Source organism: Streptomyces sp. NPDC046977, assembly GCF_040644455.1.
Lineage (GTDB): Bacteria > Actinomycetota > Actinomycetes > Streptomycetales > Streptomycetaceae > Actinacidiphila.
The window spans coordinates 54,694-170,036 of sequence record NZ_JBEYWO010000017.1; the positions used below are offsets into that span (position 1 = coordinate 54,694).

The 115,343-nt window shown below is 72.9% G+C and carries 100 protein-coding genes (1 of these 100 running past the window's edge); 56 read left to right on the forward strand and 44 right to left on the reverse strand.

Annotation, left to right across the window (positions count from 1 at the left end):
• The 3 genes in view from ABZ883_RS24100 to ABZ883_RS24110 are tightly spaced (each overlapping or abutting the next) and all read left to right on the forward strand, a layout consistent with a single transcriptional unit that may run on beyond the window.
• A protein-coding gene (locus ABZ883_RS24100; RefSeq protein WP_360909305.1) for a 2OG-Fe(II) oxygenase crosses the window boundary here: on the forward strand, positions 1-682 show its 3' portion. It extends 53 nt beyond the left edge of the window; 682 of the gene's 735 nt are visible here — the last part of the coding sequence; the start codon falls outside the window, past its left edge; its stop codon occupies positions 680-682.
• Positions 679-1,521 (forward strand): hypothetical protein, encoded by an 843-nt coding sequence (locus tag ABZ883_RS24105; RefSeq protein ID WP_360909307.1) that lies wholly within the window; start codon positions 679-681, stop codon positions 1,519-1,521. The genes ABZ883_RS24100 and ABZ883_RS24105 overlap by 4 nt, the downstream gene beginning before the upstream one ends.
• The gene (locus ABZ883_RS24110; RefSeq protein ID WP_360909309.1) at positions 1,518-2,189 is read left to right on the forward strand and encodes an alpha-ketoglutarate-dependent dioxygenase AlkB; all 672 of its coding nucleotides are present in this window, start codon (positions 1,518-1,520) and stop codon (positions 2,187-2,189) included. Before ABZ883_RS24105 ends, ABZ883_RS24110 begins: the two co-directional genes overlap by 4 nt.
• Here ABZ883_RS24110 and ABZ883_RS24115 read toward each other — a convergent pair.
• The gene (locus ABZ883_RS24115; protein ID WP_360909311.1) at positions 2,183-2,608 is read right to left on the reverse strand and encodes a PaaI family thioesterase; all 426 of its coding nucleotides are present in this window, start codon (positions 2,606-2,608) and stop codon (positions 2,183-2,185) included. The two genes, ABZ883_RS24110 and ABZ883_RS24115, sit on opposite strands and share 7 nt — an antisense overlap.
• A 38-nt stretch (positions 2,609-2,646) precedes the next feature.
• A complete protein-coding gene (locus tag ABZ883_RS24120) occupies positions 2,647-4,215 on the reverse strand; it encodes an MFS transporter (protein ID WP_360909313.1) in 1,569 nt (522 codons plus the stop codon).
• 103 nt (positions 4,216-4,318) lie between these two features.
• Here ABZ883_RS24120 and ABZ883_RS24125 point away from each other — a divergent pair, with 103 nt between their 5' ends.
• A complete protein-coding gene (locus tag ABZ883_RS24125; RefSeq protein ID WP_360909315.1) occupies positions 4,319-4,792 on the forward strand; it encodes a helix-turn-helix domain-containing protein in 474 nt (157 codons plus the stop codon).
• A gap of 504 nt (positions 4,793-5,296) precedes the next feature.
• Here the strand turns inward: ABZ883_RS24125 and ABZ883_RS24130 are convergent.
• Positions 5,297-6,373 (reverse strand): LacI family DNA-binding transcriptional regulator, encoded by a 1,077-nt coding sequence (locus ABZ883_RS24130; protein ID WP_360909318.1) that lies wholly within the window; start codon positions 6,371-6,373, stop codon positions 5,297-5,299.
• A gap of 337 nt (positions 6,374-6,710) precedes the next feature.
• Here ABZ883_RS24130 and ABZ883_RS24135 point away from each other — a divergent pair, with 337 nt between their 5' ends.
• The 3 genes from ABZ883_RS24135 (at position 6,711) to ABZ883_RS24145 (ending at position 10,900) form a co-directional block, all read left to right on the forward strand.
• The gene (locus tag ABZ883_RS24135) at positions 6,711-7,952 is read left to right on the forward strand and encodes a glycosyl hydrolase (protein ID WP_360909319.1); all 1,242 of its coding nucleotides are present in this window, start codon (positions 6,711-6,713) and stop codon (positions 7,950-7,952) included.
• Between the two features lie 59 nt (positions 7,953-8,011).
• Complete coding sequence (gene sthA / locus ABZ883_RS24140) at positions 8,012-9,415, forward strand: Si-specific NAD(P)(+) transhydrogenase (protein ID WP_360909321.1); 1,404 nt, start codon at positions 8,012-8,014, stop codon at positions 9,413-9,415.
• 129 nt (positions 9,416-9,544) lie between these two features.
• Positions 9,545-10,900 carry an FAD-binding oxidoreductase gene (locus ABZ883_RS24145; RefSeq protein ID WP_360909323.1) on the forward strand — a complete coding sequence of 452 codons (1,356 nt, stop codon included), beginning with the start codon at positions 9,545-9,547 and terminating at the stop codon, positions 10,898-10,900.
• A 107-nt stretch (positions 10,901-11,007) separates the two neighbouring features.
• On the opposite strand, the gene ABZ883_RS24150 is transcribed toward ABZ883_RS24145, so the two are convergent.
• From ABZ883_RS24150 to ABZ883_RS24175, 6 genes are all read right to left on the reverse strand, one after another.
• On the reverse strand, positions 11,008-11,313 hold the full coding sequence (locus tag ABZ883_RS24150) for a hypothetical protein (protein WP_360909325.1): 306 nt from the start codon (positions 11,311-11,313) through the stop codon (positions 11,008-11,010).
• Positions 11,314-11,715: 402 nt separating this feature from the next.
• Positions 11,716-11,970 carry a hypothetical protein gene (locus ABZ883_RS24155; protein ID WP_360909327.1) on the reverse strand — a complete coding sequence of 85 codons (255 nt, stop codon included), beginning with the start codon at positions 11,968-11,970 and terminating at the stop codon, positions 11,716-11,718.
• Positions 11,971-12,252: 282 nt separating this feature from the next.
• Positions 12,253-12,888 (reverse strand): hypothetical protein, encoded by a 636-nt coding sequence (locus ABZ883_RS24160; protein WP_360909329.1) that lies wholly within the window; start codon positions 12,886-12,888, stop codon positions 12,253-12,255.
• 187 nt (positions 12,889-13,075) lie between these two features.
• A complete protein-coding gene (locus tag ABZ883_RS24165; RefSeq protein ID WP_360909331.1) occupies positions 13,076-14,077 on the reverse strand; it encodes a helix-turn-helix domain-containing protein in 1,002 nt (333 codons plus the stop codon).
• A 151-nt stretch (positions 14,078-14,228) separates the two neighbouring features.
• Positions 14,229-18,083: a S8 family peptidase gene (locus tag ABZ883_RS24170; RefSeq protein ID WP_360909333.1), complete on the reverse strand. Its 3,855-nt coding sequence runs from the start codon at positions 18,081-18,083 to the stop codon at positions 14,229-14,231.
• 178 nt (positions 18,084-18,261) lie between these two features.
• Complete coding sequence (locus tag ABZ883_RS24175) at positions 18,262-18,810, reverse strand: sigma-70 family RNA polymerase sigma factor (protein ID WP_360909335.1); 549 nt, start codon at positions 18,808-18,810, stop codon at positions 18,262-18,264.
• 231 nt (positions 18,811-19,041) lie between these two features.
• On the opposite strand from ABZ883_RS24175, the gene ABZ883_RS24180 reads away from it, so the two are divergent.
• The 5 genes from ABZ883_RS24180 to ABZ883_RS24200 all read left to right on the forward strand — a co-directional run bounded on the left by ABZ883_RS24180 (position 19,042) and on the right by ABZ883_RS24200 (position 22,867).
• Positions 19,042-20,136, forward strand: coding sequence for an RICIN domain-containing protein (locus tag ABZ883_RS24180; protein ID WP_360909336.1), 1,095 nt, complete (start codon positions 19,042-19,044; stop codon positions 20,134-20,136).
• A 204-nt stretch (positions 20,137-20,340) separates the two neighbouring features.
• Entirely contained in the window at positions 20,341-21,006 is a 666-nt protein-coding gene (locus tag ABZ883_RS24185; RefSeq protein ID WP_360909338.1) for a VanZ family protein, read from the forward strand.
• Positions 21,007-21,148: 142 nt separating this feature from the next.
• Complete coding sequence (locus ABZ883_RS24190) at positions 21,149-21,415, forward strand: DUF6400 family protein (RefSeq protein ID WP_360909340.1); 267 nt, start codon at positions 21,149-21,151, stop codon at positions 21,413-21,415.
• On the forward strand, positions 21,402-21,632 hold the full coding sequence (locus ABZ883_RS24195) for a hypothetical protein (RefSeq protein WP_360909596.1): 231 nt from the start codon (positions 21,402-21,404) through the stop codon (positions 21,630-21,632). Before ABZ883_RS24190 ends, ABZ883_RS24195 begins: the two co-directional genes overlap by 14 nt.
• A 116-nt stretch (positions 21,633-21,748) precedes the next feature.
• Positions 21,749-22,867: a chemotaxis protein gene (locus tag ABZ883_RS24200; protein ID WP_360909342.1), complete on the forward strand. Its 1,119-nt coding sequence runs from the start codon at positions 21,749-21,751 to the stop codon at positions 22,865-22,867.
• Positions 22,868-22,938: 71 nt separating this feature from the next.
• Here ABZ883_RS24200 and ABZ883_RS24205 read toward each other — a convergent pair whose 3' ends face one another.
• Positions 22,939-23,385, reverse strand: a complete 447-nt coding sequence (locus ABZ883_RS24205) for an SRPBCC family protein (protein WP_360909344.1) — start codon at positions 23,383-23,385, stop codon at positions 22,939-22,941.
• A 231-nt stretch (positions 23,386-23,616) separates the two neighbouring features.
• On the opposite strand from ABZ883_RS24205, the gene ABZ883_RS24210 reads away from it, so the two are divergent.
• A complete protein-coding gene (locus tag ABZ883_RS24210) occupies positions 23,617-25,155 on the forward strand; it encodes a S1 family peptidase (protein ID WP_360909346.1) in 1,539 nt (512 codons plus the stop codon).
• A gap of 55 nt (positions 25,156-25,210) precedes the next feature.
• Positions 25,211-25,954 (forward strand): class I SAM-dependent methyltransferase, encoded by a 744-nt coding sequence (locus tag ABZ883_RS24215; RefSeq protein ID WP_360909348.1) that lies wholly within the window; start codon positions 25,211-25,213, stop codon positions 25,952-25,954.
• Here the strand turns inward: ABZ883_RS24215 and ABZ883_RS24220 are convergent.
• Complete coding sequence (locus tag ABZ883_RS24220) at positions 25,921-26,826, reverse strand: DMT family transporter (protein WP_360909350.1); 906 nt, start codon at positions 26,824-26,826, stop codon at positions 25,921-25,923. The genes ABZ883_RS24215 and ABZ883_RS24220 overlap by 34 nt on opposite strands.
• Positions 26,827-26,874: 48 nt before the next feature.
• Here ABZ883_RS24220 and ABZ883_RS24225 point away from each other — a divergent pair, with 48 nt between their 5' ends.
• Both ABZ883_RS24225 and ABZ883_RS24230 read left to right on the forward strand, forming a co-directional pair.
• A complete protein-coding gene (locus tag ABZ883_RS24225) occupies positions 26,875-27,828 on the forward strand; it encodes a LysR family transcriptional regulator (protein WP_360909352.1) in 954 nt (317 codons plus the stop codon).
• Positions 27,829-27,868: 40 nt separating this feature from the next.
• Complete coding sequence (locus ABZ883_RS24230; RefSeq protein ID WP_360909354.1) at positions 27,869-28,384, forward strand: DUF664 domain-containing protein; 516 nt, start codon at positions 27,869-27,871, stop codon at positions 28,382-28,384.
• A 19-nt stretch (positions 28,385-28,403) separates the two neighbouring features.
• Here ABZ883_RS24230 and ABZ883_RS24235 read toward each other — a convergent pair whose 3' ends face one another.
• Positions 28,404-29,894 carry an MFS transporter gene (locus ABZ883_RS24235; protein WP_360909356.1) on the reverse strand — a complete coding sequence of 497 codons (1,491 nt, stop codon included), beginning with the start codon at positions 29,892-29,894 and terminating at the stop codon, positions 28,404-28,406.
• Positions 29,895-30,211: 317 nt separating this feature from the next.
• On the opposite strand from ABZ883_RS24235, the gene ABZ883_RS24240 reads away from it, so the two are divergent.
• From ABZ883_RS24240 to ABZ883_RS24250, 3 genes are all read left to right on the forward strand, one after another.
• Positions 30,212-31,228, forward strand: coding sequence for an AbfB domain-containing protein (locus ABZ883_RS24240; protein WP_360909358.1), 1,017 nt, complete (start codon positions 30,212-30,214; stop codon positions 31,226-31,228).
• 260 nt (positions 31,229-31,488) lie between these two features.
• Positions 31,489-32,070, forward strand: coding sequence for a peptidoglycan-binding domain-containing protein (locus tag ABZ883_RS24245; RefSeq protein WP_360909360.1), 582 nt, complete (start codon positions 31,489-31,491; stop codon positions 32,068-32,070).
• 700 nt (positions 32,071-32,770) lie between these two features.
• Entirely contained in the window at positions 32,771-34,972 is a 2,202-nt protein-coding gene (locus ABZ883_RS24250; protein ID WP_360909362.1) for an FUSC family protein, read from the forward strand.
• Between the two features lie 9 nt (positions 34,973-34,981).
• Here ABZ883_RS24250 and ABZ883_RS24255 read toward each other — a convergent pair whose 3' ends face one another.
• The 5 genes from ABZ883_RS24255 to ABZ883_RS24275 form a co-directional block, all read right to left on the reverse strand.
• On the reverse strand, positions 34,982-35,497 hold the full coding sequence (locus tag ABZ883_RS24255) for an HD domain-containing protein (protein WP_360909598.1): 516 nt from the start codon (positions 35,495-35,497) through the stop codon (positions 34,982-34,984).
• A gap of 95 nt (positions 35,498-35,592) precedes the next feature.
• Complete coding sequence (gene kdpA / locus ABZ883_RS24260) at positions 35,593-37,215, reverse strand: potassium-transporting ATPase subunit KdpA (protein WP_360909364.1); 1,623 nt, start codon at positions 37,213-37,215, stop codon at positions 35,593-35,595.
• 2 nt (positions 37,216-37,217) lie between these two features.
• Entirely contained in the window at positions 37,218-38,057 is an 840-nt protein-coding gene (locus ABZ883_RS24265; protein WP_360909365.1) for a potassium-transporting ATPase subunit C, read from the reverse strand.
• Between the two features lie 2 nt (positions 38,058-38,059).
• The gene (gene kdpB, locus ABZ883_RS24270; RefSeq protein ID WP_360909366.1) at positions 38,060-40,219 is read right to left on the reverse strand and encodes a potassium-transporting ATPase subunit KdpB; all 2,160 of its coding nucleotides are present in this window, start codon (positions 40,217-40,219) and stop codon (positions 38,060-38,062) included.
• Between the two features lie 130 nt (positions 40,220-40,349).
• Entirely contained in the window at positions 40,350-40,757 is a 408-nt protein-coding gene (locus tag ABZ883_RS24275) for an SAV_915 family protein (protein ID WP_360909367.1), read from the reverse strand.
• Between the two features lie 248 nt (positions 40,758-41,005).
• Here ABZ883_RS24275 and ABZ883_RS24280 point away from each other — a divergent pair, with 248 nt between their 5' ends.
• Entirely contained in the window at positions 41,006-41,548 is a 543-nt protein-coding gene (locus ABZ883_RS24280; RefSeq protein ID WP_360909369.1) for a universal stress protein, read from the forward strand.
• Here ABZ883_RS24280 and ABZ883_RS24285 read toward each other — a convergent pair.
• Positions 41,538-43,109 (reverse strand): Na+/H+ antiporter, encoded by a 1,572-nt coding sequence (locus tag ABZ883_RS24285; protein ID WP_360909371.1) that lies wholly within the window; start codon positions 43,107-43,109, stop codon positions 41,538-41,540. The genes ABZ883_RS24280 and ABZ883_RS24285 overlap by 11 nt on opposite strands.
• Positions 43,110-43,595: 486 nt before the next feature.
• On the opposite strand from ABZ883_RS24285, the gene ABZ883_RS24290 reads away from it, so the two are divergent.
• Together ABZ883_RS24290 and ABZ883_RS24295 are read left to right on the forward strand one after the other, a co-directional pair.
• Positions 43,596-45,533, forward strand: coding sequence for an amino acid transporter (locus ABZ883_RS24290; RefSeq protein ID WP_360909373.1), 1,938 nt, complete (start codon positions 43,596-43,598; stop codon positions 45,531-45,533).
• 99 nt (positions 45,534-45,632) lie between these two features.
• Positions 45,633-46,145 (forward strand): hypothetical protein, encoded by a 513-nt coding sequence (locus ABZ883_RS24295; protein ID WP_360909375.1) that lies wholly within the window; start codon positions 45,633-45,635, stop codon positions 46,143-46,145.
• 16 nt (positions 46,146-46,161) lie between these two features.
• Here ABZ883_RS24295 and kdpB (ABZ883_RS24300) read toward each other — a convergent pair whose 3' ends face one another.
• Positions 46,162-48,318 carry a potassium-transporting ATPase subunit KdpB gene (gene kdpB / locus ABZ883_RS24300; protein WP_360909377.1) on the reverse strand — a complete coding sequence of 719 codons (2,157 nt, stop codon included), beginning with the start codon at positions 48,316-48,318 and terminating at the stop codon, positions 46,162-46,164.
• Between the two features lie 414 nt (positions 48,319-48,732).
• Between kdpB (ABZ883_RS24300) and ABZ883_RS24305 the strand changes: the two genes are divergently transcribed.
• Together ABZ883_RS24305 and ABZ883_RS24310 are read left to right on the forward strand one after the other, a co-directional pair.
• Positions 48,733-49,542, forward strand: a complete 810-nt coding sequence (locus ABZ883_RS24305) for an SDR family NAD(P)-dependent oxidoreductase (protein ID WP_360909379.1) — start codon at positions 48,733-48,735, stop codon at positions 49,540-49,542.
• Positions 49,543-49,829: 287 nt separating this feature from the next.
• Positions 49,830-50,546 carry a GNAT family N-acetyltransferase gene (locus tag ABZ883_RS24310; RefSeq protein ID WP_360909381.1) on the forward strand — a complete coding sequence of 239 codons (717 nt, stop codon included), beginning with the start codon at positions 49,830-49,832 and terminating at the stop codon, positions 50,544-50,546.
• A 67-nt stretch (positions 50,547-50,613) separates the two neighbouring features.
• On the opposite strand, the gene ABZ883_RS24315 is transcribed toward ABZ883_RS24310, so the two are convergent.
• The 6 genes from ABZ883_RS24315 to kdpF form a co-directional block, all read right to left on the reverse strand.
• Entirely contained in the window at positions 50,614-51,297 is a 684-nt protein-coding gene (locus tag ABZ883_RS24315; RefSeq protein WP_360909383.1) for a response regulator transcription factor, read from the reverse strand.
• A complete protein-coding gene (locus ABZ883_RS24320; protein WP_360909385.1) occupies positions 51,294-53,903 on the reverse strand; it encodes an ATP-binding protein in 2,610 nt (869 codons plus the stop codon). Before ABZ883_RS24320 ends, ABZ883_RS24315 begins: the two co-directional genes overlap by 4 nt.
• A gap of 98 nt (positions 53,904-54,001) precedes the next feature.
• Positions 54,002-54,625: a K(+)-transporting ATPase subunit C gene (gene kdpC, locus ABZ883_RS24325; protein WP_360909387.1), complete on the reverse strand. Its 624-nt coding sequence runs from the start codon at positions 54,623-54,625 to the stop codon at positions 54,002-54,004.
• Between the two features lie 19 nt (positions 54,626-54,644).
• A complete protein-coding gene (kdpB, locus tag ABZ883_RS24330) occupies positions 54,645-56,678 on the reverse strand; it encodes a potassium-transporting ATPase subunit KdpB (protein WP_360909600.1) in 2,034 nt (677 codons plus the stop codon).
• A gap of 83 nt (positions 56,679-56,761) precedes the next feature.
• Complete coding sequence (gene kdpA, locus ABZ883_RS24335) at positions 56,762-58,426, reverse strand: potassium-transporting ATPase subunit KdpA (RefSeq protein WP_360909389.1); 1,665 nt, start codon at positions 58,424-58,426, stop codon at positions 56,762-56,764.
• The gene (gene kdpF / locus ABZ883_RS24340; RefSeq protein ID WP_360909391.1) at positions 58,426-58,515 is read right to left on the reverse strand and encodes a K(+)-transporting ATPase subunit F; all 90 of its coding nucleotides are present in this window, start codon (positions 58,513-58,515) and stop codon (positions 58,426-58,428) included. Before kdpF ends, kdpA (ABZ883_RS24335) begins: the two co-directional genes overlap by 1 nt.
• A 365-nt stretch (positions 58,516-58,880) precedes the next feature.
• Here kdpF and ABZ883_RS24345 point away from each other — a divergent pair, with 365 nt between their 5' ends.
• The gene (locus tag ABZ883_RS24345) at positions 58,881-59,822 is read left to right on the forward strand and encodes a MerR family transcriptional regulator (protein WP_360909393.1); all 942 of its coding nucleotides are present in this window, start codon (positions 58,881-58,883) and stop codon (positions 59,820-59,822) included.
• Here ABZ883_RS24345 and ABZ883_RS24350 read toward each other — a convergent pair.
• Positions 59,797-60,759 carry an NAD-dependent epimerase/dehydratase family protein gene (locus ABZ883_RS24350; protein WP_360909395.1) on the reverse strand — a complete coding sequence of 321 codons (963 nt, stop codon included), beginning with the start codon at positions 60,757-60,759 and terminating at the stop codon, positions 59,797-59,799. The genes ABZ883_RS24345 and ABZ883_RS24350 overlap by 26 nt on opposite strands.
• A gap of 192 nt (positions 60,760-60,951) precedes the next feature.
• A complete protein-coding gene (locus tag ABZ883_RS24355) occupies positions 60,952-61,938 on the reverse strand; it encodes a lytic polysaccharide monooxygenase (RefSeq protein WP_360909397.1) in 987 nt (328 codons plus the stop codon).
• A gap of 203 nt (positions 61,939-62,141) precedes the next feature.
• Here ABZ883_RS24355 and ABZ883_RS24360 point away from each other — a divergent pair, with 203 nt between their 5' ends.
• From ABZ883_RS24360 to ABZ883_RS24410, 11 genes are all read left to right on the forward strand, one after another.
• A complete protein-coding gene (locus ABZ883_RS24360; protein ID WP_360909399.1) occupies positions 62,142-63,812 on the forward strand; it encodes a serine/threonine-protein kinase in 1,671 nt (556 codons plus the stop codon).
• Positions 63,809-64,570: a hypothetical protein gene (locus ABZ883_RS24365; protein WP_360909401.1), complete on the forward strand. Its 762-nt coding sequence runs from the start codon at positions 63,809-63,811 to the stop codon at positions 64,568-64,570. The genes ABZ883_RS24360 and ABZ883_RS24365 overlap by 4 nt, the downstream gene beginning before the upstream one ends.
• 508 nt (positions 64,571-65,078) lie before the next feature.
• Complete coding sequence (locus tag ABZ883_RS24370) at positions 65,079-67,586, forward strand: Pls/PosA family non-ribosomal peptide synthetase (RefSeq protein WP_360909602.1); 2,508 nt, start codon at positions 65,079-65,081, stop codon at positions 67,584-67,586.
• A 33-nt stretch (positions 67,587-67,619) separates the two neighbouring features.
• Complete coding sequence (locus ABZ883_RS24375) at positions 67,620-70,892, forward strand: amino acid adenylation domain-containing protein (RefSeq protein WP_360909403.1); 3,273 nt, start codon at positions 67,620-67,622, stop codon at positions 70,890-70,892.
• Between the two features lie 23 nt (positions 70,893-70,915).
• Positions 70,916-71,923, forward strand: coding sequence for a TauD/TfdA family dioxygenase (locus ABZ883_RS24380; RefSeq protein WP_360909405.1), 1,008 nt, complete (start codon positions 70,916-70,918; stop codon positions 71,921-71,923).
• Positions 71,920-73,002 (forward strand): 2,3-diaminopropionate biosynthesis protein SbnB, encoded by a 1,083-nt coding sequence (gene sbnB / locus ABZ883_RS24385; RefSeq protein ID WP_360909407.1) that lies wholly within the window; start codon positions 71,920-71,922, stop codon positions 73,000-73,002. The genes ABZ883_RS24380 and sbnB overlap by 4 nt, the downstream gene beginning before the upstream one ends.
• 74 nt (positions 73,003-73,076) lie before the next feature.
• A complete protein-coding gene (gene sbnA / locus ABZ883_RS24390) occupies positions 73,077-74,174 on the forward strand; it encodes a 2,3-diaminopropionate biosynthesis protein SbnA (RefSeq protein WP_360909409.1) in 1,098 nt (365 codons plus the stop codon).
• Positions 74,175-74,623: 449 nt separating this feature from the next.
• The gene (locus tag ABZ883_RS24395) at positions 74,624-76,024 is read left to right on the forward strand and encodes a PI-PLC domain-containing protein (protein ID WP_360909411.1); all 1,401 of its coding nucleotides are present in this window, start codon (positions 74,624-74,626) and stop codon (positions 76,022-76,024) included.
• A gap of 2 nt (positions 76,025-76,026) precedes the next feature.
• Positions 76,027-77,967 carry a cellulase family glycosylhydrolase gene (locus ABZ883_RS24400; RefSeq protein WP_360909413.1) on the forward strand — a complete coding sequence of 647 codons (1,941 nt, stop codon included), beginning with the start codon at positions 76,027-76,029 and terminating at the stop codon, positions 77,965-77,967.
• Between the two features lie 140 nt (positions 77,968-78,107).
• Positions 78,108-78,722, forward strand: a complete 615-nt coding sequence (locus ABZ883_RS24405; protein ID WP_360909415.1) for a DUF4328 domain-containing protein — start codon at positions 78,108-78,110, stop codon at positions 78,720-78,722.
• 3 nt (positions 78,723-78,725) lie between these two features.
• Positions 78,726-79,457, forward strand: coding sequence for a PhzF family phenazine biosynthesis protein (locus tag ABZ883_RS24410; RefSeq protein ID WP_360909417.1), 732 nt, complete (start codon positions 78,726-78,728; stop codon positions 79,455-79,457).
• A gap of 60 nt (positions 79,458-79,517) precedes the next feature.
• Here ABZ883_RS24410 and ABZ883_RS24415 read toward each other — a convergent pair whose 3' ends face one another.
• The 10 genes from ABZ883_RS24415 to ABZ883_RS24460 all read right to left on the reverse strand — a co-directional run bounded on the left by ABZ883_RS24415 (position 79,518) and on the right by ABZ883_RS24460 (position 90,027).
• Complete coding sequence (locus ABZ883_RS24415; RefSeq protein ID WP_360909419.1) at positions 79,518-80,519, reverse strand: hypothetical protein; 1,002 nt, start codon at positions 80,517-80,519, stop codon at positions 79,518-79,520.
• A gap of 29 nt (positions 80,520-80,548) precedes the next feature.
• Positions 80,549-81,004: a hypothetical protein gene (locus tag ABZ883_RS24420; protein WP_360909421.1), complete on the reverse strand. Its 456-nt coding sequence runs from the start codon at positions 81,002-81,004 to the stop codon at positions 80,549-80,551.
• Positions 81,001-81,663, reverse strand: a complete 663-nt coding sequence (locus ABZ883_RS24425) for a lecithin retinol acyltransferase family protein (RefSeq protein WP_360909423.1) — start codon at positions 81,661-81,663, stop codon at positions 81,001-81,003. Before ABZ883_RS24425 ends, ABZ883_RS24420 begins: the two co-directional genes overlap by 4 nt.
• Before the next feature lie 41 nt (positions 81,664-81,704).
• Positions 81,705-82,955 (reverse strand): DUF697 domain-containing protein, encoded by a 1,251-nt coding sequence (locus ABZ883_RS24430; protein WP_360909425.1) that lies wholly within the window; start codon positions 82,953-82,955, stop codon positions 81,705-81,707.
• A 291-nt stretch (positions 82,956-83,246) separates the two neighbouring features.
• Positions 83,247-84,857 (reverse strand): M4 family metallopeptidase, encoded by a 1,611-nt coding sequence (locus ABZ883_RS24435; protein WP_360909428.1) that lies wholly within the window; start codon positions 84,855-84,857, stop codon positions 83,247-83,249.
• A gap of 242 nt (positions 84,858-85,099) precedes the next feature.
• Positions 85,100-85,240, reverse strand: a complete 141-nt coding sequence (locus ABZ883_RS24440; protein WP_360909429.1) for a hypothetical protein — start codon at positions 85,238-85,240, stop codon at positions 85,100-85,102.
• Between the two features lie 142 nt (positions 85,241-85,382).
• Positions 85,383-86,177 carry a crotonase/enoyl-CoA hydratase family protein gene (locus ABZ883_RS24445; protein ID WP_360909431.1) on the reverse strand — a complete coding sequence of 265 codons (795 nt, stop codon included), beginning with the start codon at positions 86,175-86,177 and terminating at the stop codon, positions 85,383-85,385.
• A gap of 37 nt (positions 86,178-86,214) precedes the next feature.
• On the reverse strand, positions 86,215-87,411 hold the full coding sequence (locus ABZ883_RS24450) for an alginate lyase family protein (protein WP_360909432.1): 1,197 nt from the start codon (positions 87,409-87,411) through the stop codon (positions 86,215-86,217).
• Positions 87,412-87,696: 285 nt separating this feature from the next.
• A complete protein-coding gene (locus tag ABZ883_RS24455; protein WP_360909434.1) occupies positions 87,697-88,134 on the reverse strand; it encodes a subtilase-type protease inhibitor in 438 nt (145 codons plus the stop codon).
• A gap of 321 nt (positions 88,135-88,455) precedes the next feature.
• Complete coding sequence (locus ABZ883_RS24460) at positions 88,456-90,027, reverse strand: cellulose binding domain-containing protein (RefSeq protein ID WP_360909436.1); 1,572 nt, start codon at positions 90,025-90,027, stop codon at positions 88,456-88,458.
• Positions 90,028-90,241: 214 nt separating this feature from the next.
• Here ABZ883_RS24460 and ABZ883_RS24465 point away from each other — a divergent pair, with 214 nt between their 5' ends.
• Complete coding sequence (locus ABZ883_RS24465; RefSeq protein WP_360909438.1) at positions 90,242-91,915, forward strand: hydrogenase maturation protein; 1,674 nt, start codon at positions 90,242-90,244, stop codon at positions 91,913-91,915.
• 4 nt (positions 91,916-91,919) lie between these two features.
• On the opposite strand, the gene ABZ883_RS24470 is transcribed toward ABZ883_RS24465, so the two are convergent.
• Positions 91,920-92,108, reverse strand: coding sequence for a hypothetical protein (locus ABZ883_RS24470; protein WP_360909440.1), 189 nt, complete (start codon positions 92,106-92,108; stop codon positions 91,920-91,922).
• 196 nt (positions 92,109-92,304) lie between these two features.
• Here ABZ883_RS24470 and ABZ883_RS24475 point away from each other — a divergent pair, with 196 nt between their 5' ends.
• Together ABZ883_RS24475 and ABZ883_RS24480 are read left to right on the forward strand one after the other, a co-directional pair.
• Entirely contained in the window at positions 92,305-92,790 is a 486-nt protein-coding gene (locus tag ABZ883_RS24475; protein WP_360909443.1) for a hypothetical protein, read from the forward strand.
• Positions 92,791-92,886: 96 nt separating this feature from the next.
• Positions 92,887-93,417 (forward strand): hypothetical protein, encoded by a 531-nt coding sequence (locus ABZ883_RS24480; protein WP_360909445.1) that lies wholly within the window; start codon positions 92,887-92,889, stop codon positions 93,415-93,417.
• Positions 93,418-93,454: 37 nt separating this feature from the next.
• Here the strand turns inward: ABZ883_RS24480 and ABZ883_RS24485 are convergent, their stop codons facing one another.
• Complete coding sequence (locus tag ABZ883_RS24485) at positions 93,455-93,982, reverse strand: GNAT family protein (protein WP_360909446.1); 528 nt, start codon at positions 93,980-93,982, stop codon at positions 93,455-93,457.
• A gap of 37 nt (positions 93,983-94,019) precedes the next feature.
• Positions 94,020-94,277: a hypothetical protein gene (locus ABZ883_RS24490; protein ID WP_360909448.1), complete on the reverse strand. Its 258-nt coding sequence runs from the start codon at positions 94,275-94,277 to the stop codon at positions 94,020-94,022.
• A 90-nt stretch (positions 94,278-94,367) separates the two neighbouring features.
• Between ABZ883_RS24490 and ABZ883_RS24495 the strand changes: the two genes are divergently transcribed.
• The 4 genes from ABZ883_RS24495 (at position 94,368) to ABZ883_RS24510 (ending at position 98,560) form a co-directional block, all read left to right on the forward strand.
• On the forward strand, positions 94,368-95,006 hold the full coding sequence (locus ABZ883_RS24495; protein ID WP_360909449.1) for a DinB family protein: 639 nt from the start codon (positions 94,368-94,370) through the stop codon (positions 95,004-95,006).
• A 244-nt stretch (positions 95,007-95,250) separates the two neighbouring features.
• The gene (locus tag ABZ883_RS24500; protein ID WP_360909451.1) at positions 95,251-95,640 is read left to right on the forward strand and encodes a hypothetical protein; all 390 of its coding nucleotides are present in this window, start codon (positions 95,251-95,253) and stop codon (positions 95,638-95,640) included.
• 681 nt (positions 95,641-96,321) lie between these two features.
• Positions 96,322-97,530 (forward strand): FAD-dependent oxidoreductase, encoded by a 1,209-nt coding sequence (locus ABZ883_RS24505; protein WP_360909453.1) that lies wholly within the window; start codon positions 96,322-96,324, stop codon positions 97,528-97,530.
• 133 nt (positions 97,531-97,663) lie between these two features.
• Positions 97,664-98,560: an RNA polymerase sigma-70 factor gene (locus ABZ883_RS24510; protein WP_360909455.1), complete on the forward strand. Its 897-nt coding sequence runs from the start codon at positions 97,664-97,666 to the stop codon at positions 98,558-98,560.
• A 109-nt stretch (positions 98,561-98,669) separates the two neighbouring features.
• On the opposite strand, the gene ABZ883_RS24515 is transcribed toward ABZ883_RS24510, so the two are convergent.
• The 4 genes from ABZ883_RS24515 to ABZ883_RS24530 form a co-directional block, all read right to left on the reverse strand.
• Positions 98,670-99,437 carry an ATP-binding cassette domain-containing protein gene (locus ABZ883_RS24515; RefSeq protein ID WP_360909457.1) on the reverse strand — a complete coding sequence of 256 codons (768 nt, stop codon included), beginning with the start codon at positions 99,435-99,437 and terminating at the stop codon, positions 98,670-98,672.
• The gene (locus tag ABZ883_RS24520) at positions 99,434-100,030 is read right to left on the reverse strand and encodes a hypothetical protein (protein WP_360909459.1); all 597 of its coding nucleotides are present in this window, start codon (positions 100,028-100,030) and stop codon (positions 99,434-99,436) included. Before ABZ883_RS24520 ends, ABZ883_RS24515 begins: the two co-directional genes overlap by 4 nt.
• On the reverse strand, positions 100,027-101,304 hold the full coding sequence (locus ABZ883_RS24525; RefSeq protein WP_360909461.1) for a hypothetical protein: 1,278 nt from the start codon (positions 101,302-101,304) through the stop codon (positions 100,027-100,029). The genes ABZ883_RS24520 and ABZ883_RS24525 overlap by 4 nt, the downstream gene beginning before the upstream one ends.
• 80 nt (positions 101,305-101,384) lie before the next feature.
• Complete coding sequence (locus ABZ883_RS24530; protein ID WP_360909463.1) at positions 101,385-101,822, reverse strand: hypothetical protein; 438 nt, start codon at positions 101,820-101,822, stop codon at positions 101,385-101,387.
• 483 nt (positions 101,823-102,305) lie between these two features.
• On the opposite strand from ABZ883_RS24530, the gene ABZ883_RS24535 reads away from it, so the two are divergent.
• The 13 genes from ABZ883_RS24535 (at position 102,306) to hypE (ending at position 115,297) form a co-directional block, all read left to right on the forward strand.
• A complete protein-coding gene (locus tag ABZ883_RS24535; protein WP_360909465.1) occupies positions 102,306-103,385 on the forward strand; it encodes a hydrogenase expression protein HypE in 1,080 nt (359 codons plus the stop codon).
• A 90-nt stretch (positions 103,386-103,475) separates the two neighbouring features.
• Complete coding sequence (locus ABZ883_RS24540; protein WP_360909467.1) at positions 103,476-105,260, forward strand: nickel-dependent hydrogenase large subunit; 1,785 nt, start codon at positions 103,476-103,478, stop codon at positions 105,258-105,260.
• On the forward strand, positions 105,257-105,778 hold the full coding sequence (locus ABZ883_RS24545; RefSeq protein ID WP_360909469.1) for a hypothetical protein: 522 nt from the start codon (positions 105,257-105,259) through the stop codon (positions 105,776-105,778). The genes ABZ883_RS24540 and ABZ883_RS24545 overlap by 4 nt, the downstream gene beginning before the upstream one ends.
• The gene (locus ABZ883_RS24550) at positions 105,775-106,416 is read left to right on the forward strand and encodes a DUF5947 family protein (RefSeq protein WP_360909471.1); all 642 of its coding nucleotides are present in this window, start codon (positions 105,775-105,777) and stop codon (positions 106,414-106,416) included. The genes ABZ883_RS24545 and ABZ883_RS24550 overlap by 4 nt, the downstream gene beginning before the upstream one ends.
• Complete coding sequence (locus ABZ883_RS24555) at positions 106,413-107,042, forward strand: DUF6084 family protein (protein WP_360909473.1); 630 nt, start codon at positions 106,413-106,415, stop codon at positions 107,040-107,042. Before ABZ883_RS24550 ends, ABZ883_RS24555 begins: the two co-directional genes overlap by 4 nt.
• Positions 107,039-108,448 carry a hypothetical protein gene (locus tag ABZ883_RS24560; RefSeq protein WP_360909476.1) on the forward strand — a complete coding sequence of 470 codons (1,410 nt, stop codon included), beginning with the start codon at positions 107,039-107,041 and terminating at the stop codon, positions 108,446-108,448. The genes ABZ883_RS24555 and ABZ883_RS24560 overlap by 4 nt, the downstream gene beginning before the upstream one ends.
• Positions 108,445-108,990, forward strand: coding sequence for a hydrogenase maturation protease (locus tag ABZ883_RS24565; protein ID WP_360909478.1), 546 nt, complete (start codon positions 108,445-108,447; stop codon positions 108,988-108,990). The genes ABZ883_RS24560 and ABZ883_RS24565 overlap by 4 nt, the downstream gene beginning before the upstream one ends.
• A 295-nt stretch (positions 108,991-109,285) precedes the next feature.
• Complete coding sequence (locus tag ABZ883_RS24570) at positions 109,286-109,693, forward strand: hydrogenase maturation nickel metallochaperone HypA (protein WP_360909480.1); 408 nt, start codon at positions 109,286-109,288, stop codon at positions 109,691-109,693.
• A 5-nt stretch (positions 109,694-109,698) separates the two neighbouring features.
• On the forward strand, positions 109,699-110,406 hold the full coding sequence (hypB, locus tag ABZ883_RS24575; RefSeq protein WP_360909482.1) for a hydrogenase nickel incorporation protein HypB: 708 nt from the start codon (positions 109,699-109,701) through the stop codon (positions 110,404-110,406).
• A complete protein-coding gene (gene hypF, locus ABZ883_RS24580; protein WP_360909484.1) occupies positions 110,406-112,793 on the forward strand; it encodes a carbamoyltransferase HypF in 2,388 nt (795 codons plus the stop codon). The genes hypB and hypF overlap by 1 nt, the downstream gene beginning before the upstream one ends.
• A complete protein-coding gene (locus ABZ883_RS24585) occupies positions 112,793-113,107 on the forward strand; it encodes a HypC/HybG/HupF family hydrogenase formation chaperone (protein ID WP_360909486.1) in 315 nt (104 codons plus the stop codon). The genes hypF and ABZ883_RS24585 overlap by 1 nt, the downstream gene beginning before the upstream one ends.
• Positions 113,104-114,228 (forward strand): hydrogenase formation protein HypD, encoded by a 1,125-nt coding sequence (hypD, locus tag ABZ883_RS24590; protein WP_360909488.1) that lies wholly within the window; start codon positions 113,104-113,106, stop codon positions 114,226-114,228. Before ABZ883_RS24585 ends, hypD begins: the two co-directional genes overlap by 4 nt.
• Before the next feature lies 1 nt (position 114,229).
• Complete coding sequence (hypE, locus tag ABZ883_RS24595) at positions 114,230-115,297, forward strand: hydrogenase expression/formation protein HypE (RefSeq protein WP_360909605.1); 1,068 nt, start codon at positions 114,230-114,232, stop codon at positions 115,295-115,297.
• The last annotated feature ends 46 nt before the right edge of the window (positions 115,298-115,343 follow it).

The window sequence follows — 115,343 nt, forward strand, 5'->3', positions numbered from 1 at the left end:
CGACTGGCCCGCGCTCGCGGGCGAACTCGACGCGTACGGCAGTGCCCTGACCGCCGACCGCGTCCTCACCCCCGCCGAGTGCCGCGCGGTGGCCTGCCTCTACGACGAGCCGGCGCGCTTCCGCTCGACCGTCGACATGGCGCGACACCGTTTCGGCTCCGGCCAGTACCGCTACTTCGCCCACCCGCTCCCGGAGCTCGTACGGGAGTTGCGCGAGGCGTTCTACCCGCACCTGCTGCCCGTCGCGCGCGACTGGGCGGCGCGACTGGGCCGCCCCGCGCCCTGGCCGGACACCCTTCAGGAGTGGCTGGGGATGTGCCACGCGGCGGGCCAGCGGCGGCCGACGCCGATCCTGCTGCGCTACGGCCCGGGCGACTGGAACGCGCTGCACCAGGACCTCTACGGGGAGCTGGTGTTCCCGCTCCAGGTCGTGATCGGCCTCGACGAGCCCGGCGAGGACTACACCGGCGGCGAGTTCCTGATGACCGAGCAGCGGGCGCGCGCCCAGTCCCGGGGCTCCGCCGTCGCCCTCCCCCAGGGTCACGCGCTGGTGTTCACCACCCGCGACCGCCCCGTCCGCACCGCACGCGGCTGGTCGGCCGGCCCCATGCGGCACGGCGTGAGCACCGTCCGCTCCGGCCGCCGGCACACGCTGGGGCTGGTCCTCCACGACGCGTCGTGACCGGCTTCGGCCCCGCCGGGACGTACACGCTGACCGGACCGGACGGGCTGCCGTACCGCAGCACCGCACCCGGCACCCTCGGCGGGCACCGGCGCGGCCGCCTCTACGGCAGGCTGGACTGCCCGAGCGCGCTGCGGGCACTGGCCCGCGGCGGCTACGTACGGGAGCGGGTGTTCTTCGCCGACGAGGCGACGGCGGTGGCGGCGGGCCACCGGCCCTGCGCGCGCTGCCTGCCGCGGCAGTACGCACAATGGAAGGCGAGCCGAGCGAACCGGGACCCCGACACCATGGCACTGCCGTACCTCCCCGACAGCGGGACACCGCCCTCGCCCCTGCTCGCGGCCGGCGACCTTGCCGCGCTGGCGGGAGCGGCGGCGCCCGCGGCTCACACGGCGGAGGAACTCGCCGCCGTCCTCGGACTGCTGGGGGGCGCGCGGGTCGTGGCGGTGGGGCACAGCCGCGACGCGGCCTCGCGTGATGCCGCGGCGGCCTTCTCGGCCGCGTGGCGCACGGCGGGTCGCGAGATCGCCGCCGTCGTGGACTGGCCCGAGGAGGCGGCCTCCTGGCTGCGGCCGGCCCAGCGGCTGACCGCGGACGCGCCCGACGCCTGGGCGGTCGCCGCGGCCCCCCGCGGCTGGGCCCAGCTCGTCCGCCGGCTGCGGCACAGCACCGGCTGGGACCCCGCCCGCACGGTCGGCTTCGCCGCGCTGGGCGATCCCCGTGTCGCGGCCGCGACCGGCGCGGCGGCACTGCAGGGACTGCGCGGGGCGGCGGCCGACGGCGGCGTCTGGCGCTTCGACCGCGGCTGGGTCGTCCGGGACACCGGAGGCACGACATGAGCGCGCTGATCCCCCGCCCCCGCCTGGAGGTCGCGCCGGGCGCGGTGCACGTACCCGGCTGGCTGGACCTCGACGAGCAGCGCCGGCTCGTGACCGCCTGCCGCGCCTGGGCCACCGGACCGGTCCCCATGCGGCACACGAGACTGCCGCAGGGCGGAGTGATGTCGGTCCTAACGGTCTGTGTCGGCTGGCACTGGCAGCCGTACCGCTACACACGGACGGCGGGCGACGTGAACGGCGCCCGGGTCGCGGAATTCCCCGGCTGGCTGGCCGAGATGGGCCGCCGGGCGCTGGTGGACGCGTACCGGGACCCGGCGGCCGGCGACGGCTACGCGCCGGACACCGCTCTGGTCAACTTCTACGACGCGGACGCCCGGATGGGCATGCACCAGGACAAGGACGAGCGCTCCGCGGCCCCCGTCGTGTCGCTGACCGTCGGCGACAGCTGCGTCTTCCGCTTCGGCAACACCGAGAACCGCAACCGCCCCTGGACCGATCTGGAACTGGCCTCGGGAGACCTGTTCGTCTTCGGCGGGCCGTCGCGTTTCGCGTACCACGGGGTGACGAGGATCCTGCCCGGGACCGGTGACCCGGCCACCGGCCTCACGGCCGGGCGGCTGAACATCACCATGCGGGTCACCGGTCTGACGGACGCCGCCGGTCAGTGACCGGGCAGGTCGCGGTTGAACAGCCGCACCTGTCCGCGGGCGATGGGCCTGCCGGCCTCGTCCGCGATCTCCACGAGCCACAGTTGCAGGCTCCGGCCCTGCTGGAGGGGAGTGGCGACCACGTCGAGGCGCCCGGCGACGTGCGAGCGCAGGAAGTCGGTCTGGTTGCCGACCCCGACCGCGAACTGGCCCCGGGACCGCACCGCGAGCGACGCCCCCACACTGGCCGCGCTCTCGATGACCGTGGTGTACAGCCCGCCGTGGGTGATGCCCCACGGGGTGTGGTGCTCCGCGGTCACGTCCACGTGACCGCGGACCTCGGTCGGGGAGACGGAGTCGAACCGCAGGCCGACGGCGCGGAGGAAGGCCCCCGAGTTCTCCGGGGCGAGGGCGGCGTCGGGCCGGTCTGCTTCGGGCACGGCGGGCTCCTGGTCTGTGCGCGGACGGGGCGACGGGATCAGTGCTGCTGCGGGGTGGGACGGTTGCGTATCAGTGTGGCGGCAGCGACGGCCGCCGCGGCGATGGCGACACCCGGGATGACGACGGCCACGTGCAGCGCGCCGGAGAAGGCGTCGCCGACCGCGGAGTCCACGGTGGCCCTCAGCCCGGCGGGCAGGCCCGCCCCGGAGGAGCCGCCGGCGACCGCCGTGACCACCTGGCCGGTGACCGCGGACGGGGTGCCGCGCTCGGCGAGCGCGTCGGGCAGCCGGGAGGCGAGGCCGCTGGTGAGGACGGTGCCGGTGACGGTCGCACCGAGGGTGCTGCCGACCTGGCGGAAGAGGTTGACCGTTCCGCTGGCCATGCCGCCGTCGGTGTGCGGCACGCTGATGACCGCGACAGCCGTGCCCGGCGGCAGGATGAGCCCGCCACCGACACCGAACAGGGCCAGTTCCACCCCGATGACGGTGATCGACGTGGTGGCGGACTGCGCGGTCATCAGCAGGGCGGCCACCGCGGCGAGCACGGTTCCGGTGACGAGGGTCGTCTTGAAGCCGACACGGCGGGCTATCGCGGCGGCCACGTAACTCACCAGCACGTACGCGATCATCACCGGCAGGAGCAGCAGCCCCGCGTGGAGGATCGTCTCGTGCCGGACGCGCTCGAAGTACAGCACCTGCGCGAGGGCGACGGCCACGAACGAGTACTGGCCGATCATGGCGACGACGTTGGCCGTGGCGAAGGTGCGGTTGCGGAACAGCCGCAGGTTGAGCATCGGCGTGCGGGTACGTGACTCCTGCACGATGAAGGCGGCCACCGCGACGGCGGCGAGCACGAACGCCCCTGTCGCCCGCCAGGCCCCGTATCCGCTGTGACCGCCCTCGACCAGGCCGTAGTTGAGCGCGGCGATGGCGATCACGGCCAGCACCAGGCCCGGCGGGTCGAGGTGCCGACCGGGCTGCCGGCTCTCGGTGACGAAGCGCGGCGTGAGGATCAGCACGACCACCGCGAGCACCACGTTGACCAGGAACACCGCGTTCCAGGAGAAGCGCTCCAGGATCAGCCCGGCCGCCACGGGACCGAAGGCGAGCCCGATGCCGGACACGGCGACCCAGATGCCGACCGCCCGGGTCCGCTCGTGCGGGTCCGGGAACATGTGGGTGACCAGGGACAGGCTGTTGGGCAGGATCGCCGCCCCGCCGATGCCCATCAGCGCCTGGCCCGCGATGACCGTCCCGGCGCCGGAGGCCAGGAACACCACGAGGCTTCCGGCGCCCAGGAGCACCATGCCGAGGGCGAAGACGCGGCGGCGTCCCAGGATGTCGCCGACGGTGCCGGCGGAGAGCACGAAGCTCGCGACCATCATCGAGTAGATACCGGCGATCCAGACGAGCGCGGAACCGGATACGTGCAGATCCTGCTGGAGGGGCGCGAGAACCGCCGCGGTCTGCGTGATGTTCACGAACATCGCCATCTGGCCGAGGCTCGCGACGACGAATCCGATCCATTGCCGCCGGCTCTGCCGGGCGGCGGTGGGCTGTGTGACGGGCGGTACGACAGACGCGCCGGTGGCGGTCGGGGGTGTCATGAGCGTGTTCCCTCCTCAGCTGAGTACGACTCTCGAACCCAGCCGTGGTGTCGCACGCTACCATGTCTGAGTTCTTCTGCAGAACTCAGATAGGATTCACCGCATGGACTACCTCGACCAGGACACCTCCAACTGCTCGGTGGGCCGCGCCGTCGATCTCCTCGGCCAGCCGTGGGTGCTGCTGATCCTGCGCGAGGTCTCTCGCGGGATCCGGCGGTTCAGCGACCTGCAGAACCATCTGGGCGTGTCCCGCTCGGTCCTCAGCGACCGGCTGGGCGGCCTGGTCGAACGGGGCGTGCTGGAACTGCGCGACTACCAGGAACCGGGCACGCGCCGGCGCTCGGAATACGTGCTCACCCCGATGGGGAAGGACCTCTACCCCCTGATCACGGCGCTGCGCAATTGGGGCGACAAGTACCTCGCGGACCCGGAGGGCCCGTCCATGCTGGCGACGCACCACGCGTGTGGGGCGCCAGTGAGGGTGGCGCTGATGTGCGAGGACGGGCATGTGGTCGCCTCCGGCGACGAGGTGGATCGCCGCCCCGGTCCGGGGGCGCGGGCGCGTGCCCGCGCCTGATGTCCCGGGTTTTTCCCCCGCCCTCCCTCCCGATTGCCCGGCGCGGTAAGTGCGGGCCCCGCTAAGCGCGTTGTGGGGTCGGCGCCTGCTCCGGAGTCCGTCCTCGGGGCTCGCGGTCTACGCCAACGTGCCGTGCAGCGCGGTCGCCGCTCGTCCCCTGCGGGCGGACCCCGGCGCACCCCCTCCCGGGTCGGCTGGGGCGACTTACGGCCGGTGGGGGTTCGGATGAGCACTTGCGGTGACCCCGGACCGCCTCTTCACCCACCCACCGGGGATCAGGCGCGGGACGAGACGGAGGGGGCGGGGCTGTAGGGGTGGCGTTCTGGACTGTGGAGCATATTTGGGTGCACAACCCCGGGCACGCAGCCAACAGTGCCTGAGGCACCTAAATGTGCTGTCCAGAATGGCAGCCCCGGAGGCCCCGAACCCGGCCCCCCAACAACGCGCGTCGGGGCGACCGGACTTCCTGGGGCACACGGGCGGGAGGGCGGGGGAGAAACGGGTCTACAGGGGAGGCGGGCCCGTGCTCTCGCGCGGGCAAAGCGTGGGCGTCGGCACCTGCGACCTCCGCGCGCTCCCCCCGTCCAGCAGCGCCAGCAACTCCCCCGCCGCATGCCGCCCCACCCCCGGCGTGTCCCGCACCAGCGCCGTCAGCGGAGGGTGCGTGGCCCGGCACAGCGGGGAGTCGTCGAAGGCGACGAGCGACAGGTCACCCGGTACGGACAGTCCGCGCCGGGCGGCGACGGCCGCCCCCGCGACCGCCATCACGTCGTTGTCGTAGACGATCGCCGTGGGCGGATCGGCCCCGGCCAGCACGCGGTGGGTGACCTCCGCGCCCTGGTCGCCGGAGTAGTCCGTGGTGACCGAGCGGGCCGCGGTCAGCCCGAGGCGTGCGGCCTCGGCCCGCAGTGAGGCGATGCGGCGGGCGGTGTGGGCCAGGTGCGGCATGCCCGCGACGTGGGCGACACGGCGGTGGCCGAGGGCGTGCAGATGGCGGGCGATGGCCGCCATCGCGGCGGTGTCGTCGGCCCACACGGTGGAGATCCCGGGGTACGTGGCGGCGCCGTCCGGCGTGGTGCCGATGACGACCGCGGGCAGGCCCAGGGAGTCCAGGAGTTCGGGGCGGGGGTCGCCGGCGTGCGGGTCGACCACGACGACCCCGTCGACCCGCTGCTCGGCCCACCACCTGCGGTAGACGGCGCACTCCTGCGCGCCGTCCTCCACCACGCGGAAGAGCAGGCCGAGTTGGCGCGCCGACAGCACTTCCTGGAGGCCGGAGACGAGTTGCAGGAAGAACGACTCGAGCCCGAGGGTGTTCGCCGGCCGCGCGAGCACCAGGCCGACCGTGGCGGCACCCTCACCCGACAGTGCGCGGGCGGCGGTGCTGGCCCGCCAGCCCAGTTGCTCGGCGACGGCACGGACGCGGCGGCGTGTGGCGTCGGACACGCCGGGCCGGTCGTTGAGGGCGAAGGAGACCGCGCTCTCGGACACTCCCGCCCGGCGGGCGATGTCCTTCATCGTGGGGCGGCGTGCCGGCGGGCGCCGGTCGGAGCGGCCCGGGGGCACCGGTTCCGCCGCCATCGGGTACCTCCCGCCGTTCTCCGCCGCGTGTTCCCGTTGTGGGGTGCCAGTATCCACCAGGGGAACACCATGCGTTGCTATAGCGCTTGAGCGGATTGCCTCTAAAGCGCATTAGCAGTCCCTGTTCAATTTCTTCACCTGCGGCGTGACCTGGGGTTTTCCCCGACCAAAAAGCCTTTGCCCGGCTTGAGTTGACTTTGCCGGGGCGCGGTGCGAGTTTGGCGTGGGCGCCGGCGGCCGGCTCCCCCGGCCGAAGCCGGTCGAGGCACGGCTCTCCCCCGCCCGCCCGACAGCCCCGGCGTGCCGCCGCGCCCGCCCCTCGCCACCTGGAGCCGCCATGACCCCGCGTCTGGGCGTCAACTACACCCCGAGTCAGGGCTGGTTCCACCACTGGCTGGACTTCGACCTCGACGCGGTCCGCGCCGACCTCGACTCCATCGCCGGCCTGGGCCTGGACCACATCCGGGTGTTCCCGCTGTGGCCACTGTTCCAGCCCAACCGCGCGCTGATCCGGCCGCGGGCGGTCGAGCAGCTGGTCGCGCTCGCCGACGCCGCCGCCGAGCGCGGCCTGGACGTCAACGTCGACGGGCTGCAGGGCCATCTGTCCAGCTTCGACTTCCTGCCCGCCTGGACCGGCACCTGGCACCGGCGGAACATCTTCACCGACCCCGACGTCGTCGCGGCGGAGGCCGAGTACCTGCGCACCCTGGCCGCGGCCCTCGCCGACCGGCCCAACTTCCTCGGCATGACGGTCGGCAACGAGATCAACCAGTTCTCCGGACCGCCGCACCCGGACCCCGACCGGATCGGCCCGGCGCAGGCCGAGGCGTGGCTGCGCCTGATGCTCGACGCGTGCGAGCGCGGCGCCCCCGGCAAGCTGCATCTGCACGCCGAGTACGACGCCGCCTGGTACCAGGACGACCACGCGTTCACCCCTGGCCAGGCCGCCCGCCTCGGCTTCGCCACGGCCGTGCACTCCTGGGTCTTCAACGGCACCGCGCAGCGCCACGGCCACGCGGGCGTCGCCACCGAGCACCATGCCGCCTACCTCGTCGAGCTCTCCAAGGCGTGGGCCACCGACCCGCACCGTCCGGTCTGGCTCCAGGAGGTCGGCGCGCCCGCGCCGCTGATCCCGCCGGACCACGCGGCGGCCTTCGCGTCGGCCACCATCGCCAACGCGCTGGACTGCACCGATCTGTGGGGCATCACCTGGTGGTGCTCCCACGACGTCGCGCGGAGCCTCGCCGACTTCCCGGAGCTGGAGTACACGCTCGGCCTGCTCACCAACGACCGCCAGGTGAAACCGGTCGGCGCCGCCGTCGCCCGCGCGGCCGCCGAGCTGCGTTCGGCTCCGGTCCCGCTCCCGCGCACCACCGCGCTCGTCGTGGACGTCGGCGACCCCGGGACGGCTCCCCGCCGCGCCACCTGCGCCCCGGGGGGCGAGGTGTTCGAGGCGTGGGCGGCCCTCACCGCCCGCGGGGTCCGGCCGGCCCTCGTCCTGGCCGAACACGCCCAGGACCCGGCGCATCTGGCCGCGCGCGGCATCACCGAGGTCGTCACGGCCGCCGAGGCCCGCTGACACCGGCCGGTCCGGGACCTCTCTTTCCCCGGGGCATCGCCCCCTGTCAGACTCGGCCCGTGACCGAATTCGACCTGCTCGTCATCGGATCCGGCCCGGGCGGCCAGAAGGCCGCCATCGCCGCGGCCAAGCTCGGCCGCCGGGTCGCCATCGTCGACCGCCCGGACATGCTGGGCGGCGTCTCCATCCACACCGGCACCATTCCGTCCAAGACCCTGCGCGAGGCGGTGCTCTACCTCACCGGCCTGACCCAGCGCGACATGTACGGGCAGAGCTACCGCCTCAAGGAGGACATCACCGTCGCCGACCTCACCGCGCGCACCCAGCACGTGGTGAGCCGTGAGGTGGACGTGATCCGCAGCCAGCTGGCCCGCAACCGCGTCACGATGCTGGCGGGCACCGGCCGCTTCGTGGACGAGCACACCGTCGCCGTGCGCGACGCCTCCGGCCAGGACTCGCTGGTGACGGCGGGGCACATCGTGATCGCGACGGGCACCCGGCCGGCCCGGCCGGCCAGCGTGGAGTTCGACGACCGCACGATCATGGACTCCGACAGCGTGCTGAACCTGGAGCGGGTCCCCCGCTCGATGGTGATCGTCGGCGCGGGGGTCATCGGCATCGAGTACGCGTCGATGTTCGCCGCGCTCGGCACCAAGGTGACGGTGGTCGAGCAGCGCGACGGCATGCTGGACTTCTGCGACGTCGAGGTCGTGGAGTCCCTCAAGTACCACCTGCGGGACCTGGCGGTGACGTTCCGCTTCGGCGAGACCGTGGCGGCCGTCGAGCGGCACGCCACCGGCGCGCTGACCCTGCTGGCGAGCGGCAAGAAGATCCCCGCGGACACCGTGATGTACTCGGCGGGCCGGCAGGGTCTCACCGAGGAACTCGACCTCGGCAAGGCGGGTCTGACCGCGGACAAGCGCGGCCGGATAGCCGTCGACGAGCACTACCGGACCGCCGTGCCGCACATCTACGCGGTGGGCGACGTGATCGGCTTCCCCGCGCTGGCCGCCACCTCCATGGAGCAGGGCCGGGCCGCCGCGTACCACGCGTGCGAGGAACCGGTGAACGCGATGCGCGGCCTCCAACCGATCGGCATCTACACCATTCCCGAGATCAGCTTCGTCGGCCGCACCGAGGACCAGCTGACCGACGACAACGTGCCGTTCGAGGTGGGGATCTCGCGCTACCGCGAGCTGGCCCGCGGCCAGATCATCGGCGACTCGCACGGCATGCTCAAGCTGCTGGTGTCGCCCGAGGACCGCACGCTGCTCGGCGTGCACTGCTTCGGCTCGGGGGCGACCGAGCTGCTGCACATCGGGCAGGCCGTGATGGGCTGCGGCGGTACGGTCGACTACCTGGTGGACGCCGTGTTCAACTACCCGACGCTCGCCGAGTCCTACAAGGTGGCCGCGCTGGACGCGACCAACAAGATCCGCCAGATCGACCGGCTCACCGGCTGATCCCGCGCCGCGGGCCCCGGCGCTGTCCCGGGGCCCGCGGCCGGTGCGGCCGCGGGCGGCCCGTACGGCCTGCGGTTAGCCTGGGACGACGCATGCGCCACACCGCCTGACGGCGGCCAGGAGGTCGTCATGAGCGATCCCGCACGGGTTCCGGGCGTCGAGGGGGCGATCGTCCGCAAGGGCGACGCCGGCTACGAGGACGTCCGGGCCAGCCGTCTGTGGAACGGGTACCAGCCGCGGCGCCACCCCGAGGTGATCGTCCGCGCCGCGACCGTGCGCGACGTGCCGGCGGCCATCGCGCTGGCCCGTGCCGAGGGCCTGCGGGTCGCGGTCCGCACCGGCGGCCACAGCTGGTGCGGCACGCCCCTGCGCGACGGCGGCATGCTGCTGGACCTGTCGGCCCTGCGGCGCTGCACCGTCGGCCCCGGGCAGGCCACCGCGACCGTGGAACCCGGCATCCGGTCCGCGGAACTCACGCGTGTCCTCGCGGGCGCCGGCTTCGCCTTTCCCACCGGCCACTGCCCCTCGGTCGCCCTCGGCGGCTACCTGCTCAGCGGCGGCCTCGGCTGGAACTCCGGTGAGTGGGGCCCGGCGTGCGCGAGCGTGCGGGCGATCGAGGCCGTCACCGCGGAGGGCGAGGTCGTGCGCTGCGACGAGCGGGAGAACGCCGGCCTGTTCTGGGCGGCGCGCGGCGCGGGACCGGGATTCTTCGCCGTCGCGACCGCCTTCCGGCTGGCGCTGCGGCCCTTGCCGGCGGCGATCGCCGCGACCTCGTACGTGTGCCACCTCGGGGAGGTCGAGAGCCTCACCGACTGGATCGCCGACGCCGCGGCGGAGCTGCCGCCGAACGTGGAGGTCGCGTTCGTCCTGCTGACGGATCCCGGCTCGGGCGAGGTCGTCGTCTCGCTGACCGGTACCGCGTTCGCCGGCTCGCACGACGAGGCGGCCCGCGCACTGGCAACGCTGGCGCGGGCGCCGCTCAGCACCGCCCCGCTGCACCGGGCCGTCGCGGAGCCCACGTCCATGGAGGCCTTGTACGCGCGGGCCGCGTCGGCCTGGCCGGAGGGGCACCGCTACGCGGTCGACGCGCAGTGGTCCCAGGCCGACCTGGGCACGCTGCTGAGCCGGCTCGGCGACGCACTCAGCCACGCGCCCTCGGCGAAGTCCCTTGTCCTGGCGCCGCTCGCGCCGGCCTCGCGGAACCCGGAGCTACTGCGGGACATGGCGTTCGGCGTCCTGGGCGACGCCAAAGTCGCGGCGTACGCGATCTGGGACGATCCGTCACGGGACGAGGCCAACGTCCGCTGGCTGCGCGAGGCGACGGCGTCGGTCGCCCCGCTGGGGACCGGGCACTACATCGGTGAGGCGGACCTGTCCGCGGACGCGTCGCGCGCCCGCAGGTCGTACCGGGCGGCGGACTGGGCGCGGCTGGCCGAACTGCGCGCGAAGTACGACCCCGACGGGGTCTTCCACGCGTTTCCGTAGGGCCGGAGGCCACCGAGCACCGGACGCGGCAGGGCCGCCACCTCCTGCGAGGTGACGGCCCTGTCGTACTGTCACTGCGTTGCTCGGTCTGCTCCGATGGTCAGACCTCAGCGGTAGAAGCCGTAGCCGCCCCAGCCGCCGTAGCCGCCGTAGCCGTGGCCCCAGCCACCGCCCCAGCCGCCCCAGCCACCGTGGCCCCAGCCACCGTAGCCGCCCCAGCCGCCCCAGCCGCCGTGGCCCCAGCCACCGCCGCCCCAGCCGCCGCCCCAGCCGCCGTGCGCGACGACTGCCTGCTGCGTGGCTGACTCATGCGGCGTGGCCGCACTTGCCGCGGACGCTCCGGCGAATGCCAGCAGCGGAGCAACAAAGGCCGCTGCGACAATCCTGCGAGTGGTGTTCTTGTTCGCGCGCATGTCGTTCCCTTTGAGGTGTGAACGTTTAAGGGGTGCGACCAGAAGGACTGGTCGCCGCCGCACCGGCTTCGTGCGCGTGATTCCGGTGCGACCGGGATGTGCCCGGGTCCTCGGGACGGGGCACACCATCACTGGTGTGGAACGCCGTATCCGATGTGCCTAGTTGGAAGCGTCCCATTTGCACCGTAGGCACGTTCGTGGCCCAGAGTCAAAGGTTTCCGACAAATTACGCGAACTCGGACAAATAAACATGCTTTTCGAGGGGTGGGACCGACTCGTTCTGACGCGTCGTCCGCAGCCCAAATCCCCTTCCCCTGGGGGGATTTGGGCGCCGCCTCAGGACCGCCGGACGCACACGGTTCACACCGGCGACACAGCGTCACGACTACCGAGAGTGCGCGATCAGCCTGAGGAGAGTTGCTCGGAAAGCTTCTCCGAGACGGTGTCGACGAGGTCGCCCACCGTCCCCATCCGCTCGACCTCGGCGGCCAGCAGCATGACCCCCACCTTGCGCTCGACGGCGTCGGCCGCCCGCTGCTTGCCCCGGTCCCCCAGGCGGAGCCCGCCGAAGGTCGACTCGGCGCTCACCTCGTCCACCGTCACGCCCGCGCATTCGGCGACGGCCTTGCGGACGATCTGTGCGACGTCATGCGCCATGTCCCTGTGCCCTCTTCCCCATCGGCTGCTGCGGGGTACGTGTACCCCGGCGGTCGCACGGCCATTACCCCGGAAGCAGCGGGCAACGCGCCCGCGGCGGTCACAAATCGGAGGCAGGCGGCAGCGTCCCGTACGCACGCCGGAGCGCACGGGAGCAGCGGGATCACAGAGAGAGGGGGGAGAGGGGAGGCGAAGCCCGGACGGGCCGGCCCGCGCCGGCAGGGCAGCCGGCCGTACGAACAGGCAGCGGCAACGGGCAGCGCGAGCGGCGGCCGGAACGGGTCAGTGGGTCTCGTCCGGATGCAGATTCTTGATCTTGATCCAGTCGCGGCTGCGCCGCCCCGGCAGATAGGGACTGGTCAGCCTCTTCGCCACGATGCCGTCGTACCCCTCCTGCCGGATGTGCTGCAGCGCCTCCGCGGCCATGGCCGGCCAGTAGGGCGGGACGGCGACGAACGGGCCGGACATGCCCAGGTCGTCCAGCAGGGCACGGCGCGCGGTGTACGGGGAGTGCAGGACCGGCTCCCCCAGGTGGAGGATGTCGTAGACCATCAACCGGGCCGGCATGTCCGCGGCGGCCTGTTCCACGGCCGCCGGGTGCCGCAGGCTCATCCGCCGCTGGAGCCGTTCCATGGACGGACCGCCGTGCTTGCCCAGGGTGATGATCTCGCCGTCGAGGACGGCGACCAGCCCCGGTGGCAGCACGTCGGGCAGCTGCCGCAGTTCGGGATACACGCTCGTGACGTCCTGGCCGATCCCGGAGATCAGCCGAACCCGGCCGTCCCCCGGCAGATGGACAAGAACTCGGGCACCGTTGAAGAGCGGCTCGAACCCGTACTGCGCCTCGTCCTCCGGCCCGGGCAGCGGACCGGCCACCGCCAGCATGGGCGACCAGGACGGCAGGGCAGCCTGCTCCACGGAACCCGCTGGTAGGCGGGTACTCATAGGTCAAGCGTCCCACCAACCGGCCGGGTCCGCGACGAGGGCGCAAAGCTCTGGCCAGTGGTGGGGGTCCCGGGCCCGCCACCCGGCTGTTTCCCCGGCGTCCGGCGGCGACCCGCCCCCGCAACTGATGCCCCGTCAGGTCACGTGGGGGCGGCGCGACTCAGAGCCAGCCGCGGCGGGCGGCCTGCCAGGCGAGCTGCATCCGTGTGTCGGCGCCCGCGAGCGTCATCATGTGCTGGATGTGGCGCTGCACGGTGCGCCTGCTCAGCCCCATCTGACTGGCGATGGCCTTGTCGGCGACACCTGCCACGAGCAACGAGAGCAGCCGGCGGTCGGTCTCGGTCAGCGGATCCGTGTCGACGACCCCGTCGCTTCCCTCGACCCCGCCGGAGGCACTGACGTTCAGCGGGACCGCGGTCTCCCAGTAGCGCTCGAAGAGCGAGATGAGCGCCTCCAGCAGGCTGCTGCCGCGCACGAGGGCGGCCGTCGCCACGCTGGGACTGCCCTGGGGCCCGCCGGGCACCAACGGGCAGATGGCGATGGCCCGGTCGGCGACCGCCAGCCGCAGCGGCAGGTGCGGGACCGAGCGGGCGACCTCGCCGGCGCGCACCCCCTCCACGACGTTGTCGACGGCGCCCTCGTCGTCGAAGAAGGCCTGCTCGTACAGGACGCGATAGCGCACCCCGCGGGCGAGGGCGTCGTACTCGGCGCGGTTGCTGCCCGAGGGCATCGCCACGTACTGCGCCTTGCAGAACCAGAGCATCTCGTGGCGCGCGTTGTCCTGCATCTGCCGCAGGTGCTGGCGCAGCGCCTCCGCTCCGGTGATGACCTCGATGAGCTGGCCCGGGTCGTGCCTGCGGCGGGTGCTGCGGTAGCTGTCCAGCAGGTCGGTGACGGCGGTACGGGCCTTGTCGAGCGCGTCCGCGTTGCGCTGCAGCCGCGGCAGCAGTGCCACGTCGGGCGGTACGGCGGCGTAGTGCAGCGGATCGCGGTCGGTGGGGCTGGCGAGTCCCTTGCCGCGGAGGGCCGCGAGGACGGTCTCGACGGAGTCGCGCGTGAGCCCGGTCCGGTCGGCGACCTCCTGCGCCGACGCGGTCGCGGTCCCGACCAGGAGCCGGTACACCGTCTCCTCGATCGCCGTGAGACCTGCCGCCTCCAGCATGCCGTGCCCCTCCCTCGCCGCTGCCGGCCCTCAGAAGCGGAACGGCCCGTTGAAGTTTGCACCGCGAGCCACCACCGGGCAAGCAAACAGCGGGTGCCCGGGGCTTCCGCCCGGGCACCCGCCGTCGTTCAGCCGTTCCGCCGGGCCGGCGTCACCGCCCCGAGGAGGGGCCGCGGTGCAGGTACGCGCGGTCGACCGTCTGCCGCACGGAGTTGCCCCCGGCGTCCGCCGCCGTCACCCGCAGGCTGACGTACGCGTCCCCGCGCACGCCCGACGGGCGCTCGACCTCGGCGGTGAAGTGCGTGCCGCCGTGCCCCGCGGTGCGGGCCCGGTGCCAGGTCCTGCCGTCGTCGTACGACGTCTCCACCGTCAGCGTGACCCCGCGCGGAGCGGCCAGGCCGTCCGGCATCCGCACGTCCAGCCCCAGCGTGTGCGACCGCCGTGCGTCCACCGCGTTGCGCACGTCCACGGGCGCGCTGTAGTCGACCTGGAGCAGCGGCAGCAGCGTGGCCGTCGCCGCGGTGTCCGAGGTGAACGTCCAGGACGTCCTGGTGCCGGTGCCGAACTGCCAGTCGGCGGAGGTACGGGCCGTGGTCAGGTCCAGCCGGTAGCCGGCCTTGCCCGCGGGCACCTCGAATCCGCCCCAGGCCCCGGTGTCGGACTGCGCCACGAGCCGGCCGTTGCGGTACACCTCGGCGCGGGCCACGTCGTTCGGGTCGCCCACCGCGGAGACCGCGGCACCGGTGCCGACACCGCCACCCAGCGAGCTCGCCTCCGCGAACGACCAGTGGCCGGACTGGGAGTCGGTGAATTCCGGAATGTACAAGGACAAGGTGTCCCCGTTGCGCACCGAGCCGGGCCAGCCCGTCACACCGTGCGGGATCGACGGGCGCACCGGCCCCGCGAACCACTGCTCAGCGGCGTGCTGTCCGGGCCGGTAGGTGTGCGCGGCGTCCTGCATGCCGACGCCCAGCTCGATGTCACGGTCGAAGACGGTGTCGTGGTGCACGGTGTGGCTCCACAGCGTGTCACCGGCCGTCACGTACTCGATGCGCTGCTGTCCCGCCGGCACGTCGCGGCTGTACTGGTTCCAGGCGAAGTCCTGGTAGGGGCGCCAGCCGAAACGCTGCTCGCTCGCCCAGGCCGAGGCGCCGGTGCGGGTGTAGGAGGCCTTCACCACCGCGCTGTTGCGTTCGTCGACGGTGTACACCACCTTCTCGGGCACACGCTGCGAGGACACCTGCATCACGTCGTACAGGTAGGGGCTCTTCACCGTGCCGGAGAAGTCCACCGTGGTGGTGCGCCTCCCGGCGCGCCCCAGCAGGTCGGTGCCCTCCGTGAAACCGGCGCGCATGATCGGCAGTGCGAGGCGGTCGCCCTCCGGCGCCCAGCGCGTCCAGGGGTAGAAGCCCTCGGGCACGACGAGCATCAGCGCCTTGGCCCCGGCGTCCGCCGCGGCCTTCGCCAGTTCGCGGTCGTTGCCGAAGTCGTAGCGGACGACAGCGAGCTTCCCGCGCACGTGGGCGGCCTTGAGGTCCGCGGCGGTGCCCGCACCGGCGTCCACCGCGGTCAGCCGGACGCCCTTGTCGTCGAAGACCGGAGAGCTCGGCAGGTAGTACGGGGCGAAGGGCGCCGAGGTGCCGGACACCTTCGCCCGCAACTGCGGTGCCGTCATCTGCCAGCGCGAGGCGAACTCGAAGGTGCCGTCGGTGACCTGGGCGGTCGGGCTGACGTAGATGCGCTTGGCGACGTCGAAGAACATCACGCCCTGGATCAGGCCGTGGCCCTCGATGCGCCGGTACGTCTGGTAGCTGAGGATCCCGCGCTGCTCGGCGGGCCGGGGCGTGCGGATCTGCACAGGGGTGACCTTGGAGGCGTCCAGCGTCACCGTGGTGTCCTTGGCCACCTTCACCTGCGGGTTGATCACCTCGACCAGTTCCTGGCCGTCCTCGGCCCTGTCCAGGGTGCTGAAGTCGACCTGGTAGGTGCCCTCCTCGACGATCGCGACCGCGGGGTCGGCGCTGGTGTACGAGACGAAGCCGTCCTGGCCCCAGATCGTCGGCAGCCAGCCCGGCAGCACCTTGCCCGCGCGGTCGCGGGCGATCACGGTGAGCCGGTGCAGCGGCGCGTGCACGACCAGGGAGAGCGTGGTGTGGGCGAGGACGGTGCCGTCCGCGCCGGTCGCGGTGACGTAGCCGTAGTAGGCGCCCCGCCTGGCGTCCTTCGCGTCGGTGCTCAGCGGCACGTCGGCGGAGGCGCCGGGGGCGAGGTGCACGGTGCTCGCGCCGGGCGCGACGACACCGGCCGTCAGGGCCACGCCGTCGGAGTTGGCCAGCGCCACGCCCAGCTTCAGGTCCACCGCCTTGCCACCGGTGTTGGTGTAGTGCAGGGTCGCCGACTGCTGCTTGCCACCGCCCACCTGGACCGCGGGGAGCAGCACGCTGCCGGTGGCCGTGACCGCGCCCATGGCCGCGGCGACGTCGATCCGGCCGCCGCCCTGCTCGGACACCTTCGTGCCCGGCACGGTGTGCGCGGTGCTGATCAGCGCGTCCTTCAACTGCTGCCCCGTCCAGCCGGGGTGCATCTGGGCGATCAGCGCGACGGCACCCGCCACGTGCGGGGTCGCCATCGACGTACCCGACGCCGCCGTGTAGTTCGCGTCGACCGGGTCGCCCATCGTGGTCCCCGCGGCGCGCGCGGCGACGATGCCGACGCCCGGCGCCGTCACATCGGGCTTGACGGCCTTGTCGCCCAGGCGCGGGCCGCGGCTGGAGAAGGAGGCGAGGGAGTCGTCACGGTCCACGGCGCCCACCGTCAGCGCGGCGTCGGCCGCACCCGGCGAACCCACGGTGGACTCGCCGTTCTCCCCCGCGTTGCCCGCCGCGACGACGAAGAGGGTGTCGCCCGAGGCGGAGAGCGTGTTGAGGGCCTGGCTCATCGGGTCGGTGCCGTCGGTCTCCTCGTCCGAACCCAGGCTCATGTTGACGACCTTGGCGTGCTCGGCGGCCGCCCACTCCATGCCGTCGATGACCTGCGACTCCGAGCCGAAGCCGTCGTCACCGAGCACCTTGCCGATCAGCAGCTCCGCCTTCGGCGCCACGCCCTTGCGGGAACCGGAGGACGCCGCGCCCGTGCCGCCGACGATCGACGCCACGTGCGTGCCGTGCCCGAAGTGGTCCACGGTGTTCCCGCTGCCCGAGAAGTCCTTCGACTCCGCGATCCGGCCCGCCAGATCGGGGTGAGCGGCGTCCACACCGGTGTCCAGCACGGCCACCTTCACGCCCTGGCCCTCGTACCCGGCCTGCCACGCCGCCGGCGCGTTGATCTGCGCGGTGCTGCGGTCCAGCACCGGCGCGACCCGGCCGTCCAGCCACACCCGCGGGGTCGCGGCGGCGCGGGCGGTGCCCTGGGCGTCGCCCGGGTTCAAGGCCTTCCAGAAGGCGCCGAGGTCGTCGTCCGCGACGCGCAGGGACCGCGCGCCGATGCTGGCGAGGGTCCGTGCCGGGGCCGACGCCTCGTTGAACGCGGCGACCCGGTCGGCGACGGCGGCCGCGGCCTTCTCGCTGCTCGCCGTCGTCCGGGCCACACCGCCGCGCGGGGCGGCGGAGACGATCAGCGGCAGCGCGGAGGTGCGGGCCTCGTCGTAGCCCTGGGCGATCAGGGTGGAGACGTCGAAGAGCCGGCGGTCCAGCGTCCCGGCGGAGACCAGGTCCGCGGCGTCCGACGGCAGCACCGTCAGGTCGCCGCCGTCCTCCTGGTACGTGCGGAACACGATGCCCTCGCGGCCGGGTCCGGGCTCCACCGAGGCGGCGCTGCGGCCGCCGGCCGCCGGCGTCACCGTCACGCGGTCGCCGGTCACCAGGCGTACGGTCACGGGCGGGGCGCCCAGGCCGCCGGCGGGTCGCGCCGCGGTGTCCTGGGGCGTCCGGGCGGAGGCGGTCGGTACGCCTCCGGCGGCCAGCAGCAATCCTGTCGATATTGCCGCCGTCAGGCGGATCCATGCCATCAGCCAAGCACCTTTCGTACAGCTGGGGGTCACGCGCTGTCCGACAGAATCTGCTGTGGCGGTGGGCATGTCACTGACCTCAGGTGTCACAGCTGCGACATGTCCCAACGGCGCCACGGGGTGCGGTCGGGGCGCCGTTAAGGTGTCAGTGCCGCGTTCTGCCGCCCGAGGCGGGCGCTCAGGCCGCCGCGCCGCGGAAGCCGCGCCGCGCCAGCTCCGCCCGCAGGGCACGGACGCCGTGGTGGGTACGGGACTTGACCGTCCCGCGCGGCACGCCCAGCTGCGCGGCGACGTCCTCGCCCGCCTGACCCATCACATGGACGCGGACCACCACTTCGCGGTGCGCGGGGGCCAGTGCGCGCAGGGCACCGACCAGGACGCTCCGGTCCTCGACGGCGCCGGCGTGGTCGCGGACGGGCGCGAGCGCGGTGCCCGCGAAGTCGGCGGCGGTGACCCCGACCGGTACGGAGCGGTCGCGGCGGCGGTGGTCGACGGCGAGATTGCGGGCCACGCGGAAGAGCCACATGCGGATCGGCCGACCGTCGGAACCGAGGCGTCCGGCGCGCTGCCAGGCCCGCAGCAGGGTCTCCTGGAGGACGTCCTCGGCGGCGTGCACGTCACCGCCCATCAGGCCGCCGACGTAGCGTCGCAGGCTCTCGGTCTCGGCAAGGAGACGGTCCGCGAGGTCCGGCCGCCCCCCTTCCGCGTCGTGTGGTGTGGGGGTCACGGCGCCGGCTCCCGGAGGATCTCATCGGCCCTGGCGCACGGACTCGTTCCAGCAGATGGGGTGAACGAAATCGCCCGCCAGGGCGTGCTGTACTTACGAGGTTGGCGAACAGTCGATCATTTGGCGAGGGTCTTAAGACGACGTTCGCTCAATGTGCATGCTCCGGCAGAAGTTGCGCGGACCTGCGCCTCCATGCTTCCCGGCAGCCTCACCGATACGACAGGAGACGATGTGCCGTCCCCATCCGAGCCACGGCACCCCGAGGTGCTCGAAGGAGCACCCGAAAGCTTCAGCGAGCAGTTCGCCCGGCGCCCCGCGCTGCCCCGCCGGGGGCTGCTGCCGGGCAAGCGGGTATGGGCCGCGACAGCCACCGCGGCCGCGGTCGTGGGCTGCGCGGTGCTGGTGGTCCCCGTACTCGCGCAGATAGACCTGTTCCCCGATCGCGGCACCGATGACAGCACGTCGGTGGCCGTCGGCATGCCGGCCGCCTCCGTGTCCGCCGGTACGCCGGAGGACACGGCATCGAACCCGTCCGCGCCCTCCGGGTCGCACTCCGCCGGCAGCAACACCGGCCCCCAGAACTCCGGTCCGCGCGGCCAGGTGAACGGCACGGCCGGCGGTTCCGGCACGGTCTTCAGCGGCGGCGGCTCCACCGGCACCGTCAGCGGCGGTGGCAGCACCGGCGGTGGCGCGGGCGGCACGGGCACGGGCACGGGAAGCAGCGGAGGCACGGGCGGCGGCGGAACGACCGGCGGCGGCAGCACCGGGGGTTCGGGCTCGTCAGGATCCGCCACCGGCTCGGGCTCCGGATCCGCCACCGGCTCGGCGTCCGGGTCCGGGTCCGGCTCCGGCACCAAGTCCGGTTCCGGGTCGGGCGGTTCGCCCACCAAGCCCACCGCCACACCGACCAAGACGCAGCAGAGCGTCTCGGCCCCCGGCGTGCGCATCCGCAGCTCCGCCACCGGGCGCTGCATCGACATCACCAACGCCGCGGACGGCATCGGCCGCGACGGCAGCCGCCTGCGGATCTGGGACTGCGGTAGCAGCGCCTCGCAGAAGTGGGACTTCCGCTCCGACGGCTCGGTCCACTCCCTCGGTCTGTGCATGGACCTGGCCTGGGCGTCCACCGACGACGGCACGGCCGTCCAGCTCGCCAAGTGCAACGGCGGCTGGGCCCAGAAGTTCGTGCTGAACAGCGCCGGCGACCTGGTGAACCCGCACGCCGACAAGTGCGTCGACGTCGTCGACAAGGGCACCTCCAACGGCACGAAGCTCCAGCTGTGGACCTGCTTCGGCACCTCGAACCAGAAGTGGTACCGCAACTGACGGATCGTCCTGCCGGGGTCGGGCCCGCCGGATCCTCCGCCGCCTCCGTGGCGCGGAGGCGCCGGCGGGCCCAACTGCTGCGACGGGCCGTGCACATGCCGCGCGCACTCCCGGAAACCCCTCCGGCCGGAGAATCCTCCCCCACTTCCGGGGTATCCGTCGGAGGCGGGGTCACGACGGAGGAGGGGCTCAGTGGTGCGGTCAGTGTTGCGTCGGAGATCGTCAGAACCAGTCAAGCCGGCCAAGGCGGCCCAAGCCGCCAAGGCACCGGCGCCGAGGCGCCGTTCGGTGCTGGCGACGGTGGGCCGCTGGGCCGCGATGGCGGTGGCGTTCGTCGCCATGGTGGCCTTCGGCGCGGTGCTCGCCCGCGCGACGCTCTCCCCCTCGTACGCCTCCGAGGGCCTGGCGCACGCCAATCTGCACCCGGGAGCCTCGCTCCGCCAGTACTACGAGCGCTACACGGTGGCGGGCGCGGTCCGGCAGGTCGGCGGCAACGTGCTGCTGGGCATGCCCTTCGGTGTGCTGCTGCCGGTGCTGGCCCCCAAGGCGCGCGGCGCCCTGCGGGTCGTGGTGACCACGGGGCTGGTCATGGTCCTCGTGGAGCTCGCGCAGGGCGCGGTGGTGCAGGGCCGGGCCTTCGACGTCGACGACGTGATCATGAACACCACGGGCGCCCTGCTCGGCTACCTGCTCCTCGGCCGCCGGCTCGGCCGGATCGTGCACGCGATGCCGGAGCCCGCTCCGGCCCCCGCTCCGGCCCCCGCGAGCACACCGCGCAGGACCGCCCCCGCCAAGGGCGGCGCCGCTGCCCCGCGCAAGCCCTTCCGGCCCTTCGCGACCGTCCGCCGCGGACTGGCCAAACGCTCCTGACCAGTCCGTGAGCAGCCTGCGACCAGCCGTTGAGCAGCATGGAATGCGTCACATTCGGGGCGGGAACGCTTCCCAGCAAGTCCGGCATTTTGATACACACGTTTGATTCACCCCCGAGTGCCGCGGGAGCGGGCGAGCGACCATGAACCACAACGATTCCCCGGACCAGCTCCACACCTTCGAGCTCGACTTCACCGAGCACGAGACGGCCCGTCGCGCCGAGGTCGTCGCCGCCCTCGGCGACGACTGGGATCCCGTCGAGGTCCTGCGCGGCGAGGACGAGGCGCACCGGCTGCTGTACTCGGGACTGGACGAGGAGCAGGAGGCGGTGCACCGCATGCTCGTCGCGGCCGGCGTTCTGCCGGCCCGCGAGGAGACCGGGAAGGACGACGGTGCTGCTTCCGATTGACCCCTCCGCGGACCCGGGCCGCCGGGCCTGGATCCCGTGCCCCCGCTGCGAGGACCACGCCGAGTGCGCCACGTGTGCCGCGGGCCGCAACTGCCCCGACCACTGGCGGTACTTGCTCTCCAACCAGGGCCCCGTGGTGCATCTGCAGTGCCCGTCGTGCACGCACATGTGGTCCTGGGACAGCGGCTTCGGCGCGCACCACCGCACCGCCGGCTGAACCACCGCCGGGAGCGCTTCTCCCCCGGCAGGCGACCCGGCGCGGGGTGTGAAACGCTCGGGAGGTGGGCTGCCCCCGTCCGCCGGGGAGCAACCGTGGACCTCGAGGAGGCAACCATGGAGACCGACGCCCTCACGGCCGGAACCCTGCGGGAGCTCCGCGCGACCAGGCCGTATCCAGCGGTGTCGCTGACCATGCCTACGCACCGGCGTCCGGACAACGCCCAGGACGCGGTGCGGCTGCGCAATCTCATCGCCGAGGCCGAACGCCGGGTCGAGAACGACCCGGACGCGTCCCGGCGGACCCGGATGAACATCAAGGGCCAGCTCCAGCGGGTCGCGTCCGAGGTGGACCTGCGGCATTCGCTCGACGGTCTGGTCATGTACGCCACAGAGGACGACCACCAGTTGTGGGTGCTGCCGCGGCCGGTGCCCGAGCGCGTCGTCATCAGCGACAGCTTCCTCACCCGGAACCTGGTCGCCGCCAAGGCCCGCGCCCGCCCGTACTGGGTGCTGGGCGTCGCCGCCGACCGCGCGACGCTGTGGAGCGGCAGTGGGCACTCGCTCCAGCCCCACGAGGGCGACGGCTTCCCCGCGGAGCCGGAGCACCTGGAGTGGGACCCGGAGCGGCTGGAGCAGATCGGCGACTACCCGAGCACCTTCAGCAACGAGGAGACCCGGCGCTTCCTGCGCACCGTCGACAGCGCGCTGGCCGCGCTGCTGGGCGCGGACGCCCGCCCGCTGTACCTGGTGGGCCTGCCCGACGCGGTCGGGCTGCTCAAGGAGGTCGGCACCGCCTCCGACGCCGCCGTGGCCACCGTGCTCAAGGGCGGCCTGACGGACGCCCCCGAGCCGACCCTGCTGGAGGAACTCGCCCCCGCCCTGGACGAGTTCGCACGCCAGGAGACCGAACGGGTGGGCGCGCGGCTGGAGGAGGCCCGCAGCCGCCGCACCTTCGCCGCCGGACTGGACGAGGTCTGGGAGTCGGTGTGCGAGGGCCGGGCCGAGCTGGTCGCGGTCGAGGAGGATTACCAGCGCGTCGTACGGCTGTCGGACGGCCACCTGGTCCCGGTCGACGGCGACGCCGACCAGGCCGGCGGCTTTGAGGGCGGCGTGCGCGAGGACATCGTCGACGAGGTCGTGGAGACCGCGCTCGACAAGGGCGCCGAGGTCGTCCTCCTGCCGCCCGACACGCTCGCCGAGCACGAGCGCATCGCGGCGGTACTGCGCTACTGACGCGTCCCGGCCGCACCCGCGGATGCCGCGGGTGCGGCCGGGACCGACGGCGCGGCGCCGTCCGCCGCGGGTCAGGAGGCCTCGACGGCCGCCTTGATGCGCTGCCCGAAGGCGGGCGCGTCCTTGCGGGCCGCGCTCAGGGCCAGTCCGGCGAGCAGCTTGCCGATGCCGTGCCCCTCCAGCTCGTTGAAGATGCGCACCCGTGTCACGCGCTCGCCGACCGGCTCCAGGTCGTAGCCGCCCTGCACCGCGGTGACCAGGTTCTTGGACTGCTCCGCCCAGCGGATCCGGTTGGGCGCGTCCAGCACCGTGATGCGGAACTCCCGCCGGGACTTCATGCCGGCGTCCTTGACCACGCTGGTGAAGATCGTGCCGACGGTGGTCGGACCGGCCGGGCTCTTCCTGATCTCCTGCACCCGGGGGCTGAACTCGGGGTCGTGCGTTCCTTCGGCGAGGTAGGCGAAGACCTCGCCCACCGACCGGTCGATCTCGACCACTGCCTCGAACTGTCCGCCCATCCCGACTCCTTGATGGCTCACCCCCGCGACGCGGACGCGCCGTCGCGGGCGGCGCCCGCCTGGCGCCTCTCCGTCACGATAGGTCCTCGCCGGTGCCCGGGCACCCGGGACGCCCGGCACGGCCCCGGCGGACAACGGTCGCCGCGACGGTGAGTACACGACGCGTACCGCACGTATGGAGGGTGGGCCCGGGTCGCGGGTCCGCGTACGGATGCGGAAGTAGGGGTCTGGGTGAGGCGCACACGGCGTGGCGTGCAGCGCGCGATACGGCTCGTGGCCGTCGCGGGAGTCGTCTGCGGCGGGGTGATGGTGTCGCAGTCCGGGGCGAACGCGTCACAGGACGGCGGTGGCGGCCGGCGGGTCCTGGACGCCCCGGCGGACGGCGCGCAGAGCGTGGGCAGCGCCGCCACCCTCGCCAGAGAGCTGGAGAGCCGGCTCGGCGACTCCCGTACCGCGGGCAGCTGGGTGGACGCGCAGGGCCGCGCGGTGGTCGCCGTCACCGACGACGCGTCGGCGGCGGAGGTGACCGGGGCGGGCGCGCAGGCGAAGGTCGTGCGGTACAGCATGCGCGAGCTGACCGCGGCCGGGGAGACCCTCCGTGAGGCACCGCGGGTCGCGGGCACGGCGTGGTCGGTCGACCCGAAGTCGAACACGGTGGTGGTCCTCGCGGACACCACCGTCTCGGCCGCCGACTGGTCGCGGCTGAAGGAGGTGGCCGACGGCATCGGCGGCGCGGTCCGCATGGAGCGGACCACGGACACGTTCACCACCCGCACCGCGGGCGCCGCCCCCATCTTCACGCGGGGAAGCCGCTGTTCCGCCGGTTTCAACGTCACCAACGGCAAGGAGACCTTCCTGCTGACCGCGGGGCACTGCGGCCCGGTCGGCACCACCTGGTTCGGCGACAACCGGGGTGCCACCGGGGTCGGGACGACAGTCGCGAGCTCCTTTCCCGGCGGGGACTTCTCCCTGATCCGCTACGGCGGTCCCGGCGACGGCACCGCCGACGACGACCGGACGAGCGCGGTGAACCTCGGCGACGGCCGGGCGGTACGGATCAACGGCGCGGCCGAGGCCCTGGTGGGACAGCAGGTCTTCCGCAGCGGCAGCACCTCTGGCCTGCACTCCGGCCAGGTCACCGGCCTGAACGCGACCGTCAACTACCCCGAGGGCCAGGTCGGCGGGCTCATCCAGACGACGGTCTGCGCCGAGCCCGGGGACAGCGGCGGCCCGCTGTTCGCCCAGAGCCTCGCGCTCGGCGTCACCTCGGGCGGCAGCGGCGACTGCACCTCGGGCGGCATCACCTTCTTCCAGCCCGTGACGACCGCGCTGGCCGCGCTGGGCGTCGGTATCCCCCGTGCCACGGACAGCGACGGCACGGCCCCGGCCGACCAGGACGGCGGGCCGGCCCCGGCCTCCTCCGCGCCCGCCGCGGACCCGGCCACGGGCACGGGCACGGGCGCCGGCGGCGCCACCCCGGGCGGCGGGAATCCGCAGGACACCCCCAACGGGCAGGCGACGCCCGCGGCCCCGGCCGCACCGGCCGCTCCCGGGGCACAGGGCAGTCAGAACGCCCCGGCCGCTCCGGGGACCGCCGGGTACCCGGGCACCGCGGCCGACACCTCGGCCTTCGCCGCCATCAGCAGCGGCCGCGGCATCGGCCCGGGGGTGCTCGTGATCGCCATCAGCTTCCTGGGGCTGCTGGCGACGCTGTGGATCAGGCCCGCGGGCGGCGGAGGCGGGCACGCGTACCGCGGCCAGTGGAATTGACCACGGAAGGGCAAAGCTTTCGCCCGCCGGGCGCGCGACGACGCAGGATGGAGGCATGACGATCATTTCCCGCGCCCGTTCCTTCGACAAGGCGGCCGCCCTGTACGCGGCGAACCGCCCCTCCTACCCGGTGGCCCTGCTGGACGCCCTGGAGGAGGTCGCGGGGCGGCCGCTGGCCGGTGCCCGCGTGGCGGACGTCGGCGCGGGGACCGGGATCGCGACGGCCCTGCTGCACGCCCGCGGCGCCCGGGTGGTGGCCGTCGAACCGGGCGACGGCATGGCCGCCCAGTTCCGCCGCTCACTGCCCGGCGTGCCCGTGGTGCGCGGCGAGGGCGACCGGCTGCCGCTGGCGACCGGCGCCCTGGACTTCGTCACGTACGCGCAGGCCTGGCACTGGACGGACCCGGCGGCGTCGGTGCCGGAGGCGCTGCGGGTGCTGCGTCCCGGCGGCGCCTTCGCGGTGTGGCGCAACGACTTCGACCGCTCGGCGCCGTGGCTGGCGGACCAGGAGGCCCGGCTGCGGGGGTACTTCGGGCACGGTGGCGGCGCCCTGGGCGGCGGGGCGAAGGACCGGGTGCCGGAGGGGCCGGAGTTCACCGTGCGCCGGGTGGCCTGGACGCGGCAGGTACCGCTGGACGTCCACCTCGGGAGCCTCGGCAGCCATTCCGCGTTCCTCGTGCTCGGCGAGGAGCCGGCCCGGGACTTCCTCGCCGCCGAACGGGAGCGGCTGACCGCGCTCTTCCCCGACGGCACGGTCGAGGAGCCCTATGTCGTCACCTTGGCGGTCGCGCTCCGCTGAGCCCCCGCCCCGGCCGTTGGCCGCCGCCGGTTGATCAGGACGACTCCGGCGATCCCGAGCACCCCGCCGGCCAGTTCGGCCCAGCGCGGCGTCTCGCCGAGCCAGACGAAGGCGACGGCGATGGCGACCGGCGGGACGAGGTAGAGCGCGGCGGTCGAGACGGCGAGCGTCGTCCGGGCGACCGCGTACCCCCAGAGCACGAAGCCGAGCGCGGAGGGCAGCAGGCCGAGCCAGAGGGCCGCGCCGAGAGCGGCGGCGGGCGCGTGGACCGCCGCCGTCACCGTCCCCGGCGCGAGCGGCAGGAGCAGCGCCGTCCCGGCCCACATCGCGTAGCAGGCGACCTCCAGGCCCGTGCGATGGCGCAGCAGTGGCTTCGTGGCCACGTGGTAGAATCCCTGCACGACGGCCGCGGCGAGCACGACGAGGGCCCCCGCGGAGACGTGCGCGCCGCCGTGGGCGAGGGCGATGACAGCGGCGCCCGCGATGGCCACGAGACTGCCGGCGACGATGCGGACGGTCAGCGCCTCACCGAGGCAGGCGGTGGCCAGCAGCACACTGAACACGGGCGCGAGCGCGACGAGCAGGCTCGCGGTGCCGGCGGACACGTGGACCTCGCCCCAGTTCAGCAGCACCTGGTAGGCGCTCATGCCGGTCAGCCCGCACAGCGCGATGAGCGGCAGGTCGCGCGCCCGCGGCCGCCGCACCCCGGTCAGCGGCGCCACGAGGGCCAGCGCCGCGGAGGCGACGGCCAGGCGCAGGAACGACAGTCCCGCGACGCCGAGACCGTCGAGCCCGACCCGGATCGCGGGGAAGGCGGACGCCCACAGCACGACGGTGCCGGCGAGGGCCAGGGAGTGGCGGGCATTCTTCACGTCCCCAACTGTCCCCAGTAGGATGACAAAGATCCAGTTACTCTTTCTATGCGGAACAAGAAGGTGAGCTTCGTGCTCGATGTCCGCCGGCTGGCCCTGCTGCGCGACTTCTCCGTGCACCGCACCGTCGCCGCCACCGCCGAGGCCCTGCACCTGACCGGTCCCGCGGTCTCGCAGCAACTGGCCGCGCTGGAGCGCGAGGCGGGCGTCCCCCTCCTGGAGAAGCACGGGCGCACGCTGCGGCTGACCGCCGCGGGCCGGCTGCTGGTGGAGCACGCCGAGGTGGTCCTCGGCGACCTCGCGTCCGCCGAGGCCGCCCTCGACGGCCTGCGCGGCGGGGACCGGGCCCCGGTGCGCGTCGCCGCCTTCCCGTCCGCAGCACGCGTCCTGCTGCCCGACGTCTGGGCGCGCCTCGCCGCCGAGGCCGCCGCGGACGGCACGGGACCCGCCGAACTGCGCATCGCCGAGCACGAACCGGACGCCGCCGTGGGCGCGCTGCGCCGCCGCGAGGCGGACATCGCGGTGGTCCACGCGTACAGCCTGCTGCCCCGCGACGTCCCCGCCGGGTGCGAGCAGCACCGGCTGCTCGACGAGCCGGTGCTGCTGGCCCTGCCGGCGGCCCTCGCGGACCGCCTGCGGCTCGCCCCCGGGCAGAGCGCCGACCTCGCCGGCCTCGCCGCGGAGAACTGGCTGCTGCCCGGTCCGGAGACCTCCTGCCACGAGCTGACCCGGCGGGCCTGCGGGGCCGCCGGGTTCGTCCCGCGGCCGGTGGCGCTGGCGAGCGACTTCGCCGTGCTCACCGCCCTCGTCCGGGCCGGGGCGGGCGTCGCGCTCGTGCCGCGCATGGCCCTTCCCGCCGCCCTGGACGGCGTCAGCCTGCACCCACCGGCCCGCCCGGTGACCCGCACCGTCTCCGCCCTGCTCGCCTCCGGCACCTCGCGGCAGCCGGCACTGCGCCGGGTCCTGGAGTGTCTCGTGGCCGCCGCCGGGGCAGCCGCCTAGCGTGGAGCGCAACCCGGCCCACCGAACGCAAGGAGTACCCGTGAAGAGCGCCCAACTGCTGGTAGACGCCTTCGGCCGGATCCAGGAGGTCGTCCACGAGGCCGTCGACGGCCTGACCCCCGACGAACTGCACGCCCGTCTGGAGGGCCGCGCCAACTCGATCGCCTGGCTGGTCTGGCACCTCACACGGATCCAGGACGACCATGTCGCCGACGCCGCCGGCACGGAGCAGCTGTGGACCGCCGACGGCTGGGCGGACCGCTTCGACCTCGGCCTGCCGCCGTACGACACCGGGTACGGGCACGTCCGGGGGGAGGTCGACGCGGTGCGGGTGACCTCGGGCGAGCTGCTGACCGGCTACCACGACGCCGTCCACGACCACACCGTCGGCTATCTGCGCACCCTGCACGAAGCCGACTTCGAGCGTGTCGTGGACGAGAGCTGGGACCCGCCCGTGACTCTCGCCGTCCGGCTGGTCAGCGTCGTCTCGGACGACCTCCAGCACGCCGGCCAGGCCGCGTTCCTGCGCGGTCTGGCCGCCCGCCGCACCCGCTGAGCGACCGGACCGCGGCGGATCAGCCCTTCGTGGCGGCGGTTTGCCCGGACTCGTCGACGGCGCTGAGCGGCACCGCCAGCGACTCCAGGCTGCGGCGCTCGGCGCGCACGCCGATGGCCGCCTCCACGCACCCGGCGACGATCATCAGCACCGCGCCGATGCAGAAGGCGAGCGTCGTGTCGGACGGCTTTCCGCTGCTGACCAGCCCGTTGAAGAGGAGCGGCCCGGTGATGCCGCCGAGCGCCGTGCCGACCGCGTAGAAGAACGCGATGCACAGCGCGCGGGTCTCCAGCGGGAAGATCTCACTGACCGTCAGGTACGCGGCGCTGGCACCGGCCGAGGCGAGGAAGAGCACGGCGGTCCAGCAGGCCGTCATCGTGAACGCGCTGAGCATGCCCTGCTGGAACAGCCAGGCGGTGCCCAGCAGGAGGATGCCGGAGCCGATGTAGGTGCCGGAGATCATCGGCTTGCGGCCGACCGAGTCGAAGAGATGGCCGAGCAGCAGCGGCCCCATGAAGTTGCCCACCGCGATCACGGCGAAGTAGTAGCCGGTGCTGCCGTTGGGGACGTCGAAGAACGTGGTGAGGATGACGGCGTAGCCGAAGGTGACGGAGTTGTAGAGAAAGGCCTGGCCGGCGAAGAGCGCCAGACCGAGCACCGTGCGCCGGGGATAGGTGCGGGTCACCGTCCGGGCGATGGTGACGAAGCCGATGTCGCCGCGCGGGGTGATGAGGATGCTGCCCTCGGGCTCCGGGAGGGGCCGCCCGGTCTTCTCGTGGATCTCCCGCTCCACGTCGGCGACCAGGCGTTCGGCCTCCTCGGCCCTGCCGTGGACGAACAGCCAGCGCGGACTCTCCGGCACATGGCGGCGCACGAGCAGGATCACCAGGCCCAGGACCACACCGATGGCGAAGGAGAGGCGCCAGCCGACGTCGGTGGCGAACAGGGCGGTGTTCAGCAGCGCGATGGACGCGAAGGCGCCGACCGCCGCGCCGATCCAGAAGCTGCCGTTGATGATCAGGTCCACCCGGCCGCGGACCCGGGCCGGGATCAGCTCGTCGATGGCGGAGTTGATGGCCGCGTACTCGCCGCCGATGCCGAAGCCGGTGAAGAAGCGGCAGAGGATGAAGAACCAGGCGGTCCACGAGAACGCCGTGACCGCGGTCGCCGCGAGATAGACGGCCAGGGTGACCATGAACAGCTTCTTGCGGCCGAGCCGGTCGGTGAGGCGGCCGAAGTACAGCGCTCCCAGGCACGCACCCGCCACGTACACCGCCGCCGCGAGGGTGGTCACCTGGGCGGTGCTGATGTCGATGCCGCTGCCGGACTCCGCGAGGCGGCCGGCGATGTTGCCGACGATGGTCACCTCGAGGCCGTCCAGGATCCAGACAGTGCCGAGCCCGATCACGATGCGCCAGTGCCAGCGCGTCCAGGGCAGCCGGTCCAGCCGGGCCGGCACGTCCGTACGCATTGCTCCCGGTGGATCGGCGTGCGCGGTCGACCCTGCCATGGGGCCACCTCCTGGGCGTTCGGCGTGCGCGGCGGGTTCCGCAGGCGCGCCTTCCCGCAGGTGGGACCGTTCATGCCGGGGGCAGGGCCGGTGCGGGCCCGGGCGCGGCGCCCACGGGCAGCCCGGACGGAACGTCAACCGCTTTGAGGAGAAAGGGAGTTGAGGGCTCGGCAGCGGAAGGATCACCGGGTAACGGTTTTCACGGAAGCCCCGCAGAAACCACCCGGTCTCGCTAATCTCGCCGCTCACGGAAGGCGTCCGTCCGGCAGCCCGGCACCGCCGCCGTCCCCCGGTCCGACAGCGACGGAGCACCCCACGTGACAGCCGCAGAGCCCGACGGCCACGACGGCCTCGAAGGCCCCGACGACGAGGATCTGGACGTCTTCCAGCCGCGCCGCCACACCCCCGGCACACACCACCACCCGGTCCCCGGCTTCGACGACGAGGCCTGGACGCGGGCGGCGTCGCGCCGCCGGCTGGGCGTCGACCTTGCGGCACCGGGGCGGGCGGAGCCGGCACCCCGGCGCCAGACGCGGGCGCTGCAGCTGGTCACGGGCACTGCGGTGGTGGCGGTGTGCGCCCTGCTCGCACCGCTGGTGCTCCACCACGCGGCACCGGCGCCCGGCGAGACGGCCGCCGAACAGGCCGCGCCCGGCCGGCCTCCGGGCGGCCCGGCGGCCGCGTCCGGAACGACCACGGAGGCCGCCGCGAAGGCGTCGCCGTCACGCTCCCACCCGCACTCCGCCCCCCGGATCCAGCCGGTCACGACCCGGCTCCCCGCCGTGACCCCGCCTCCCGCGGACGGCGGCTCAGGACCCGCGCACAGCACGCCCGCCACACCCCGGGCGACCCCGAGCCACCACCGGGCGGACGGCGAGGACGGCGAGGGCTCGCGGGCGCCGCGCGGCCACAGCCTGTCCCTGCAGTCCGCCGACCACCCCGACCGCTACTGGAGCGCCCTGGACGGCACCGTCCGCCTCGCCCCCGTCGGCGCGTCGTCCTCCCGCGCGACACGCCGCGCCGCCACCTTCGTGCTCGTCCCCGGGCTGGCCGACGCGCGCTGCGTCTCCTTCGCCACCCCGGACGGCGACTACCTGCGGCACCAGGACTTCCGCCTCCGCGTCGGCCGGCCGGACGGCTCGGCGCTCTTCCGCGAGGACGCCACGTTCTGCGCCCGGCCCGGCGCCTGGCGGGGCACGGTCTCCTTCGCGTCGTACAACTACCCGGACCGCCTGCTGCGGCACCGCGACTTCCGCCTGCGCATCGACCCCTACCGCCACGACGACGGGTACCGCGCGGACACCTCCTTCCGGATCGCCCCGCCCTGGGCGTAGGCCCTGTCGTCACACGTCCGGGTAGCCCGTCCACGCCGCCGACCAGGTGACGGCTCTCCGCCTTGCGTTGCACCGCACTTGGGGGAGCTCATGTGACGACCCGGCCTAGCGCAGTACCGCACCGGGCGGGGCGGATTCGCCGATTCCCGCCGGGGGCACGGCAGTTCGGTCCTAATGTGGGCGAACCAGCAGGACCGAGGGGGGAGACAAGGGGTACCCCAGTGCCGAACCCGTCCGCCGGAGGGCCGTCACGGCGCCGCATGATCGAGCCGACGCGGGTCATCCCCGCACGCGAGTCCGCGGCCGCGGGCGACTCCTGGGAGGAGTCCCTCGACCTCTTCCGTCCCGCCGGCGCCGCCCCTCCCCCGCGCCCGGCCGGATCGCGGCGCCCGCGACCGGCGCCCGCACCACCTGCGGATCCCCCCGCCGCCGAGGCCACCCGGCGGCACGGCTCGTCCCGCGCCCTCCGCCTGGCCGGTCTGGGCGCCCTCGTCGCGGGCGCCGGCGCGGCCGGCTTCGGCCTGGCCCTCGTGCTGTCCTCCCCCGGTGCCACCCTCACACCGGCGGCCCCCGCCCCGCCCGCCACCACGGCGCCGCCCGCCGCGGGAACCGCCTCCGGCGTGCTCCGGGAGGGCGACCGCGGCCCCGCCGTCAGCGAACTCCAGGCCCGCCTGCTGCGCATCCCCGACGTCTACACCGGCGGACCGGTGGACGGCCGCTTCGACCGGCGCCTCACGGCGGCCGTCGCCCGCTTCCAGGTCTGGTACGGCATCCGCGGCGACGAGAGCGGCGAGTACGGCGACGCCACCCGCCGCGACCTGGAGTCCCGCACCCCGGGCTGACCCGTCCGGCCCCGCCACACGCTCACCAGGGCGGAGGAGTCCCACCCTGGGGCCTGCCCGAGCCGCCCCGGAACGACCACCGGACAACCCAGGCCTCGCCGACCGGCCTGGCCCCACCCCGCCCCGAAGCTGCCGCCTGGCCACAACGGCAATCGGCCGCGGGCATCCCCGTTGCGCCGCCGCGCCTCAGCACGCAGCACGTCCCTCGCCCGCTCCCCAACCGCCCCCGAACAGCCACCGGGCCACCCGGCCGGACGCCCACCGAGACCGGGGACCGCACCCGCCCCCGCCCCGAAACCGCCGCCAGGCCACCCCACCGCCTCGCCAAGGGCAGCGGCCACGACTGGCCACGGCACTCACGCTCGCGCCGCCACTTCCCGGCACGCACGACACCCCGCCACGGGCAGAAGCAGCGCGCCACCCCGCTCCAAAGGCGGCCGGGCCACCCGATCGCACGTCGGCCGAAGGCCGCAGGCACACGCCCGGCCTCGCGCCACCGCGACCCACCACGCGCCGAGGCGACGCCTCGGCAACGGCCCCGGAGCGGCTGCCGGGCCACCCGGCGTCTCGCCGACCGGCCCGGCGCCGGCCCACCCCAAAGGCGGGCGGGCCACCCGACCGGACGCCCCGGGGCCCGTGACCGCGGCGCGGCCCCCGCGCCGGGGTGGCCCGGCGTCAGCGGGCGTCCTACCGTTTGACGATGGGAGTGGCGCGCCGGAGCGGGATGGAGTGGCTGCGGGCCCGCGATCCGGGTCTCGCGGCGGTGCGGCGCTCGGCGCGGGTGACCGTGGTGGCCTGCGCGGGCTTCTACACGGCGCGGTACGGCCTGGGCGACCGGACGGTGGCCATCTATGCCCTGTTCGGCGCTGTCGCGGCCGGCGGGCTGTCCTCCGTGCCCGGATCGCCGCGCGAGCGGGCCCGCACGCTGATGGCCGCGCTGCCGGTCGGCATGGCCCTGGTGACACTGGGCACGGTGCTGGCGGCGCACGCCTGGACGGCGGCCCTGGGGATGCTGGTCGTGGGCTTCCTCGTCACGTTCAGCGGGGTCGGCGGGCCAAAACTGGTGGGCCTCGCCAACGGGCTGCAGTTGTTCTACATCCTCCCCTGTTTCCCGCCGTACGCACCGTCGACCCTGGGCCACCGGCTGGCGGGCCTGGTCGCCGGGGTCGTGCTGATCGGCCTCGCGGAGTGCTTCCTGTGGCCGGCGCCGTGTCCCGCCCGGTACGAGCAGCGGCTCGCGCGGGCGGCGCGTCTGGCGGCCGAGGCGCTGTACGGGCTGGCGGCGGACCCGCCCCGGCGGGGTGACCCGGATGCGCTGGTGAAGGCCTCGCAGGAGTTGCGGATGAGCCATGTGCCGACGGACGAGCGCCCGGCGTCGGCGTCCGCGCGGGACCGGGCGCTGTCCGAGGCGGCCTCGCAGATGCGGCATCTGCTGGCGCAGACGTGGCAGCTGACGGAGTCGGCCGGTGAGGGCGCGGACCCGCCCGAACCGGCCGCCATGGGGCTGCTGCTGACCTCGGCCGCGGCCTGCGAGGACGTGGACCGGGCGCTGACCGGCCGGGCCCCGCCGCCCATGCAGGCCGTCTGCGGTGCGGCCGCGAGCGCCTTCGAGTCGCACCGCGTGCGGCCGCGCGGGACGGGTACGGACTCCGCCACGATGGTGCGCAACGGCGCGATCGCCCTGGACATCACGCACACGGCCGACTTCGTCGTCACGGCGGTCAGGATCGTGCTCGGGGCGCGTGTGCCGGCGGACGGTACGCCGCTGCCGGCCCGTCCCGGGGCCTTCTGGTACGCCGGGCGCCCCACGGCGGAGCTGTACTACCACCGGCTGCGCGCCCATCTGACGCCGCGGTCGGTGTACTTCCAGAACGCGGTGCGGATCGCCGTGGCGCTCGCGGCGGTCCGGCTGGTCGTCGGCGCGCTCGGTCTGGAGCACGGCTTCTGGGCCCTGCTGACCACGCTCACGGTGATGCGCACCAGCGCCGTCGGCACCCGCACCGCGCTGATGCCGGCGCTGCGCGGAACGCTCGCGGGCGCCGTGGTCGCGGCGCTGATCCTGTACTTCGCCGCTGGCACACCGCTGGTGTTCGCCGCGCTGTTGCCGCCGTGCATGCTGCTGGCCTTCGCCTCGGGCAAGGTGCTCGGTCCCGGCTGGGGCCAGGCGTTCTTCACGCTGACCGTGGCCGCCGCGTTCACCCAGATCGCCCCGAGCGGGCCGGAACTGGCCGCCGCCCGCTTCCTGGACGTGCTGACCGGGGCCGTGACGGGAGCCGTCGTCGGCCTGCTCGCCTGGCCGCACGGGGGCACCGGCGAACTGCGGCGCGCCTGCGCGCGCGTTCTGGACCACGGCACCCGCGCGGTCGCCGACATCACCGAGCGGATCACCGAGGGGGCACGGGCCACCGACGCCCTGCCGCGGGCCCGGCTGGCGCAGCTGATCGTCGAGGCGACCTACGCCCAGTACGCCACCGAGCGGCACGACGCCCGGCACGCGTCGTCGGGGGACACCGACTTCCAGGTGATCATGCTGGCGGGCAACCGTGTCATCACCATGGGGCAGGTCCTGCTGGACAACTGCCCGCCGGGCGCGCTGTCCGCCTGGCCGCTGAGCGCCGCGCACCTGCGCGACGCCGCGCACCGCCTGCGGGGCCTGGCGCTGCCGTTCAGCTACGACCTGATCCTGGGCCGCGAGCGCCCCTTCCCCGAGAACGCGCACCCTGACGACGCGCCGACGGACCGCACGGTCATCCACGACGTCTGCACGGCCTCGGCGGGCGAGGCCCCTGATCCGCTGCTCTACTACGCGGTCGACGCCGCGATCTGGCTGGCGAGTCTCCAGGCCGCGATCACCGCGGCCCGCCCGGCGTCGCGGGAGCCGGCGTCGGCCGGTCCGGACTGAGCCGCGTCGTCACGGCCTGCCGTCCTCCGCCGGGAGTTCGGCGAGCAGGTCCGGGTTGACGACGGCGAGGATCGCCGCGATGTCGCCGCGCGCGGCGGCCGGCCACAGGACGGCGCGGGCGGCCCGGTACTTGGCGGCGAGGCGTTCGCGCGCGGCCGGGTCGAGGCGGGCGGCGCGGTCGGCCCGGCTGTTGTGGGCGTTGTCGGCGATCTTGACCAGGGTGGCGTCCCGGTCGGCGGCGATGCGCCGCAGCTTGTCCGCGTAGGCGACGCCGGGCTGGTTGGTGACCTGCTCGACGACGGCGACGACGCGGTCCGGAACACCCGCGGCGCGCAGGCGCTCAGCGGTCCAGGGCGTGTCCTCGACGATGTCGTGGAGCAGCCCGGCCATCTGCAGTTCGGGCCCGAAGGGCGCGAGCCCCGCGGCAACGGCGCGCACGTGCTCGACGTACGGCACGCCGATGCGGTCGGTCTGTCCCTCGTGCGCGCTGCTCGCCAGCGCGTCGGCGTCGGCGACGCTGTTCACCTTCACGGCACCCCATCCTCCGGGGCGCCGCCCGGTCCGTCCAGCGGTTCCGTCGGCCGGCCCGTGGACCCGGGCCGGCCGACGGTCCCGGACGGCTAGAGCAGCCCCTCCGCGACCGGTCCGAGGGACAGCGCCGGCAGGAAGTTGAGCAGCGCGAGGACGAGCGCGGCACCGGTGGCCAGGACGACGAAGTTGACGCCGTACGGCCGCAGGGTGCCGACCGTCACCACGCCGGGGCGCTGCCGGGCCAGGCGCCCGGCGAGGGCGAGCACGAAGACGATCGGCACGTAGCGGCCGACGAGCATCGCGGCCACCATGAGCAGGTTGTGGAAGTCGGTGGCCCCGTTGAACCCGGCCATCGCGCTGCCGTTGCTCGCCGTGTTGCTGGTGTAGGCGTAGATCAGTTCGGTCAGCCCGTGCGGACCGGTGTTGCCCATGGACGAGCGGCCCTCGGGCAGGGCGACCGCGATCGCGGAGCAGACCAGGACCGTGGTGGGGGCGACGAGGGCGTAGAGCACCACGTGGCGCATCTCGCCGAACCCGATCCGCTTGCGCAGGTACTCGGGCGTGCGGCCCACCATCAGCCCGCCGATGAACACGGCGACCATGACCGCCATGAGCAGGCCGTACAGCCCGCTGCCGGTGCCGCCGGGCGCGATCTCGCCGAGCATCATGCCCGCGAGGAGCACGCCTCCGCCGAGGCTGGAGAAGCTGTCGTACGAGGCGTTGGCGGCGCCGTCGGCGGAGGCGGTGGCCGAGATGCCGAACAGGGTGCTCGCGGGGACGCCGAAGCGGGTCTCGGTGCCCTCGGTCTGGCCGCCTACGGCCGCCGTGACGGTGCCGGTGTGCAGGCTCTGCGCCAGGTTTCCGGCGACGAGCAGCAGGCAGAACAGGATCCCGACGACCGTCAGCAGGGTCCAGCTCTGGCGGAGGCTGCCGACCATGCGGCCGTAGGTGCGGACGAGCGCGGTCGGGATCAGCAGCATCAGCACGATCTCGACGGTGTTGGTCCAGGCGGAGGGGTTCTCCAGGGGGTGTGCGCTGTTGGCGTTGAAGAAGCCGCCGCCGTCGCCCGACATGAGCTTGAGGGGCTCCCAGGAGCCGACCGGGCCCGCCAGCTGGTCGACGCCGGACAGGTGCTGCGGCACGCCGGCCGCCATGAGCAGCAGTCCGAAGACGACGGCGAGCGGCAGGAAGACGCGCAGCACCGAACGGATCAGGTCGACCCAGAAGTTGCCGAGTTCGTCGGTGCCGCGCCGGACCAGGCCGCGGACCAGCGCGAGGGCCGCGCAGATGCCGACGGCGCCGGACGCGAAGGCCTGGGTGCCCAGGCCCGCCATCACCGCGAGGTGGCCGGTGGTGGACTCCCCGGCGTAGTTCTGCCAGCTGGTGTTGGTGGTGAAGCTGACCGCGGTGTGCAGCGCGAGCGGCCAGGGCATGCCGTCACGGCCGAGCGACCACGGCAGGCGGTCCTGGAAGGTGAACAGCGCGAAGAGGGCGGCGATGCTCGCGGCGCTGAAGGCCAGGAGCGCGAAGAGGTAGTGCCGCCAGTTCTGTTCGCGGTCGGGGTCGACGCCGCAGACCCGGTACAGCAGCCGTTCGGGCGCGAGGTGCCGCCCGCCGTCGAGAGCGCGGGCGAAGTAGTCGCCGAGCGGTACGTGCAGGCCGACGACGACGGCGATGACGAGGGTGGCCTGGAGCCAGCCGAAGACGGTCATGCTCAGGCTCCCCGGAGCGGACGGGCGCGGTCCAGCGCGCTGTTGAGGCCGGCGACGTCGACGGCCGGCTCGCCGAACACACCGAGTGCGCGGCCGGTGGTGCAGCGGGCGACGAGTGCGCGCACGGTGCTCTCGGGCAGACCGCGTTCGCGGGCTACCCGGGGGGTCTGGAGGCGCGCGTAGGCGGGGCTGATGTCCGGGTCGAGGCCGCTCCCGCTCGCGGTGACGGCGTCCGCGGGCACCACGGGGTGCGCGGGGGCGCCGCCGCGCACGGGGACGACGACGGCCTGCGCGTAGTCGGCGCCCGCTGCCGCGCACACCACGGCCACGCCGTCGTACGAGGCGGTGAACGGCCGTGCGGGACAGGGCTGGTTGAGGCTGATCACGCGCTGGACGTCGCCGGTGGTGCCGTCCGCGCGGAAAACGCCGAGCACGGCGCCGACGCCGTCGGCGGTGCAGTAGGGGCGGGAGCCGTCGACGCCCTCCAGCTCACCGACCGCCTTGCTGCGCGCGCAGACCTGGGTGAGCAGGCTCGGCTTGTCCGGAGTGTCGACGACGCTCTCGGGGCCGAGGTTGCCGGCCGCCGAGGCGGCCGGGTCGTAGCCGGCGCCCGCGTTGGAGGGCCGGGACTGGAAGTAGCCGGGCAGCGGGCGGCCCTTGGTGTCCGTCCAGGACCTGCCGAGGGCGGTGCCGGGGGACGCATGCCGGAGCCCCGGCAGTTGACCGAGCGCGGTCATGCCCAGCGGGTAGGCAAGGCCGACGAGCACGGTGAGCGCCACGACGACCCGTACGGCGGCCAGATGGTGGGCCGCCCAGTGCGGGAGGCGGGGATGGGGAGGCATGGTCAGATCCCGGGGACGAACTGGACGAGGACGAGGTCGATCAACTTGATCGCGAGGAAGGGGACGACGACGCCGCCGAGGCCGTACACCCACAGGTTGCGGGTGAGCAGGGCGGACGCCGAGGACGGCCGGTAGCGCACGCCCCGCAGGGCGAGCGGGATCAGCGCGACGATCACGACGGCGTTGAAGACGACGGCGGACAGGATCGCGGAGCCCGGCGAGTGCAGCCGCATGATGTTGACGGCGTCGAGCGCGGGATAGACCCCGACGAAGATGGCGGGGAGGATCGCGAAGTACTTCGCGATGTCGTTGGCGATCGAGAAGGCGGTCAGCGCCCCGCGGGTGATCAGGAGTTGCTTGCCGATCTCGACGATCTCCACGATCTTCGTGGGGTCGGAGTCGAGGTCGACCATGTTCCCGGCCTCCTTGGCGGCCGAGGTGCCGGTGTTCATGGCCACGCCGACGTCGGCCTGCGCCAGCGCCGGGGCGTCGTTCGTCCCGTCACCGGTCATGGCGACCAGGTTGCTGCCCGCCTGCTCCCGCTTGATCAGGGCGAGTTTGTCCTCGGGGGTGGCCTCGGCGAGGAAGTCGTCGACGCCCGCCTCCTCGGCGATGGTGCGGGCGGTCACCGGGTTGTCGCCGGTGATCATGACGGTGCGGATGCCCATGCGGCGCATCTCGTCGAAGCGTTCGCGCAGGCCGGGCTTGACGACGTCCTTGAGGTGGATGACGCCGAGCACCCGGGCCGGTCCGTCGGACGTGCGCTCGGCCACCGCCAGCGGGGTGCCGCCGGAGGCCGACACCTGCTCGACGTAGACGTCCAGGCCGGCCGGCACCGTGCCGCCGTTCTCGCGGACCCAGCCGGCGATCGCGGACGCGGCGCCCTTGCGCAACTGCCGCCCGCCCCGGGGCAGGTCCACCCCGGACATGCGGGTGACGGCGCTGAAGGGCACCCAGGCGGCCTCGGGCAGTTCGAGCTCGTCGGCGCGGTGGTGGCTCAGCACGAAGTGCTCGCGGGCGTGGGCGACGATCGAGCGGCCCTCGGGGGTCTCGTCGGCGAGGCTGGACAGCAGGGCGGCCTGGGCGAGTCGTTCCGGCTCGATGCCGCCGATCGGCAGGAACCCGCCGGCCTGCCGGTTGCCGTAGGTGATGGTGCCGGTCTTGTCGAGCAGCAGGGTGTTGACGTCGCCCGCCGCTTCCACGGCGCGGCCCGACGAGGCGAGGACGTTGCGCTGCACGAGCCGGTCCATGCCCGCGATGCCGATCGCCGAGAGCAGGGCCCCGATGGTGGTCGGGATGAGGCAGACCAGCAGGGAGACCAGGACGATGCCGGTGACGCCGTCGGCGGTCAGCGCGGTGCTGTCGGGGGCGGCGCCCGTGATGCCCTTGGAGAAGATCGCCATGGGCTGCAGGGTGACGACGGCGATCAGGAAGACGAAGGTCAGCATCACCAGGAGCAGGTTCAGGGCCAGCTCGTTGGGGGTCTTCTGCCGGTTGGCGCCCTCGACGAGGGCGATCATCCGGTCCAGGAAGCCGGCGCCGGGGTCCTGGGTGATGCGGACGACGATGCGGTCCGAGAGCACCTTGGTCCCGGCCGTGACGGCGCAGCGGTCGCCGCCGGACTCGCGGATGACGGGCGCGGACTCCCCCGTGATGGCGGACTCGTCGACGCTGGCGACACCCTCGACGACGTCGCCGTCACCGGGTATCAGCTCGCCGGCCTCCACGACCACCATGTCACCGCGGCGCAGGGCGATCGCGGGGACGGTCTTCTCCCCCTTCTCCGTCAGCCGCCGGGCGGTGGTCTGCCGCCGGGTCCGGCGCAGCGACTCCGCCTGCGCCTTGCCGCGGCTCTCGGCCACGGCCTCGGCGAGGTTGCCGAAGACGACGGTGAGCCAGAGCCAGGCGGTGATCAGCCACGCGAACAGCGAGGAGTGGGCGATCGCGAGCCCGGTGGTCAGCGCCGCGCCGATCTCGGTGACGAACATGACCGGATTGCGGAAGAGTGTGACGGGGTTGAGCTTGCGCAGCGCCTCCGGCAGGGCGAGCCACAGCTGCCGGGGATCGAGCAGGCCCCCGCCGACACGGCGGTTCCGGCCGGGACCGGGGGGTTCGGCCTCGCTCCCCGGGGTCGGTGCGGCGAGGGCTGGGGCTGTGGTCATCTGAGGTGCTCCGGAAACTAAGCGGTGGTGCGGAAGCGGTCGGGCACCTCCGGGCAGGGCAACGCGGGGACGGCACCTGCCCGGAGGGCGATGGAGGGGCCCCGGTGGGGGCGGGCGGCCCGCGGACTCGTCAGCCGATCCACAGGCACAGGGCGTCGACCAGGGCGATCGCACCGGTCACCCGCAGGACGCCCATCAGCTGGGAGCCGAACCGGTCGGGCGAGGCGTCGGGGTCGTCCTTGACGGCGGGGGCGGCGAACTGGGGGTCCACGGTGAGCGCGGTGACACCGAGCGGCCGGGCCAGCGAGCGCAGCGCGGGCTCCGACAGGCTGATCCATGCCTGTTCCGCGCCGAGCGTCGCGGTGAGGCGTTCCGGCGTGGTGAAGGCGACCGCGGTGCGGTCGCCCAACGGCGTGCGGAACATGCGCGCGACGCAGCCGGCGGGTCCCGGCCGGACGGGGACGCAGAGCGTTCCGCCGGCTCCGGCCGGGATGCGTTCACAAGGTTCGGGGTCGTCCTCGGACGCGGGCTCGGTCATGGTTCCTCCACGAGGGCCAAGAGGGTGGGCGACGCCCCGGTCCGGGCACGTCGGGCCGGGGCGCAGCAGGACGCTAAGCCCTGGGGCCGGGGGGCGGCGGCCCTCCCTGACGGGACGTTGACGGCGCGCGCCGATTTGTTGACGCCGCGGTCGCGGACGGGTCAGGGCTCCGTCAGGCCCGGGGGCGGCGGCGTCAGGATCGCGACAAGGACCGTTGCCCGCCCGCGGCACGGCGTTTGCATGGAGTCATGCGTGAGTCCCGCGAAGACCGTGTCGTGGTCGGTGTCAGCGGATCCCTGGGCAGCCTTGCGGCTCTCCACAGGGCCGTCGAGGAGGCACGCCGCCGGTCGGCGGCGCTGACGGTGGTGATCGCCTGGGAGACCGTGGGTGTCGACCTCGGCTCCGGCCGGCCGCCGTCGCCGCCCCTGCTCGACCGCTGGCACTCCCTCGCGCGGCGGCAGTTGTTCGCCGCCCTGGACACCGCCTTCGGCGGCAGCATCCCACTGGAACCGCAGCTGCGCCCGGTCATCGCGCTGGGCATGCCCGGCCCCACCCTGGTCAGGGTGGCCGACCAGGAGTCCGACCTGCTGGTGGTGGGCACGGGCTCGCACGGCCTGCTGCGCCGCCTGCTGTCGCCGTCGGTGGCCCGGCACTGCCTGGACCACGCCCGCTGCCCCGTGCTCGTCGTACCGCCGCCGCCCCTGATGTCGGAACTCGCCGAGGCCGAGCGCCGCGGTTCGCGCGCCCGCCTCGGCCTCGGACGCGGACCGCACGACTCTTTTATGCCCTGAGTCCGGCCTCCTCCAGGTCCAGGGACCGCTGGACGGCGCGCCAGGTGGCGTCGCTGACCTCACCGGCCTCGTACAGCCGCCGCAGTTCCCCGGTCTGCACGCCGATCAGCGCCCGGCGCAGGTCGCGGTGGGCGGCCACGGCCTCGGCGAAGGCGGCGGCGCGGCCCGCCCCGGGGCTCTCGTCGCCCTCGTCGAGTCCGGCCTCCAGATGGCGGCGCAACTGGACCACGACGGACGCCGGCGCGGCTTCGAGGTCGTGCAGCTGGTCGAGGTAGCGCAGGCCGGCGCGGGACAGGGCGTCGCGGGTCCTGGCCTCCTCGCGGGCGGTGTGCTCCGGTTCGAGGGCGATGCCCGAACGGCGGACGACCGCGGCGAGGGTGAAGCCCTGGACGACGACAGTCAGGACCACCACGCCCGTCGTCAGGGTGAGCACGAGCGAGCGGTGCGGCAGCGGCGCGCCGCCGGCCGTCACCAGGGGCACCGACAGGGCGGCGGCCAGCGGCATGACCCCGCGGGTGCCGGCCCACGAGGTCACCAGCGGCACCCGCCAGGAGACGGGGCCGTCCTTGCGGCGGTGCTGCATGACGGCCGACAGCGGGAAGACCCAGACGAGCCGCAGGAGGACGACCGTGGCGGCCACCGCGACCACGCCCACGACCAGCGGCAGGCCGCGCTCCGACGGATCGAGCTCGCGCACGAGCGTGGGCAGTTGGAGGCCGATGAGCGCGAAGACCACGTTCTCCAGGAGGAAGACGACGGTGGCGTAGACGGCGTGGATCTGCAGCCGTATCGGCGCGTTCGTGATCCGGTGCCCGGTGCTGCCCAGCACCACGCCCGCCAGGACGACCGCGGTGACCCCGGACGTATGCAGGTCCTCGGCGAGCACGTAGACGCCGTACGGCGTGACCAGGGAGACGACGGTCTCCAGCACCGGGTCCTCGGTACGCCGTCGGATGAGCGTGACGAGTCCCGCGACGGCCGCCCCGACCAGCGCGCCGCCACCGCCCAGTTCGAGGAAGCGGCCCGCGGCCCCGGGCGTCAGCAGCGAACCGGAGGCGACGGCGGCGCCGATGGCGACCTTGAACAGCACCAGGCTCGTGGCGTCGTTGAACAGGCTCTCGGACTGGACCAGCACTTTCACCCGGTGCGGCAGGGACAGCCGGCGCCCGAGGGCCGTCACGGCGACGGGGTCGGTGCTGGCCAGTACGGCGCCGAGCACCAGCGCCATCGGCCCGCCGAGCGGGGTCACGGCCGCCGCGACGGCGGCCACGGCCGCGGCCGAGGTGACCACGAGTCCGAAGGCCAGGACCGTGACCGGGCGCCACACGCGGCGCAGTTCCCGCCAGGAGATCTCCTCGGCGGAGGCGTACAGCAGCGGGGGCAGCACGACGACGCTGATCACCTCGGGCGCGACGTGCACCGCGGGCACCCACGGCAGCAGGCCGACCAGCAGCCCGGCCACGACGAGGAGGGAGGGGGCCGGGACCCGCCAGTGCCTGGCGCCGGTCGCCACGGTGGTCGCCAGGGCCACGAGCAGGAGGACGGCGGTCAGGACGGTCATGTGAGGGTCCCCAGGGAAAGAGATGGTACGGCTGCTGTGCATGTCTTCGCCGACCAGACTTCCCGGCACTCCACGGGAGAATCTACCCGGTTCCGGCAACGGTCCGGGACCCGGGGGGAGGCAGGGCGTTAAGAACGCGTCAGGATTGCCCGTCAGCCGTATGGAGCCCGTCAACGGCGGACCCGCGCCGACGGGCGGGACCCTACTGTTCCGCGGCCCGTCACCGGCTCGCCGCGACGTGCTCCCCCGCCGGCCCCGACTCCCGTCCCGACCTGCGGAATTGATCACCGCGCGGGCCGCCCCGGCGCGCGCGGCGCCGCCCACGGCACGCCCCGGCCGCGCGGCGCGGGAGCGGCCACGGCGGCGCCCCTCCGCCCCCGTGCCACCGTGGCGTGCGCCGACGGCCCCGGCCCGGCTGCGTACGCTGACGTGGCCGTCCGCCGACGGCGGATTCTTGACTGTTGTCGACGGGAGTGCAACGTGGCCATGTCCGCTCATCCGAGTCGGCTGCGCGCGTGGATGCTGGAGGGCCTGTCCGACATGGCCCGCCACCAGCAGGGCGGGCAGCCGGTACCCGAGAGCGCCCACCGCGGGCAGCGGTGGTGGCGGGTCATGTGCCTGACGGGTGTGGACTACTTCTCCACCCTGGGCTACCAGCCGGGCATCGCCGCCCTGGCCGCCGGTCTGCTGTCGCCCGTCGCCACCATCGTCCTGGTGGTCGTGACGCTCGCGGGCGCGCTGCCGGTGTACCGGCGGGTGGCGGAGGAGAGCCCGCGCGGCGAGGGCTCGATCGCGATGCTGGAGCGTCTGCTGTCGTTCTGGCAGGGCAAGCTCTTCGTGCTGACGCTGCTGGGCTTCGCGGCCACGGACTTCCTGATCACCATCACGCTGTCGGCGGCGGACGCCTCCACCCACCTGGTGGAGAACCCGCACCTGACGAGCGTGCTGCACGGCCACGAGATGATCATCACGCTGTTCCTGGTGGCGCTGCTCGGCGCGGTGTTCCTCAAGGGCTTCCTGGAGGCGATCGGCGTCGCCGTGGCCCTGGTCGGCCTCTACCTCGCGCTGAACGTGGTGGTGGTCGTCGTCGGGCTGTGGCACGTGGCGACCGCGTCGCACGTCGTCACCGACTGGTCCAGCGCCCTGACCGCGGAGCACGGCAACGTGCTGGCGATGGTCGGCGTGGCCCTGCTGGTCTTCCCGAAGCTGGCGCTCGGCCTGTCCGGCTTCGAGACCGGCGTGGCGGTCATGCCCCACGTGCAGGGCGACGACAGCGACACCGAGGAGAAGCCCGCCGGGCGGATCCGCGGGACGAAGAAGCTGCTGACCACGGCCGCGGTCGTCATGAGCTGCTTCCTCATCGCCACCAGCTTCATCACCACGCTCCTCATCCCCGCCAAGGAGTTCGAGTCCGGCGGGCAGGCCAACGGCCGCGCCCTGGCGTACCTGGCGCACGAGTACCTGGGCAACGCCTTCGGCACCGTCTACGACGTCTCCACCATCTGCATCCTGTGGTTCGCCGGCGCCTCCGCCATGGCGGGCCTGCTCAACCTCATGCCGCGCTACCTGCCCCGCTACGGCATGGCCCCGCACTGGGCGCGCGCCGTGCGGCCGATGGTGCTGGTCTTCACGCTGGTGGCGTTCCTGGTCACCTGGATCTTCGACGCGGACGTCGACGCCCAGGGCGGCGCGTACGCGACCGGTGTGCTGGTGCTGATCAGTTCCGCGGCGATCGCGGTGACCATCGCGGCCCGCAAGGCCCACCAGCGCGGCTGGACCATCGGCTTCGCCGTGATCTCGGCCATCTTCCTCTACACCACCGTCGTCAACGTCATCGAACGCCCGGACGGTGTGAAGATCGGTGCCTGCTTCATCGCCGGCATCATCCTCATCTCCCTGCTGTCGAGGCTGGCCCGCGCCTTCGAACTCCGCGTCACCAGCGTGACGCTGGACGACATGGCCCAGCGCTTCGTCCGCGACATGTCGCACCGAAGGATCCGCTTCATCGCCAACGAGCCGGACCGCCGGGACATGGCGGAGTACCGCGACAAGATCCAGCAGATCCGCGCCGACAACGACATCCCGGCGGAGGACGACTTCGTCTTCGTCGAGGTCACCGTCTCCGACCCGTCGGAGTTCGAGTCCGGCCTCACCGTCCGCGGCGACGTCCTGCACGGCCGCTACCGGGTGCTCACGCTGGAGTCCTCGTCCATCCCCAACGCGCTGGCCGCCCTGCTCCTGCACGTGCGGGACGCCAGCGGGCAGCGCCCGCACATCTACTTCGAGTGGACCGAGGGCACGCCCTTCGCGAACTTCCTGCGCTTCTTCCTCTTCGGGCAGGGCGAGGTGGCCCCGGTCACCCGTGAGGTGCTGCGCGAGGCGGAACCGGACCGGGCCCGCCGCCCCCGCGTGCACGTCGGCTGAGCCGCCGGCCGTCAAGGCCGCGCCAGGATCGCGCGGCGCGCCGTCAGGGGCGCGTCAGCCGCCGTCCTCGCGGAAGGTGCCGCTCCTACGGTCGGCGGCATGACGCGGACCACCTCCGGCCACACCGACCGCCGCTGGGCCGGGCACGCCCGGTTCGCGGCACTCTGCGCGCTCGGCTTCCTCGCGCTCGCCCTGGCCCTCGACGCGGCCGCGGGCACCCTCGGCGCGGCGCGCGCAGGGCTCTGGTCGTTCTTGGCGTTCCTGGTGCTGGCGGTGCTGGTGCCGCCGCGCGTGACGGCGGGCGACGGCTGGCTCTCGGTGCGCCGCTCTCTGCGCACCCGCACGGTCCGCACCGATGCCCTGGTCGCGGTGCGGCAGCACCAGGGGCCCGCGGCGCACCTGCTGCTGTACGACGCCTCCGGCCGCTGTGTGGAGGTCGATCCGCGGACGCTGGCCGCCGACCCCCTGCTGTGGCACCTGCTGGAGGCCGGCGCCCACCGCTCCCGCGACCGCGGCGTGCTGCGCCACGGTTCACAGGTGCTGGCGCACCTCGGCGACGACGTCGACGGGCCCGCGGTCCGGGCGGTGTTCCGGGTGTCGGGGCTGGTCTGAGGGACCGCTCGCGGGCTCAGCCGAGGCCCGGCACGAACTGCACGACGGCCATGTCGATCAGCTTGATGCCGAGGAACGGCAGCACGAGCCCGCCCAGTCCGTACACCAGCAGGTTGCGCCGCAGCAGTTCTGCCGCGGACGACGGCGTGTAGCGGACTCCGCGCAGGGCCAGCGGGATGAGCGCGACGATGATGAGGGCGTTGAAGACGATCGCCGAGGTGATCGCCGACGTGGGGCTGTGCAGGCGCATGATGTTCAGCTCCCCGAGCCCCGGGTAGGCGCCGGCGAACATCGCGGGGATGATCGCGAAGTACTTCGCCACGTCGTTGACGATGGAGAACGTCGTCAGCGCGCCGCGGGTGATCAGCAGCTGCTTGCCGACCTCCACGATCTCGATCAGCTTGGTCGGGTTGGAGTCGAGGTCGACCATGTTCCCGGCCTCCTTGGCGGCCGAGGTACCGGTGTTCATCGCCACGCCGACGTCCGCCTGCGCCAGCGCCGGCGCGTCGTTGGTGCCGTCACCGGTCATCGCGACCAGGTTGCCGGCGGCCTGCTCGCGCTTGATCAGGGCGAGTTTGTCCTCGGGGGTGGCCTCGGCGAGGAAGTCGTCGACCCCCGCCTCGTCCGCGATCGCGCGGGCGGTCAGCGGGTTGTCACCGGTGACCATCACCGTGCGGATGCCCATCCGCCGCAGTTCGGCGAAGCGTTCGCGGATGCCGTTCTTCACCACGTCCTTGAGGTGGATCACCCCGAGGACCTGGGCCTGGTTCCCGTCGTCGAGGGCGACCAGGAGCGGGGTGCCGCCCGAGGCGCCGATGCGGTCCACGATCGGGTCCACCTCCGCGGGCACCCGCCCGCCGCGGGCGGTGACCCAGGCGGCCACGGTCGCCGCGGCGCCCTTGCGCACGGCGACTCCGGCGCCGTCCTCCCAGCGCAGGTCGACCCCGCTCATCCGGCTGCGGGCGGAGAACGGCACAAAGCGGGTCTGCCCCAACTCGCCCGGGGCGGGGGCGCGCAGCCCGTAGCGCTCCTTGGCCAGGACGACGACCGAGCGGCCCTCCGGGGTCTCGTCGGCGAGGCTGGACGCCTGGGCGGCCTGCGCCAGTTGCAGGTCGTCCACCCCGGGCAGCGGGACGAAGGCGGTGGCACGGCGGTTGCCGAAGGTGATGGTGCCGGTCTTGTCCAGCAGCAGGGTCGACACGTCGCCCGCCGCCTCGACGGCGCGCCCGGACATCGCCAGCACATTGCGCTGCACGAGCCGGTCCATGCCCGCGATGCCGATCGCCGACAGCAACGCCCCGATGGTGGTGGGGATCAGCGTGACCAGCAAGGCCACCAGCACGACCGTGTCCTGGGCGGCGCCGGCGTAGGCGGCCATCGGCTCCAGGGTGACAACAACGAGGACGAAGACGACGGTCAGCGACGCCAGCAGGATGTTCAGGGCGATCTCGTTGGGCGTCTTCTGCCGGGAGGCGCCCTCGACCAGGGCGATCATCCGGTCCAGGAAGGTCCGGCCGGGGCGCGAGGTGATGCGGACGACGATCCGGTCCGACAGCACCTTCGTCCCGCCGGTCACCCCGGAGCGGTCGCCGCCCGCCTCGCGGACCACCGGGGCCGACTCCCCCGTGATCGCCGACTCGTCGACGGCCGCGATGCCCTCCACGACCTCCCCGTCGCCCGGGATGACCTGCCCGGCCTCCACGGCCACCACGTCGAACCGCCGCAGCTCGCCGGCCGGGACCGCCTCCTCGGTGTACTCCCGCCCGTACGGCCGCCAGCCGCGCAGCCGGCGGGCCACGGTGCCGGTCCGGGCCCGGCGCAGGCTCTCGGCCTGGGCCTTGCCGCGGCCCTCCGCCACGGCCTCGGCGAGGTTGGCGAAGACGACCGTCAGCCACAGCCAGCCGGTGATCACCCAGGCGAAGACGCTCGGGTGCAGCAGTGCCGACAGGGTCGTGAGCGCCGCGCCGGCCTCGACGACGAAGAGCACCGGTTTGCGGACCATGCCGCGCGGGTGGAGCTTGCGCACCGCCTCCGGGAAGGCCGTCCACAGCTGACGGGGGTCGAGCAGTCCCGCCGCCACCTTGCGGCGTCTGCCGGACCTCCTGCCGGGGCGCGGCGGCTGAGGGGCGGTGCGGTCTGTCCCGGGGGCGTGGGCGGGGGCCGGCGGCTGCATGGACGAGGGCCTTCCGAAGGTGCGGGAGTTGGGGGGTACGCACGCCAGCAGATCGCGACCGCGGGGCCCGGCGGACGTCCCTGACAGGACCTTTGCGCCCGCGGCTCGGCTTTATGACGGCGCCTTGACGGCGCCTCAGGCCGCGCCGTCAGGACGGTGTCAGGAACGGGCGGCGGATCTTGCCTGCCACGGCGGCGGGCGGTGGGATGAAGGGGTGAACAGCGGTCGGCGCCATGACGACCGGCCACCCCATCGGGTGCCGCCGGTTCCGCGCGCTGTTCTCCTGCCGGCTCCCTGACGAGCCGGTGTCCCGCGGCCATGCCTGACGGCCGCATTCCTTCGCGTACGGCGCGCGCCCCCACCACCCGTGGCCAGGGCGCGCGCCGACGCGTCGTTCCCCCGGAGGGATCACCCATGTCCGTATCCGCCCTTTCCGCCGTCCCCCCGAGGACCGCCCTGGTCACGGGGGCGACCTCCGGCATCGGGTGGGAGACCGCCCGCCTGCTCGCCGAACGGGGGCGCACGGTCATCGTCCACGGCCCCGACACCGAGTCCGCCCACCACGCCGTGGAGCGCCTGGTGGCGGCCGGCGCCGACCGGGCCCGACTGCGCCTGGCCGTCGCGGACTTCCGCCGGCTGACACAGGTCAGGGCGCTGGCGGCCGAAGTGTCGGCCGCCCATCCCGTCCTGGACGTCCTGGTCAACAACGCGGCGGTCGCGGCCCCCGAGGAGCACACGGTCACCGAGGACGGCAACGAGGTCTCCTTCCAGGTCAACTTCCTGGCCGCGTACCTGCTCACCCGGGAGCTGCGCGGCCCGCTGACGGCGCGCCCCGGCAGCCGCGTCGTCAACGTCTCGTCCACCACGTACCGGTCGGCCTCCCTCGCCTGGAACGACCTCAACCGCGCCCGCCGCTACTCCCGTTACGCCGCGTACGCGCAGTCCCAGCTGGCCCTGACCGTGTTCGCCGGCGCGGCGGCGCCCGCGGGCTGCACCGTGGTCAGCGTCGACCCGGGCATCTGCTCGACCGCCCTGCTGCCGCTGTACGCACACGAGGGCGAGCCGCCGGCCGAGGGCGCCGCCCGCGTGGTGCGGCTCTGCGACCCGCGGACCCCGCTGGTCCCCGGTGCCCACTACGACGCCGACGGCCCGTCCACCGCCGGCCATGGGGATCGCACCGCGCGCCGCCTGTGCAAGGCCGCCGACCTGCTCGTCACTGCCTGAAAGCCCGTCACCACCACAAGGAGGAAACCGGTGTCCAAGCGCGCCCGCAAGAAGAGGGCCCGTCGCAAGAAGGGAGCCAACCACGGCAAGAAGGCCAACCAGGGCTGAACCCCACAGCGGCGGTGCGGACCCCCGGACGATCCGGTGGTCCGCACCGCCGTCGGCATGAGGCACCCGGCAGGTCGTGGAGCGACGCGCCGCGGCCCGCGGCTCGCCAGGCGCCCAGCCCGGCCGGCGATACCCGAACGCCGGAGCGCCCTGGGCCGGCACACCGAAGAGAGGCGAGGATGATCGAGTACACAGGACTCCCGGTCCCCGGGGGCTGGTTCCCGGCGGACGTTCCCGGGCCTGTCGGCCTCGCGGAGCATGTGCGCGCCACCGGGCACGGCCGGTGGTGGGCGGACCGGGCCGTCGCGCCCCGTGTGGTCGCCGTGGCCTGTGCCGGCCACGTCCTGCTGGACGGCAACCCGCGCCACGCCGATCCGCGGGCCCTGGCCCCGCTGGGTGACAGCTACGTCCTGGCCCGGCCGGGGTTCCTGCCGCTCCTCGGGGCGGCGTTCGACCGTGTCGTGCCCTGGGAGCGCATGATCTGGCTGCGGTCGCGCCCGGTGCCGCGCCGCCGCCTTCCCGATGACGTGGTGGTGCGCCGGCTCACGGCGGCCGACGGCCCGGCGCTGGCCGCACTGGGCCCGGACGCCGCCTGGATCGCGGCGAGTTGGGGCGGGCCTGCCGCGCTCGCCGGCTCCAGTCACTGCTGGGGCGCCTTCCGCGGCGGCCGTCCGGTCTCGCTCGCCTGCACGTACTTCCTCGGCGCCGCGTACGAGGACATCGCCGTGCTGACACTGCCGGGCCACCGCCGCGAGGGTCTGGCGCTCGCCTGTGTCGCGGGCCTGAGCGCGGATGTGGTCGCCCGCGGGCGCGTTCCCAGCTGGACCTGCTCGCGCGACAACCGGCCGAGCAGGCTGCTGGCGTGGGCGGCGGGCTTCCGGCTGTTCGGGGAGTAGGTCCACTTCGCGGTGGGCCGCCCCGCCCGGCACGTCGGCCGGGCGGGGTGAGACCGCCGGCGCGGGCTCAGGGCTCGAAGCGGTAGCCGAGGCCGGGCACGGTGATCAGGTGACGGGGGTGGGAGGGGTCCGGCTCCAGCTTGTGCCGGAGGGTGGCGAGGTAGACGCGCAGGTAGTTGGTGCGCTTCTCGTTGCCCGGTCCCCAGACCTCGCGCAGCAGCTGACGGCCCGTCACCAGTCGTCCCGGGTTGCGCAGCAGCGGCATGAGCAGCCGCCACTCGGTGGGGGTCAGGTGCGGTGCCTCGCCGCGGCCCCGGCGGGGGCCGACGGTGAAGGCGGCCAGGTCCAGGCGGTATCCGCCGACGTCGACCGTCTGCGGCTCCTCCACGGCGGCGGGGCGGCGGAACACCGCCCGCAGCCGGGCGGCGAGTTCGTCCATGGAGAACGGCTTCGTCAGGTAGTCGTCGGCGCCGGCGTCCAGCGCCGGGACCTTGTCGGCCGGGTCGGACCGCCCGGACACCACGATGATCGGCAGCGGGCTCCACGCCCGGACGCCGAGGATGACGTCGATGCCCGCCATGTCCGGCAGTCCGAGGTCGAGGACGATCGCGTCCGGCGGGCTGATCGACACCAGGGTCAGCGCGGTCGCCCCGTCCGGCGCCGTGGTCACGGTGTAATGGCGGGCGGTGAGGTCGATGTCGAGGGCCTTGCGGAAGCCCCACTCGTCGTCGACGACCAGAACGCGCCTCATGTCAGGGCCTCCTCGTCCCCGGGGGCGGGTTCGGGGGACGCGGCGGCCTCGGCCGCGTCCGCCACCGGCAGGGAGAGCACCATGGTCAGTCCGCCGCCGGGCGTGTCCTCGGGGGTGAGGGTGCCGCCCATGGCCTCGGTCAGTCCGCGCGAGAGCGCGAGCCCCAGTCCGAGTCCCGTGGTGTTGTCGGTGTCGCCGAGCCGCTGGAACGGCGCGAAGACCCGTTCCCGGTCGGCGGGGGTGAGTCCGGGCCCGCGGTCGGCGACGCGCAGTTCCACGCGCCCGCCGAGCGCGCTCGCGCCGATCAGGACCTTGGTGCCCGCCGGGGCGTGCCGCTGGGCGTTGGTCACCAGGTTGGCCACGACGCGCTCCACCAGCGGCGGATCGGCCAGCGCGAGCGGCGCCTCGTCCAGCCCCTGGGTCACCACCGGCGCGGTGGCGTCGGTGAGGCTGTCCAGGGCCAGCGGCACCACCTCGGCGAGCGCGGTCGGCCGCAGCGTCAGCCGGAGCGCGCCCGCCTGGAGCCGGCTCATGTCCAGCAGGTTGTCCACGAGGCGGCTGAGCCGGGCCAGCGACTCCTCGGCCGTCGTCAGCAGTTCCTCGCGGTCCTCGGCCGAGAACTCCACCTCGCGGCTGCGCAGCGAGCTGATCGCCGCCCAGGCACCGGCCAGGGGGGTGCGCAGGTCGTGGCCGACCGCGGCCAGCAGCGCCGTCCGCATGCGGTCCGCCGCCTTGACGGGTTCGACCTCGGCGGCGGCCTCGGCCAGCCGGGCCCGTTCCAGCGCGGAGGCCACGTGGCCCGCGAAGGCGACGAGGACCCGCCGCTCGGAGGCGGCCAGGCGGCGCCCGCGCAGGACGAGGGTGTCCTGCGGCCCGACGGCGACCGCGACGGTGTCGCCCGCCTCGCCGTCCCGTTCCGTGACGACCGCACCGCGGTGGTCGGAGGTCCTGTGGACGAGTTCCGCGGACTCCAGCCCGAAGGCCTCCCGCGTCCGTTGCAGCAGCACCTCCACGGCCTGGTCGCCGCGGAGGATGTTGCCGGCGAGCGAGGAGAGCGTCTCGGCCTCCGCCGTCGCGCCGGCGGCGCGCCGGGACAGCCGCAGGGAGCGGTCCACGATCGTGGCGACGGTGACGGCGACGACCGCGAAGACGGCCAGGGCGAGCACGTTGTTGGTCTCGCCGATGGTGAACCGGCCGATGGGCGGGATGAAGAAGTAGTTGAGCAGCAGCGACGCGGTGACCGACGCCAGCAGTGCGGAGGCCACCCCGCCGATGCACGCGACACCGACGACGGTGAGCAGGAAGAGCAGGGCCTCGCTGGTGAGGTTGAGGTGCCCGCGGGTGTTCGCGAGCAGGACGGTCAGCAGCGCCGGCAGCACGAAACCCGCCACCGGCCCGGCGACCTTGCGCACGAAGGGCAGGTCGCTGCTGGGGGCGGGCAGCAGTCGGCCGCGCCCGGCGCGTTCGTGGCTGACCATGTGGACGTCGATGTCGCCGGAGCGTTCCACGATGGTCTCGCCGACCCCGCGCCCGGTGGCGAAGCGCGCCAGCCGGCCGCGCCGGCTCACCCCGACGACCAACTGGGTGGCGTTCTCGGCCCGGGCGAACTCCAGCAGCGCGGTGGGGACATGGTCGCCGACGACGGAGTGGAAGCTGCCGCCGAGGGTCTCCACGAGGGCGCGCTGCCGGGACAGGGCGGCCGGCGAGGCGTCCGCGAGGCCGTCGCTGCGGGCGATGTGGACGGCGAGCAGGTCGCGGGTGCCGCCCGCGCCGGAGGCGCCGCCGCCGTGGGAGCGCTCGGCGATACGCGCCGCCCGGCGGATCAGCGTCTCGCCCTCGGGCCCGCCGGTGAGCGCCACCACGACGCGTTCGCGGGTCTCCCAGACCCGTCCGATGCCGTGCTCGGTGCGGTACTTCTGGAGGGTCTCGTCGACCCGTCCCGCGACCCACAGCAGGGCCAGCTCGCGCAGCGCGGTGAGGTTGCCGACCCGGAAGTAGTTCGACAGGGCGGCGTCGACCTTCTCCGGGGCGTAGACGTTGCCGTGGGCCATCCGGCGGCGCAGCGCCTCGGCGGGCATGTCCACGAGCTCGATCTCGTCGGCGCGGCGGACGACCTCGTCGGGCAGGGTCTCGCGCTGGGGGACGCCGGTGATCTTCTCGACGACGTCGTTGAGCGATTCCAGGTGCTGGATGTTGACGGCGGTGAGGACGTCGATCCCCGCGTCGAGCAGCACCTCGATGTCCTGCCACCGCTTGGCGTGCGCGCCGCCGGGGATGTTGGTGTGGGCCATCTCGTCGACCAGGGCGACCTGGGGGGCGCGCGCGAGGACGGCGTCGAGGTCCATCTCGGTGAACTCGGCCCCGCGGTAGTGCCGTTCGGCGCGCGGGACGATCTCGAGACCGTCGAGCTTCGCCTCGGTGTGCGGCCGTTTGTGGCACTCGACGTAGCCCACGACGACGTCCGTGCCGCGGGCGGCCCGCCGGCGGCCCTCGTCCAGCATCCGGTAGGTCTTGCCCACTCCGGGTGCCGCTCCGAGGAAGACCTTCAGTTTGCCGGGCCGCCCTTGGCGGGCGCCGGCCGCGGCTGTGACGACTGGCTGCGTCACCGGGAGTCCTTCCTTGCGGGGATGTCACGCCGCCCGGCGCCGCAGGATGCCTGCGACGCCGGGCGGCGTGGTCCGTGCGATACGGCCGGAACGCGACGTCACCCGAGCTGGGCGAGCGCGAGGTTGAGCTCGACCACGTTGACGCGCTCCGCGCCGAGGAAGCCGATGACGCGGCCCTGCACGTGGTCCGCGACCAGCTTGCGCACCTCGGCCGCGTCCAGGCCGCGGGCCGTGGCGACACGGTCGGCCTGCTCGTAGGCGTAGGCCGGCGAGATGTGCGGGTCGACACCGGAGCCGGAGGCCGTGATGGCGTCGACCGGGACGTCGCCGGGGGCGACGTCGTCGAACTCGGCCACGGCGGCGCGGCGTTCCTTGATCGTCTTGATCAGGCCCTCGTCATTGGGACCGAGGTTGGACGCGCCGGTGGCGAGCGGGTCGTACCCGCCGGGCCGCGGCTGGAACCACTTCGGGTCCGGCAGGGCGGCCTCGTCGGCGTCGTCCGGGTTCTTCTTCGGGAGGTTGAAGCTCTGGCCGATGAGGCTGGAGCCGACGGTCTTGCCGTCCTGCGTGATCTTGGAGCCGTTGGCCTGGCCGGGGAAGACCGCCTGGGCGACCCCGGTGACGGCCAGCGGGTACACGATGCCCGCGACGACCGTGAACACCAGCAGCATGCGCAGGGCGGCCAGATGGTTCCGGACCACGGTGGGAAGAGAGCCGTTCATGATGGGTTGCCTTCTTCGGTCAGCTGAGTCCGGGGATGAACTGGATGATCAGGTCGATCACCTTGATGCCGGCGAACGGCAGCACCAGGCCACCCAGACCGTAGATCCAGATGTTGCGGGTCAGCAGTGCGGACGCCGAGGACGGCCGGTAGCGGACTCCGCGCAGCGCGAGCGGGATCAGCACCACGATGATGAGGGCGTTGAAGATGATCGCCGAGACGATCGCCGACTGCGGGCTGTGCAGCTGCATGATGTTGAGCTTGTCCAGGCCCGGGTAGGCGATCGCGAACATCGCGGGGATGATCGCGAAGTACTTCGCCACGTCGTTGGCGATGGAGAACGTCGTCAGCGCGCCGCGGGTGATCAGCAGCTGCTTGCCGATCTCCACGATCTCGATGAGCTTGGTCGGGTTGGAGTCCAGGTCCACCATGTTCCCGGCCTCCTTGGCGGCCGAGGTACCGGTGTTCATGGCCACGCCGACATCGGCCTGGGCCAGCGCCGGGGCGTCGTTGGTGCCGTCACCGGTCATCGCGACGAGCTTGCCGCCCGCCTGCTCCCGCTTGATCAGCGCCATCTTGTCCTCGGGCGTCGCCTCCGCGAGGAAGTCGTCGACACCCGCCTCCTCGGCGATCGCCTTCGCGGTGAGCGGGTTGTCACCCGTGATCATCACCGTGCGGATGCCCATCCGCCGCAGCTCGTCGAACCGCTCCCGCATGCCCTCCTTGACGACGTCCTTCAGGTGGATGACACCCAGGACCCGGGCCGCGCCGCCGTCCTTGACGGCGACGACGAGCGGCGTGCCGCCCGACTGCGAGATGCGGTCGACCTGCGACTGCACCTCCTCGCCGGCCTGGCCGCCGTTCTCGGTGACCCACGCGGTGACCGCGGACGCGGCGCCCTTGCGGATCTGGCGGCCGTCGACGTCGACGCCGGACATACGGGTCTGGGCGGTGAAGGGCACGAACTCGGCGTGGCCGAGCTCGCCCTCGTGCCGGGCCCGCAGGCCGTACTTCTCCTTCGCCAGGACGACGACGGAGCGGCCCTCGGGCGTCTCGTCGGCCAGCGACGACAGCTGCGCGGCGTCCGCCAGCTCCTCGGCGGTGACGGCACCGACCGGCAGGAACTCGGCCGCCTGGCGGTTGCCGAGGGTGATGGTGCCGGTCTTGTCCAGCAGCAGGGTGTTGACGTCACCGGCGGCCTCGACGGCACGGCCGGACATCGCCAGCACATTGCGCTGCACCAGGCGGTCCATGCCGGCGATGCCGATCGCGGACAGCAGACCGCCGATGGTCGTCGGGATGAGCGCGACGACCAGGGCCACGAGGATGACGATGCTCTGCTCGGCGCCCGCGTAGATCGCGAACGGCTGCAGGGTGACGACCGCCAGCAGGAAGACGATGGTCAGCGAGGCCAGCAGGATGTTGAGCGCGATCTCGTTGGGCGTCTTCTGCCGGGAGGCGCCCTCGACCAGGGCGATCATCCGGTCGATGAAGGTCTCGCCCGGCTTGGACGTGATGCGGACGACGATCCGGTCGGACAGCACCTTGGTGCCACCGGTGACCGCCGAGCGGTCACCGCCGGACTCCCGGATGACCGGGGCCGACTCACCGGTGATCGCCGACTCGTCCACCGAGGCGACACCCTCGACGACGTCACCGTCGCCCGGGATGATCTGCCCGGCCTCGACGACCACGTGGTCGCCGAGCCGCAGCCCGGAAGCGGGCACCTGCTCCTCACGGAGCCCGGTGGCACCCGGCCGCCAGTCCGCCACACGGCGGGCGACGGTGTCGGTCTTGGTGCGCCGCAGGGTCTCCGCCTGCGCCTTGCCGCGGCCCTCGGCGACGGCCTCGGACAGGTTGGCGAAGACGACGGTCAGCCACAGCCAGACGGTGATGACCCAGGCGAAGATGCTCGGGTCCTTGATCGCCGACAGGGTGGTGAGGACGGCGCCGACCTCGACCACGAACATGACCGGGTTCTTGAACATCACCCGGGGGTCGAGCTTCCGCAGCGCGCCGGGAAGCGAGGTGATCATCTGCTTCGGGTCCAGCATGCCGCCGGAGACGCGGTGCGGATGCTGCGGCCCGGGCGATGCGGCCCCCGGCGCGGCCGGGGGTTCGAGGGTGGTCAGGGACATCAGGACAGACCTTCCGCGAGCGGACCCAGCGCGAGGGCGGGGAAGTAGGTGAGACCGACGACGATGAGGATCACGGCCGTCAGCAGGCCGACGAACTGCGGCCGGTGGGTCGGCAGCGTGCCCGCCGTCGCGGGGACCGGCTGCTGCTGCGCCAGCGATCCCGCCAGCGCCAGGACGAACACGATCGGCAGGAGGCGGCCGAAGAGCATCGCCAGGCCGAGGGCCGTGTTGTACCAGTCGGTGTTCACGGTGATGCCGGCGAACGCCGAGCCGTTGTTGTTGGCGGCGGAGGTGAAGGCGTACAGGGCCTCGGAGAAGCCGTGCGCGCCCGAGTTGAGCATGCCCGCCCGCTCACCCGGCAGGGCCATGGCCAGGCCCGCGCCGACCAGCACGATCGCCGGGGTGGTGAGGATGTAGAGGGAGGCGAACTTCATCTCGCGGCCGCCGAGCTTCTTGCCCAGGTACTCCGGCGTGCGGCCGACCATCAGACCGGCGACGAAGACCGCGACGATCGCGAGGATGAGGATGCCGTAGAGGCCGGAGCCGGTACCACCGGGCGCGATCTCGCCGAGCATCATGTTGAAGATCGTCATGCCGCCGCCGATGGGCGAGTACGAGTCGTGGAACGAGTTGACGGCGCCGGTGGAGGTCAGCGTGGTCGACACGGCGAACAGGGCCGAGCCCCACACGCCGAAGCGCTGCTCCTTGCCCTCCATCATGCCGCCGGCCAGATGACCCGCCTGGCTGCTGACGCTGTGCAGTTCGTTCACGGTGACGATGGCGACCGACGCGGCCCAGATGGTGGCCATCACGGCGAGGATCGCGTAGCCCTGGCGGTTGTCGCCGACCATGCGGCCGAAGGTGCGCGGCAGCGAGGTGGCGATCACCAGCAGGAGGTAGATCTCCAGCCAGTTGGTGAAGGCGTTCGGGCTCTCGAAGGGGTGGGCGGAGTTGGCGTTGTAGAAACCGCCGCCGTTGGTGCCCAGCTCCTTGATGACCTCCTGCGAGGCGACCGGTCCGCCGGTCAGGCTCTGGTGGTCGCCGGCGATGGTCGCGATCGACTCCACGCCGTGGAAGTTCTGCACCACGCCCGCGGCGACCAGCACGATCGCGAAGACGAACGCGATCGGCACCAGCACGCGGACGGTGATGCGGGTGAGGTCCACCCAGAAGTTGCCGACGCGGTCGGTCTTCTTGCGCGTGAAGCCCCGGATCAAGGCGGCGACGACGGCGATGCCGACGGCCGCGGACACGAAGTTCTGCACCGCGAGGCCGGACATCTGCACCAGGTGGCCCATGGTGGACTCACCCGAGTACGCCTGCCAGTTGGTGTTCGTCACGAAGGAGATGGCCGTGTTGAAGGCGACGCCCGGCGTGACGGCCGGCATGCCGATGTCCAGCAGCAGGTGGTTCTGCAGCCGCATCAGCCCGTAGAGGAAGAAGACGGAGACGGCGGAGAAGGCGAGCACGCTCCGCAGGTACACGGACCACTTCTGGTCGGCGTCCCCGTCCACCCCGCCCAGCCGGTACACGAGGCGCTCGACGCGCAGGTGCTTGACCGAGGTCAGGGTGTGGGCGATGTAGTCGCCCAGTGGTCGGTAGGAGAGGGCCAGCGCGCCGACCAGCGCGAGTATCTGGAGCCAGCCCGCGAGGGTGTCGTTCACTAGAACTTCTCCGGGTGGATCAGCGCCAGCACCAGGTACCCGACCAGGGCGACGGCGACGACAAGACCGACGATGTTGTCAACGCTCACAGCCGCTCGACCCCCTTGGCGACGAGGCCGATGACGGCGAAGGCGACGACGGCGATGACGAGGAACGCTAGGTCTGGCATGCGAGAGCACCCCGGGAGACGTGTGGCACAGTGACCGCCCGCCCTCGGGGGCAAGCGGTGCCGGTGAGAACCGGCCTCCCGTAGAGAAGCGCCCCCAGACGCCCCCGACCAGGTTTGTTGGCGCCTTCCATACGGGTGCTCGCGGCGGCTTAACGGTGTTTTTACGCCCCGCCGCCCCGGGGCGGCCCGGTGGGCCGGATCCGTGGCAGGCTCGGGATCCCGGTCGCGGACCGGGCCGGGCGCGGGCTTGAGTCTCCCCCGGCGGGAGACCCCACGATGGCGGACATGGACGACGACACCACCCTCCACACCATCGGCGACCTGGCCCGGCTGACCGGTCTGACGGTCAAGACCATCCGGTACTGGTCGGACGCCGGAGTGGTGCCGCCGACCGACCGCACACCCGCCGGATACCGGCTCTACGACCGTGCCGCGCTGGACCGTCTCGGCCTCGTCCGCACGCTGCGCGACCTCGGCATCGACCTCGCCGCGATCCATCGCATCCTGCGCCGCGAGATCACCGTCGCCGAGGTCGCCGCGGCCCACGCCGAGGCCCTGGAGGTGCAGATCCGCACCCTGCGGATGCGCCAGGCGGTGCTGCGGACGGTCGCGGGGCGCGGGTCCTCACCACAGGAGACCGCACTCATGCACCAGCTCGCCACGCTCTCGGACCGCGAACGCCGCCGACTCGTCGAGGAGTTCATCGACCACACCGTCGAGGGCATCGACGCCGACCCCGCCTTCGTCGCCATGATGCGCGACGCCGTGCCCGTACTGCCCGAGGACGCCACGGCCGCGCAGGTCGACGCCTGGGTGGAGCTCGCCGGACTGGTGCAGGACCCCGGCTTCCGCGCCGCGATGCGCCGGGCCGTCGCCGACCAGAGCCGCACCGCCGGCGCCGCGGCGGCCCCGCCGGCCGCGGAGGACCTGGCGTCCCTGGCCGCGCTCCTGCGGGAACGCGCGGGGGGCGCCGCTGAGGCCGGGACCAACCCCGCATCCGCCGAGGCCCGTCCGGTCGTCGACGAGCTGGTGGCCGCCTACGCGCGGCTGACCGGCCGCCGGGACGACGCGGAGTTCCGCGCCTGGCTGCTGGAGCGGCTGGAGGCCGGCCATGACGCGCGCTACGAGCGGTACTGGCAGCTCGTGGCGGCGGTCGGCGGGCAGCCGGCGCCGCCCGCCCTGACCCCGGCCGTCCTGTGGTTCAGCTCCGCTCTGCGGGCCGGCTGAGCACCTCGCGGTAGAAGGCGAGGGTGGCGTCCAGGGCCTCGCCCAGCGGTGTGGGGCGGACGCCGAAGGTGTTCTCGAAGGCCGAGGAGTCCATGATCTGCGGCTCGGTGTGCTGGTAGAACATCTCGGCGTACTCGCCGACGAACACCTCGTCGAAGGGCCCCACGGGCCGCAGCTCGTCCACCACGAGGACCTTCAGCGGCCGCCCGATCCGCTCCTCGACCATGCGGTGCACCTCGCGCGTCGTGACGGCGGGCGCGGTCGGCAGGTGCCAGACCCGCCCGTCGCCCTCGGGGCGCTCGCCCAGGGTGGCGAGGCCCACCGCGACGTCGCCGATGAAGGTGTAGCTGTGCGGCAGGTCGATGTCGCCGAGGCCGAGCGCCTCGCCGCCGGTCAGGGCCGCGGGGAAGAACGCGCCGCCGAGCGAGGAGTTGAACGCGCCCGGCCCGACGAAGTCGGCGGAGCGGGCGAGCACGACGCGGGCCCGGCCCTCGCGGTGCGCGGCCAGGTAGCGCTCGTCCAGCTCCGCGCGCATGCGGCCCTTGCGGGAGGTGGCGCGCCAGGGCGTCTCCTCGGTCATGACCTCGCCGTGGGTCTCGCCGTACGGGTACAGCGTGTCCAGCACGACCAGCCGGGCCCCGGTGGCCTCGACGGCGCCGAGGACCGCCTGCTGGATCCGGGGCATGACCTCGACCTGGAGGTGATAGCCGACGTTCACGGCGTGGTGGACCACCGCCGCCCCCTCGATCGCGGTCAGCGCGCCCTCCGGCGTGCTCACGTCCGCCGCCCGGCGCTCCACCCCCTCGTAGGCGGGGCCCTCGCCCTTGCGGTCGACCAGACGGACGGCGTGTCCCCGTCGCGCGAGCTCCGTCGCGACAGCGGTGCCCGCGGGACCGGCCCCGAGGACGGTGTGCAGGGTGCGTGCGGTGCCGGACATGGCGATTCCCCTTTGCGAAGTGGTGGACTTTTACGGGACGCAACTGCTTCTCTCGTTCGTTAGAGACTATAACGAGCGGGATGGCCGGCAGCAATACCCGGTACGAGCAGGGGAGGCCGGCGGCCCGCGGAACACACGACGGCCCGGGGTCGCGCCGCCGAGCGGTGGCGCGACCCCGGGCCGTGGAGAGGCTCAGCCCGGGCGGGTGCCCGGGGAGCGCCGGCGGCGCAGGGCGAGGGCGAGCAGCCCGGTGACGGCGAGACCGGCGGCGCTGCCGATCGCCAGGGCGGTGGGGCCCGAACCGGAACCGCCGCCCTGCGCGGCGACGGGCTGCGCGTCCGGGGACTCGGCCGCCGGGACGGCGCCGGACGGCGAGGCGGGGGACGGAGTGGCGGGCACTCGCGACGGCGAGGCGGAGACCCCCCGCTGCGCGGAGGCACTCGCCCGGCCGGGCGACGGCGCCGGCTTCACGGACGCGGCGGGCCGGGGAGGCTTGGCGGTCTTCGCGGGCGCCCCGCCGCCGGCCGGCTTCGCCGCGGCCGGGAACACCACGTCCGAGCAGGAGTAGTAGGTGTCCGGCGTCGAGGAGTTCTGCCAGATCGTGAAGAGCACATGGCGGCCCGTGCGGTCCGCGGGCAGCCGCCCGCTGATCCGGTACGCACCGCCCTGGATCGCCGGGTCGGTGGCGGTCAGGAAGGGGCGGGAGGCGACCTCGGACCAGGTCAGCGGGCGGGTCGGGTCGTAGCCCTGCTTCGTCAAGTAGAGCCGGAACGTGCCCTGGTGGGGAATGGTCGTGGCGTAGCGCATCGTGAAGGCGGCGCCGGGCACGAGCCGCGTCGCCGGCCAGTCGGCGCGCGCGAGGTCCAGGCCCCGGTACGCGGGCAGGCCGCCGCTGCACAACTTGCCGTCGGGGACGACCTGCCGGTCGCGGCCCGCGACACCGGCGACGCGCAGGTTGTCCCAGTCCGCGAAGGCAGCACCGCCCCCATTGGCCGCCGCGGCGGCGCGGCAGGCCGGCGTACCGGTGAAACGCCCGCTGCCGGCCGCGCACGCCGCGGCCCGGCTGACGGGGTCGACGGGCGCCCCGTGCGCGGCGACGGGTCCCGCCGACGCCAGCAGGGGCAGCAGCGCGGCGGTCCCCGCGACGACGGTTCTGAGCACGTGGCGCGATGGGGCCATGCCGGGCGCCTCCCCTTATGCCGGTCGTTGCCGGTCGTTGACGGTCATTGAGTCGGGTACGCAAGTCGCCCCGTACTACGGGCCGTCCGCGTCCGGCGTTCAGCGGCCGGCCCCCGGGAACCGGCAATGGGGGAAATGTGTCTGTGAGGGGGACAGCGGGTGCGGGCGGGGGTACCGTGCGGCGCTGTGAGGGGGGCGAGGGGATGAGCGGCTGGAGCGCTCCGGGCTACTCGGAGTCGGCGGAACTGGGTTCGGGCGGCAGCGGCCGGGTCGTCCTGGCCCGGCATGACGCCACGTCAACTCCCGTGGCGATCAAGTACCTCAGCGACGAACTGCGCACCGACGCCGGTTTCCTGCGCGAGTTCCGCGCCGAGGCGCAGCTCCTCGGCGGCCTGGACACGCCGTATGTGGTGAGCCTGTACGAGTACGTCGAGGGCCCGCACGGCGCGGCCATCGTCATGGAACTCGTCGACGGCATCGCGCTGCGCGCGCTGCTGCGGCAGGAGGGCGCGACCGGTCCCGAGGCGGCCCTGGTGGTCCTGAAGGGCTCGTTGCTGGGCCTGGCCGCCGCGCACCGCACCGGCGTCGTGCACCGCGACTACAAACCGGAGAACGTGCTCGTCGCGGCGGACGGTTCGTCCAAGCTGGTCGACTTCGGGATCGCGGCACGCAGCGGCGAGACCCCGGACGTGGCCGGAACGCCCGCCTACATGGCACCGGAGCAGTGGACCGGGTTGTCCGCCTCCCCCGCGACCGACGTCTACGCGGCGACGGCGACCTTCTACGAGTGCCTGACCGGCCGCAAGCCGTTCCACGGCGAGAACTTCGCCGAGCTGGCGGTACGGCACATCGAGGGCCCGGTGCCCGTGGACGGCACCCCGCAGGAGTTGCACCCCCTGCTGCGGCGCGGGATGGCCAAGGAACCGGCGGACCGGCCCGCCGACGCGGCGGCCTTCGTCGCCGAGTTGGAGGAGATCGCGGGAGCCGCCTACGGCCCGGAGTGGGAGGAACGCGGTCAGCGCAGGCTGGCAGCCCTGGCGGCGCTGCTGCCGCTGCTGTTCCCCTCGGCGCGGGCGCAGGGTGCGCAGACCGCGCTCGCCACCACCGTGATCGGGCAGGGCGGCCGCCGGCTCGGCCGGCAGGGACTCCTGGCGGCCGTGGGCGGCCTCGCCCTGGCGGGTCTGCTGACCTTCGCCGCGGTGGCCTCGGGCGAGGGCCCCCGGCAGACCACCGCCAACTGGTCCGGGACGACCACCACCGCCACCCCGGACGACGGCTCGGGCGCCCCCGGCGGAACGGTCGCGCCGCCGTCCGGCAGCCCGTCCAGCAGCCCCACGGCGTCGGCACCCCCATCGGCCTCACCGTCCGTGGCGCCGTCCGCGAGCGCGTCCGCCACGGCCGGCGCCACCGCCACCACCGGTTCCACGCCGCCGTCGACCAGCCCCACGACCTCCGCACCCACCGGCGGGACGGCGACCACGACGTCGCCTCCGCCGACGACCGGCCCGCCGTCCACCTCGGCGTCGCCCACACCGCCCGTGACGGTCGAATCGGTGTCCATGACCACGCTGTCCCAGACGGGGACGTTCGCCGTGTCGGCAAGCGTCCGGGTGACAACGAGCGACGCCCGCCCCGTGACCCTGACCGTCGCCTGGTTCCAGGGCACCGGCAAAGGCGAACTCGGCACGCCGGACGGCACGTCGGTGCTCCCGCTGAAGGGGCAGACCGTGTACACGTTCACGGTCCCGCACACGTTCCCGCGCACGTCGGGCTGCTGGTTCGGGGCCGTCGCGTCGACCTCGCCGGACGCGGGCAACGGGCAGTCGACACAGCAGATCCTGTCCGACTCGCGTCAGTGCGTGCAGATCTCATGAGCGAGCCGCGCGACCTCACGCCGGAGGACACGAAGCGCACCTGGCGGCTCGGCCAGGAGCCCCAGGACGCCGTCCCGCCCGTCCAGGACGCCGCCGTCCCGCCCGCCGACGAGCGGCCGGAGCCGGCGCCGGACTACAGCGCGACCGTCCTCGCGGAGCACTGGGCGCCCGCCGCCACGACGCCCGGGACGCCGGCGACCCGTACCGAGCCGTCCGTCACCCTCCCGGACCGGGTGGACGGAGAGGTCATGCGCTTCGGGCCCGGCGTGACCCCGGCGGCCGCTGCCCGCGCGAACGTCGCGGCACAGGTGTGGCACGGCACCCTGAGCCCGCCCGCCGTGCCCGGTCCCGCCGCCGCGCGCCGGCGCCGCGGGCCGCGCCGCTACCTCCTGGCCGGTGCCGTGCTGCTCGCCGTGCTGGCCTACCTGGCGTGGCAGCGCTTCGGGCCGGGGCTCGCGGTGCGGGAGGTGACGGTGGCCGCGGTGCCCTCGGCGCCGTCGTGCGACACCCGGGTGGACGTGGTCGCCACGGTCCGCACCAACGGCCGCGCCGGAACGATCACTTACCGTTGGCTGCGCAATGACGGAACGTCGTCGAACACGCTGTACGAGAAGGTGCCGCGCGGCCGCGCGACGACCCGGCTGCACCTGCTGTGGACGTTCCACGGCCACGGCACCTACGACGCGCGGGCCGAACTGCGGGTGAGCGCACCCGGCAGCCGCTCGGCGACCGCGGCGTTCACGTACACCTGCACCTGACACAAAGGGTGACGACCCATCAGCACCGGGTGTCCGCCGACTCACAACCGGACCCGGCAAGTACACGCTGAGTGACGGAATTCCGGGCGCTCGCCCATCCGCTCGCAGATCGTGAATCCGTGGCCTTTGGCGCTTTCGGGAACGGTATCGGTGGCCGCCCCCGGTTTCGCTGCGCATCTGCTCGGCGGAACCGGGCCCGCACCGCGGCGGCCGGGTTCGAGTGGCAACCCGGCGAAGATCAGCGGAGACTACGAGGAGCGACATATGGTTGTATGGCTTGAGAAGAGCTCATTAACCGATGTATTTAGGATTTTTTGCCTCGGGCTTTACCGGGGCACGAGGACACCGGCGGTCGGCGGCGCCGACGGCCGGCGGGGCGACATCTCCTCAAGGAGCTCAGATCGTGGACGAATCCGTCGAACTCCTGGCGCACGATACGGGTGAATCTTCAACCACCCAGCGCGACAGTCCCGGCCGAGCGGCCGCGACCGAGGCGGTCCTCGCCGAGATGCTGGCCGGCCTGCTGGGAGTCGAACAGGTCCCGGCCGACAGCCATTTCTTCGAGGAACTGGGCGCCGACTCCCTGGTGATGGCGCACTTCTGCGCACGGGTCAGGAAGCATGCCGACCTGCCGTCGGTGTCCATGCGGGAGATCTACCGGCACCCCACGGTGCGCGGCCTCGCGGCGGCCCTCACCGAGACCGCCGAGCCGGCCCCCGATGCCGCCCCCGAGGCTCCGGCCCCCGTGGCGCTCCCGGCCCTGCCCGAGCCCGTGGGCACCCCGCGCCACCTGCTCTGCGGCACCCTCCAAGTGCTGTTCTTCCTCGGCTACACCTATGTGGTGGCGCTGATCGCGACCACCGGCGCGGAGTGGACGGCCGCCGGGCACGGCCTGGCCGACACCTACATACGGTCCGTCGTCTTCGGCGGCGGCGCCTTCCTGTCCCTGTGCGTGCTGCCCGTGCTCGGCAAGTGGCTGATCGTGGGCCGCTGGAAGCCGCAGCAGATCCGCATCTGGAGCCTGGCGTACTTCCGCTTCTGGTGCGTCAAGACGCTCATCCGCATGAACCCGCTGATCCTCTTCGTCGGCTCGCCGCTCTACTCCCTCTACCTGCGGGCCCTGGGGGCGCGGATCGGCCGCGGTGTCACCGTCCTGTCGCGGCACCTGCCCGTCTGCACGGACCTGCTGACCATCGGCGACGGCACGGTGATCCGCAAGGACGCCTACCTGAGCTGCTACCGGGCGCAGGCCGGGGTCATCCAGACCGGCCCGGTCACCCTCGGGAAGGGCGTCTTCGTCGGCGAGGTCACGGTGCTCGACATCGGCGTCTCCATGGGCGACGGCGCCCAGCTCGCCCACGCCTCCTCCCTGCACCGCGGCCAGTCCGTGCCGGACGGGGAGCGCTGGCACGGCTCGCCGGCGCAGCCCGGGGCCGGTGCGGACTTCATGGCGGTCCCCGCCGCCGACTGCGGCGGGGCGCGCAAGGCCGCGTACAGCCTGTCCCAGCTGCTGATGGCGATCACGCTGTACGTGCCCGGCTTCGTCGGCGGCGTGGCCCTGCTCGTGGACGTGGTGCCGCAGTTCGGCGCCCTGCTCGACCCGGGGCCCGTGGCCCTGAGTTCGTGGACGTTCTACGCCGACGCGCTGGCGGCCTCCCTCGTCTTCTTCTTCGGTGCCGCGCTGCTCGGGCTGCTCCTGGTGGTCACCCTGCCGCGGCTGCTGAACCTGCTCGTCAAGCCGGACACCGTGTACCCCCTCTACGGCTTCCGCTACGGGGTCCACCGGACGATCGGCCTGATGACCAACCGGCGGTTCTACCGGACGCTGTTCGGCGACAGCTCGGCCATCGTCCACTACCTGCGCCGGCTCGGTTACGACCTGTCGGAGGTCGAGCAGACCGGCTCCAACTTCGGCACCGAGGTCAAGCACGAGAACCCGTACCTCAGTTCCGTCGGCAGCGGCACGATGGTCGCCGACGGGCTGTCGATCATGAACGCCGAGTACTCCGGCACGTCCTTCCGCGTGACCCGGGTGTCCATCGGCGCCCACAACTTCCTCGGCAACCACATCGCCTACCCCGCGCAAGGCAGGACGGGCGAGAACTGCCTGCTCGCCACGAAGGTCATGGTCCCGCTCGACGGCGAGGTCCGGGAGAACGTCGGGCTGCTGGGCTCGCCGAGCTTCGAGATCCCGCGCACGGTCCTGCGCGACAGCCGCTTCGACGACCTCAAGAGCGGCGAGGAGTTCCGGGCCCGGCTGACGGCGAAGAACCGGCACAACGCCGTCACCATGGCCCTGCACCTGCTCATGCGGTGGCTGTTCTTCTTCGGCGTGGCCCTGATCGCGTCGTTCGCCGCCGACCTGTACGACCTGCACCCCGCCTACGGCGTCGCGGTGGTCGCCCTGGCCAACGTGGTGACGCTGGCGTTCACCGCCGGCTACCTCGTGCTCGCCGAACGCGCGGCCACCGGCTTCCGGGGGCTGCGGCCGCTCTACTGCTCGATCTACGACGAGGCCTTCTGGCGGCACGAGCGCTACTGGAAGGTGACCGCGGCCTCGCTGTTCGTCATGTTCTTCAACGGCACGCCGCTCAAGAGCGTGATGTGGCGGCTGATGGGCGTGCGCATCGGCAAGCGGGTCTACGACGACGGCTGCTTCCTGCCCGAGCGCTCCCTCACCACCATCGGCGACGACTGCACCCTCAACGAGGGCACCGTCGTCCAGTGCCACTCCCAGGAGGACGGCACCTTCAAGTCCGACCGCATCACCCTGGGGGCCCGCTGCACGCTCGGCGTCGGCGCCCTCGTCCACTACGGCGTGACGATGCACGACGGCGCCGAACTCGCCCCCGACTCCTTCCTCATGAAGGGCGAGGAAATGCCCCCGCAGGCCCGCTGGGGCGGGAACCCCGCGCACGAGATGCCGGAGGGCGTCCCCGTCCCGCAGGCCGCCGCCCGGGAGGACGTCCGAGGCGGCGTCCCCGCCTGCGGCAGCACCCTGATCGGCCGAGAGTAGCGCCGCGTCAGCGGTGAGTGGAGGAACGCCCCGATGAACACAGCAGCGGACACCGGCCGGGAGTTCTGGCGCGGTGTGCTCACAGCAGGCGGATTCACCGCGGTCCCCCGCTGGACCGCGGACCCGTCGCCCGGCCTCGGTACGCACGAGGCGGACTTCCCCGCCGACCTGGTCGCGGCCCTGGGCCGGCTCACCGCCGAACTGGGCGTGCCCCTCGGCTCGATCCTGCTGGCCGCCCACGCCAAGGTGCTGGCCGCGCTCTCGGGCGAGCGGGACGTCACCACCGGCTGGGTCGCCGGCGAGGGCGCGTCGCCGCTGCCCTGCCGGCTGACCGCCCGGCACGCGACCTGGCGGTCCCTGGCACAGGACGCGCACCGCGCCGCGTCCGAGGCGGCCGCGCACCAGGACGTCGACCTCGACGCCCTGCGCCGCGAACTCGGGCTCGCGGGGCCCCCGTACGAGACCGTCCTCGACCCCACCGGTGACGGGTCCGCGGCCGTCCTGCACCGGACCACCGTGCTGTGGACCGGTGTCACGGGGCAGGGAACGCCCCGTGGGCTGCGGCTGCGCTACCGCACCGATGTGCTGGACGCGGACAGCGCGGCCCGGATCGCGGGCTACCACCTGGCCGCGCTGCGGCTGATGGCCGAAGGGCCCGACGCCGAGCACGGCCGGCAGAGCCTGCTCGCCCCCGCCGAACTCCGCCTGCAACTGGAGGAGATGGTGGGACCGCGCCGGGAGCTGCCCCGTCGCCCCTTCCACGAGCTCTTCGAGGAGCGGGCCCGCGCGCACCCGGACGCCGTCGCCGCCGTCCACGGCGACCGGCAGTGGACCTACCGGGAGCTCAACGCGCGCGCCAACCGGCTGGGCCGGGCCCTGCTCTCGCGCGGCCTGCGCCGGGAGGGCGTGGTCGCGGTGGTGACGGCCCGGAACCTGGACTGGATGGCCACCGTGCTGGCGATCCTCAAGGCCGGCGGTGTCTACCTGCCCGTCGAGCCGCACTTCCCCGCCGAGCGCATCGCCGCCGTGCTCTCCCGCGCCGGCAGCACGCTGGTGGTGACCGAGCCCGGCAGCACCGCCACGCTCGACGAGGCGCTGCCCGCCCTGCCCGGGGTCCGCAAGATGCTCGTCGGAACCGCGTACGAGGAGGACCACGCCGGCGGCGACCTCGGTGTCCCGGTCACGCCGGACCAGCTCGCGTACATCTACTTCACCTCCGGCTCCACCGGTGAGCCCAAGGGCGCGATGTGCGAGCACGCCGGCTTCCTGAACCACCTGCTGGCCAAGATCGAGGACCTGGGGATCACCGAGGGGCGGACGGTCGCCCAGACCGCGCCGCAGTGCTTCGACATCTCGCTGTGGCAGCTGGTCGCCGCCCTGCTGACCGGCGGCCGCACCCTCATCGTCGAACAGGACGTGATCCTCGACGCGGACCGGTTCCTCGACCGGATCGCCGAAGGCCGGGTCGCGGTGCTCCAGGTCGTGCCGTCGTACCTGGAGGTCGTGCTGTCCGCGCTCGAACGCCGGCCGCGCGACCTGCCGGACCTGCGCTGTGTGTCGGTCACCGGCGAGGCGCTGAAGAAGGAGCTGACGCAGCGCTGGTTCGCGGCGCGGCCCGGGGTCGCGCTGGTCAACGCGTACGGCCTGACGGAGACCTCGGACGACACCAACCACGCCGTCATGCACCGGCCGCCGGACACCGACTGGGTGCCCCTCGGCCCGCCCGTCCGCAATGTGGACGTGTACGTCGTCGACGAGCACCTGTCCCCCGTGCCGCTCGGCGCCCCCGGCATGATCGTCTTCTCGGGGGTCTGCGTGGGCCGCGGCTACGTCAACGACCCCGAGCGCACCCGGCAGTCGTTCCTGGAGGACCCGCACCACCCGGGCCGCCGGCTCTACCGGGCGGGCGACCACGGCCGCTGGCACCCGGGCGGCACCCTGGAGTTCCTGGGACGCCAGGACAGCCAGGTCAAGGTGCGCGGCTTCCGCATCGAGATCGGCGAGATCGAGAACGCCCTGGTGCGGGTGCCCGGTGTCCGCGACGGCGCGGTGGTGGTCGTGGACGGGGCGGACGGCGGCGCGCGGCTTGTGGCCTTCCACAGCGGCCCGGGGCCGGTCGAACCGGCCACCGTGCGCGAGCGGCTGGGCAGGTCGCTGCCCGCGTACATGATCCCCTCGGCGTTCCACTGGCGCGCGACCCTGCCGCTCACGGCGAACAGCAAGATCGACCGCAAGGCGCTCACCGCGCTCGCCGGGGAACTGGACGTGCCCGACGACCAGCGCCACGCGCCCCGCACCCCCGACGAGCGGCGGCTGGCGGCCGCCTGGGCGGAGGTGCTCGGCGTCCCCGAGGACCGCGTCGACCGGCGCGACGACTTCTTCGAGCGCGGCGGCACCTCGCTGGCCGCCGTGCGCATGGCGATCCTGCTCGACCGTGCCGTCTCCCTGAAGGACGTCACCCGCCACCCGGTGCTCGCCGACCTGGCCGGGCTCCTGGGCGCGGGGGCCACCGGCGGCTCGGCCCGGCGCGCCGGCCTGCTGCAGCAGCTGAATCCGGGCGACCCGGCGCGCGCCGGTGTGCTGGTCTGCTTCCCGTACGCGGGCGGCAACGCGGTCAACTTCCAGCCGATGGCCAAGGCCCTGGGGAACGGTGGTCCCGCCGTCCTCGCGGTCGAACTGCCCGGCCACGACCCGGCGGCCGACGGCGAGCCGTTCGCCCCGATGACGCAGGTCGTCGAGCAGGTGGCCGAGGAGGTCGCCGGGCGCGGGCCCGGGCCGGTCATGCTGTGGGGCCACTCCTCCGGAGCCGCCTACGCGCTGGAGACCGCACGGCGGCTGCGCGAGCGCGGCGTGGAGGTCCACCGGGTGTTCCTCGCCGCGCAGTTGCTCGGTGACGCCGCCGGCCGCCGGGCCGAGATCGCCGAACTGACCGCGCTCGGCGACGCCGAGCTCGCGACAGTGCTCAGCGGGCACGGCGGCCACCCCGAACTCGGCGAACTCGACCCCGCGCGGGCGGGCCACGTCGCCGCCGCCTTCCGGCACGACTGCGTCTCGGCGCACCGCTACCTCGCCCACGCCCTGGAGAAGCCGTGGCCCGCCCGGCTCGCGGTGCCCGTCGTCGTGGTCGTCGCCGACGACGACCCGCGCACGGCGGACCACCGGCGCCGCTACCCCGAGTGGCGCCGGCTGGCCGCGCAGGTCGACCTGCACGAGATCGCGGGCGGCGGCCACTACTTCCTGCGCACCTGTCCCGAGGCGGCCGCGGCCGCCGTCCTGCGCGCCGTCCCCCTGCCGGCCACGCCGTGACCGGCATCCGAGAGGAGACCGACTTGTCGACCTCACCGTCCCCGCCCTCCCTGCTCGACCTGGAGCTGCGCCCGACAGCGCCGCCCCTGCTCCAGGCCCGTCCCGCCGAAGGCGCCGCCGCCTGGGCGGCCGCGCACCGCGACACGCTGCGCGGCGTCGTCGCCGAGCACGGCTCCGTCCTCGTCCGGGGTCTCGGGCTCCGCGACGCGGCCGGAACGGGCGCGGTCTTCGCCGGGCTCACCGGCGGCCTGATGACCGAACGGGAGTCCTTCGCCCCCCGGCAGTCCCACCCGGGCGGCGTCTACTCCTCGACCAAGTGGCCGCAGAACCAGGCCATGTGCATGCACCACGAACTGAGCTACACGCTGGAGTTCCCCGGCCTGATGATGTTCGCCTGCCTCCAGGCACCGGACGAGGGCGGCGCCACCGCCGTGGCCGACGCCGGTGCCGTACTGGACGCGCTGCCGGCCGAGCTGGTGCGGCGCTTCGAACGCGAGGGCTGGCTGCTCACCCGCAGCTACAACGACGAGATCGGCGCGACGGTCGCCGAGGCGTTCGGCACCGACGACCGCGCCGCGGTGGAGGCCTACTGCCGCGCCAACGCGATCGCGTTCGAGTGGCAGCCCGACGGCACGCTCCGCACGCGCCAGCGCCGCAGCGCGATCGTCACGCACCCGCGCACCGGCCGGCGCTGCTGGTTCAACCAGGTCGCGTTCCTCAACGAGTGGACGCTCGACCCCGAGGTCCGCGAGTACCTGCTGGACGTCTACGGCGCCGACGGCCTGCCGTTCAACACCCGCTTCGGCGGCGGCGACCCGGTCGGCGAGGACGTCGTGCGGCTGCTCAACGGCGTGTACGAGTCGCACACCGTGCGCGAGCCCTGGCACTCCGGCGACCTGCTGCTCGTCGACAACATCCGTACGGCGCACAGCCGGGAGCCCTTCCAGGGTCCGCGCGAGGTGCTGGTCGGCATGGCCGACGCGGTGCGCCTCGCCGACTGCGCCCCGACCGTGGAGGTGGGAGCCGGATGACCGCCCTCGACTCCGTCGCCCCCACGCCGGAACCGGCCGCGCCGCCCCACGGGCCGGCCGCGGTGCCGTCGTTCGCGGTGATCCCCGGCGGCCAGGTGCACCGGGCACTCCAGGGACGCGAGAACGAGATCACCGAACTGGTCGGCGCCGCCTACCGGCTGCACGGCGCGGGCGACTCGGTGAACCCGCCCTCGTACTTCCTGCGCTTCCCCGACCGGCCGGCCTCCCGCATCATCGCGCTGCCCGCCTCGATCGGCGGCGACCTGCGGGTCGACGGCCTGAAGTGGATCTCCAGCTTCCCGGAGAACGTGGCGGCGGGCATCCCGCGGGCGTCGGCCGTGCTGATCCTCAACGACCACGCCACCGGCTATCCGTTCGCCTGCCTGGAGAGCTCGATCATCAGCGCCACCCGGACGGCCGCGCTGGCGGCCCTCGCCGCCGACCGGCTCAGCCGGGGCCGGCCCCGCCCGGCGCGCGTGGGGTTCATCGGCACGGGCCTGATCGCCCGCTACGTGCACACCTATCTGGCCGGCACCGGCTGGGCGTTCGACGAGATCGGCGTGCACGACCTGTCCGCCGACAGCGCGGCGGGCTTCCAGGGCTACCTGGAGCAGTCGGGCGCGGCCGGACGCGTCACCCGGTACGACAGCGCGGAGCAGGTGATCCGCTCCAGCGACCTGGTGGTGTTCGCCACCGTCGCCGGCCGGCCGCACGTCTCCGAGCGGTCCTGGTTCGCCCACCACCCGGTGGTGCTGCACGTGTCGCTGCGCGACCTCGCGCCGGAGATCGTGCTCGACTCCTTCAACATCGTCGACGACGTCGAGCACTGCCTGAAGGCCGACACCTCTCCTCACCTGGCCGAACAGCTCACCGGAGGGCGGGACTTCCTGCACGGCACCCTCGACGACGTGCTGGCCGGACGGGTGGCGGTGCCGGCGGACCGCACGGTCGTCTTCTCGCCCTTCGGCCTCGGGGTGCTCGACCTCGCGGTCGGCAAGTTCGTCTACGACCAGGTGGTCCGCTCCGGGGAACTGACCGTCGTCGACGACTTCTTCCATGAGCTCAGGCGGTACGGATGAGGCGGTTCGCCCAGTGAGGAGGTCTATTCGCCACGCCGCGTAGAACAGTTCCCCGTGCAGATGAGGAGGCCGTCGTGCCGATCATTTCCGCCCCCCACGCCTTCAACGAGGCTGATCTCTATGTCGACCTGCGGCCGATCTTCGGGCGCTCGCTCTACCTGAAGTGCGAGGGTTTCAATTTCGCCGGCTCGATCAAGCTCAAAGCGGCCGTCGAGATGGTGGAGACAGCGGAGCGCGAGGGACTGCTCACCCCGGATTCGATCCTGGTCGAGTCGTCGTCCGGGAACCTGGGCGTGGCGCTGAGCATGATCGCGGCGAGCAAGGGCTACCGCTTCCTGTGCGTCACCGACTCGCGCTGCAACCTGTCCACCAGGCTGCTGATGGAGTCCCTGGGCAGCCAGGTGCACGTCATCGCCGGGCTGGACGCCAACGGCGGCTTCCTCGGGGCTCGGCTGGACTACGTCCGCGCGCTCTGCGCCTCCGACGACCGGTACGTCTGGCTCAGCCAGTACACCAATCCGGGCAACTGGCGGGCCCACTACCGCACGACGGCGCCGCAGATCGCCCGGCAGTTCCCCGAGCTGGACGTGCTCTTCGTCGGGGCCGGCACCACCGGCACCCTGATGGGCTGTGCGCGCTGGTTCCGGGAGTGGCACCGCCCGGTGCGCATCGTCGCGGTGGACAGCGTCGGCTCGATCACGTTCGGCGGGCCTCCGGGACGCCGGATGATCCCCGGTCTGGGGATGGGGGTGCGGCCGCCGCTGCTGGACGAGTCCTTCGTCGACGAGGTCGTCCTCGTCGAGGAGGCGGAGACGATCCGCACCTGCCACCGCATGGCCAGGAAGGGCTTCCTGTTCGGCGGTTCGACCGGGACGGTGGTCAGCGGCGCGATGGAGTGGTTCGGCCGGCAGGAGGCGCCCGACGGCCTGACCGCCGCCGCCATCGCCCCCGACCTCGGCGAGCGGTACCTCGACACCGTCTACCACACCAACTGGCTCCAGGCCCTCTACGGCGAGGACGTGCTCGACTCGGAGGAGTCGGCCGCCGGCGCCTGGATGGCCCCCCAGCCGCCGACGCTCTCCCCCGCGCCCGACCGCCGCCGCTACAACGGGGCGGGCCGGCGGAGCACCGACCAGGAGCGCCGGCCCGAGAACCGGGAGGCCGAGGCCTAGCCTTCGTCCCTCTCGTTGCTGACACGGCTGTCCAGCACCCCCGGCCCCCGGCCGGGGGTGCTCCGTGTGCGCGGCCACGGCTGAGCGGCCGGGCGCACCGCGTGGGCGCACGTGATCGGCGGCACGCCGCCACACCGCTTCTCCCCAGTACGCCTGCCGCGACCGCCGCTTCGGCGGCGCGATCCCCGACGGGCCGATGTCCGCCGAAGGTGGGGCGGCGGCCCCGCGGTGCGGATGGCGTCACCGGCCGGGCACAGGCGACGGCGGCCCGCGCGGCCCAGGGTCCGTTCCTGTCCGCCGTGCGCCGCCCGCCCCCGGACGGCAACCGCCCGTGGCGGGTGAATCCCCACCGACTCCCGGACGAACCCGCTCCGTCGGCCCGCGGGCGGTCCGATGCCCGCCGCCCTGCGTGCTTTCCCGGCGAGCGCGCGTGATGGTATGTCATGCGCATGACTCACCCTCGGAGAGACCGTCTCCGCTCCCCCCACCTTGCCCGCGCGTGCGCCGTGGCCGCCGCCCTCGCGGCGATCACCGTCCCCGCCCTCCCGCAGGCCTCCGGCGCCACCGCCGCCGTACCGAACGGCCAGCTGTACGTGCAGAGCGCCGTCAACGGCCTCAACGCGTCCGACAGCGGCGGCTCCGTGGCCCTGCACCGCCCCAAGGGCAACGAGGACCACCAGCAGTGGACGGCCGTGGCCGTACCCGGTGGTCACGAGCTGCGCAGCACCGACGACACGACCCACTGCCTCGGCCGCTCCGGCGCGCAGGCCGCGATCGTGGCGTGCGGCGGCACGAGCGCGGTGTGGCAGGTGACCGCCGCGGACCCGGGCACGTACGCCCTCGGCGTCCCCGGCACCGCCGACCGCCTCGCGCTCGGCGCCGCCCCGGCCGGCGGGGTGTACCCCGAGCTCCCGCAGATCGCCGCCGACGGCCCGCTCGCCCGCTGGTACCTGACCCCCGCACCGCTGCCGCGGGCCACGATGCCGTCCGCGGACCAGCGCACCCTCGACCAGGTCACCTTCCTGACCGCGCACAACGCCTACGCCAACGGCGTCGACGGCGGCTTCGCCCCGCCGTTCGTGAACTTCTTCCCCAATCAGTCGCGCGGCATCGTGCAGCAGCTCAACGACGGTGTGCGCGGCTTCATGATGGACATCCACCAGACCCCGGACGGCGCGATCCTGTGCCACGACAGCTGCACCCTGGTCAGCCGCCCGGTCGCGCTGTGGGTGGATGTCCAGCGCATGGTGGACTTCCTCAAGGCGCACCCCGGCCAGTTCGCCACCGTCTTCCTGGAGGACTACGTCTCCGCCGACGTGCTCCGCTCCGAACTCGCCCGCGTCAACGGCCTCCAGGACGTGCTGTACCGCCCCGACCAGGACGGCGTGCGCGAGCACGGCTGGCCGAGGACGGCCGATCTCGCCGCCCGCGGCAAGCAGTTGATGATCTTCACCGACCGCACCCGCGCCGCGGACTCCGGGGGCCTGACCCGCGACAGCTTCGGCGTGATGTACCAGCAGGAGTGGACCGTCGAGAACTACTGGTCGATGGGCTCGGGCCTGGGCGGTTCCGACTGGTCCTGCTACAGCCGCTGGTACGGCTCGGGGGTCAACGTGCCCCTCACCCACGAGGAACCCGCCTTCCACCCGCTCTACGTCATGAACCACTTCCGGGACGCGGCCATCGCCGGCACCGCCACCACCGACAACAGCAAGCTGCTCAACCGCGTCCAGAACTTCTGCGAGCCCGCCGCCCGCAAGAAGCCGAACTACGTGGCCGTGGACCGCTACGACCTGGGCTCGCCGCAGTCGGCGGTCGACCAGCTCAACAGCTACACGGTGGTGCCGTAGCCATGGGGAGGACTCATGTGCGCAGCCCCCTCCTCGCGGCGGCCGCCGCCCTCGCCACGCTCGTCGCACTGCTCACCCCGGCCGCGGCGGCGGCCCCCGTGCAGACACCGGCGGTGACCGCAGCCGCCGCACCCGCCACCTCGCTCGCCGCGTCGTGGACCCCGCCGCTCAGCACCCGGGGCCGCTGGATCGTCGACGCCGACGGCAACCGCTTCAAGCTCAGGTCCGGCAACTGGCACGGCGCCAGCGGCACCTGGAACGGCTCCGGCGACGTCGCCGACCCCGCGAACCACCACGCGGGCGAGGACTCCGGCCGCATGCCGCTCGGCCTGGACCGCGCCCCGATCGCCGAGATCCTCGCGGGCTTCGGCGAACTGGGCATCAACAGCGTCCGGCTGCCCTTCTCCGACGAGATGATCCACGACACCGTCCCCGTCACCGACGCCTCCGTCGCGGCCAATCCGCAACTGCGCGGCAGGACACCGCTGGAGGTGTACGACGCCGTCGTACGGGCGCTCACCGACGCGGGCTTCGCCGTGATCCTCAACAACCACACCAACACCACCCGCTGGTGCTGCGGCGTGGACGGCAACGAACGCTGGAACGCGTCGCAGTCCACCGCGGCCTGGGAGACCGACTGGCTGTTCATGGTGCGCCGCTACCGTGACAATCCCCGTGTCGTCGGCGCCGACCTGTACAACGAGGTCCGCCGCTCGGTCCTGGACGACCCCAACTGGGGTCTCGGCGACGACCACGACTGGTTCGCCGCCTCCCAGCACCTGGGCGATCGCATCCTCCAGGAGGCCGACCCCGACCTGCTGATCATCGTCGAGGGCATCAACTGGACCGGTCTGCCCATCGACGGCTTCCCCCACGACCGCCCGACGCTGGAACCCGTCCAGCGTCTGTCCCACACCCTCGTACGGTCCGGGAAGCTGGTGTACTCGGCGCACTTCTACGGCTACACCGGCCCCCGCCACAGCGGCGCCACCGGGATCGGCGAGACCCACGACCCGCGCTACAGCGACCTCTCCCGCGACGACCTGTACGCGGAGCTGCGCCGCCAGGCCTTCTACGTCCCCTCCACCCCCGACCAGCACTTCACCGCACCGCTGTGGATCAGCGAGTTCGGCGTCGGGGGCCGCGACGAGACCAGTGAGCGGACCCGCGCCTGGTTCGCGAACTTCACCGACTTCCTGATCGAGACCGACGCGGACTTCGCGTACTGGCCGCTCGTCGGCTGGCACGAGAACCGCCGGGGCAACGGCTGGGCCCTGCTCCACTGGGACGCGGCGGGCCACCGCATGGGCCTGTACGACGGCGACGACTGGCGCGCCGACGCGTGGACCCGGCTGATCACCGCCCCCGGGAGGACGGGCCATGTGGACCCCGTGCCGCGCTGGTCCATGCTCAGCCCCGACCACGGCGACTTCGTGCAGAGCCTGCGCCTGCGTGCCCGCCCCGACTGGGACTCCGGCGCCCGCAAGGCGGCGTGCCCCGACGACCAGCGGCTGGTGGGGGTGGCCCACACCGGCAACCGCGGGCTGTGCACCGACACCGGCGCGGGCGACCTGTGGGCCGCCTCCGGCGCGTACGAGGTGGTGACCGACGAACGGTATGTCGCATCCGGCGGCGACTGGGCCTCGGGGTACACCAAGTACCAATGTCCGCAAGGTGACTTCATGGTGGGCTACGCCGTCCGCGGCGCCGCCGTCTCCAGCGTGCTGTGCGCCGTCGCCCGTACCTCCCTCGGCGCGGGCGGCCGCACGGTGTGGTTCGACCGCGGCGACAACCGGCCCGCCTCCGCCAAGGGCGGCGACTTCGCGTACGGGAACTACAAGGGCCAGTGCGCGGACGGCGAGTACGCGGCCGGCCTCGCCTTCACCGGCCGTATCGGCTCCTCGCGCACACCCGACGCACTGTATTGCCGGTCCTTGACATAGCCCTGACCAGGAAGGGTCCCGGACCGCACGCGGTCCGGGACCCCCAACTCGTCGGCGCGCAGGGCGAACACACCCTATGATCACTCCGCCCCCGTGTCCGCTGCCTCCGCGCACGCCCTTGAGAAGCAGGCCCCCCGACCATGACAGCACCTCCCCGCAAGGCACCCCGGCCGCTCGCCCGGGCCGCACAGACGGCGATAGCCGCGGCCGCCGTCGCGGACGTCTTCCGCGCCCTGGAATTCCGCGAACACACCGTGCCTGACCTGGTGTCCCAGCAGGACGAGGCACCGCACGACCCGATCCTCGGCACGCAGATCTTCTTCTGGCTGATGACGTTGTCGGCCGTGCTCTTCCTGGTGTGGCTCGCCAGGGCCCGGCGCAACGCCCTGCATCTGTCCCCCGAGGCCGAGGTGCCCACCGGCGGCTGGGTGACCGGCGCGTGGTTCGTCCCCCTGGTCAACCTCTTCGTCCCGCTGCAGCACGTCCTGGCCATCGGGCGCGCGAGCTCCCCGGCGTGGGACAGGAAGCGCGACACGACACTGGCGGGCCTCTGGTGGGCGGGTTGGGTGGGGCACGGGCTCGCACTCACCGCGGTCGCCCAGATCTCCCCGGGGTCGATGGCCGGCCTCGTGGTCTCCGAGGTACTCATGGCGGCAGCGGCCGTGCTGCTGATCCTGGTCATCGAGCGCATCACGGCGCTCCAGTCCGCCGCGCTCTACCGCCCGGCTCCCGTCCCCACGCTCGCCGAGGTCTGAGCCATGCACTCCGGATATGACATAGTCCGCGTCTTCTGCGCACCCGACGGCGGCCTGGGCAACCGCGTCGCCGTCGTGCGCGACGAGGACGCCGCCGCCAACGAGGCCGAACGCGCCACTTTCGCCCGGCAGTCGGGCCTGCCCGAGACGGTCTTCGTCGATGACAGCGAGCGCGGGGTCGTCGACATCCGCATCCCCGGCAGCCGGCTCCCCTTCGCCGGCTCTGCCTCGCTCGCGGCCGCCTGGCTGCTGGATGCCCCCGAGCTGATCACCCCCGCCGGAGAGCTGGGCGTCCGGCTCGACGGGGAGTTCAACTGGGTCGAGGCCAGCCCCGAATGGGCCAGGAGCCGGACCCTGCGCCAGTACGCCTCGCCCCGCGAGGTCGACACGCTCCCCGTGCCGTCCCCCGGTGAATGGCTGTACGCCTGGGCCTGGGAGGACGAGGCCGCCGGCCGCGTCCGCGCCCGCGGCTTCCCGGGCCGTCCCGCGGGCCCCGCCGAGGTCGAGGCCTCCGGCTCCGCGGCCCTGCTGCTCACGGACCGGCTGAATCGTTCCCTCAACATCACGCAGGGCCGGGGCTCCCAGATCCTGACCGCCCCCCAGCCGCACGGAACGGTCGAACTCGGCGGCCGCGTCCGCCTCGACCGCGCCGTCCCCGGCAGCCGCCCCCGCCCCGCCATCACCCTCGGCACCTCCCCGTCCTCCCGGCGGCGCATCCACCTGCTCGACCTGTGACCGCGCCCCGCCCGCGCGAGCGGGCGGGCCGCACACGCCGCGCCGGTCGTCCCGGCCGGTCTACGTCAGGGCCTGCTCGTACCACCGGAGCACGCGCAGGGCCCGCAGGGTGTTCCACCGGCTCGGCTTCCCCGCCCCCTCGTCGAGGGGGAAGTGCAGCGCGCCGGGATGCGGGTTCTCCAGCGGCCAGCGGCCGTCCGCACCGCGCTTGGAGCGGACCAGGTCGATCGCCTCGGCCACTCGGTCGTCGGGGGTGGCACCTGCCGCGCGCAGATGGTCGAGCGCGCGCAGCACGTCGTAGTGCCAGAAGGGCGGGTAGGAGAACTGCGACCAGGCGGTCGGTCCCCCGGTCTTGCGGTCCCGGTCGACGGCCCGGCCGGTCGACAGCCGCCGGAACAGCCCCCGCTCCAGCAGGTACTCCTGGCCGCGGAGCCGGGCAGCGGCCGCGCCGGGATCGCCTCCTGCCGCACGCTCGTGTTCCAGCAGTCCTTCCAGCACCTCGATCGTGGTGTGGAACGACCCGCGGGTGGAGCCGTTCTCCTGCTCGCAGTTCCACCCGCCGTCGGCCATCTGCTCGCCGAGGAGCCGTTCGACGACCGGTGCGACGTCCACGCCGAACCAGGCTCCGAGCGCCACGGTCCGGCCGTTGATGCACGGCTCCACCTCGCCGGAGAAGTACCGCTCGCCGTCGTGCTCCCACCGGACGTTGTCGCGCACAAGACCGACCGCACGGCGCACCGCCGAGCTGTCGGGCCCGGCGCCGAAGGCCCGCAGCAGCACCAGACTCCAGGTCGTGGACGTCCACCCGGGGAACAGCGTCCCCTGCCGCGCGGGTCCGAGCGCGAGCCACCACTTCTCGGCGTCCCCGGAAGGGAACTCCGGTACCGCGGAGGGCCACTGGCCGTGCGGCAGTTGGAGGGACAGCAGTCGCCCGCCCCAGCCCTCGCGCGCGACGCGGGCCCGCTCCTCCGCGACCCGCGCCTCGGGAGCGTCCGTGAGATCCCGCATCACCTGCCAGCGGATCGCCGGGTCGCTGTCCAGCAGCCAGTCGACGACGTCCATGTGGTGCGCCTCCTCAGGCTCGGGGCCTGTCAGTTGGCCGGTCGGCCCGGCGCCGAGCGGGCGAAGCCGTCCATCAGCTCCACGAAGCCGGGGAATTCCGCATAGGACGTCACCGCGTTTACCTGTGCCCAGCCCTGGCGAAAGGCGGTGCGGGTCATAGCCGCCCGCATGCCGGACTCCCACATGCGCCATACGTCGGCCGAGACAAGTCCTTGGCGGTACAGGTGGTACTCCTCCAGACAGAGGTCGAAGTAGTACCAGAAAGCCCTGCCGAGCGCGAGCTGCTCCTCCGCGGGCAGGGCCGCCAGGTCGAAGTCGGGAGCGAGTACCGACGGCGGGAAGGACGCCACGGCACGCTGGTACCGCTCGTTGTAGTGGGAGAAGTTCTGCACGGTCAACTGGGCACGCATCGAGCGGATTTGCGCCCACAGTCCGACGACCGCCACCAAGGCGGCGAAGGTGGCGATCCCGTTCTCCGCGGTCATCGCCGCGCGACCGCCACTTCTCTGAGCGGGTGGGGCACATCCCGTTGCGCCACCGGCTGCCAGGAGGCGCGACCGTCCACCGACCGGGACCACGACGGGGGGATCGCACCCGGCTCCGCGTACTGTTCCCGGTAGTGGGCACCTCCGTGCTCGTACACGCTTCCCAGGTAGTTCCCGGCCGTGTCGTGGGGATTCGTTCCGCGCAGCACCTCCCACAGGAGTGCGACGGCGAACTCGGGGAGCGGGTTGTACGCGCGCTCCTCGACCTCGTAGCTGAACGAGACTCCGGTCTTCACGAGTGTCGCCCAGTGTTCGCAGTTCCTCGCGGCCGCGTTGTAGCCACCCATGTCCAGGCCGTGCAGCGCCCTGGACAGCACCTCCTGCACAGGCAGGGGGTGGATGGGCGGCGCACCCCGGCGGCGTTTGCGCCCGGCGGCGAAGTGAGGGGGGTTACGGGCAATCCAGTCGTAGTCCACCACCTGCGGATCGCCGCTTTGCGCGAAGACCCGCAGATTGGTCCGGATCGCCTTGGCGCTGCGCTTGGAGAACCCGGTCAGATGCGCGACCGTGCCGTCTCCCATATCGATTCCGTGATGCCTGCGTCCCGCGGCGATCCAGCCGTCCGGCCTGGTCACCACGAGGTGGTCCCCTGCGGCCATGCCCCTTCCCCCTCCCCCTGCCGGTACGCGCCCCGCATTCCTCACCGAGAGGACTCGAAGTGCTTCCGTACGGTCTCCAGCGGCCGCTTGTCGATGAAATAGAAGATGGCCGCCTCGCCGAGGGACTTCGTGCCGGCAGAGGCTATGGCCCCCGACGCGACGTTGCCCGCCACCGGGACCACCTTCAGGATGCCGCGGGCGATTTCGCGCAGCGCCAGACCGGCCCCGACGTTTCCCCCGAGTCCGACGATCAGCTCCTTCGAAGTGGCCAAGGACATCTCCCGGCCCGATACGTAGGCGATCAATGTGATCATGGTCGCCTGAAAAGCCGCGAGTACCGGAAGGTCCGCCACCGGAATGGGAGTCGCCCCTACCGCCCCGCAGATCACGGCGAAAGCCGTCACGATCCGCCTCGCCAGCCTTTTCTGAACTTTGCGAAACTGCGCGAGCCGCGCGAACTCGACCTGCGCGTCGTCCGGCAGGATCTCCTGGATCCGCAGCGCCAGCACGTCGATGTTCCATCGGTAGTCGCGCCTCTCCACCACCCTCCCCTCGGCGTCGAAGAACAGCAGCGCCGAGGTCGGCACCACGTCCCCGGCGATGTGCTCGGCGAGGTAGGCGTTGCCGTTCAGGTGCTCCATCAGGACCGACGTCGCCTCCGCGACGTTGCCCATCTTCTCGGGGTCCTCCTCGTCGCGCGGGGGGAACCTGATGTCGCTGGGATGCAGTTGGTCGCACTGGGTGAGGACCGGGATGATCCGGATGCCGGTCCCGTGAATGCGCGCCGCCTCACGGTGCACACGCTCGAGGATGGCCAGGTCCTCGGCTATCGCCGCGTCCACGTCCGTGGCCTTGACGAGGAAGGCGATGGCATCGGGGCACTTCTCCCGGACCGCCGCGAGCAAGGACTCCTCGGCCGTGTCGGCGGGATCGGCCTCCGCGGGCGCGGATCCCTCCTGGACACCCCGGGTGTCCAGGATGTCCACCTCACGACCGCCGAACTGGCAGGCTTCCCAGTGCGCCAGCCCCGTCTGCGCACGGACCGCCCCGGTCGCGCGCAGTGGTGCGCCGAAGAGCGCGTTGGTCAGCAGGGACTTTCCGGCGCCACGCCGGCCGTAGAGCATCAGTCTCGGGCTGCGGCGTTCCTGCAGCATGGACAGCAGCAGCTTGATTTCTTCCTGCGCCTTGGCACGCACCGGCTCCGGCAACATGTCGAGCGCGTCGAAGAGCATGGTGAGGGTCTTGTCCAGGACCCTCGGATCATCGCCGGATTTCCCCTGACCGTCTGCCATCTCGGCTCCCCGGTGAAAGTATCCGCCCTGCGGCGAACAACGACGTCGTTCATTCCGTGGGGGGATTTTTCTGCGAAAGCGGGAGGCACATGTCCGTCGGGCCCTGTCCGTCGATCCGGAGATTATCGGCTGCCGGCGGCCCCTGTCACCGGTTCCACCGGCTCCGGGCGGAAACGGTGGAAAATCATGGCGCCGGTCACCGGGTCGTCGCCTCGGCACCGGTGGGCAAAGCCCCGCCGCCCCGCCCGGACAAAGGGAGACGGGGCGGCGGATGGCACGACGGGCGGCAGCTCAGTTGACGTTGACGGCGGACCAGGCCGCGGCCACGGCGGCGTAGTCGGCGCCGGACGCGCCGTAGAGATCCGCGGCGGCCTTGAGGGTGGCGGTGCGGGCGCCCGCGTAGGTGGTGCCGGAGGTCATGTAGACCGTCAGGGCCCGGTACCAGATCTTGCCGAGCTTGTCGCGGCCGATCCCGCCCACCGTGGAACCGTTGCAGGTGGGGCTGTTGTAGCTGACGCCGTTGACCGTCTTGGCCCCGCTGCCCTCGGCGAGCAGGTAGGCGAAGTGGTTGGCGACGCCCGAGGAGTAGTGGACGTCCAGGTTGCCGACGCCGGAGCTCCAGCAGTCGGCCGAACTGCCGTCCTTGGAGGGCTTGTCCATGAAGCGCAGTGCCGCCTTGCCGAAGCCGGGCTTCACGATGCGTTCGCCGATGAGGTAGTCACCGAGGTCGGAGGTGTTGCCCGCGGACCACTCGACCAGGGTGCCGAAGATGTCCGAAGTGGCCTCGTTGAGCCCGCCGGACTCGCCGGAGTAGGTGAGGGCGGCGGTGCGCGAGGTGACACCGTGCGACATCTCGTGCCCGGCCACGTCGAGGGCGACGAGCGGGCCGAAGGTGGTGCCGTCACCGTCGCCGTAGGTCATGCAGAAACAACTGTCGTCCCAGAAGGCGTTGTTGTAGTTGCTGCCGTAGTGGACGCGGTTGTACGAGCCCTTGCCGTCGCCGGCTATGCCGTTCCGGCCGTGCACGGATTTGTAGTAGTCCCAGGTCTCGTCGGTGCCGTACTGGGCGTCGACGGCGGCCGTCGCCCGGTCGGCCGTGGTGCCGGTGCCCCAGTGGTTGTCGGCGTCGGTGAACAGCACCGCGGGGGCACGGGAGAAGCAGATCCCGAAGAGGCACAGGTCCGTCTTGTTCTGTGCGTCGCCGGTGTACGTGTTCCCCCGGGTCGGGTCCTTCAGCTGGTAGCTGCTGCCGCTGAGCGTGGTCTCCAGGGGGACGTTGCCGCCGTAGAGGGACGCGCCGTCGCCCGCGGCGGTCTCCAGGGCGTCCCAGGCGTCGATGCGGGCGCCCGTGCGGGCGTCGGTGACGATGACGCGGGCGGCGGGGTTGCCGAGACTGTCGAGGCCGACGGCGGTGGTCCGCCAGGCCAGGCGCGGCGTGCCGTGCAGGGCGTCGACGACCAGTTGGGGCTTGGCCTTGGCCTGCCGGAAGGCCGTGCCGCGGTGGGCCGAACGCAGGGCCGCCACGCCCTTGTCGGCGGCGGCGGCGGCCGGGACGGCGGGCGTGACGCCCGGTACGGCGAGGTCGGCGCCGGTGGCCCGCTGCGTGCCCGCCCAGGCACCGCCGGGGGCCAGGTGCACGACCATGTCGCCGCCCAGGACCGGCAGTCCGCGGTAGGTGCGGTCGTAGCGGACGTGCTGAGCGCCGTCGGCGTCGGTGACGACGTCGCGGACGGTGCGCCCCTGCCCGGCCGGCAGGCTGACGGCGGCGTCGGCCCGGGCCACGCCGGTGGCGCGCGAGGGAAGGTTCCGGTGGTCCGCCGACGCGGCCGACGGCACGAGTAGCGCCGCGGTCAGGGCGGTGAGGCCGACGGCCGCGGCGGTCGCGGTCACGGCGCGTCTCATTGTGTGCTGCATCCTGCTCCTCGGGTCGCGGGGACGTGCGCGGAGGCGCATGCGCGGTGGGGAGGTGAAGCGGAGCCAGATTTAAGTGCTCATGACATTCCGTTGTCCAGAGGGCACACACAGCCCACACACAGGAACCAGCCACCCCGCACGCCCCGGTCACCGACGCCCCACGCGGGGGCGGGGAAACGACGGCGACGGGCGACGGGCCCGGTGCCGTCCCGCCCCCTCGTCCCGGCCTGTCACCGCATCGGGTCAATTCCCGCCAGGCGGGCAACGCGACGGGGCGAAACGGTGGTGTGCCATATCAGAAGGGTCGTAAAAGCCGGAAAGGCCAGAAAGGCAGGAGAGGTGATGACGGTGATGACGGTGATGGTGGGCACGCTCGATGCGGTGACGGGCACGTGCCACGACGGGGACCCGCGGCCCGGGGGCCGCCACAGGCTGAGGGCATGGCCCGGGCGAACAGGCGACCAAGGCCGACCACACCTCACCGCAGCACGTCCCGTGCCAGGACACCGCGCGTCAGGAAGCCGCGCCCGGCCCGTCCTGCCCGAACGTCCCGTGCCGCCCCGCGCCCGCGGCGAAGCGGGCCGCGCCCTCGGCCGCCTCCGCGAGCGAGATCCGGCCGTGCCGCAGTTCCGCGGCGAGGGCCGCACCCTCCTGGAGCCCCTCGGCCTCGAGCACGGCCAGCCGGTCGTGCCGTACACAGGTCTGCGGGAACGCGGCGATCTCCGCCGCCAGCCGCTCCGCCGCCTCGCGCGCGCCGCCCGCCGGGACGACCCGGTTGACCAGCCCCATGGCGTACGCCTCGGCCGCGTCGACCGGACGGCCCGTCAGGATCAGGTCCATCGCCCGCGAGGTGCCGATGAGGCGCGGCAGCCGGACCGTACCGCCGTCGATCAGCGGCACGCCCCAGCGCCGGCAGAACACGCCGAGCACCGCGTCCTCCTCGGCGACCCGCAGGTCGCACCAGAGGGCGAGTTCCAGGCCGCCGGCCACCGCGTGACCGGAGATGGCCGCGATGACCGGCTTGCCCAGCCGCATCCGGGTCGGCCCCATCGGGCCGTCCCCCTCGTCCCGTACGTCGGTCACCTCGTTGCCGCGCGGGGTGCCGATGGCCTTGAGGTCGGCACCCGCGCAGAAGGTGCCGCCCTCACCCCACAGCACGGCGACCGAAGCATCCGGATCGGCGTCGAATTCGCGGAAGGCAGTGGCCAGTTCACGTGCGGTCGGGCCGTCGACGGCGTTGCGCGCCGCCGGGCGCGAGAGCACCACCGTCGTGACGGGTCCGCTGCGCTCCGCACGTACAGCCGTCATGCCCCTGTCCCCTCCGCCGCCGATCACCTCTACTGGTTCACGAGAGGTTATCCCCGTGGGTCAGCGTCTCCCAGGCGACGAAGAGGTTGTTGCTGCCCGCGGGGCGCTGGGACTCGGTCAGCGCCTGGGTGTTGGTCATGGCGTAGCCGAGCCGGTTGTGGATCGCGTTGTAGCCGACCTCGGTCACCGGCCCGAGTCCGAGGTTCAGGTGCCCGCCGCACAGCCAGGACGGCACGGCCTCACCCCGCTGGTACTTGGACTGGAACCCGAGCGCCTGCCGGAGCCGCTCGCCGACCTGCGGGTAGAGGTCCTGGCCCTGGATACGGCTGGTCTCGGCGACGTGGGAGATCGCGGAGATGCCGTAGCCGGTGTGGGTGAAGTCCCGGCAGGTCTCCTGGGTGAGGCCGGTCACGAAGGTGGACTGTCCCTGCCAGTAGCCGACGATCTCGTCCCGGGTGTCGAGCCCGCTGCCGGGCACGGTCTTCGGCAGCGCGCCGTCGGTGTCGAGGTAGACGTAGGCCGCGACGCGGTTGAGGTAGCGGGTGACGGCCTTGTCGTAGGAAGCCTTGTCGTCGAGGAAGACGGAGATGCCGACGGCGGCCTCCATCATGCTCAGCTCCCAGTTGCCGTTGCTCTTGGAGCCGTTGATGACCTCGGGGAGGTAGACGTTGCGCAGCATGGTCGCGAAGCGGTTCACGTTCGGCCAGTTGCCGTACGAGTAGCGGATGATCTCCGCGGCCCGCGGCCACACCGAGCCGGCCCAGCCGGTCTGCAGCGGCGCGTTGCTGTTGGTGTGGTCGGTGATGGTGGCCGACCAGGCGTCCATGAGCTGGATCGCCTTCTGCGCGTACCTGCTGTCGCGGGTGATGTACCAGGCCAGCGCGTTGGTGTAGGCCGCGATCGCGTCCTCGCGCTCATCGGTGCAGCCGTAGTTGGGGTTGGAGTACGAGCCGCACTCGACCACCGCGCGCGGCTTGGGGGTCCGCGACTGCGAGGCGTAGGGCGAGGCCATCATCTGGTCGTACGCGGCCTTCCAGGGCTGCGCGCCGGCCTGGACCTTGCCGCGGACGAAGTCGAGTTGGGACTGGCTGACCAGGACACCGGGGTGCGTGAAGGCCGCCGGGGCCGCCGAGGCTCGGCCGGTGCCGGGGACCGCTGACAGCAGGGCGGCCACGAGGGCCGTACTGAGGGCGAGGACGGCCTTGGACAGGAGACCGCGAGGTGTGGGGGACATGTGGGGGACGCCTTCCCAGGAGACGGCGCGTTCACAGGAGTGAACCAGGGACTCACCCGTGAACGCTTCGATTGACGGATGACGGTAGGACTAGACCAATACCACGTCAAGCCCTCGCGAACGAAGGGGAATTGGCGCGCCCACCCCCACCGCGTCGGCACACAAAAAATCAGGGGCGGCCGACTCCGTCCCACGAGTCGGCCGCCCCTCACAGGGCTCTCCCCCACGGTGAACCCCGTGGCCTTTGGGTCACACCTTCGACGTCACCGTCCGCCCGACGGCGCGTCAGAAGGCGAAGACACCGTGTGCGTCACTGCCGCGCAACATGCACGCGTTGCCGAACGCGCGGCTGAAGGTGACACGCCGGCCCTCCCAGACCCCGTCCGCCGCGACGACGACGGGATCCCAGATGCGCGTGCAGCTCACACCCGAGGGCCCGGCGGTCAGCGCCGCGAAGTCCCCTTGCACCGCCCTGAGTTCCGCGCAGGCGGAGACCGGGTCCGGGTGGTCGCCGTACGGGCTGGGGCTGCACCGCAGGACCACCGTGCGCTGCATGGTCGCCGTGGCCGGATCCTCGCCCTTGCCCACGGACAGCACCACGGCGGAAGGTGCGTACAGGCTCGTCGCACCGGCCGGTCGCGCCTCGGCGGTGCCGGCCGCCACGCCCGCCGAACCCACCGCCGCCACCAGGGCCAGACAGACACTCACCGCACTGAACCGCATAGCGAACACTCCTTCGGCTCTCGCTCCGGTAATCGGACGTCCCGGAGTCTTGTGCATCGGACACGTCCGCGTCACATCGCTCCGCAACTTTCGGTCACCGATTGTTCACACTGTGCACTATCCGTTGTGTCGCACTTGGGGCGGGGCTGGGCGCCGGGTGAAAGGACTCAGTGGAGCCGGGGACTCGGTGAAAGCGCCTTCACGGCCCGACACATCATCTCCACATCGACCGGAAAGCAGCGGGCCGCCACCGCGATGTGTACGCGATGGCGGCCCGATGGAGCAGCGAACGATGCGGCCGCGACGGCCGCCGGCGCGGCGTCAGCCGCTGTAGCCCGCGAAGATCTTCGAGAACTCGTACGGCGACTGCGCGATGTTCGTGCACATGTAGAGCGCGCCGTTGCAGGCGTTGCGGTCGCGCGTCATCTCCCAGAAGGCCAGCATCCCCAGGTGCTTGCCCTGGGCGAAGCCGACCAGCTGGCGCGCGTCGGCCTGGTCGTAGATGCGGCCGTCGTCGTTCTGGCCGAGCATCGGCGTGACGCCGGTCATGGCCCACACCTGGGCGTCGCTCTTGGCCGGGTAGAGGGACTTGAGCTGGGCGAAGGTGCTGTTGGCGGCCTGGACGGCGGCGTCGCCGTAGTCGACCGAGCGGTAGTAGTCCATCGCCATGATGTTGACGACGTCGAGGGTGACCCCCGCGTCCCGCGCGGAGCGCACGACGGACAGCCCGTCGGCCGTCAGCCCCTCGGGCAGCGCGGGCAGGGTGAGCGAGATCCGCAGCCCGGGGTGGGCCTGCTGGAGGCGGGCCAGCGCCTGGGAGCGGCGGGCGACGGAGGCGGGGTCGGCGGTGGCCGCGCCCTCGATGTCGAAGTCCGCGTAGGTCAGGCCGTAGGCGTTCACCACCGCGTTGTACTCGTTGTACAGCGCGTCGACCGTGCCGCACGCCTGGGCCAGTTCGATGCCGGACGCACCGCCGAAGGAGATCTTGACGTCACCGCCGGCCGCCCGGATGGCGTCGATCTGGTCCTTGCCCCACGCCGCGCGCGGGTCATAGGCGTTGAACCACATCGCCTTGCAGGACGAGGCGGTGATGAAGGCCATGGTGAAGCTCTTCAGACCGCTCGCCGAGGACATGGCGGTGAGGCTGGGCGTCGGCCACGCGCCCATGTCGATGTAGGGCGCGGTCCGCACGCCGCCGGGCGGCGGGTTGGTGCCGCCGCCGGAGGTGGTCGTCCCGCTGACGGCGGTGCTGTAGGCGGAGGTGTTGCCGGCCGCGTCCTTGGCCCGCACCCGGAAGCCGTAGGCGGTGCTCGCCTGGAGCCCGGTGGCGGTGTACGAGGTGCCGGTCACGGCGACGGGCGTGCCGCCGTCCCGCGAGACCTCGTAGCCGGCGACGCTGCCGGAGTTGTCCGTGGAGGCGGTCCAGCGCACGGTGAGGGACGAGCTCGTCGCCGAGCCGACCGTCACCCCGGTCGGGACGCTGGGCGCGGTGGTGTCGGAGCCGCCGCCACCACCCGTGCAGGAGCCGCCGTTGAGCTTGCAGCCGGTGGGCGCGGCGGTGCCGGCCGAGACCCAGCCGAAGGCGGCGGTGGCGCCGGGGGCCAGAGTGCCGTTGTAGTCACGGTTCTTGAAGGTGTAGTGGCTGCCGCTCTGGGTGAGCAGGGCGTCCCAGTAGGAGCCGACGGTGGTCCCGGAGGGCAGGTCGAACTCGACGGTCCACCCGTTGAGCGTGGTGGTGCCGCCGTTGGTGATCGTGTACTGCCCCTGGTAACCGGTGTCCCAGGTCGAGGTCTTCACGAAGGCCGCGGTCGGGGTGGCCGCGGCGGCGGGCGGGGCGAGGAGCAGGACGAGCGCTCCGACGAGCGCGGTGACCAGGGCCAGAGTTCTTCGCATCCATGCCTCCACAGGCGGGAACAGGCACCAATGTGGTCTGTACCAAAGTATCTGGTATAGACCTATCGACTTGATGCGTCCGCGTCAATAGTCGGTTCTGGCCGATCGGGTGACGCCCCGGCCGGGCCGCACCGGGCGGCGCCCGTCCGCCGGGCATCATCGCTCCCAAGAGTCCTGGCGCCCCCCGACCGTGCCGGGTGGCCGGGAGGTACGGATGCACATCCTGTTGGTGGCTTCTGCGTTCAACAGCCTGACCCAGCGGGCCCTGGTGGAACTGACCGAACTCGGCCACAGCGTCGCCGTCGAGGTGACCCCGGACGAGCACACGCTGCGCGCGGCGGTGGCCCGCTACGAGCCGGAGCTCGTCATCGCGCCCATGCTGCGGACCGCGATCCCGCCGGACGTCTTCGCCGGCCGCACCTGCCTGGTCGTCCACCCCGGGCCATCGGGCGACCGGGGCCCGGCCTCACTGGACCGCGCGATCCAGGAAGGCGCCGCCACCTGGGGCGTGACGGTCCTCCAGGCGGAGGCCGAGATGGACGCCGGGCCGATCTGGGCCTCCGTGGGCTGCGCCGTGCCGCCGGTCGGCAAGAGCGACCTGTACCGCGGGGAGGTCTCCGACGCCGCCATGGAGGCCGTCCTGCTGGCGGCCGAGCGGGTCGCCTCCGGCGCGTACCTCCCGCGGCCGCAGACCGACCCGGCGGTCCGCACCCACGTCCGCACCCGGCCGGCCGTCACCCAGGACGAGCGCCGCATCGACTGGTCCCTCGACACCACCGGCACGGTCCTGCGCAAGCTGCGCGCCGCCGACTCCCGCCCCGGCGTACGGGACGAACTGCTCGGCGCCCGCTGGTTCCTGCACGGCGGCCACCCCGAGCAGCGGCTGCGCGGCGAGCCCGGGCAGCTGCTCGCCACCCGGGCGGGCGCGGTGTGCCGGGCGACCTCGGACGGCGCGGTGTGGATCCCGCGACTGCGGGCCACCCGCTCCCCCGGCGGCCCCGCGACGTTCGCCCTGCCCGCGGTCACGGCGCTCGGCGCACTGCTGCCGGGCCTTCCCGAGGTCCCCGCCCGGGAGGCGGACGAGGACGACTGGACCGACATCCGCTACCGCGAGCAGGGGGCCGCGGGCGTGCTCTCGTTCTCCCTCCCGGGCGGCGCCCTGTCCACCGAGGCGTGCCGGCGGCTGCTGACGGCGTACCGGCGCGCCTGCGCACGGCCCACCTCGGTGCTGGTGCTCGGCGGCGGCCGGGACGTGTTCTCCAACGGCATCGACCTCAAGACCATCGAGGCCGCCGCGGACCCCGCCGCGGAGTCCTGGGCCAACATCACGGCCATGAACGACCTCGTGGCGGCCGTCCTCACCACCACCGACCGCCTGGTGGTCGCGGCGCTCGGCGGCAACGCGGGCGCCGGAGGCGTGATGCTCGCCCTGGCCGCGGACGAGGTCTGGTGCCGCCAGGGCGTCGTCCTCAACCCGCACTACCGCCTGATGGGGCTGTACGGCTCGGAGTACTGGACGTACTCCCTGCCCCACCGCGTCGGCCCTGGCACGGCGCGACGGCTCACTGAACGGGCCATGCCGGTCGGCGCCACGGAGGCCATGCGGCTCGGCCTGGTCGACCGGCTGCTCATGTGCGGGCCGCAGGACTTCGGCGCCGACGTGACGCGGCTGGCCGCCCGCCTGGCCGGCACCTCCGCGGCACAGGCCCGCATCGCCGGCAAGAAGGCCGACCTCGAACGGCGCGAGGCACTCAAGCCCCTGTCCGCCTACCGCGACGCGGAGCTCGCCCGTATGCGCGCCATCTTCTCCGACCCCCGGGCCCCCTACCACGCCCTGCGCGCCGCCTTCGTCCGCGGCGGCACCGCTCCCGGACACCGCGCGGAGTGAGCGTCTATCGCTTCAGGGCCCGGTAGTGCCTGAGAAGAGCGGTGATCCTCTCGTGGCTCGCGCCGCCGTTGAGCGCGGCGACGAGATCATCAGGGCACAGCTGGTAGAGGTCGCCCCACCACCGGCGCCCCGTGTTGTCCCAGATGCGATAACCACCCGGCACCCCTCGGGGCACGTACCGCCTCCGACTCACATTGCCTCCTGCCTGTCCGGCTCGACGCGGTGTCGTTCGCCGGCACCGGCGCGCGGCACCTTCTCCTTGCCCTCCCAACTGGGCAATTCGTCCCGCCGGGTCAGCGTGTTGCTCATGCCGGAATGTCACCGCACGTCGCGCGACAACGGCAACCCATTTCGGGCGACAGCCGGCCGGCTTGCGGCATGATCAGCACATGGGACAGGAACTGCACGCCATAGCAAGGGACCGTGGGATGCAAAGGGTCCTCCTTCTCATCGCTTCCGTGCTGGTGGTGGTCGAAGTGGCCGTAGGGATCCAGTTCTTCTGGGGCACAGCGCTCGGCGCCGGCCGGGTGATGTGCGAATGGGAAGCGGTCGGCACACAGACCGACTGTTCGACCACCGCGAACCAGTACACGCTCATCACCGGCGCCATGCTGACCGCTCTGCTCATGTTGTGCGCGGCAGCGGTGCTGGGACTGCCCCGAGTCGCCGTCCGTACGCCTCGTTGGACAGCAGCGGCAGTGCTCTCGATCGTGGTCGTCCTGAACGTGTACTACCTGGCACGTTGGGCGACCGTCGAGGAAGACCTGCTGGAGGTCGTCGTCACCGTGTACATCAGCGCTGCGTGCCTCGTATCCATGCGACGTTCTGTCACCGGCATGCTCACGCGCCCGGCGCAAGGAGCTTCGCACTCCTGACATGGACGCAACCGGGTCCGGCGCCGCACAACCCTGGCCAACCCCGTCAAGGTAGGTTGCTCACCCGTCGGCTTGAGGCTGGCGGGAGGAGTTGCTGTGACAGAGACAGAGGTCCCGGGTCCTGAACCCGACTGGGAGCCGGCCGTGCAACTGCCCTATTACACGGGCAAGAACCCCGCCTACCAGTACAGCGTCTGGGCGCACTCCGCCCCGCTCTTCCAGATGATCGGGGCGTTGAAGCTGCCGGTGCAGCCCGTCGCGCAGCGACTCCGTCTGCACGTGGAACGGTCCTGGGACGGGCTGGACGATCTCGACGTCGTTCTGTTCGGGCTGAAGGGCTTCAGCTTCGCGATCAGCAAGCACGACAGCAATCCGCTCGGCCTCTCGTTTGTCTGGCTCACCCAGGCACACGAGCAGGCCGACAAGGCCCTGGACACCCTGCTGGAGGTAGTCGGCATCGGGGAGGCAGCCGTAGCATTCCGCGGAGACGCCCACGGTGACCGAGCGGAGCCCACCGCCACATCGCCGGATGCCGACTCTCCCGGCGAAGTCTCTGGCGCCACCCTGTTGACGTCTCTGTGGGCACGGCTACGGCGTGCTGCGGGCACGACCTCAGCGACCCGGTGAGGACCCTCGACGCCTGACAACGGTCATGGGAAATCAGTCAGTCACCCAGGACCCGTTCCCACAGCAGCGCGTCCCGCCAGCTCCCGTCGAGGAAGATGGAGGAGTGCGCGACGCCGTACGGGCTGAACCCGTTGCGGCGCAGCACCCGCTGCGACGGAAGATTCTCCAGGTTGGTGGAAGCCTCGGCCCGGTGCAAGCCGAGTTCGTCCGTCATCACCCGGAGTACGAGCCCGACGGCGCGCCCTGCGTGGCCTAGATTCTGGGCGACGCTGCCGATCCAGTACCCGACGGAAGCGCGGCGAAGATGCGGCTGCGGCAGGATGCCTCCGACGGTGATCTGCCCGATGACCAGGTCGTCGGCGAGCACCACACCCGGCCAGACCCTGCCGGCCCGGTGTTCGGCCAGCAGCCTGTCGATCCGCTGCGCCTGGCCCTCCGCGGTGAAGAAGTCGGCGGGCTGGTCCGGTTCCCACGGCCGGAAAGCCTCGACGTCCCGCACCCGGTGCGCGGCGATCGGGCCGGCATCGGTGTGCTCTATCAGGCGGATCCTGGTGCTTCCACGCATTGACTGATCCTTGTCTATGCCCGCCGGCGGTGCGCTGTCAGCTCTGCTTGACCGGCCAGGCGGCCGCCGGATCGCAGTGGTCCGGACAGGCCGGAATATAGACCTCGTTGCCCAGAAAGAGCCCGTAGGTGTCGGGGCCGCCGCCACCGTCCGGCTGTTCCGGTTGACCCGGGTGGACGGCGAATTCCATGTCTTCCGGCACCTGGCAGAGGTACACCGGATCCGCGCCGCACGCCCAGCGGTAGTACTCCGGGAACTGCGCCCAGGACGGTGCGCCACCGACCTCACGTGGCAAGTCTCGCCGGCTTCTTGCGGCAGCTCCGAGCACTGGCCATCGCCTACGGGATCTTGAGGCCGCGGGTGGTCCATGGCAGGCTCATCCCGCGTGATCGATGAATTCGCGAAGGACAACCTGCACGGGAGACTGAGGCGGGACCGCAAGGTGCTGCTCTGGAAGCTCGACGGCTTGTCCGAATACAACGCCCGCCGACCATTGACAGCGACCGGGACCAACCTCCTCGGCCTGGTCAAGCACGTGGCAAGCGTCGAGGCCCGGTACTTCGGCGAGGTCTTCGACCGCCCTTCCCCGGAACCGCTGCCCCAGTGGCAGGACCACGACGGCAGCGATCTGTGGGCGACCGAGGACGAGACACGCGATCAGATCATCGAGTCCTACCGGCGCACGTGGGAACACTCGGACGCGACCATCAACGAGCTCCCCCTCGACGCCCCCGGCCACGTGCCGTGGTGGCCGGAGCCTCATTCCAACACGAACCTGTTCGCCATCATGGTCCACGTCCTCGGCGAGACCAACCGGCACGCCGGGCACGCCGACATCCTGCGCGAAGACGTCGACGGCCGAACCGGGATGCGGCCCGAACACGCGATGCAGATCGATCAGGAAGCCCGCGACGCCTACTGCGCGAAGATCGAGCAGGCCGCCAGATCGGCCGCATCGGCCAAAGCACAGAGGGCTCCACGTGACGTGATGTGCGAACAGCATGACGGCGGCCGAGAGGGCTGATCCGTCGAAGCGTCTGGTTCCTGATGAGCTCTGGGAACTGGACTGCCGGAGACTCGCATGGCTCCATGGTCCACCGGCGTCACGATCCCTGACCACCTACGTGCCGGTGAAGGAGCGCCGCGTGCAGAGCGAGGCGACGGGCTACTCGACCTGAGCTCTCGACGCGCGTTCTGGACGAGCACAGGAACCGGCACGCGATCCGACAGACAGAGAGACGATGACACTCGGCGAGTCCGTCCGATACATGTCCGAATGCAATGCCTGCGGTGCCCCGGCGGTGTCGGACGGTGGTGAGGGCCTGGTCAACGGGCAGGTGCACTGGGACATCGCACAGGCCTGTGCCGCCTGCGGTGCGCAGGTCATCGCCTGCGGCCGATCGGATGTGCCCGGAGATCTGCGGGAACGACTGCTGTCCGAGCACGGTCCGACGCGGCTGACGCTCTGCGGCCTGTCGTCCAGCGCCGTGGTGCTCATGAAGGTCGTACGCGCGGAACTTGGGGTCGACTTGATCGAGGCGAAGGCCATCACGCAGCGGATCCGCAGGGGAGCCCAGACCGGGACGCTCACCGAAATGGCCTTCCTCGCCCACCGACTGCGCCAGGCCGGCATCCAGGCGACAACAGAACGCCCTTGAGCGGTACCGGTGCAGGGGGGAGCGCCGAGTTCCTCAACTGTCGTCCTGGCAGGACGCCGCCGCTTTGACCTCCGGAACGTGGTGGACAATTCCGTCCGCCTCGGGCCCAGCGCTCCGCACGTCCCGGTTCCCTGGCGTCGACGCGATCGGATGTGCCGGTCGGAACGACAGGTATTGGTTCAGGAAGGGCCCGGTCCGTCGGGGCGTCTCCTCCGCTGTCACACGCCCCCGCGTGTCCGTTCAGCCGTCCAGCAGATCCGGGTAGGGGCAGGGTTCCAAAGGCGCGGTCGGCCGGTCGGCCCACTGCCACCAGACATGTCGGGCTGAGCAGCCCCAGACCACGCGACACGTTCGGCGATCGTCCTCCTCGCGGTCGCAGAGCGCCATCGCGCCGGCTTTCAACGGGGTACCGCACAGGGGGCAGTTCGGCGCGGAATCGGTCGGCATCCCCGCAACGTACCCTCTTGCTCCGGCGCCCTGCGCCCACACCTGACAAGCCGCATCCGGCCGCAGAGCGAAACCCCCGGTCGTGCGCCTCCAGTACAGGCACCATCACCCGGCGCGGTCTCGCGCCTGCTCGCCCACGCCGCCCCCGATGTGCCGCACGTCTCACCCCCACCGTGTGACACGACGTGCGTGGCCGGTGTCTCCATGCCGAGTCCGCAACTCAAGGGAGACATCATGAACACAAAAGTCCAGGTAGTCGTGGTCGGCGGCGGGTACGGGGGTGTGACGGCGGCCAATCGGCTGGCTCGGCACACCGGCGTCTCGGTGACCCTCGTCAATCCGCGTCCCGACTTCGTCTCCCGGATCCGCCTGCACCAGCTCCTCACGGGCTCCGACGACGCCGTCGAGGGCTACGGGGAGGTTCTGGGCGCGAACGTCCGGCTGGTGGTCGACACCGCGACCCAGATCGACGCCTCCGGGCGGCTGGTGTCACTGGCGGGCGGGGACACCCTTGCGTACGACTATCTCGTCTACGCCGTGGGCAGCGGCGCCGCCGATCCCGGTGTGCCCGGGGCGGCGGAGTTCGCTCATACCGTGTCGGACCTGGAGGGTGCGGAGCGACTGCGGGCCACGCTGGCCGCGACGTCCTCGACGGCTCCGGTCACCGTGGTCGGGGCCGGCCCGACCGGTCTGGAGACCGCCGCCGAGCTGGCGGAAGGCGGCCGCAAGGTCACCCTGGCATGCGGCGACGTGCTCGGCCCCTCCCTCCACGCCCGGGTCCGCCGCCCCGTCGCCCGCCGGCTCGGCGCCCTGGGTGTGACCGTCCTCGAAGGCCCCGGCGCGCGCGTAACGGAGGTGATGCGAGACGCCGTGCGGCTCGACGACGGCCGCGAGCTGCCCAGCGCGGTGACGATCTGGACCGCCGGATTCCGTGTTCCGGACCTGGCCGCCCGCAGCGGCCTGCGCACGGACACCGAGGGCCGCCTGCTCACCGACGCGACGCTGACCAGCGTGGACGACGAGCGCATCGTCGCCGCCGGCGACGCGGCGGCGATGACCGACCGGCCGTTCCGGATGAGCTGCCAGGCGGCCGTGCAATTCGGCCCGGGGGCGGCCGCCACGATCCTGCGCCGGATCGCCGGGAAGTCACCCGCTCGCGTCCGGCTGATGTTCGGCGGGCAGTGCCTCAGTCTCGGCCGGAAGGCAGGTGTGACGCAGTTCTCCTACCTGAACGACAGGGTGAACGCGCTCCACATCGGCGGGCGGCTCGGCGCGGATGTCAAGGAGATCGCCTGCCGGTTCACCCTGCGGCAGTTGGTGTCCGGGGCACGCAAGGCCGGTTCCCCCGCATCCGCGGGCGACGGCACCGACGGCACCGACGGCCTGGAGGCGGCGCGGCCGGAACACCGCCCGACGGAGCCGCGTGCCCGGCGTTCGGCCTGACCGCGGAGGTTCTTCCCCGGGCCGGACCGACCGGTCCGGGGGCCGTCACCGACAACCCGTCCCCGGAACGGGTACGGATCCATGGCCCGGCTCCCGCCCGTGGGTCCGGCCTCAAGAGAGTGAAGCGCACACCATGAACGACCACACCGGCGATCCCGCGACCGAGGCCTTCGTCTCCCACCGCGACCTGCTGTTCACCGTCGCCTACGAGATGCTCGGTTCGGCCGCGGACGCCGAGGACGTCCTCCAGGAGACCTGGCTGCGGTGGGTCACCGTCGACCAGGCCCAGGTGCGGGACCAGCGCGCCTACCTGGTGCGGATCACGACCCGGCAGGCCCTCAACCGGCTGCGCACCCTCAAACGGCGCAAGGAGGCCTACGTCGGCCCCTGGCTGCCCGAGCCCCTGCTCACCGCGCCGGACGTGGCCGAGGACGTCGAACTGTCCGAGAGCCTGTCGCTGGCCCTGATGTTCGTCCTCGAAACGCTCTCGCCGACCGAACGCGCCGTCTTCGTGCTGCACGAGGTCTTCGCCTTCGGCTACGACGACATCGCGGCGGCGATCGGCAAGACCCCCGCCGCCGCACGCCAGATCGCCTATCGCGCGCGGCAGCACGTCGACGCGCGCCGCCCGCGCACCCAGGCCTCCCCGGAGGAGGCCCGCGCGGCCCTGGCCTCGTTCCAGTCCGCGCTCGTGACCGGCGACCTCCAGGGGCTCCTCGACGTACTCGCCCCCGACGTGGTGTTCGTCAGCGACGGCGGCGGCCTGAGGCTGGCCGCCCAGCGGCCGGTGATCGGCGCCGAGCAGGTGCTCCGTTACATGGCCGGCAGCGTCGACAAGGCCGGCGGCACCTTCACCAGCGAATCCACGACGGTCAACGGCAACCCCGGCCTCATCCTGCGGCTGGACGGCGTGATCGACGGCGTCATGGCCCTGCGCGTCGAGAACGCCCGCGTCACCGGCCTCTACTACGTCCGCAACCCCGAGAAGCTCACCCGCGTCGAGTCCGAAACCCCCCTCACCTCCCGCTGACCGCCCGAGTTGCCGGCGTCGGACCCCGGCGTTCCCCTCTCCGCCCATGTCGACCGCCGGACGCGTGGTCGGTCGGAGCGGTGAAGGCCCTGGGCGCGCGGCGTGTCTCTCAGTGGACCCCCGCGTCCTGCTGGTCCGCTCGACCCCCCAGCGTCAGCGCGGTGTAGGCGGCCTCCGCGTGGCGGGGGTCCGGGGTGCCCGCGGGCGCCTGCGCGAGGAAGTGGTGGGGGGTGCCGTCGAAGCGGATGCGCCCTTCGGAGAGCACGGTGACGCGATCGGCCTCGCCGGCCAAGTCCGCGACGTCGTGGGTCGACATCAGCACGCTGAGACCCCCGGCGCCCAGCGCGCTACCCAGCATGTCGCGGAAGACGCGCCGCTGGGTGGGGTCCATGCCCGCCGTCGGCTCGTCCAGCAGCAGGACCCGCGAGTCGTGCACCAGGGCGGCGGCGACTCCGACGCGTCGCAACTGGCCGCCGGACAGGGTCTTCACCCGGTCCCCCGCGCGGTCCCGGAGGCCGACCCTGGTGAGCGCTTCCAGCGCACGGTCCCAGGCGTCCGCGCGGTTCATGCCTTTCAACCAGCCTGTGTAGGCGACCTGCTCCCTGGCGGTCAGCCCGGCCATGGCGGTGATCTGCTGGGGCATCCACGAGACGTGCCTGCGGTACTCGCGCGCAGTCGAAGCGATCGCGTCCCAGGAGATCCGGCCGGACTGCGGCCGCATCACGGACGCCCCGAGCCGCAGCAGCGTGGACTTTCCGGCACCGTTCGGCCCGAGGAGTACGGTGAGGCCCTCCCGGAGTTCGTACGAGAAATCCGCCAGCACCGGCCGGTTGCGGCGCTTGTAGCGGTAGGTGCAGTCGGTGAACGTAAGGCTCATGGGCGCTGTCCTTGCCGAGTCGTCGTGTGGTGGTCGAGTCCGGCGCCGAGGATCAGGGCCGCCACAGCAGCGACGGCGGCGGCGGACGATCCGAGGGCGTGGCCGGTGACCGCCCAGGGGAAGAAGTCGTCCGCGGTCCGGTGCCCGACCAGGACCACCAGGAAGATCCAGGCTGTGGGCAGTGCGATGCTCGCCCTCCCCAGCCAGGGACGCCCGCACAGTGCCATGCCGGCCAGGAAGAACGTGTTGCGGCCCGCCGCGACGACCGCGGGCGAGTCCAGGAGAAGCCCTCCTGCGACCGTGAACGCCGCGACCGCCGCCAGGGTCGCCGCGACGAGGCCGGTGTCCAGCCGGGCGACCCGGCGCACGGAGGTCGCCTCGGCCGCCTCGAGGCGGGAGTCGAGGCACTGCACGAGGGCCCCCACCACGAGCAGCGGAGTGAATCCGGCCAGCAGTACGGTGTTGCCCGCGGTGACGCTGATCGCGGGAAGGACAACCGTCCCGTCCCGGAAGAGGAGCGTCAGAAGGACAAAAGCCGCCACAGCGGGGGCGAGCACGCTGTGGGCCAGGCGGGCCTTCAACCACCAGGTCACGTGGCGCCCTCGCAGGCGGTGCGGGAGACGGACTTGTACCAGGCCACCTGCTCGGCCTTCGGCTTCGCCGACACCTCGGTCACGCTCTTCAGGACCTCGCTGTGCTGCGCCGGGGAGTAGAAGGGGTCACCGGCTGCGATCTGCCCGTAGCTGGACATGGTTCCGGTCTTCTTCTCCAGCCACAGCAGGACCGCCCGCCTCAGCGTCGGCTGCGGTGCCTCGCAGGGGAACGTCGTGTACCTGTCGATGATTTCGGCGCCGAGCCGGTTCCGCTCCTTCGCCGTGGACAGGAGCAGATAGCCGGTCTCCTTGGTGTCTTTCGGGGTGAACCTGCCGTAGTCCAGGGCCTCTTCCAGCCGCTTCGGCGGCGCGTCGACGACCTTGTACTCCACCAGCACGGCGAAGGCCCGGTCGACCTCGGCGCCGATCTCCTTCGCCTCCCCCCGCGCGCTCTCGGGAAGGCAGACTTCGGGGGCCGCGCCGGTGCAGACGGTGGGTACGGTCGCGACGTTCACGCGGGGGTTGTAGTTCCAGTCCTTCACGATGCTGTAGGAGACGAAGGTGGCGCTCCCGCACAGAGCGACGGCGAGCACGCCCCGCAGCAGCGCGTGCCCCGGTGCCCAGGCGAGCGAGACGGCTACGGCGACCGCCAGGGTGGGCAGGAGGTGCGCCACCATCGAGCCGGCGGACGCGGTCTCCGCGAAGCCGAGGTGGGCGAAGTACTCGCCCGACATGTGCCGCAGGTAGAAGGGCTCCATGGCGTGCGGATACGAGACCAGGAGGAAGACCCCGCACGCCATGACGGGGACGGCCAGTGCGGGTTTCAGCCACTGTCCGGCGGCGAAGCCGATCACCCCGTGCGCCGCGCACAGCGCCATCCCGAGCAGCAGCGGGGGAAGACTCTCCGGGGTGGGCAGGGTGGGACGTTCGGCGAACGCCAGGGCCACCGGTACGAGAAGGACGAGCCATCCGATGGCCACCACGGGAGCCAGCGTCCAGGCGATGACCGTCCCGGTGCGCCGGTAGGGGACCGAGTCCTGGACGCGTGACTCCTTGAACCGTGCGCCCTGCCACGCGGCGGCCGCGGAGACGAGCGCGTACGACAGGGCGTACATCTGCTCGATGGACCGCTGGACCAGGGTCGGAGCGTAGGCGTAGGGCCAGTACACGATCTGGTCGTGAGTGGAGAAGACGTAGAAGGCCAGCGTCAGGACGAGGGCCGGTCCCAGGGCCGCCAGGGCGGCCGACGACCGGACAAGGGTCGATATGCGCACACGTGCTCCGGAGAAGTCGGCGGTGGTGCCCGGCACAGGTACCGGGCACCACCACGCGGATCGTTCTGGACCGAGGTCGGCTAGTCGGCCTGCGAGGTGTCGACGCTCACCGTCGACACATTGAGGAGGCAGCAGGAGCCGCCCTGGGCGACCTTGTCCGCCTCGAACTGAAGGGTGTTGGTGCCGCTCGGGACGTTGGTCCACTCGCCGTTGCTCGTACCGCCGTTGAAGCAGGCGGTGAACGTTTTGGTCCCGAGGCTCTCATTGGGAAGGATCGAGTAGTAGTGCCAGAGCTTCACCACGACCGACTTCGTCGTGCCGTACTGGGCCGAGCAGCCTGTGAACTGGATCTGGCTGTAGGTCCCCTGGTCCTCCCAGGTTCTCGACTTGTTGCCGTCGGTCCAGCTGGCTATGTAGCTCGACCAGTTGGCGGACGCCATCGGCGCATTGACCATGACCAGCGCTGCCGCGGCGGCGAGAACCGCCCCGGCCGTCCTGACGTAGTGTGTCTTGGACATGAACCCCTCCCCAATTTCGCGTAGATCGACAGTGAAGTTACGGGCAGCGATGATGGGCCACTAGATCATTTTCGGGCATGATCATGTCATCCATGATGCGCATGGCCGGAAAGTGCTGCCGCTCCGGCCGGGACGACCGGGCACCCGAAGCGCGATGCCCCCGTCACGCCGGGACAGCACGCGGCACCGAGTCGCGCCGGGGAGGCGGACCGCTTCGCCGCCCGCCCCGGGGCGCAGCCCCGGCCGGCCACAGAGCGCGTCGCGGCGCAACCGCGCCCGGGGTCGCCCGGGAGAACTCCCCCGCGCACCGGAGTGCCTCCCTACCGGACCACGCAAGCGTTCGCAGAGACCGCCCAGCGAACCGGACCGAAAAGCAGATCACCGGATTGGCCCTCTTGAACATCCCGCTCCGGCGAGCCAGTCGCTATCAAGGGGAGGAGATGCCGTTATGTGGCATTTGCCGCTCTCTGAGGAGGCATCCCCATGGATGCGACTGCTTCGACCACGAACGCCGCCGCCCCCACCCCGGCCGACGACGAGGCGCCGATCCACATTCTCTGGATCAACGCCGGGCTCAGTTGCGACGGCGACTCCGTGTCGCTCACCGCCGCGACACTGCCCAGCATCGAGGAGATCGCCCTCGGCGGGCTCCCCGGCCTGCCGAAGATCGCCGTGCACTGGCCGCTGATCGACTTCGAATGCGGTCCGGTCGAGGGTGCCGACACCTTCATCGAGTGGTTCTTCAAGGCCGAGCGCGGCGAGATCGAGCCCTTCGTGCTGGTCGTCGAGGGGTCCATCCCCAACGAGTCGATCAAGGCCGAGGGCTACTGGTGCGGCTTCGGCGACGACCCGGCGACCGGCCAGCCCATCACCACCAGCGAGTGGATCGACCGCCTGGCACCCAAGGCCCTTGCCGTGGTCGCCATCGGCACGTGCGCCACGTACGGCGGCATCCACGCCATGGAGGGCAACCCGACCGGCGCCATGGGCGTGCCCGACTACCTGGGCTGGGAGTGGAAGTCCAAGGCCGGCATCCCCATCGTCTGCGTGCCCGGGTGCCCGATCCAGCCGGACAACTTCGCGGAGACGCTCACGTACCTGCTCTACCAGGCGGCCGGCTCCGCGCCGATGATCCCGCTGGACGACAAGCTGCGGCCGGCCTGGCTGTTCGGCGCCACCGTCCACGAGGGCTGCGACCGGGCGGGCTACTACGAGCAGGGCCAGTTCGCCGACCGCTACGACTCCCCACAGTGCCTGGTGAAGATCGGCTGCTGGGGCCCCGTGGTCAAGTGCAACGTCCCCAAGCGCGGCTGGATGGACGGCATCGGCGGCTGCCCCAACGTCGGCGGCATCTGCATCGCGTGCACCATGCCGGGATTCCCGGACATGTTCATGCCGTTCATGGACGAGCCGCCCGGCGCGCGGCTGTCCAGCACCGCCAGCGGTGTGTACGGCGCCGCGATCCGCCGGCTGCGCTCCCTGACGGCCAAGACCGTCGACAACGAGCCCAAGTGGCGCCACACCGGCCGCAAGCTCACCACCGGCTACAAGGCGCCCTGGTGACACCACGTCACCCCACCGGCCACTGACACCGTCCACCGACCCCGGCCGCCGACCCCGGCCGCCCCCGCTTGACGAAGGGCACGCAAGAACATGGCTCCGAAGACGAAGACGGCCGGAGACGGCAGTGGCCTGATGGAGATGTCCTGGGATCCGATCACCCGGATCGTGGGCAGCCTCGGCATCCACACGAAGATCGACTTCAAGCAGAAGCGGGTCGCCGAGTGCTACAGCACCTCGTCGGTCTTCCGCGGCTACAGCGTCTTCATGCGGGGCAAGGACCCGCGCGACGCGCACTTCATCACCAGCCGCATCTGCGGCATCTGCGGGGACAACCACGCCACCTGCTCGGTGTACGCGCAGAACATGGCGTACGGCGTCAAGCCGCCGCACCTCGGCGAGTGGATCATCAACCTCGGCGAGGCCGCGGAGTTCATGTTCGACCACAACATCTTCCAGGAGAACCTGGTCGGGGTCGACTACTGCGAGAAGATGGTCCGCGAGACCAACCCGGGTGTCCTGGAGCTCGCCGAGCGCACCGAGGCGCCGCACGCCGCGGAGCACGGCTACCGCACCATCGCCGACATCATGCGCTCGCTGAACCCGCTGGAGGGCGAGTTCTACCGCGAGGCGCTCCAAGTGAGCCGCTACACGCGGGAGATGTTCTGTCTGATGGAGGGTCGGCACGTCCACCCCTCCACGCTCTACGCGGGCGGCGTCGGCACCATCGCGTCGGTGCAGCTGTTCACCGACTACCTCACCCGCCTGATGCGGTACGTGGAGTTCATGAAGCGGGTCGTGCCGCTCCACGACGACCTCTTCGACTTCTTCTACGACGCCCTGCCCGGCTACGAGGAGGTCGGCCGCCGCCGCATCATGCTCGGCTGCTGGGGCGCGTTCAACGATCCGGAGTACTGCGACTTCACGTACGCCAACATGACCGACTGGGGCCGGCGGATGTTCGTCTCCCCCGGCATCGTCGTGGACGGCAAGCTGGTCACCAACGACCTCACCAACATCAACCTCGGCATCCGCATCCTCCTGGGCAGCTCGTACTACCAGGACTGGGAGGGCCAGGAGCAGTTCGTCACGCACGACCCGCTCGGCAACCCGGTCGACCCGCGCCACCCGTGGAACCAGCACACCATCCCGGCGCCGCAGAAGCGGGACTTCGACGACAAGTACAGCTGGGTCATGTCGCCGCGCTGGTTCGACGGCCAGGAGCACCTGGCGCTGGACACCGGCGGCGGTCCGCTGGCCCGCCTGTGGTCGACGGCGCTCAACGGGCTGGTCGACATCGGCTACGTGAAGGCCACCGGGCACAGCGTGGTCATCAACCTGCCCAAGACGCTCACCAAGCCGGAGACCACCTTCGAGTGGAAGATCCCGCAGTGGAGCAACGCGCTGGAGCGCAACCGGGCGCGCACCTACTTCCAGGCGTACGCCGCCGCCTGCGCGCTGCACTTCACCGAGAAGGCACTGGCGGAGGTCCGCGCGGGCCGCACGCAGACCTGGGAGAAGTTCGAGGTCCCCGAGGAGAGCATCGGCGTCGGCTTCACCGAGGCCGTGCGCGGTGTGCTCTCGCACCACATGGTGATCCGCGGCGGCAAGATCGCCAACTACCACCCGTACCCGCCGACCCCGTGGAACGCGAGCGTGCGCGACACCTTCGGCACACCGGGCCCCTACGAGGACGCGGTGCAGAACACCCCGATCTTCGAGGAGAACTCCCCGGAGAACTTCAAGGGCATCGACATCATGCGCGCTGTGCGCAGCTTCGACCCCTGTCTGCCGTGCGGTGTGCACATGTACGTCGGCGGCGGCCGCACCGTGGAGAAGCTGCACGTCCCCACCGGCCTGAGCGGCATGGCCGGATGAGCGCCGAGCGGACCGCGCGGCGGATCGAGGAGATCCTGGACGGCCTCGCCGCCTCCGGCGACCGCGAGGCCGCGGCCGCCGCCGAGGAACTGGTGCGCACGCTCATGGAGTTCTACGGCGCGGGCCTGGCCCGCGCCGTGGAGCTCCTGGAGCGCCCCGGCACCGACCCCATGGCAGCGCTGCTCGCGGACGAGGTGGTGGCGGGCCTGCTCGTCCTCCACGACCTGCACCCCGAGGACACCCTCACCCGGGCCGGCCGCGCGGTGCACGCCGCCCGGGCCGGCACGTCGGTCGACATCGAGCACTTCGACCCCGACAGCGGCACGCTGCGGCTGGCCGCCCGCGAGGGCGGCGGCTGCGGGTGTCCCAGCACGATGGACGCCACCCGGCAGCGCATCGAGGCCGCGCTGTCGTGCTGGGCGCCCGAGGTGACCTCGGTCGAGCTGCCGCAGGACGCCCCGGCGACGCGGGAACCCGCGCTGCTCCAGATCGGCACGCGCCCGCCGGGGGCGCCGTGAGCCCGCAGTCCCCACCCGCGGCCGGGCTGCGCCGCTTCGTCGCCCCACGCCCGGCCGCACCTGAACGCTGCGAGCTGTGCGGGGCGACCCTCATGGGCCCCCACCGGCATCTGGTGGACACCGGACGGCGCGCGCTGGCCTGCGCCTGCACGCCCTGCTCGCTGCTTTTCGACCGGCCGGGCGCCGGCGGCGGGCGCTTCGCCGCCGTGCCCGACCGCTACCTCTCCGACCCCGGCTCGGTCCCGGACGCCGTCGCCTGGCAGCGGCTGCGCATCCCGGTGGCGGTGGCCTTCTTCTTCCACAACTCCTCCCTCGACCGCCCCGTCGTGCTCTACCCGAGCCCGGCGGGCGCCACCGAGAGCGACGTCGACCCGGGCACCTGGGACGCCGTCTTCGGCGACTCGCCGCTGGCCGGCGCGCTGCGCCCGGACGTGGAGACGCTGCTGGTGCGCCGCGAGGGCGACGGCGGCGAGTGCTACCTGGCACCGGTCGACCGCGCCTACGAACTCGTCGGCCGGCTGCGGCTGACCTGGCAGGGCTTCGACGGCGGGCCCGGTGCCCGCGCCGAACTCGCCGCCTTCTTCGACGACCTACGACAGCGGGCGGCCCGGGCGCCGCGGGAAGGGAACCGGCCGTGACCGAGCTGGGCTTCACGTGCACGGGCGTACGGGCCGATCCGTACGCCGCGGGACCGACGCTCGTCTTCCGGCTGCGGATCACCGCCTCCGGCGGGGAGCGGGTGCACGCGATCGCGCTGCGCTGCCAGTTGCGCATCGAGCCGGCGCAGCGCGCGTACACGCCGGACGAGGCCGAGGGCCTCGGCGACCTCTTCGGCGAGCCGGAGCGCTGGGGCAGCACGCTGCAACCGCTGCAGTTCGCGCAGGTGTCGGTGATGGTGCCCGGCTTCAGCGGCGAGGTCGAGGTGGAACTGCCGGTGCCGTGCACCTACGACATGGACATCGCCTCCGCCAAGTACTTCGACGCGCTGCGGGAGGGCGAGGCGCCGCTGCTGATGCTGTTCTCCGGCACCGCCTTCCTCGGGCCCGGCGGCTTCCAGGTGCTGCCCGTGCCCTGGCACAAGGAGGCCGTCTGCCGGCTGCCGGTGGCGGTGTGGCGGGAGACGATCGACGCGCACTTCCCGGGCTGCGGCTGGATCCGGCTGCCGCGCGGCTCCATGGACGCGCTGCGGTCCTTCCGCAGCCGGCACGCCCTGCCGTCCTGGGAGGCCACCGTCGAGGCCCTGCTCGCCGGAGCGGCACGGTGACGGCGGGCGCCGCGCAGGCGGCGGAGACTGCGGAGGCAGCGGCGGAACAGGCCGAACGCTTCGACACCGCCCGCAAGGTGGCGGACGCCGTGCTCTTTGAAGGCTACGTCCTCTACCCGTACCGGGCGTCGTCGGCGAAGAACCGCATGCGCTGGCAGTTCGGCGTGCTCGTGCCCCCGGCGTGGGCGGCCGCCTCGGGCGAACCGGCCGCGCAGCGCACACAGCTCCTCATGGAGCCGCGCGCGGACGCGGTGCTGCACGCGGAGGTGCGCTTCCTGCACGCCCAGCGGCGCACCGTCCACCGCGCCCTGCCCGGCGGTTCGTACGAGCCGGTGGAGGAGCTGGAGCTGCCCGACCGGGTCCTGGTGCCGTGGGACGAGGGAATCGAGGAACGCGTCGAACTGAGCGCCTCCGTGGCCGAGTTGACCGACGGCGGCGTCGTGCTGCCCTTCACCCTGCCGGCGGCGGAGACCACCGAGCCGGTGGAGGACGGGGGCGGTGCGCGGGTCGGCGCGGTCGTACGGCGCCGGGAGGCGCTGGAGGGCGTCGTCCGCATCACCGCGGAGGAACTGCCGGGCCCCTACCGGGTCCTGCGGCTGACCGCCGTCGTCGAGAACACCGGAGCGGGCACCGCAGCCCGGCGCGAGGACGCGCTGCCGCACTCGCTGGTGTCGGCGCACCTGATGCTGGGGCTGACCGCGGGCACGTTCGTCTCCATGACGGACCCGCCGCAGTGGGCGCGCGGGGCCGTCGCGGAGTGCCGCAACGAGCACGCCTGGCCGGTGCTGGCCGGCGACGACGGCGCCGCCGACGTGGTGCTGTCCTCCCCCATCATCCTGGAGGACCATCCGCGCATCGCGCCGGAGAGCGCCGGCGCGATGTACGACGCCACCGAGATCGACGAGATCCTGGCCCTGCGCACCGCCGCCCTCACCGACGAGGAGAAGCGGCACGCCCGGGGCACCGACGACCGGGCCGCCGCCGTCATCGACCTGGCGGAGACCATGCCGCCGGAGGTGCTGGAGCGTCTGCACGGCGCCGTGCGGGCGCTGCGCGAGGTCACCGGGCAGGACCCGGTGCCGGACGTGACCGCGCCGGACACGCCCTGGTGGGACCCGGGCGCCGACGCCTCGGTGGACCCGGCCCGCGACCGCGTGGTGATCGGGGGCAGGTCCGTCGGAGCGGGCAGCCGGGTCGTGCTGCGTCCCGGCAAGCGGCGCACCGACGCCCAGGACCTGTTCCTGCACGGGCGAGGGGCCCTGGTGGAGGCGGTGCTGCACGACGTCGACGGCGGCGTGCACCTCGCGGTCACCGTGGACGGCGACCCCGGCGCCGAACTGCGGCGCCTGCAGGGGCGGTTCCTGTACTTCCAGCCCGACGAGCTGGCCCCGGCGGAGGAGGCGTGAGCGGCGGGGGCGTGCTGGTCGCCGGCATCGGCAACATCTTCCTGGGCGACGACGGCTTCGGCGTCGAGGTCGTACGGCGGCTGGCCGGACACCCGCTGCCCGAGGGCGCCGAGGTCACCGACACCGGCGTCCGGGGTGTGCACCTGGCGTACCGGCTGCTGGACGGCTACCGCTGCGTGGTCCTGGTGGACGCCGTGCCGGGGGACGAGCCGCCGGGCACCCTGCGGCTCATCGAGGTGCCACCGCGGCCCGCGGGCGACCCGGGGGAACCGCCGGTCGTCGACGGCCACCGCATGACGCCGGACGCCGTCCTGGCGCTGCTCGACACCCTCAGCGCCGGCACGGGCGCGGGCAGCCGGCCCGCGCGCGTGCTCGTCGTGGGCTGCCGGCCGGCCTGTCTGGACGAGGGCATCGGCCTGAGCGCCCCCGTCGCCGCCGCCGTCGACGAGGCGGTGGGCCTGGTCCTGCGGGTCGTCGGCGAGGAGTGCGCACGGGCCGGGAGTCCGCCCACGGCGACCGGTCCCGCGGCCCGTCCGCGGTGACCTGATCCGGCCGAGCCGGACCGCAACAAGGGACACAACCGACACGACAGAAAGGAGCACCCGCCATGTGGAAGATCGCCCTCGGCGCGGTGGGAGCGGCCGCGGCCGTCCTCGCCATGTCGCGCGTCCTGCCCGACGTGAAGCGCTACATGCACATCCGGGCCATGTGAGGCCGAACGGGTACCCGCCGCCAGGCCGGCGGCGTGGCGGGCCGGGGGCCCGCCACGACCGGCCTGTAATGGATCGGCGCGGCAGCCGGGGGCCCGGCCGGCACCCCACACCGGAGAAGAGGCCGATGCACGAGATGTCCATCGCGATGGCGGTGGTGGAGCAGGTCGAGGAGGCCGCCGCCCGCCTGGCGGCCGGCGGCGTCACCCCGCCGGGCGTACGGGAGGTGCGGCTCCAGGTGGGTGAACTCGCCGGTGTGCTGCCCGACTCCCTGTCCTTCTGCTTCGACCTCGCGTGCTCCGGCACCGTCCTGGAGGGCTCGTCGCTGTCGGCCGAGACCGTGCCGGGCCGGGCCCGGTGCGAGCCCTGCGACCACGAGTGGCCGACCGGGCTGCCCCCGCAGCTGAGCTGCCCGCGCTGCGGCGCGGGGGCGTCGGAACTGCTGTCCGGCCGTGAACTGCGCATCACCGAGGTGCGGTGGGCCGACCCCGTCTCACCCGTACCACCCTCCGCACCACTCGCGAAGGAGCGCTGACCGCCATGTGCAAAGTCACCGACCTGCAGCAGGCCGTGCTCGCCAGGAACGAGCACGGCGCCCAGCACCTGCGGGAGGAGCTGGCCGCGCTCGGGACCGTGATGGTGAACCTGCTGTCCAGCCCCGGCAGCGGCAAGACCGCGCTGCTGGAGGCGGAACTGGGGCTGGCCCGCCGCCGCGGCGTGCCGGTCGCCGCGCTCACCGCCGACCTGGCCACCGAGAACGACGCGGTGCGGCTGGGCCGTTCGGGCGCCCCGGTGCGGCAGGTGCTGACCGACGGGCTGTGCCACCTGGAGTCCGGCATGGTGCGCTCGCACGTCGAGGCGTGGCTGCCCGACGACACCCACCTGCTGTTCGTGGAGAACGTCGGCAACCTGGTGTGCCCGGCGTCCTACGATCTCGGCGAGTCGCTGCGCGTGGTCCTCGCGTCGGTCACCGAGGGCGAGGACAAGCCGCTGAAGTACCCCAGCGCCTTCGGGCTGGCGCAGCTGGTCGTGATCACCAAGTACGACATCGCGGCGGCTGTGGACTTCGACGAGCAGGCGTTCCTGGCCAACGTGGCCCAGGTGAACCCGGGTGTCGAGGTGGTCCGCACCTCGGTGCGCGGCGGTGAGGGCATGGGCGTGCTGCTGGAGCGGGCGCTCGCGGTGCGTGCCGGGGCCGCGGTCCACCGGCCGGTGATGGCGCGTACGGCCGTCGGTCACGCGCACTGATGGCAGGGCAGCCGGCCCCGGCGGCCGACGCCGCCGCGCAGCGCCGCAGGGTGCTGGTGCGGGGCGTGGTGCAAGGGGTCGGCTTCCGGCCGTTCGTGTTCGGGCTGGCCCGGGAGCTCGGTCTGTCGGGGCATGTCGGCAACACCGGGGAGGGCGTGGTCGCGGAGGTCGAGGGCGCGCCCGCGGCGGTCGAGGCCTTCTGCCTGCGGATCGGCACCGACGCCCCACCGCTGGCGGTCGTGGAGTCCGTCTCGCACGCCGCGGTGCCGCTCGCCGGCGGATCGGGCTTCGCCATCGCCGCCTCGCGGGCGGGCGAGGGCGCCGCGCGGACGCTGGTCCCCCCGGACACCGCGACGTGCGTGGCGTGCCTGGCGGAGCTGCGGGACCGGGGCGACCGCCGCTTCCGCCACCCGTTCATCACGTGCACGCACTGCGGGCCGCGGTTCACGATCGTGACCGGGCTGCCCTACGACCGGGCCGGCACCACGATGGCCCGGTTCCCGATGTGCGGGGCCTGCCGGACCGAGTACGAGGACCCGGGCGACCGGCGCTTCCACGCGCAGCCGGTCTCCTGCCACGACTGCGGGCCGCGGCTGCGGCTGCTGGTGCGGCGCGGGCACGGCACGGTGGAGGCGGCGGCGACGGATCCGCTCGGCGGCGCGCGGCGGCTGCTCGCGGACGGCGCGATCGTCGCCGTGAAGGGGCTCGGCGGCTACCACCTGGCGTGCGACGCGGGCGACGACACGAGCGTACGGCTGCTGCGGCAGCGCAAGAACCGGGGCGACAAGCCGTTCGCCCTGATGGCCCGGGACCTCGCGGACGTGACGGGACTGGCCCATGTGGACGCCTCGGAGCGGGAGTTGCTGACCGGGGCACGGCGGCCCATCGTGCTGCTGCGGCGGCGGGCGGACGCGGAGGGCGTGGCGCCGGGCGTCGCCCCGCGCGTGGCCGACCTCGGTGTCATGCTGCCGTACACCCCGGTGCACCATCTGCTGCTGGGACTGCCCGGGGACCCGCCGGGCCCCCGACTGCTGGTGATGACGAGCGGCAATCTGGGCGGCGAACCCATCGTCACCGACGACGAGGAGGCCCTGCTGCGGCTGGCGGGGCTCGCCGACGCGTGGCTGACGCACGACCGGCCGATCCATGTGCCCTGCGACGACTCGGTGGTGCGGATCTGCGACGGCGGCGAACTGCCCGTGCGGCGCTCGCGGGGCTACGCGCCGTTCCCCGTGCCGCTGCCGGTGTCCGTGGCCCCGGCGCTCGCCGTCGGCGGCGACCTGAAGAACACCTTCTGTGTGGGCGAGGGACGGCATGCCTGGATGTCGGCGCACGTCGGGGACATGGACGACCTGGCGACGCTGAGCGCTTTCGCCGCCGCCGAGCGGCAGTTGGAGTCCATCACCGGGGTGCGGCCGGTCCTGCTGGCCGCCGACCGCCACCCGGGCTACCGGTCGGTGGGCTGGGCACGGCGCGCGGCCGGTGACCGCCCGCTGCGCCAGGTGCAGCACCATCACGCGCACATCGCGGCGGTGATGGCCGAGGCGGGGCTCGACGGGACCGCGCCGGTGCTCGGTGTCGCCTTCGACGGCACCGGCCACGGCGACGACGGCGCCGTCTGGGGCGGGGAGTTCCTGCTCGCCGACTACGACGGCTTCCGGCGCGCGGCCCACCTCGCCTACGTGCCGCTGCCGGGCGGGGACGCCGCGGTGCGCCGGCCCTACCGGATGGCACTGGCGCACCTGCGGGCGGCGGGGCTGCCCTGGGATCCCGTTCTGCCGTGCGTGGCGGCCTGCCCGCAACAGGAACTACGGATTCTGGACGCGCAGTTGGAGCGCGGTCTGCACTGCGTGCCCACATCGAGCATGGGCCGGCTCTTCGACGCCGTCTCCGCGCTGGCCGGGGTGTGCCAGGAGGCCGGCTACGAGGCGCAGGCCGCCGTGGAACTCGAGGCCGCGGCGGTGGCCGCGGGCGAACTGCCCCGGAACGGCTACGCGTTCGCGCTGCGCGAGGGCGGCGGTGTGGACGGCGCCACCGCCTGCGACCCCGGCCCGGTGCTCGCCGGCGTCGTCGCGGACCTGCGCCGCGGTGTGCCGGCAGGCGTCGTCGCGGGCCGCTTCCACCGGGCGGTGGCCGACCTCGTACGCCGGGTGTGCGCCGCCGTACGCGACAGGGACGACACCAGGACGGTCGCCCTCAGCGGCGGCGTCTTCGCCAACGCGCTGCTGTCCGCCGCGTGCGCGCAGACGCTGCGCGCGGACGGCTTCGAGGTCCTGCTCCACCGCCTCGTACCGCCCAACGACGGCGGCCTGGCACTCGGCCAACTCGTCGCCGCGGCCCGCGGCGACGGCCCGCGGACCCCCCACCCAGAGCGAGGAGACAGCTGATGTGCCTGGCGGTACCCGGCAAGGTGCTGGAGATCGAGGAACGTGACGGGACCAGGATGGCGACCGTCGACTTCGGCGGCGTGATCAAGGACGTGTGCCTGGAGTACCTGCCCGACCTCCAGGTCGGCGAGTACGCCATCGTCCATGTCGGCTTCGCGCTGCAGCGCCTGGACGAGGAGTCGGCGCGGCAGACGCTCGCCCTCTTCGGGAACCTGGGGCTGCTGGAGGAGGAGTTCGGCGACCCCTGGCAGCAGGCGGCGGCCGAAGCGGGCACCGCCCCGGCCGGCACCCCGGCGGCGGAGGCGGACCGGTGAAGTACATCGAGGAGTTCCAGGACCCGGACCTGGCCCGGCGGCTGCTGGACGACATCCGTGCGACGGTGACCCGCCCCTGGGCGCTGATGGAGGTGTGCGGCGGCCAGACCCACACCATCATCCGGCACGGCATCGACCAGCTGCTGCCCGAGGGGATCGAACTCATCCACGGCCCCGGCTGCCCGGTCTGCGTGACGCCGCTGGAGGTCATCGACAAGGCGCTGGAGATCGCCTCCCGACCCGAGGTGATCTTCTGCTCGTTCGGCGACATGCTGCGCGTGCCCGGCACCGGCCGCGACCTGTTCCGGGTGCGCAGCGAGGGCGGCGACGTGCGCGTGGTCTACTCCCCGCTCGACGCGCTGCGCGTCGCCCGGGAGAACCCCGACCGCCAGGTGGTGTTCTTCGGCATCGGCTTCGAGACCACCGCCCCGCCCAACGCCATGACGGTCCACCAGGCGCGCAGGCTCGGCATCCGCAACTTCAGCCTGCTGGTCTCGCACGTCCGCGTGCCTCCCGCGATCGAGGCGATCATGCGGTCTCCCGAGGTGCGGGTGCAGGCGTTCCTGGCCGCCGGCCACGTGTGCAGCGTGATGGGGACGGAGGAGTACCCCGAGCTGGCGGACGGCTTCGGCGTGCCGATCGTCGTCACCGGCTTCGAACCGCTGGACATCCTGGAGGGAGTGCGCCGCACCGTGCGCCAACTGGAGCGCGGCGAGCACTCCGTCGAGAACGCCTACCCGCGGGCCGTCCGCCCGGAGGGCAACGCGGCGGCCAAGGCGATGCTCGCCGACGTCTTCGAGGTCACCGACCGCGCCTGGCGCGGCATCGGCGTCATCCCGGACAGCGGCTGGCGGCTCTCCCCGCGCTACCGGGAGTTCGACGCGGAGCACCGCTTCGAGGTCACCGGCATCACCACCCGGGAGCCTGCGGCCTGCCGCAGCGGCGAGGTGTTGCAGGGCCTGCTCAAGCCGCACCAGTGCGAGGCGTTCGGCACCGCCTGCACCCCCCGCAACCCGCTGGGCGCCACGATGGTCTCCAGCGAGGGGGCCTGTGCCGCCTACTACCTCTACCGCCGGCTCGGCGGCACCAGCGCACCCCTGGAGGCGAGCCCCGTTGGCTGAGATCGCTGACACCCTGGCCGCGCCGGACTTCTCCGGCTGGACCTGTCCCGCGCCGCTGCGCGACCAGCCGCGGGTGGTGATGGGGCACGGCGGTGGCGGGACGCTCTCCGCCGAGCTCGTCCGGCACGTCTTCGCCCCGGCCTTCGGCGGGAGTGTGCTGGCCCAGCTCGCCGACTCGGCGGTGGTGCCGCTCGGCGGCGCGCGGCTGGCGTTCTCCACGGACTCGTACGTGGTGCGCCCGCTGTTCTTCCCGGGCGGCAGCATCGGTGACCTGGCCGTCAACGGCACGGTCAACGACCTCGCGATGAGCGGCGCCCGGCCGGCCTTCCTGTCCTGCGGGTTCATCCTGGAGGAGGGCGTGGAGATGCCCCTGGTCGCCCGGGTCGCCGAGGCGATCGGCGCGGCCGCGCGTGCCGCCGGGGTCGAGATCGTCACCGGGGACACCAAGGTCGTCGAGTCCGGCCACGGCGACGGGATCTACCTCAACACCGCGGGCATCGGGCTCGTCCCCGAGGGTGTCGACATCCGGCCGCAGCGCGCGGAGCCCGGTGATGTCGTCATCGTCAGCGGGGAGATCGGGGCGCACGGCGTCGCCGTCATGAGCGTGCGCGAGGGGCTGGAGTTCGACGTCGAGATCGAGAGCGACTGCGCCCCGCTGAACGGGCTCGTGGAGGCGATGCTCGCGGTGACGACCGATCTCCACGTGCTGCGCGACCCCACCCGGGGCGGACTCGCCGCGGCACTCAACGAGATCGCGGCCGCCTCCGGGGTCGGCGTCGTCATCGAGGAGCGGGCGGTCCCCGTGCCCTCCCCCGTCGCCAACGCGTGCGCGGTGCTCGGCCTGGACCCGATGTACGCGGCCAACGAGGGCAAGCTCGTCGCCTTCGTCCCCCGGACCCATGCGGACGCGGTGCTGGCGGCCCTGCGCGCGCACGGGCTGGGGGCGCGCGCCGCCGTGATCGGCGAGTGCGTCGAGGACCACGCGGGCATGGTCGTCGCGCGCACCGGGCTCGGCGGCACGAGGGTGGTCGACCTGCCGCTGGGCGAGCAACTCCCCCGGATCTGCTGACCGCCCAGGCACCCCCCGCCGGCGGTGGCGGCCGCCGGCAGGGGGT

Coding starts and splice junctions, on each gene's coding strand:
- ABZ883_RS24455 (WP_360909434.1), bottom strand. CDS start 88,134: ATGCGGTTCAGTGCGGTGAGTGTCTGTCTGGCCCTGGTGGCGGCGGTG.
- ABZ883_RS24205 (WP_360909344.1), bottom strand. CDS start 23,385: ATGGGCGGACAGTTCGAGGCAGTGGTCGAGATCGACCGGTCGGTGGGC.
- ABZ883_RS24405 (WP_360909415.1), top strand. CDS start 78,108: ATGACAGCACCTCCCCGCAAGGCACCCCGGCCGCTCGCCCGGGCCGCA.
- ABZ883_RS24450 (WP_360909432.1), bottom strand. CDS start 87,411: ATGTCCCCCACACCTCGCGGTCTCCTGTCCAAGGCCGTCCTCGCCCTC.
- ABZ883_RS24250 (WP_360909362.1), top strand. CDS start 32,771: ATGGGAGTGGCGCGCCGGAGCGGGATGGAGTGGCTGCGGGCCCGCGAT.
- ABZ883_RS24155 (WP_360909327.1), bottom strand. CDS start 11,970: ATGGCGCATGACGTCGCACAGATCGTCCGCAAGGCCGTCGCCGAATGC.
- ABZ883_RS24245 (WP_360909360.1), top strand. CDS start 31,489: ATGATCGAGCCGACGCGGGTCATCCCCGCACGCGAGTCCGCGGCCGCG.
- ABZ883_RS24305 (WP_360909379.1), top strand. CDS start 48,733: ATGTCCGTATCCGCCCTTTCCGCCGTCCCCCCGAGGACCGCCCTGGTC.
- ABZ883_RS24355 (WP_360909397.1), bottom strand. CDS start 61,938: ATGGCCCCATCGCGCCACGTGCTCAGAACCGTCGTCGCGGGGACCGCC.
- kdpC (WP_360909387.1), bottom strand. CDS start 54,625: ATGAACGGCTCTCTTCCCACCGTGGTCCGGAACCATCTGGCCGCCCTG.
- ABZ883_RS24165 (WP_360909331.1), bottom strand. CDS start 14,077: ATGCTGGAGGCGGCAGGTCTCACGGCGATCGAGGAGACGGTGTACCGG.
- ABZ883_RS24370 (WP_360909602.1), top strand. CDS start 65,079: ATGCTGGCCGGCCTGCTGGGAGTCGAACAGGTCCCGGCCGACAGCCAT.
- ABZ883_RS24135 (WP_360909319.1), top strand. CDS start 6,711: ATGACCCCGCGTCTGGGCGTCAACTACACCCCGAGTCAGGGCTGGTTC.
- ABZ883_RS24120 (WP_360909313.1), bottom strand. CDS start 4,215: ATGACACCCCCGACCGCCACCGGCGCGTCTGTCGTACCGCCCGTCACA.
- ABZ883_RS24415 (WP_360909419.1), bottom strand. CDS start 80,519: ATGGACGTCGTCGACTGGCTGCTGGACAGCGACCCGGCGATCCGCTGG.
- ABZ883_RS24285 (WP_360909371.1), bottom strand. CDS start 43,109: ATGACCGTCCTGACCGCCGTCCTCCTGCTCGTGGCCCTGGCGACCACC.
- kdpB (WP_360909600.1), bottom strand. CDS start 56,678: ATGCTGGACCCGAAGCAGATGATCACCTCGCTTCCCGGCGCGCTGCGG.
- ABZ883_RS24310 (WP_360909381.1), top strand. CDS start 49,830: ATGATCGAGTACACAGGACTCCCGGTCCCCGGGGGCTGGTTCCCGGCG.
- ABZ883_RS24200 (WP_360909342.1), top strand. CDS start 21,749: ATGGAGACCGACGCCCTCACGGCCGGAACCCTGCGGGAGCTCCGCGCG.
- ABZ883_RS24275 (WP_360909367.1), bottom strand. CDS start 40,757: ATGACCGAGCCCGCGTCCGAGGACGACCCCGAACCTTGTGAACGCATC.
- ABZ883_RS24510 (WP_360909455.1), top strand. CDS start 97,664: ATGAACGACCACACCGGCGATCCCGCGACCGAGGCCTTCGTCTCCCAC.
- ABZ883_RS24265 (WP_360909365.1), bottom strand. CDS start 38,057: ATGCCTCCCCATCCCCGCCTCCCGCACTGGGCGGCCCACCATCTGGCC.
- kdpA (WP_360909364.1), bottom strand. CDS start 37,215: ATGACCGTCTTCGGCTGGCTCCAGGCCACCCTCGTCATCGCCGTCGTC.
- ABZ883_RS24535 (WP_360909465.1), top strand. CDS start 102,306: ATGGATGCGACTGCTTCGACCACGAACGCCGCCGCCCCCACCCCGGCC.
- ABZ883_RS24515 (WP_360909457.1), bottom strand. CDS start 99,437: ATGAGCCTTACGTTCACCGACTGCACCTACCGCTACAAGCGCCGCAAC.
- ABZ883_RS24410 (WP_360909417.1), top strand. CDS start 78,726: ATGCACTCCGGATATGACATAGTCCGCGTCTTCTGCGCACCCGACGGC.
- ABZ883_RS24315 (WP_360909383.1), bottom strand. CDS start 51,297: ATGAGGCGCGTTCTGGTCGTCGACGACGAGTGGGGCTTCCGCAAGGCC.
- sbnB (WP_360909407.1), top strand. CDS start 71,920: ATGACCGCCCTCGACTCCGTCGCCCCCACGCCGGAACCGGCCGCGCCG.
- ABZ883_RS24465 (WP_360909438.1), top strand. CDS start 90,242: ATGCACATCCTGTTGGTGGCTTCTGCGTTCAACAGCCTGACCCAGCGG.
- ABZ883_RS24420 (WP_360909421.1), bottom strand. CDS start 81,004: ATGACCGCGGAGAACGGGATCGCCACCTTCGCCGCCTTGGTGGCGGTC.
- ABZ883_RS24295 (WP_360909375.1), top strand. CDS start 45,633: ATGACGCGGACCACCTCCGGCCACACCGACCGCCGCTGGGCCGGGCAC.
- ABZ883_RS24280 (WP_360909369.1), top strand. CDS start 41,006: ATGCGTGAGTCCCGCGAAGACCGTGTCGTGGTCGGTGTCAGCGGATCC.
- ABZ883_RS24110 (WP_360909309.1), top strand. CDS start 1,518: ATGAGCGCGCTGATCCCCCGCCCCCGCCTGGAGGTCGCGCCGGGCGCG.
- ABZ883_RS24540 (WP_360909467.1), top strand. CDS start 103,476: ATGGCTCCGAAGACGAAGACGGCCGGAGACGGCAGTGGCCTGATGGAG.
- ABZ883_RS24365 (WP_360909401.1), top strand. CDS start 63,809: ATGAGCGAGCCGCGCGACCTCACGCCGGAGGACACGAAGCGCACCTGG.
- ABZ883_RS24190 (WP_360909340.1), top strand. CDS start 21,149: ATGAACCACAACGATTCCCCGGACCAGCTCCACACCTTCGAGCTCGAC.
- ABZ883_RS24475 (WP_360909443.1), top strand. CDS start 92,305: ATGGGACAGGAACTGCACGCCATAGCAAGGGACCGTGGGATGCAAAGG.
- ABZ883_RS24290 (WP_360909373.1), top strand. CDS start 43,596: ATGTCCGCTCATCCGAGTCGGCTGCGCGCGTGGATGCTGGAGGGCCTG.
- ABZ883_RS24545 (WP_360909469.1), top strand. CDS start 105,257: ATGAGCGCCGAGCGGACCGCGCGGCGGATCGAGGAGATCCTGGACGGC.
- ABZ883_RS24350 (WP_360909395.1), bottom strand. CDS start 60,759: ATGTCCGGCACCGCACGCACCCTGCACACCGTCCTCGGGGCCGGTCCC.
- ABZ883_RS24235 (WP_360909356.1), bottom strand. CDS start 29,894: ATGGCAGGGTCGACCGCGCACGCCGATCCACCGGGAGCAATGCGTACG.
- ABZ883_RS24170 (WP_360909333.1), bottom strand. CDS start 18,083: ATGGCATGGATCCGCCTGACGGCGGCAATATCGACAGGATTGCTGCTG.
- kdpB (WP_360909377.1), bottom strand. CDS start 48,318: ATGCAGCCGCCGGCCCCCGCCCACGCCCCCGGGACAGACCGCACCGCC.
- hypB (WP_360909482.1), top strand. CDS start 109,699: ATGTGCAAAGTCACCGACCTGCAGCAGGCCGTGCTCGCCAGGAACGAG.
- ABZ883_RS24435 (WP_360909428.1), bottom strand. CDS start 84,857: ATGAGACGCGCCGTGACCGCGACCGCCGCGGCCGTCGGCCTCACCGCC.
- ABZ883_RS24430 (WP_360909425.1), bottom strand. CDS start 82,955: ATGGCAGACGGTCAGGGGAAATCCGGCGATGATCCGAGGGTCCTGGAC.
- ABZ883_RS24445 (WP_360909431.1), bottom strand. CDS start 86,177: ATGACGGCTGTACGTGCGGAGCGCAGCGGACCCGTCACGACGGTGGTG.
- ABZ883_RS24395 (WP_360909411.1), top strand. CDS start 74,624: ATGACTCACCCTCGGAGAGACCGTCTCCGCTCCCCCCACCTTGCCCGC.
- ABZ883_RS24425 (WP_360909423.1), bottom strand. CDS start 81,663: ATGGCCGCAGGGGACCACCTCGTGGTGACCAGGCCGGACGGCTGGATC.
- ABZ883_RS24570 (WP_360909480.1), top strand. CDS start 109,286: ATGCACGAGATGTCCATCGCGATGGCGGTGGTGGAGCAGGTCGAGGAG.
- ABZ883_RS24145 (WP_360909323.1), top strand. CDS start 9,545: ATGAGCGATCCCGCACGGGTTCCGGGCGTCGAGGGGGCGATCGTCCGC.
- ABZ883_RS24460 (WP_360909436.1), bottom strand. CDS start 90,027: ATGCGAAGAACTCTGGCCCTGGTCACCGCGCTCGTCGGAGCGCTCGTC.
- ABZ883_RS24585 (WP_360909486.1), top strand. CDS start 112,793: ATGTGCCTGGCGGTACCCGGCAAGGTGCTGGAGATCGAGGAACGTGAC.
- ABZ883_RS24215 (WP_360909348.1), top strand. CDS start 25,211: ATGACGATCATTTCCCGCGCCCGTTCCTTCGACAAGGCGGCCGCCCTG.
- ABZ883_RS24345 (WP_360909393.1), top strand. CDS start 58,881: ATGGACGACGACACCACCCTCCACACCATCGGCGACCTGGCCCGGCTG.
- ABZ883_RS24505 (WP_360909453.1), top strand. CDS start 96,322: ATGAACACAAAAGTCCAGGTAGTCGTGGTCGGCGGCGGGTACGGGGGT.
- ABZ883_RS24485 (WP_360909446.1), bottom strand. CDS start 93,982: ATGCGTGGAAGCACCAGGATCCGCCTGATAGAGCACACCGATGCCGGC.
- hypF (WP_360909484.1), top strand. CDS start 110,406: ATGGCAGGGCAGCCGGCCCCGGCGGCCGACGCCGCCGCGCAGCGCCGC.
- kdpB (WP_360909366.1), bottom strand. CDS start 40,219: ATGACCACAGCCCCAGCCCTCGCCGCACCGACCCCGGGGAGCGAGGCC.
- ABZ883_RS24500 (WP_360909451.1), top strand. CDS start 95,251: ATGTCCGAATGCAATGCCTGCGGTGCCCCGGCGGTGTCGGACGGTGGT.
- ABZ883_RS24225 (WP_360909352.1), top strand. CDS start 26,875: ATGCGGAACAAGAAGGTGAGCTTCGTGCTCGATGTCCGCCGGCTGGCC.
- ABZ883_RS24150 (WP_360909325.1), bottom strand. CDS start 11,313: ATGCGCGCGAACAAGAACACCACTCGCAGGATTGTCGCAGCGGCCTTT.
- ABZ883_RS24360 (WP_360909399.1), top strand. CDS start 62,142: ATGAGCGGCTGGAGCGCTCCGGGCTACTCGGAGTCGGCGGAACTGGGT.
- ABZ883_RS24375 (WP_360909403.1), top strand. CDS start 67,620: ATGAACACAGCAGCGGACACCGGCCGGGAGTTCTGGCGCGGTGTGCTC.
- ABZ883_RS24400 (WP_360909413.1), top strand. CDS start 76,027: ATGGGGAGGACTCATGTGCGCAGCCCCCTCCTCGCGGCGGCCGCCGCC.
- ABZ883_RS24130 (WP_360909318.1), bottom strand. CDS start 6,373: ATGGCGGCGGAACCGGTGCCCCCGGGCCGCTCCGACCGGCGCCCGCCG.
- ABZ883_RS24125 (WP_360909315.1), top strand. CDS start 4,319: ATGGACTACCTCGACCAGGACACCTCCAACTGCTCGGTGGGCCGCGCC.
- ABZ883_RS24530 (WP_360909463.1), bottom strand. CDS start 101,822: ATGTCCAAGACACACTACGTCAGGACGGCCGGGGCGGTTCTCGCCGCC.